This is a genomic window from Lactococcus sp. S64, assembly GCF_016516525.1.
GTDB lineage: Bacteria > Bacillota > Bacilli > Lactobacillales > Streptococcaceae > Lactococcus > Lactococcus lactis.
Genome location: NZ_JACVUQ010000006.1, coordinates 1 through 115,343 on the forward strand (window position 1 = coordinate 1; position 115,343 = coordinate 115,343).

The window sequence follows — 115,343 nt, forward strand, 5'->3', positions numbered from 1 at the left end:
CTGTCCTTTCTCGCTAATGGGCTAAAGCCCAAAGTCGAAAGGCACTTCGGCTGTACAGATGTAGAATTGCCATGGGAACAAACAGATAAAGTTGAAGAACTTAAAATAGCTCTTAAAAAATAATAAAAAAAGCGGATTTCCGCTTTTTTTATTTTCAACGAGTAGAATTGCTTTAAATAGAATACTTAATCCTGTAAAATAGAAGTAACAAGAAAAAAGGAGCTCCTATGAAAAAAATAATCACTAAAGATTACGCCACAATGAGTGAACTTGCTGCAGCGATTGTTCTTGATAAGATGATGCTTTCAAAAAGGGTAAATCTTTCGCTTACAGCGGGAAATACCCCTCTTGGAATGTATGAAATTCTTATTGATAAACTCCAAAAAATGAATTTTGATCGCTCAAATATCCATTATTACAATTTTGATGAAGTACCACTTGCTGGTGAACGCTATGGATTAACAATGAGTGCTTTAAAGACAGCTTTTTATGATCGAGTACATATTGATGATGGTAATCTTCATGAATTAAATGCTCAAAATAATCAAGTTTTTGACCAAAAAATCTTACAGGACGGTGGGATTGATTTGATTGTTATGGGGATAGGAGAAGATGGTCATTTTTGTGCAAATATGCCTGGACATACAAGCTTTGAGCGAGAAATTTTTGCTGTTCCATTTGAAGAAGGGGATGAGATTTATCAGTCAATCAAAAATTTGACAGATAAAGAACCGGCTTCTCCTTATGTCACTTTTGGTCCACGAACAGTTCTAGCAAGCAAGCAACTTTTAGTTTTTGCTGACGGAAAAAAGAAAGCAGAGATTATGAAAAAAGTTCTTGAGGGGCCAATCACAGAAGAAATTCCAGCTTCTATTTTACGGACGCATCCAAATGTTACTTTTATTTTGGATGAAGAAGCCGCTGCTTTACTTGAAAATTAGTTGATGAAGACAGTTAGTAAAATAACTGTTTTTATTTATTCGTGAAGGAGGTCAATTTATGATGACATAATTGACTCTAAATTATTCTGAAAGCGTTACACTATCTTTCATTGAATAATGAGCCTTAAAATGATATAATAAATGAGTGTTTTACTATGTAAAATACATTAATTTATAATCAAACTGTGAGTAGAATTTATTGGAATTACTACTGACTTTAGAGGAGACTAATGGACATTATTTCTATCGTTCTCTTGGTCTTATTGGTTGTATTAGTTGTCGCATTTATTTTTTACGCTCAAAATATAAAGAAAAATAAGCAGGATGCTGAATCTCTTTTTAATGAAGCTGAAAATAAAGCAAATGAGGTGATGGCGAATGCTAAACGTGAGGCGGAGTCTTTGAAAATGGAGGCTGAAGCCTTCAAAAAAGAAGCCCGCTACACCCTTCGTGAAGAAGAACAAAAGCAGCGTCGTGAAATCGAAGATGAATTTAAGCAAGAACGTCAGGAGTTAAAGGAGACTGAAAAGCGCCTAAAACAACGTGAAGAAATCTTAGACCGTAAGGATGATACCTTAACGAAAAAAGAAGAAAACTTAGATTCTAAAGAGGAGAACCTCGTTAGAAAAACTGATACGCTCAGTAAGCGAGAAGAACAATTAGCGCATATTGAAGAAAAGAAACGACTAGAATTGGAGCGTATTTCAAATTTGAGCACAGATGATGCTCGTGAAATTATTTTGAGTGAAACTCGAGATGGTTTGACAAAAGAAATGGCTCAAATTATTCGTCAAAGCGAAGAAAAAGCTCAAGTTGAAGCAGATAAGCGAGCTAAAAATATTATCTCACTTGCTATTCAACGCGTTTCATCTGATTCTGTAGCTGAACAAACTGTTTCGGTTGTCAATTTACCAGACGATGGTATGAAAGGTCGGATTATCGGTCGTGAAGGTCGTAATATTCGTACTTTTGAAGCATTGACTGGGATTGATGTCATCATTGATGATACGCCAGAAGCAGTTGTACTTTCAGGATTTGACCCAATTCGTCGTGAAATTGCTCGTATGACTCTTGAACAATTAGTTCAAGATGGCCGAATTCATCCAGCGCGAATTGAAGAGTTGGTTGAGAAAAACCGCAAAGCACTTGATCATAAAATGCGTGAATATGGTGAACAAGCAGCCTTTGAAGTTGGGGCGCATAACTTGCATCCTGACTTGATGAAGATTATGGGACGTTTGCATTTCCGTACTTCATATGGACAAAACGTACTTGATCACTCAGTTGAAGTTGCTCATATTGCTGGTAATTTGGCTGGCGAAATGGGAGAAAATGTGGCACTTGCTAAACGTGCAGGTTTCTTGCATGATATTGGTAAAGCACTTGACCATGAAGTTGAGGGAAGCCACGTTGAAATTGGAACAGAACTTGCGCGTAAGTACAAGGAAAATCCAATTGTCATCAATACAATTGCGAGTCACCACGGTGATACAGAACCTTTGAGTAACATTGCGGTACTTGTTGCAGCGGCTGATGCTTTGTCAGCAGCACGTCCTGGAGCTCGTCGTGAATCAATTGAAAATTACATCAAACGTTTGAAAGACCTTGAAGCAATTTCAACAAGCTTTGAAGGTGTGGAAACAGCTTTTGCCTTGCAAGCTGGACGCGAAATTCGTGTAATGGTTAAACCAGAAAAATTAACGGATGACCAAATTGTGATTTTGGCGCGTGATGTGAAAAATCGAATTGAGGATGAAATGGATTATCCTGGTAATATCAAGATTACTGTTATCCGTGAAACTCGAGCGATTGACTATGCAAAATAAAAAACTGTCTTTTGACAGTTTTTTTGTGTCTTATTACGAAATTATATTTCTTTTTTGTTACAAAAGCTGGTTTTAAGAGCTAGCTTTTGATAGAATGAGTTTAATCGTTGATTAAGAGATGGAATTAGAGATATATCGGAGGAAAAAATGCGTGAGCGTGGTTTATTAATTGTTTTTTCTGGACCTTCTGGTGTTGGAAAAGGAACAGTTCGTGCTAAAATTTTTGAGAGTGAAAACAACTTTGAATATTCAGTGTCAATGACAACGCGTAAGCAACGTCCTGGCGAAGTAGATGGAAAAGATTATTATTTCCGGACACGTGATGAATTTGAAGAAATGATTCGCAATGGTCAGATGCTGGAATATGCTGAATATGTTGGAAATTATTATGGCACACCTTTAACTTATGTCAATCAGACATTGGACGAAGGAAAAGATGTTTTTCTAGAAATTGAAGTGCAAGGTGCGCTTCAAGTGAAGGAAAAAGTTCCAGATGGTGTTTTTGTCTTCTTGACTCCACCAGATTTGGAAGAATTGCGTGGACGTTTAGTTGGACGTGGGACAGATTCGGCTGAAGTCATTGCTTCACGACTTGAAAAAGCAAAAGAAGAAATTCGCTTGATGAGTGAATATGATTATGCCGTCGTTAATGACAAAGTTGAACTTGCTGCCGAACGTGTTAAGAAGATTATTGAAGCTGAACATTACCGTGTGGACCGCGTGATTGAACGCTACGTTCATATGATTGATGATGTGAAAGTTTGATTTAATTGGAAAAATTACTGACAGATTTGTCAGTTTAATGCGAAGGAGCTATCAATTCTACTGATAGTCCTGCCAGAAATGATTAAGTTGATAAATTTTACTGACAGAATTTTATTTTGACGATAACAAGTCTGTCAGTAAAAATAGAATGAAAAGTTTAGAAAATGAGGTAATGAATTATGATGTTAGAACCTTCAATTGACAAGTTATTGGACCAAGTTGATTCAAAATATTCTTTAGTAGTTTTGGAAGCAAAACGTGCGCATGAATTGCGTGATAAAGAACGTCCAACAAAAGAATTTAAAGCTGTAAAAAATACTTTGCGTGCTTTGGAAGAAATTGCTGATGGAACAGTTAAAATTCACCCATCACCTGAATTGAAACGTGAAACTTTAGTTGAAAAACGCGAATTGGAACGTTTGCAAGCTAAGATGAAAGAACAACTCATCAAAGAGCAAATTGCTAAAGAAGAAGCTGAAGAAGAAGCAAAACAAAAAAATAGCCGCGCCGCTAAAGCAGCTGCCGCAGAATAAATTTTTTAAGCGTCAATTGGCGCTTTTTTTATTTCTAAAAGTTACTGACAGCTTTGTCAGTAAGAAACGGATAAGTCAAAAGCAGGAAAAATGCTTTTCTGTTATAATTAAAGATAAGAAAACGGAGGTCAAAAATAAATGAAAATTGCTAAAGTCATCGTTGATGTGCCTCTGATGCAGACGGATAAACCCTTTTCTTACAGCCTTTCAGCTGAATTTGAAAATTTGCTTGAAGTGGGCATGCGGGTTCATGTTCCTTTTGGAAGTGGAAACCGGCTTGTTCAAGGAATTGTCATTGGATTTGAAGATGAAGAACTTGAGCCGTCAGTAAATTTGAAAGGAATTTCTGAACTACTCGACGTTGAGCCAGTCCTAACGGATGAACAGCTCTGGTTGGCAGATGAAATGCGTCATTCAGTATTTTCTTATAAAATTTCATGTCTAAAAGCCATGTTACCTAATCTTTTGAATTCTAATTATGACAAGCTCCTAAAATCGACTGACGGAACTTCTGTCAAATGGTCACAACTGACAGAAGCAGAAAAAATCTCGTCAGCAAAGGCTGTACGTTTGGGTCAGCTGTCAGTAGAATATTTAGCAAAATCTAAAGAAAATAGAAAAACAGAAAAATTCTTATCTATTCCAGATATCGAAAAACTAGCTGAATTTGAAATTGAAAAGAGAGCTAAAAAACGCTTAGAGTTGAAATATTTTCTATTAAGACTTCAAGAAGAAAAAATTGCAGTCAAATCATTAAATTTTTCTTCACAAATCATTAAATTTTTCGTTGAGCATGACCTAGTCAAAATTGAAGAGGTTGAAATTTCGAGGACGAAAGAAAAATTTGAAGATGTGGAAAATGACAGTGCTAAAATTCTCAACTCCGAACAAAATGCAGCTTACGAAAAAATAATTGCATCTTCTGACAAACCATTTTTGTTGGAAGGAATTACTGGTTCAGGTAAAACAGAAGTTTACTTACAGACCATTGACCATTTTCTCAAACTCGGTAAAACAGCAATTATGCTTGTGCCAGAAATTTCTTTGACGCCACAGATTACTAATCGATTTATTGCTCGTTTTGGAGATAAAGTGGCGATTATGCATTCTGGTTTATCTGATGGTGAAAAATATGATGAATGGCGAAAAATTAAATCTGGCAAAGCTCAGGTAGTTGTCGGTGCACGTTCAGCTATTTTTGCACCTGTTGAAAATTTGGGAATTATCATCATTGATGAAGAACATGAAACTTCATATAAGCAAGATTCAAGTCCCCGTTATCATGCAAGAGATATTGCGCTTTTGCGTGCAAAATGGCATGGTGCAAGACTTGTTTTAGGTTCTGCAACGCCAAGTTTAGAAACGCGAGCACGTGCCATGCGCGGAGTTTATGAACTTTTATTACTGACAAAAAGGGCAAATGAAGCAGCAATCCTGCCAGAAATAAAAATCATTGATATGCGCAGTGAAATTTCTGACCAATCTGCTAATTTTTCACAATCTTTACTGACAAAAATAAAAGAAAAAATTGACAAAGATGAACAAGTCATTTTGATGTTGAATCGAAGGGGTTATTCTTCATTTGTCATGTGTCGTGAATGTGGTTTTGTTGTTGATTGTCCCAATTGCGATATTTCCTTGACCCTTCACATGGATACCCGAACTTTGAATTGTCATTATTGTGGTCATGTCGAAGGAATTCCGCAAACTTGTCCTAATTGTCATTCACGAAAAATTCGTTATTACGGTTCAGGAACGCAAAAAGTCGAAGAAGAACTTCGAGAAATCATGCCTGAAGCACGAGTTTTGCGAATGGATGTAGATACGACTCGGACAAAAAATGCTCACGAAAAAATTCTTGAAAAGTTTGGTAATCATGAAGCTGATATCCTCTTAGGAACTCAGATGATTGCCAAAGGTTTAGATTTTCCAAACGTAACCTTAGTGGGTGTCATTAACGCAGATACTGGCCTAAATCTACCTGATTTTAGAGCGAGTGAGCGTTCCTTTGAATTGTTGATGCAGGTGGCTGGACGAGCTGGACGAGCAGATAAAAAAGGTGAAGTATTAATTCAAACTTTCAATCCACATCATTATGCTATTGAAATGACCAAGGCTCAAGATTACGAAAAATTTTATGAAATGGAAATGAGATTTCGTCGTGAACTTTCCTATCCACCTTATTATTTCACCGTTCAAGTGCTTGTTTCTCATCAAGATGAAGAAGTTGCCATTCAAAAATCTTATGAGATCGCTCAATTACTCAAGCAAAATTTGACAGAAAAAGCTAAAATATTAGGGCCAACCGCCAGACCAATTGCCAGAACCCATAACCTTTATCATTATCAAATCTTAGTTAAATATCGTTTTGAAGAAGAATTAGAATCAGCTTTAAATCAAGTGCTTGAATTAACCCAACTTCGGGATAACAAAAATTTACGAGTATTGATTGATAGTGAGCCACAAAATTTTGTATAAAAATTTCCACAGGTGGAAAAGTTAAGAATTTGAAAACAAAAGAAAGTTGGTGTGGAAAATGCAGAAAATCGAACTTTTTCAACAAACAATTGACGCATGGCTGACCAAAGACGTCAAAAAGTTACTGACAGTTCTATCAGAAAATATTATTTATACTGAGTGTTACGGCGCTCAGTATCAAGGAAAAGCTGAAATTGAAAAATGGTTCTGTCAGTGGAATAATCCTGTGGAAAACAAAGTTAAGTCATGGACTGTGGATAAATATTATGTGGATAATGAAACTGGGTTTTTCACATGGACTTTCCACTATGTTTATAAAGGTAAAGAAAATATTTTTGACGGAATTTCTCTTGTTAAATTTTCTGGAAATAAAATTTGTGAAATTCAAGAATTTGAACAAAAACATGAAAAATTTCGGTCATTTTTGAAATGAAATGAGGTAAATATGTTTGAGAAATTCGATTTATTGAAGCATTTTGGAGTCTATGGTGTGGCAATTGATAATGATAAATTACTTGTCATTGAAAAAAATTCAGGTCCCTATCAAAATCGCTATGATTTACCTGGCGGTTCGCAAGAAGTTGGTGAATCAATGGTTGACACATTAGAACGAGAAGTTCTTGAAGAAACAGGCTTTACGGTTCTTGCAAGTACTAATAATCGCCTGTATTCGGCTTGGATTTATGAAAATGACCGTCGAGTTGTCAGTCATCACATTTTCAACCTTTTTGATGTAAAATTAAATAGTGTAGCCAAAAAATTACCACAATTTGTTGCTGACGGAAAAAATGATTCTGACAGAGCAGTCTGGAAGTCGATTAAAAACTTGTCAGTAGAAAATTCATCTCCACTTGTCCTAAAAGTAATTGCCGAAATCAATAATTATCCCCATGTGGATAAAGCTGAAATTTACAGAGATTGGAAGGTCAACTATGGAAGCAAAAATTATCCCAAGCCTTTGGTTTGATAACAATGCCAAAGAAGCAATGAACTATTATGTATCTGTATTTCCAAATTCAAAAATCAAAAACATCGAATATTATCCTGATGAAAAGCTAGATGAGCATTTCGTAGGAATGTCTGGAAAAGTATTAAATGGTGAATTTAGTCTGAATGGCCTTGACTTTATCTGCCTTGATGGCGGTCCAATTTTCAAATTTAATGAAGCAGTTAGTTTTACTGTAACTTGTAAAAATCAAGCCGAAATTGATGATTATTGGTCAAAACTTTCTCATGTTAAAGAAGCCGAACAATGCGGTTGGTGCAAAGATAAATTTGGTATTTCTTGGCAAATTATTCCAGAAAATCTTGGACAGTTAATGGCAAAAGGCGATAAGGCTGTTCAAGTATTAATGAAACAAAAGAAAATTATTATCGAGGAGTTTGAAAAATTATGACAAAAACAAAAATTATCTTTATGGGGACACCACAATTTGCTGCGACCGTTTTAAAAGGTTTGATTGATTCTAATCAATATGAAATTCTAGCAGTAGTGACTCAACCAGACCGTAAGGTTGGTCGGAAACAGGAATTAAGAATGACACCAGTTAAAGAACTTGCCTTAACGGTTAACTTGCCTGTTCTTCAACCAGAAAAACTTTCTGGCTCAGTAGAAATGACTCAAATCATGACGCTCCTTGAATCAGGAGAAGTTGGAATTGTGACTGCCGCCTTTGGACAATTTTTGCCAGGTAAATTATTAGATGTTGCTCAATTTGCAGTCAATACTCATGCTTCTTTACTACCAAAATATCGCGGTGGGGCACCTATTCATTATGCTATTATGAATGGCGAAAAAGAAGCTGGTGTAACCATCATGGAAATGATCCGTAAAATGGATGCCGGTGACATGATTGCTCAAGATTCTACTCCAATTCTTGAGGATGATAATGTTGGCACTATGTTTGAAAAGTTAGCCCTTGTTGGACGTGATTTGTTACTTGAAACATTGCCAAAATACCTGAGTGGCCAATTAAAAGCTCAAGCTCAAAACGAAGATGAAGTAACTTTTAGTCCTAATATTTCGCCAGAAGAAGAAAAAATCGACTGGAATAAATCTGCACGTGAAATTTTCAATAAAGTTCGTGGTATGAATCCATTCCCAGTTGCACATACCACATGGAATGGCGAGCGTTTCAAGATTTATGAAACAAAAGTTGTTGATGATTCTGTCGGTAACTTACAAGCTGGTGAAATTGTGGAAAAAACGAAGAAATCATTAAAAGTTGCCACAGGTGAGGGCTTCCTTGAACTTCTTTTCGTTCAACCAGCCGGTAAACCCAAGATGGATATCGTTAGCTTTCTTAATGGCCTAGGTCAAAAAATACAGGTTGGGGATAAGTTTGGCGACTAAATTTATCCACAATAATAAATTAAAAGTTCTATCATTTTTAATGATAGAACTTTTTTTACATCAAAATATGGTAAATAAGTTAGAGTGTAATAAAAAGAAAGCGAATTACTTTAAAAGTTGCTTGAAGTTTGATATATTAAAAATGTACAGGAACTGTACTAGAAAGAGGTATTTATGATTTGGTCATTAATTGTTGGAGCTATTATTGGTGTAATTGCAGGAGCAATTACAAATAAGGGTAAATCAATGGGATGGATTGCTAATATTTTAGCCGGTCTTGTTGGGTCTTTCGTCGGGCAAGCACTTTTAGGCTCTTGGGGTCCAAGTTTAGCTGGTATGGCACTTATCCCTTCTATTGTTGGTGCTGTCATCGTTGTTGCTGTCGTTTCATTCTTCTTAGGTAGAGCTAACAACTAGATAAAGCAGCAAAAGAGAGGAGGTATCGTGTCAAAAGGAAAAAAATTTATTTTTATTTTGGCTGATTTATTCTTTCTCACCATTCTTATCCCCATATTATGGGATTACTTTAATTATATGAATTTTCGTTGGGAGCTTATGCCCTCATCAGAAATTCCTTACATTGGGAATCATCTTTCCCAATATATATTTATCAGCTCTTCAATTTTAGGAGCATTATTGTTAATTTGTTTGCTGATTCTTATTTTTTATCCAAAAACTTATCAGGAAGTTCTACTAGATGATAAAACAGGAAATCTAACTTTAAAAGTTTCAGCAATCGAAGGATTGGTCAGAGAAATTGTTAGTAACAACGGTTATATCAGAAATCCAAAAATCAATGTGACTTTATATCAAGCCAAAATAAAAATTGATGTTAAAGGAGAAATTATTCCCAGAGTTGAGATTGTCGAAAAAACAAAAGAAATTGAGCAAGAAATTAAAGAAAGTATCCAAAATTTCTTTGGTATAAATTATGACTTAAAATTAAAAATAAAAGTTAGCTCACTTGCTGAAAATAAAAGTTCGACAAGTCGTCGTGTAGAATAAGGAGGTGGAAATGAATCTTTTAGAAAGATATCGCTATCCGATAATTGGAGGAATAGTAGGTTTAATTATAGCTATTTGTATCTTCACAATCGGATTTTGGAAAATGATTCTTCTCTTCTTACTTATTGGCTTAGGAATTTTCGTTGGCCTTTATCTTCAACGAACGGGAATCATTGAACAACTATTAAAGAAAAAATAAGAAAATACTAGGAGGAAATTATGGTACAAGAAAACACAAAAACAGAAGTAACTGAAGTTAAAGGTAGCTTGACTTACGAAGATAAAGTGATTCAAAAAATTGTTGGACTTGCCCTTGAATCTGTCAATGGACTATTGTCTGTCGATGGAGGATTTTTCTCAAATCTGACAGGAAAACTAGTAAATACAGATGATGTTACAGCAGGTGTCGGTGTAGAAGTTGGTAAAAAACAAGTTGCAGTGGACCTAAAAGTAGTCACAGAATACAAGAAGAACGTTCCTGATATCTACCAAAAAATTAAGGATGTCATTCGTAAAGAAGTTTCTGATATGACTGATTTAGAAGTTGTTGAAGTTAATGTTACAGTTGTTGATATTAAAACAAAAGAACAACAAAAAGATGATGAAAAAAGTTTACAAGATCGTGTGGTTGGCGCAGCTCAAACAACAGGGAAATTTACATCTGATCAAGTAGATAAAGTAAAAGAAAAAGTTGATGACATGGGCGATGATGCTCGTGTAAAATAAGAATCAATTTAACAAAAAAACTGACAAGATGTCAGTTTTTTTGTTACTTTCAAGAAAATTTTACTTTAAATAGAAAACGGTTAAGTATTATATATAGTACAAAAGAATCATGAAAAGAGAGTGTTTTAAAGAAATTTAAGGAAAATCATCTGACGAAAGTCATTGACAGTCATTGACTACTAAGGGTATAATAGCTCTATGACAAAAAATGCAAGACAAACCGCACTCGATGTATTGAATGACATTTTTGGCAATGATGCTTATGCCAATATTTCATTGGATCGAAATTTGCGAGATTCTGAACTATCCACAGTTGATAAAGCTTTTGTGACTGCCCTTGTATATGGAGTGGTTTCTAAAAAGGATTTATTAGAGTGGCATATTACTCCCTTCTTGAAAAAAGAACCAAAACCTTGGGCAAAAATGCTCCTATTGCTTACAGTTTATCAAATCTTATTTATGGATAAGGTCCCAACTTCGGCAGCAGTAGATGAAGCAGTCAAAATCGCTAAACGTCGTGATGGTCAAGCGACGGCTAACTTTATCAATGCTGTGTTACGTAATTTCATGCGTTCTGAACATCGAAATGAAGAACCAAAGGATTGGGAAACAAAATATTCAATGCCCAAACTTTTATTGGATAAAATGGTTCGTCAATTTGGTGGAAAAAGAACAGGAGAAATTTTAGAAAGTCTTGAAAAGCCAAGTCACGTTAGCTTACGAAAAATTGACCCAACCGTAGAAATTTCAGGAACTCGTGCTTCTCTACTGACAGAAAGTGCTCTAATTGCTGACAGTGGAAATTTTGCAATGACAGAAGAATTTCAATCTGGCAGAATTACGATTCAAGATGAAACAAGTCAATTAGTTGCCCCTCAACTTGATTTAGAAGGAACAGAAGAAGTTCTTGACGCTTGTGCAGCTCCTGGTGGTAAAAGTACTCATATGGCTCAATATTTAACAAGTGGCCATATCACAGCACTAGATTTATATGATCATAAACTTGATTTAATTAATCAAAATGCAGAGCGTCAACATGTTGCGGATAAAATTACTACTCAAAAAGCCGATGCGACAATGATTTTTGAAGAATTTGGTTCAGATAAATTTGACCGAATTCTTGTGGACGCTCCGTGTTCGGGTATTGGATTAATTCGACGCAAACCAGATATTCGCTATAGAAAAGAAAGTTCGGATTTTGTCGATTTACAAAAAATTCAGCTAGAAATTCTGAACAGCGCCTCGAAAAGCCTGAAAAAAAGTGGTATAATGGTATACAGTACTTGTACAATTTTTGATGAAGAGAACTTTGACGTTGTTCGTCAATTTCTAGAAAGTCATCCTAATTTTGAACAAGTTGAAATTTCTAGCGATAAGGCAGATATGATTAAAGAAGGATGTATTTTTATTACTCCAGAAATGTATCATACAGATGGCTTTTTCATCGCGAAATTTAAGAAAATAGGCGAATAACTGCTGACAAATATTTTTTTTAATTCTGTCAGTAATTTTTAGACCTAAAAATAAAACTTTATTCTTGTTAAGGAGAAAAAGTGGAATACAGTATTTTATCAGATATCGGTTCAAAACGTAGTACTAATCAAGACTATGCCGGTACTTATGTCAACCGTGCAGGTTATCAGCTCTTTTTATTAGCTGATGGCATGGGAGGACACAAAGCAGGTAATGTCGCAAGTAAACTTACCGTAGAAGATCTCGGCAAACTTTGGTCAGAGACATTTTTTGATGCGGGAACACCAGAAGCAACTCTTGAGATTTGGCTAAAAAATCAAGTTCGTAATGAAAATGAAAATATTGCCAGCCTTGGAAAACTTGATGAATACCAAGGAATGGGAACAACTCTTGAAGCCTTGGTTATTAAAGCAGGAATGCTCGTTTCTGCCCATGTAGGTGATAGCCGAACTTATTTAATGCGCGATGGTGAATTAAATAAAATAACCACAGACCATTCTTTAGTTCAAGAGCTTGTAGATGCAGGACAAATTACTGAAGAGGAAGCTGAAGTTCATCCGAATAAAAATATCATTACTCGTTCACTTGGGCAAACTAGTGAAGTTCAAGCAGATATTCAAGTTTTAGAACTTCAAGTTGGGGACATTATTTTGATGAACTCCGATGGGTTAACAAACATGGTTTCAACTACCGAAATTATGGAAGTTTTAGAGCGGGAAGATTTAACTTTAGATAATAAATCTGAAGCTTTAGTTCGTTTAGCCAATGAACATGGAGGTTTGGATAATATTACCGTCGTTTTGATTAAGTATGATGAAACGTCAGAAAGCGAAACACCAACGCAGGAGGTTAGTTGATGATTCAAATCGGTAAAATCTTTGCCGATCGTTATCGGATTATCAAAGAAATCGGACGTGGCGGAATGGCGAACGTTTATCAAGGTGAAGATACTTTTCTTGGTGACCGCTTAGTTGCAATAAAAGTGCTACGTTCAAATTTTGAAAACGATGATATCGCGATTGCTCGTTTTCAGCGAGAAGCATTCGCCATGGCAGAACTTTCACATCCAAATATCGTAGGTATTTCTGATGTTGGTGAATTTGAAAGTCAACAATACATTGTCATGGAATTTGTTGACGGCATGACACTTAAACAATACATCAATCAAAATGCACCTTTAGCCAATGATGAAGCTATTGAAATTATTACTGAAATTTTATCAGCAATGGACATGGCCCATTCACATGGTATTATTCACCGGGATTTAAAACCACAAAATGTTTTAGTTTCCAGTAGTGGAACTGTAAAAGTAACGGATTTTGGAATTGCGAAAGCACTCTCTGAAACTTCACTTACTCAAACAAATACAATGTTTGGTTCGGTTCATTATTTATCACCAGAGCAAGCGCGTGGTTCAAATGCAACTGTTCAATCAGATATTTATGCGATTGGAATTATTTTATTTGAACTTTTAACAGGTCAAATTCCATTTGATGGAGATTCTGCAGTTGCTATCGCTCTAAAACATTTCCAAGAGAGTATTCCAAGCATCATCAATCTCAATCCAGAAGTTCCGCAAGCTTTGGAAAATGTTGTCATTAAAGCTACAGCGAAAGATATTAAAAATCGCTATACTGATGTAGAAGAAATGATGACTGATGTGGCAACTTCAACGAGTCTTGACCGTCGTGGGGAAGAAAAATTAGTTTTCAATAAGGACCATGATGAAACAAAAATTATGCCTGCCAATCTAATTAATCCTTATGACACCAAGCCTCTGATTGATAAAAAAGAAGATAATGATTCACAAACAGATGAAAAAGCTGCAAGCTCAGAAGTAGTAAATAAAAACAAAAAATCTAAAAAAGGCTTGATTATTGGTCTTATTATCCTTCTTTTAGTTGTTGGCGGTGCTACTTTGGCTTGGGTTGTCTCAACACCAACTAATGTTAAGATACCTAATGTGACAAACTCGACGCTTGACCAAGCAAAAAGCAAAATTAAAGATGCAAAACTAAAAGTGGGAACAGTTCATAAACAACAAAGTTCAACGATTGCTGAAGGAAAAGTTATCAAGACTGATCCAACTAGTGGAACAACCGTGAGATCTAATAGCTCCGTTGATATTTATGTTTCTACGGGAAATGAAGATATCATCAAAATGAAGGACTTTGTCGGTGAAAAGATTGATGAGGCGATGGCAACATTACTTAAGGATTATGGTATTGATGAAAGCCAAGTCACTCAAACTTCCGTTCCTAGTGATTCTTACCCAGCAGGTACAATCATTAAACAAAGCCCTAAAAAAGGTTCTAGTTTTGATACCAAAGGGAGTGAAAAAATTACCTTTGAAGTTTCAAGTGGAAAACAAGTTGAAGTTCCGGATTATAAACCGAACGGTCAATATATGACTTATTCACAGTATCAAGCTGCCTTAAAAGCTGCAGGATTCACTAATATTACACTAGACCCTCAAGCAACAACGAATCAACAAGCTGATGGTTATGTTTACTCAGTGTATCCAAATGTAGGGACATCTGTTGATCCAACTCAAGAAATTGTAGTCACTTATAGCGTCTATACTGCTCCAAGTTCAAGTTCAACAACTTCTGAATCAACTACGACGTCTGAAACTTCATCAAGTACAACTTCAAGTACTTCAAGCTCTACAACAAGTCAGCCGTCAACAGATAACAACAATAGCAGCAAAGAATCTTCAACAACGTCATCAAGTAGTTGAGAAAAATAAACTAGGAATCTCGTGTTCCTAGTTTTTTGATAAACAAGTTAACTTGCAAGAGACTTGTAAAATTAGGCAAAAAAGTGTATCATGGTAGAGTAGTTTTTTACAACCCGTTCTTGGTTTCATGCTTGCCAAGCTGTCACTCGGACTGGGCAATACAAATAAAGGAGAAAAACTCATGGCAATTTCAAAAGAAAAAAAACAAGAAATCATCGCTCAATACGCTCGTAAAGAAGGCGATACTGGTTCACCTGAAGTACAAATCGCTGTATTGACTTGGGAAATTAACCACCTTAACGACCACATCAAATCTCATAAAAAAGACCACGCAACACAACGTGGTTTGATGAAAAAAATCGGTCACCGTCGTAACCTTCTTGGATACCTTCGTGAAAAAGACGTTCAACGTTACCGTGAGCTTATCGCTTCATTGGGACTTCGTCGTTAATAAAAAAATGCCATATGGCATTTTTTATTTTATAAAATAAAAACTAAAAGGAGCATTTTCCTTCTAGTTTTTTTATTTTTAAAGATTTTTTTCTTTTTCAATAGTAGCACTAATAGCATCAATAACTGTTCCGATAAAATGGTTTTGTTCTAAACTTACCACACCAGCGACAGTAGTTCCACCAGGACTTGAGACTTTATCGACTAATGACCAAGGATTTTCACCACTTTGGAGAATCATTTCAGCTGAAGCGCGAACCGTTTCGGCAACAATTGCTGTGGCTTGATCTTTAGGAATACCATGCAATACACCGGCACGTGCCATGGCATCAATGAACATATAAATAAAAGCAGGGCTTGAACCGGCAATTGCTGCAAATGTTGAAAAATCTTTTTCAGCAATTTCATGGACAGAACCAGTTGATTTAAAAATTTCTTGAACTGTAGCATAAGCAGAATCATCAACAAATTCATTTTTGACAATGGCTGATGTTGACTGACCGATTTGTGCATTGATATTTGGCATCACTCGGATGATCGGTTGATTTTCTGAATCAGCCAGATGTTTCAAGTCAGATAAAGTGAGCCCCGCTGCAATTGAAATTAATGTTTTGTCTTTAGTTAAATGATTGATTAATTTACTTAAAACAGAGGGAAGTACTTGAGGTTTAACTGATAGAATGATAAAATCAGATTCTTGAACGAGTTCTTCATGATTACTTGCAGCCGTAACATTAAGAGTTTCCGCTTGATTTTGAGTTTTTGTTAAATTGTGTCCGGAAATAATGATTTTGAATTTATTTTTGTCAAGTCCAGAAATAATAGCTGTTGCCATTTTTCCAACTCCAATAAAACCTATTGTTTTCATAAATAAAATCCCTTCTTTTCTTTTCGTCCATTTTATCATAAAAAGTAATAATAAATCACTTTAGTAGCATCGTAAAATAAATCAGATTTTTTCTAAGTCTGAGTACTAGCTCGCATATTTAGCGCATATTGAGAGGATTTGAATTAAAAAGATAACGAAAATGCCCCTTGATTATGGTATAATTAGGTAAACATTTTATTTTATTTGTAATAATAAAGGAGAAATCTATGAATAAATTCGCAATTGTCCTAGCGGCTGGTAAGGGAACTCGTATGAAATCAGCACTTCCGAAGGTCTTACATCAAGTGGCTGGAAAATCAATGCTTGCTCATGTTCTTACAAGTGTTTCTGAAGTAGAAATTGCTAAAAATGTGGTGATTGTTGGTCATGAAGCGGATCGTGTGATTGCAACTTTACCTAAAGGGACTCAATTTGTGAAACAAGTTGAGCAATTGGGAACGGGGCATGCCGTTCGGATTGCTGCGGATTTATTGGCAAATGAAGATGGAGCAACTCTTGTTATTGCTGGTGATACACCATTAATTACTGGACAAACGTTAGAAGCACTTTTTGACTATCACTTTGCACAAAATGCAACAGCAACTATCTTGACAGCAATTGCACCAAATCCAACTGGATATGGACGAATTATTCGTGATGAAAATGGCTCAGTAGAAAAGATTGTTGAGCAAAAAGATGCGAATGATTTTGAAAAATCAATTACCGAAATTAATACTGGGACTTACATTTTTGATAATAAGTCACTTTTCAAAGCCTTGAATGAAATCACAACTGATAATGCCCAAGGAGAGTATTATTTAACGGATGTCATTGAAATTTTCAAAAAAGCTGGTCAAACGGTAGCGGCTCATATTCTTGATGATTTTGACGAAAGTTTAGGAGTTAATGACCGTGTTGCCCTTTCACAAGCTGAGTTGACGATGCGCAAACGAATTAATCATCAACATATGGTGAATGGTGTAACTCTTATTGACCCTGCGACAACTTATATTGACAGTGAAGTAACGATTGGTGAAGAAACTGTGATTGAAGCAAATGTAACAATAAAAGGAAATACCTTTATTGGTAAAAATGTTTTGATTACAAATGGTAGCCGTATTGAAAATTCAGAAATTCATTCAAATTGTGAAGTTCGTAATTCAACGGTTGAAGAAAGCAGAATGAGTGTTGGAAGTAATGTAGGACCCTATGCTCATTTGCGCCCCGGAACTGTTTTGAGCGAAGAAGTTCATGTTGGAAACTTTGTCGAAATTAAAGGTTCAACGCTTGGTAAAGGTACAAAAGCTGGTCACTTAACTTATATTGGAAATGCAACGGTTGGTGAGAAAGTGAACTTTGGTGCTGGAACAATTACAGCAAACTTTGATGGTAAAAATAAATTCAATACTGAAATTGATGACTTTGCCTTTATTGGTTCGAATTCAACAATTATTGCTCCATTGCATATCGGTAAAAATGCCTTAACAGCAGCAGGATCTGTTGTAACAGAAGATGTACCAGATGAAGCAGTCGAAATTGGACGTGGAAAACAAGTGAATAAACTTGGACGTGCTAAAAAAATGCCACATTATCGTGGTCAATAATTAACAAATAAAAGAAAGAGTTTCTCCTGAAGCTCTTTCCTTCGATTTTGATGAGAAAACTATTCTTTAAATTATTTTAAAAAGTTTTCGGAAGAAAGGACACAATGTTAAATTTTGATGATAAAAAATTTGAAGAAAAAACTTTAGCTAGAGAAGAAATTTTTAGTGGGAAGATTTTTCATGTTGTAAAAGATGTAGTTTCTTTGTATGATGGACAAGAGAGTTTTAGAGAGCTTGTTTTTCATAATGGAGGAACAGCGATTGCACCTGTTCACAACAATAAGATGATTTTAGTTGGTCAATATCGTAAAGCATTGGAAAAATTTATTTTTGAAATTCCGGCAGGAAAACTTGAAAAAGGTGAAGAAAAAGATCCCAAAGCTGCGGCCTTAAGAGAGCTCGAAGAAGAGACTGGATATCTGGCGCAAGATTTGACAGAAATTACAGCTTTTTATGGGACACCCGGTTTTTCATCAGAGAAAACATATGTCTATTTCTCATCAAATTTAACAAAAGTGGAACATCCAAAACCCGCTGATGACGGTGAGTTTTTGGAACAAATTGAAGTCACTTTAAGCGAAGCAAAAAAAATGATTGAACTTGAACAAATTGCGGATGCAAAAACAATTATGGCTATTTGGTATTGGGAAATGCAATATTTGAAAAAGGAGCTTGAAAATAATGCCTAAACCTCTTTTAACAGACGAAGTAATTGAACAAGCAAAACAGGATAAGAAAAATCTTGAACGCAGATTGCAAAGAGAGCTTGAAGAAGATACTGAAATCGCTGAAAAATACGATAGTATTGAGAAAAATTTAAGCAAAAATGCTGTTTATAAAAGTCGAAGAATTGAAAATGCCAAGGCTCAAAAACGTGGGAAAGCAATTAATAAATGGCTTTTCATCGTTACATTAATTGTTGTTCTATTGGCAGTAGCTTTCTTTTTGTACTACTTTTAGAGAGTAAAAAGATTAGAAAAAAGGTAAAAAAATGAAAATAGGAATTATTTGTGCGATGGATGAAGAAATTCGCATACTTGTTGAAAACTTAGAAAATGCAGAAAAACATACTCGTCATGGTTTAGTTTTTCATACAGGTTCAATTGGCCGGCATGAAGTGGTCCTTGTCCAATCTGGAATTGGTAAAGTGATGTCTGCTTTGGCAGTTGGTTTTTTGGTTGACATTTTTGATGTCGACGCCATTATCAATACTGGATCAGCGGGAGCAGTTGCTCAAGGTTTAGCAATTGGTGATGTTGTAGTTGCTGATAAACTTGCTTATCATGATGTTGATGTTACTGCTTTTGGTTATGCTTATGGCCAAATGGCTCAACAACCTTTATATTTTGAATCAAGTAAATATTTTGTTTCTGAATTGAAAAAAGTTTTAGAAAATGTGCATGTTGGATTGATTACTAGTTCGGATAGTTTTATCAGTAGCTCTAGTAAAATTGCTGAGATTAAAGAGCATTTTCCGGATGTTTTAGCCGTTGAAATGGAAGGGGCTTCTATTGCTCAAGCTGCAACAGCACTTGGAAAACCATTTGTAATTATTCGTGCGATGTCTGATACTGCTGACCATGATGCTAATGTTAATTTTGATAAATTTATTATTGAAGCAGGAAAAAAATCAGCTGAGGGCTTGAGTCGTTTACTCGAAGAAATGGTATAAAATTGGAATCTATCTTTTGATAGATTTTTCTTTTTATGAGAACAAAGAGGAAGTGAAATGGGAGAAATCAAGGATAAAAGGTTAGAACTCCTAATTGAGGAAGTTAATTTTTTTTTGAATAATGACCAATTGTTTGAGCACTGTTTAGCAGTGGCAAGGACGGCTGAGGCACTGACAGAAGAATTAACTGAAGACGTTCGCAAGCTTTTATAGCAGGACTTTTACATGATATTGGTGGAATTTATCCAAATGATCAAAGAGTAGAAAAAGCAGAAATTTTTAATATCGAATTACTAACAGAAGAGCGTGAATTTCCATTAATTATTCATCAGAAACTTTCTAAGTATTTGGCGAGTCAACATTTTAAAATTACTGACGAACAAGTTCTGTCAGCAATTGAATGTCATACTACTCTAAGAAAAAATTTTACAGAATTGGACTTGATTGTTTTTCTTGCTGACAAAATTAGCTGGGATGGTGGAGATAATGCGCCATTTAGGCAGGGATTACTGACAGCTCTGTCAGTAAATTTGCAAAGTGCGGCACTTTATTATATTAATTTCATTATTGCTGATGGATTGAAAGTTGCACATCCATGGCTTTTAGAAGCAAAGAAAGATTTAGAAAATCAGCTTTCCTAGCTGATTTTTTTGATAATTTAGATTATAATAGAAGAATGTAAAAAATAATAGAATATCATTATTCAAAATTGATAATGATTATTTTTATCGAAACTTTTGTCAGAAGTTTCGATTTATTGGGAGGTATTATGACAGTAACATCAGATTTCACACAAAAACTCTACGAAAATTTTGCAGAAAATACAAAATTGCGTGCGGTGGAAAATGCCGTGACTAAAAATGGTTTGCTTTCATCACTCGAAGTCCGTGGTTCACATGCAGCAAATTTGCCTGAGTTTTCAATTGACTTGACAAAAGACCCTGTAACGAATCAAAAACAATCTGGTCGTTGCTGGATGTTTGCTGCTTTGAACACTTTCCGTCATAAATTTATCAATGAATTTAAAACAGAGGATTTTGAGTTTTCACAAGCTTACACTTTCTTCTGGGATAAATATGAAAAATCAAACTGGTTCATGGAACAAATTATTGGTGATATTGAAATGGACGATCGTCGTTTGAAATTCCTTTTACAAACACCACAACAAGATGGCGGCCAATGGGATATGATGGTTGCAATTTTTGAAAAATATGGAATTGTTCCCAAAGCTGTTTATCCTGAATCACAAGCTTCAAGTAGCTCACGTGAATTGAATCAATACTTGAATAAACTACTCCGTCAAGATGCTGAAATTTTGCGTTATACAATTGAGCAAGGTGGAGATGTTAAAGCAGTTAAAGAAGAACTTTTGCAAGAAGTCTTTAATTTCCTTGCGGTAACTTTAGGTTTGCCACCACAAAATTTTGAATTTGCTTTTCGTAATAAAGATAATGAATACAAAAAATTTGTTGGTAGTCCAAAAGAATTTTACAATGAATATGTTGGAATTGATTTGAATAATTATGTGTCAGTAATCAATGCTCCAACTGCTGACAAACCTTATAATAAGAGCTACACAGTTGAGTTTCTTGGAAATGTTGTCGGTGGTAAAGAAGTGAAACATTTGAATGTTGAAATGGACCGCTTTAAAAAATTGGCCATTGCCCAAATGCAAGCTGGTGAAACAGTTTGGTTTGGTTGTGACGTGGGTCAAGAATCAAATCGTTCAGCAGGACTTTTGACAATGGATTCTTATGATTTCAAATCTTCATTGGATATTGAATTTACTCAAAGCAAAGCAGGACGTCTTGACTATGGTGAGTCGTTGATGACGCATGCCATGGTTTTAGCGGGTGTTGATTTAGATGCTGACGGAAATTCAACTAAATGGAAAGTTGAAAATTCATGGGGTAAAGATGCGGGTCAAAAAGGATATTTTGTTGCCTCTGATGAATGGATGGATGAATATACTTATCAAATTGTTGTCCGTAAAGACCTTTTAACTGAAGAAGAATTGGCTGCTTACGAAGAGAAACCTCAAGTACTTCTACCATGGGACCCAATGGGTGCTTTAGCTTAATTTGCAAACAAAGAACATTTAACTTTAGGTTAAATGTTTTTTTATTGACTTAAAGTTCACTTCAAGTGTTAAAATAAAAGAATGAATATAAAAAAAGCTGCTGAATTATCAGGGATAAAAACAGATAATATAAGGTATTATGAAAGAATTGGGCTGATTCCTAAAATTACACGGACAGAATCTGGAATAAGAAATTTTACAGAAGCTAATATTAGAACTTTGAAATTTGTCAAACACATGCGAGATGCAGGTGTGCAAGTTGAACCTTTGACCCGTTATATGGCATTAGTGAATGAGGGAAATCCCGAAACGAAAGAAGAAAGAATTGAAATTTTGAAGAACCAGGTTGAACAATTGAGAGCAGAAATTATTGAAAAGCAATCTGCCTTGGATTATTTGACATTCAAAATTGAAAATTATGATGAAGTGATGTTGCCAAATGAAATTAATTTGAACCAAAGTTCAAAAGAAACAATCAAGATTTAAATAGGAAAAGAATAAATGGAACTTCGATTATTAAAATATTTTTGGACAGTTGCAACTGCTGGAACAGTATCCAAAGCTGCTGAACAGTTATATATTACGCAGCCAACATTATCTAGACAAATTAAAGAACTTGAACGCGAACTAGATACACAACTTTTTATGCGTGATGGGAAAAAACTGATCTTAACTGAAGATGGACAATTTCTTAAAATTAAGGCTGAGGAAATTTTACAGCTGACCAGTAAAACAGTACAAGTTTTTGAAGACCGAAAAAATGCAGAATTATCTGGCCATCTGACGATTGGTGCTTTAGAAGGCTGGACAACTTCCAGTATCGCTAAAACGCTCCAAAGACTGACAAATAAATATCCGTCAATTACATTTACAATTTTGTCAGGAAATGCTGATGATATCAAATGGAAGATTGACAACGGACTAGTTGATGTTGGTTTTTTGTTAGAGCCAACATCAACTGAAAAATATAATGTTGAAAAAATTGGCTTTCCTGAACGTTGGATGATGCTCACTCAATCCGATTCAGAACTTGCAGAATTAGATGAAGTAAGTCCAGAAATATTTAAAAAGCAAAGAATATTAATTTCAGAACGACCAGAAGTTCGTCAATTTATAGCCGATTGGGCAGGCTGCCAAGTGAGTGATTTAGAAATTATTGGCGGCTTTAATCTCGGTTTTCATCTTTTTGAAATTGCTCATGCAGGAATTGGCGAAGCAGTTGTTACAGAAGGGGCGCTTATTCGAGATTACCCTGATTTAAAAGCTATTCCATTGAGTCCGGAAGTGAAAACTTTAAGTGTGCTTGCTTGGAAAAAAAATATTCCACTGACTCCTCTTACAAGAGCATTTATTAAGCAATATCTTCAAGATAATGAATAAAAAGTTACTGACAGAAATTAGAGCATATTTGTAAAGACTAAAGTGTCAACAGCTATTCTCAGACAGCTCTGTCAGTAACTTTTTTGTCAGTATTATGCTCGCAAAGCATAATACTAACTAAAATAAGCATTTCTAATCAGTGAATTTTTATTTTAAAATAAATCTATGAAAAATAAAAAAACATTTGGTCTTATCCTTTTTATTATTTTGTTTTCCTATTTCCTTATTTTAATGGATAACTCAATAATATTTACAAGTAGCTTAAAAATTTCTCAAGATTTAAAAATGAATGAATCAACTTTATCTTGGGTTTCTAATGCTTATACGATTACGTTTGGTGGTTTTCTTTTATTAGCAGGACGCCTGGGTGATTTATTAGGGCGAAAAATAATTTTCCTTCTTGGACTTTTCATTTTTGGATTTTCTAGTTTAGTTGTCGGTTTGTCAACTTCTTCAGAAATGATGATTATTGCCAGAGCAGTTCAAGGGATTGGTTCGGCTATTCTTGCTCCAACAAGTTTAGCTTTATTAATGGATACATATAAAGGGGATTTAAGAGTTAGAGCTATCTCATATTATGGAGCAACTGCGGGAATTGGCTCAAGTTTTGGACTTATTCTAGGTGGCTGGCTCACTTCGGCTCTTTCATGGCGTGTTGGCTTTTTATTAAATGTTCCTTTTAGTTTATTATTAATTATTCTAACTCTTGTTAATGTTCATCAAAGCGATATCAAAGCTAGCAAAATTGACTTTTTGGGAAGTTTTCTGTCAGTCCTTATCTCAGTCCTATTTGTTTTCGGAATTACGGTAAGTAATTTGTTCATCATTATCCTCTCATTCATTTTAATTATCTTATTTATACTTTGGGAAAAAAAGTTAACTTATGCATTAATTCCTTTAGAATTATTTAAAAATAAAGTACGGTCGGGTTCGTATGTTGCACGCTTTGCCTTTATGATGGCAATGTTGACTTACTGGTTTATTCTGCCACAGATTATGCAAAAAATGTATCATTTTTCACCATTGCAATCCGGACTTGCTTTTCTTCCTTTAACAATCGTAAATTTTATTGCGGCTCTTTTTCTTCCTAGATTAACTAGAGCATTAGGAAATAGTAAAGTAATGATCTTAGGACAAGTGATTTTACTGACTGGAATGATTTTGTCATTAGTTTCGCAACCAGAATGGGGATATTTCTATGCGATGATTTTTCAAATGATGATTATTGGATTAGGGCAAGGTTGGCTTCTTGCTCCGCTGACGGCAGCGGGAGTAGAAGAGGTCAGTCCAGAATTATCAGGAGCTGCATCAGGTTTGACAAATATGATGCATCAACTTGGAGGACCTGTTGGTTTATCTATTGTTGTGTTATTTAGCTCAAATATTGTTGACTTAAGTGCTTATTATCATTTGGTCATGGGATTCATCACCGCTTTTCTGTCAGTAGGCCTTCTTGTCTTAATTTTTACTAGACCAGACAATAATAAAAAATAAAAGGAGAAAAAATGCAAACAAAATTAACATTAAATGATGGCAATGTCATTCCCCAATTCGGTTTGGGACTTTATCAGCTTCCAGAAGGAACAGAAACGCAAAATATTGTAAAAACTGCCTTGGAATTAGGTTATCGTCATCTGGATACGGCACACGCTTATCAAAATGAAGCTTCTGTCGGTCAAGCAATTCAAGACTCAGAAATTTCAAATTCTGAAATCTGGATTACAAGCAAGCTTTGGCCTTCTGATTATGAGCAAGCGCCAGAAGCAATTGAGCGAATGCTAAAACGCCTAAAAGTTGAACAAATTGATTTACTCTTATTGCATCAACAGGTTGGAAATTATCGAAAAGCATGGATTGCTTTAGAAAATGCTGTAAAAGAGGGACAGGTGAAATCAATTGGAATTTCAAATTTTGATGGAGAAAGATTAGTTGATTTATTTAATTTTGCTGATATCAAACCGAGTGTCATTCAAGTAGAAACTCATCCTTATCATCAACAAGTAGAATTACAGGAATTTTTGAAACCTTATGGTACAAAAATTGAAAGTTGGTATCCTCTGGGACATGGCGATAAAAACTTACTTGAAGAAAAAATATTTAAAAAAATGGCTAAAAAATATAATAAAACAGTCGCACAAATCATTTTGCGTTGGCATATTCAAGAGGGAATTATTGTTTTTCCACGCTCAACGCAAAAAGAACATTTAGCAGAAAATATAAATATTTTTGATTTTGAATTATCCTGCTCCGAAATAAAAGAAATTCGTAAATTAAATAAAAAACAACCTTATTTTACGATGACCTATGAGGAGCAAGAAAAAAACTTTTTGTCATGGAAACTAGAAGACTAAAGCACAGATTCTCATGCTTTTATGCAAAAGTGATATACTTTAGAGAGATAGAACTTTTAAAACAAAAAATAAAATCAAGCCTAGATAGTCTTGATTTTTTCTATATTTCATTGAAAAAAGGAGAATGTGATGAAAAAAATTGCAATTATTGGTGGCGGAATAATCGGTATGACCTTAGCCAATTATTTAGATACTGATAAATTTGATATTAGTCTTTTTGATGATGAAAAAAATCAGGCAACTAAAGCAAGTGCTGGGATTATTTCTCCTTGGCTTTCTAAAAGAAGAAATAAAAAATGGTATCAATTGGCAAAAGATGGTGCAGCTTTTTTTGAAAAAATGAAAAATGATTTTGAGTTAACTGAAGATGTTTATGAAAAATGTGGCACTCTTTTTTTGCGACAAAAATTAGACTTAATTGAGTTAGAGAAGTTGGCAATTGAAAGAAAAAAAGAAGCTCCCGAGATGGGTGAGATTAAGAGACTTTCGGAGGAAGAAACTGTTGCTTTATTTCCATTATTAAAACCAAGAGAAAGTTTGTATCTTTCAGGAGGTGCAAGATTAGATGGAAAAGCTTACTTATCGTCATTAAAAAAGCGAGCTCAAAAAAGAGGGGTCAAATTTTATTCAGAGCGGGCAACAATTGCTCGAGCGTTAGATAAATGGCAAGTCATTCATGAAGGTGTGACGGAAGTGGTAGATGATTTAGTTTTATGCCCGGGGCCAGCTTTAAAAGAACTTTTGGAATCAATTGGCACACAAGTGGATGTCAAACCACAAAAAGGACAATTAATTTCATTTCAAACGGATTTTGAAACAAAAAATTGGCCAGTTTTATTTTTAGAAGGGGCTGCAGATATCATTCCTTTTCAAAATGGTCAAGTTCTTTTGGGAGCAACCCATGAAAATGAAGAGGGTTGGGATTTGTCAGAGAGTCAGGAAGCTTTTGAAAGCTTGACAGAGGGGGTCAAATCTTACTTATCGGATACAAAACTAATTGACTTTCCATATCAATATCGTGTGGGAACACGTGCTTATTCTTCAGATTTTTCGCCTTTTTTTGGTCCGCACCCTGACTTTTCTTCATTAGCTTTTGCCAGCGCTTTGGGGTCATCTGGATTAACTACTGGTCCTTATGTCGCCTATTTACTTGCCCAATATTTTAATCATCCAGAAATTTCTTGGGATAGTTCAAATTATCAAAAAGACATAAAAAATTATATTAATATAGAAAAAACGAGCAATTAAAAGGCTTATTATCACACAAAAAAATTATGTAAATCATTAGAAGAGGAACTTTTGGTGTTTTACATAATTTTTTTGTCAGATACATAATGAGCTAAAGTAACGAATTGAGTCAGGTTTTTTTGTCTAAAAATGATATAATGATTTCATGGAAAATACAGATTTGATTTACGGACTACATGCGGTCACGGAAGCTTTAAATGGAGACCTTGTCAACAAACTTTACGTTCAAGAAGATTTACGTGGTAAAAATGTTGAAAAAATAAAAGAATTAGCACGACTTAAAAAAGTTAATATTTCATGGACACCCAAAACAGAATTAAATAAATTAACAGAAAACGGTGTTCACCAAGGCTTTATGGCAAGAGTGTCCGAATTTGCTTATGCAGATTTAGAAAAGATTCTCCCAGCATTAGCCGAGAAATCTGATGCCACAATTTTAATTTTAGATGAGTTAACAGATCCTCATAATTTAGGGTCAATTGCTCGGACAGCTGATGCTACAGGAGTCGATGCAATTATTATTCCTAAACACCGAGCCGTTGGAATTACTCCAACGGCTGTCAAAGCTTCAACGGGTGCTTTACAACATGTCCCTATTGTCCGTGTTACTAATCTTTCTCAGACCTTGGATAAACTTAAAGCTGCTAATTTCTGGGTTTTTGGAACGGACATGGACGGCACAGTTTACAGTAAGTGGAATACCAAAGGTAAAGTTGCCTTGATTATCGGAAACGAAGGGCATGGAATTGGCCAAAATCTCAAAAAACAAGTTGATGAAATGATTACAATTCCAATGACAGGACACGTTCAAAGTTTAAATGCATCAGTAGCAGCAAGTATTTTGATGTACGAAATTTTTAGAAATCGACTATAAAAATTACTGATGAAAGCTTTAGCGCTTGGAATCATTAAAGCCCAAACTTATGATTAATCTGTCAGTAAATTCAAGAAATTATCAGCAAGTTGAAACAGCAGAAAGGATTATTATGACTTTTCAAATCATGACAGACTCAACAGCAGACCTGAGTCCGTATTATATTAAAAAACATCATCTTACAGTTTTGGGAATGACTGTAACTGTTGGAGAAGAAACTTATGAAACAATAGGTGAAGCCGCATTAGATAATTCCACGCTTCTTGCAGCAATAAAAAAAGGAGCTACTGTCCACACGTCCCAAATTAATTCTGGACAATTTTTAGAAGTTTTTAAAAAATTTGCATCTGCAGATGAAGAACTCCTTTACCTTGCTTTTTCGTCAGGACTTTCTGGGACTTATCAATCAGCTCTGATTGCTCAAGATATGGTTTTAGAAGAATTCCCTTCTGCAAAAATCACTGTTGTTGATACACTGGCAGCAGCTTCTGGAGAAGGTTTCCTTGTTGAAGAAACTGTAAAGTTGCGTGACTCTGGAAAAACACTGACAGAAACGCTTGAAGTTTTGTCAGATATTATTCCACGTTTACAAAGTCGCTTCATGGTTGACGACTTAAACCATTTGGCAAGAGGTGGAAGAATTCCTAAAGCTGTTGCTCTCGTTGGAACAATGGCAAATATCAAACCTCTTCTTGATGTTGACCCTGAGGGAAGACTTCGGCAAGTGACCAAAGTTCGAGGAAAGAAAAAAGCAATTAATCAACTCCTTGAAAAGAGTCTTGAAGAGATGGATACAGCCTATCCCCGCCTACTTATCTCTTATTCTGGAACAGATGAAATAGCACAAGAAATTAAAAAACAAGCTATGCAAAAAAAAGGGATTAGTGATGTCGATGTTCGTCCACTTAGTCCAACAATTGTAACTCATACAGGTGACGGGACAATCGCAATTTTTTCAATAAGTAGAAAAAGTAGAGAATAATTCAATAAAAAACGAAAAAAATCACAGCTAAACTCTTGTTTTACTGTGATTTTATGTTAAAATAATTAATGAGTGTAATTGTATACAAAATTATCTTTACACTTACCTAATTTATTAAAAAAATATGAATCGTGATGTGTGAGGGAAAGGAGTCGCTTTTATGGCCAAAAGTGGACTTTATACAGGCGTAGATATCGGGACAAACACAATAAAGGTGCTTGTTGCTGAATACGTCTCAGGTGAAATGAACATAATCGGTGTCGGAAATGCAAAATCCGATGGCCTTAAAAATGGAATTATTGTAGATATTGAGAAGGTGGCACAAGCATTGCGTAAAGCTGTAAATGCTGCCGAAGAACGCGCAGGAATCACGATTGATAGAATTAACGTGAGCATCCCAGCGAATTCCCTCGAAATGGAACCTTGCCAAGGAATGGTTCCTATTGTCAGTGATACTAAAGAAATCACGGATAACGATGTTATTCAAGTTGTTCAAAATGCTTTGATGCGTGGGATTGTTCCTGAAAGAGAAATTATTGCTGTTGAAACGAAAGAGTTTACAGTTGATGGATTTACAGGTATTTCAGACCCTCGTGGAATGTTTGGTGTACGTCTTGAGATTCGTGGGGTTGTTTACACTGGACCTAAAACTCTTGTTCATAATGTTCGCAAAGTTGTTGAACGCGCAGGATTGCTCGTTGACAATATTGTAATTGCTCCTTTGGCAATGGCACAATACGTGCTTACAGAAGGTGAACGTGAGTTTGGAACAATCATGGTTGATTTGGGTGCTGGACAAACAACAGTTAGCATAGTTAAAGAACAATCATTAAGATTTACACATACTAGCCCCGAAGGTGGCGATTATGTAACTAAAGATATTTCAACAGTTCTTAACACTTCTGTTTCTGCAGCGGAAGATTTGAAAGTCAACTATGGTGAAGCAAGTACAGAACGTGCTAGCCAAGATGAGTACTTCCTTGTTGATGTTGTAGGTAAAGAAGAACCAGAACAAATTACAGAATATTATCTTTCACAAATTATTGAAGCACGTATGACTCAAGTTTTTAATCGTGTACGTCAAGATTTGGAACACGGACATACTTCAGAAACTCCTGGAGGTTTGATTTTGGTCGGTGGAACAGCTGCAATGCCTGGTGTTGTTGATTTAGCAACAAAAATCTTAGGAATAAATGCTCGTCTTTTTGTTCCAGGTGAAATGGGATTACGTAATCCAGCATTTGCTCAAGTGATTAGTGTTGTTAATTACATTGGAAATCGTAGTGATATTGATATTTTAGTATCTCAAGCATTTTCTGGTGATTATGCTTATACGACGACAGAAGAAACTTATGTTGCTCCTGTTCCAACAATTACACCACAAGCAACAACAGTTGCTGACGTAGAAAATGATTTCTACGTTGAACCTCAGGCACGTCCAGTAGTAGCTCAAAAAGCTTCTGAGCCTGAAGAAGAAAAAGAAGGTCTCGTTGACCGTGCCAAAAATTTCTTTGGCAATCTCTTTGATTAATCTGAAAGTAAAAAACGGAGAAATAAAAACATGGAATTTTCATTTGATACAGACTTAACTTCTGGTGCTGTAATTAAAGTTATCGGTGTTGGTGGCGGTGGTGGTAATGCCATCAACCGTATGATTGAAGAAGGTGTTTCTGGCGTTGAATTTATCGCTGCAAATACTGATGTACAAGCATTGCGTAGCTCAAAAGCAGATACAGTTATTCAACTTGGGCCAAAATTGACTCGCGGTTTGGGTGCTGGTGCGCAACCTGAAGTTGGTAAACGCGCAGCTGAAGAATCAGCTGAAACAGTATCACAAGCCCTTGAAGGCTCAGATATGATTTTCATCACTGCTGGTATGGGTGGTGGAACTGGTACAGGTGCTGCACCAGTTATCGCACAAATTGCTAAAGAGCTTGGCGCTTTGACTGTGGGTGTTGTTACTCGTCCATTTGGTTTTGAAGGATCAAAACGTTCATACTTTGCAACTGAAGGAATTGAAGCTCTTCGTGCAAATGTTGATACACTTCTCATTATTTCAAACAATAACTTGCTTGAAATTGTTGATAAGAAAACTCCTTTAACTGAAGCTTTGCGTGAAGCTGATAATGTTTTACGTCAAGGTGTTCAAGGGGTAACTGACTTGATTACTAACCCAGGAATGATTAACCTTGACTTTGCCGATGTTAAAACAGTAATGGAAAACAAAGGTGATGCCCTTATGGGTATCGGTGTTGCGACTGGTGAAGAACGCGTTATTGAAGCAACTCGTAAAGCAATTTACTCACCACTTCTTGAGACTACAATCGAAGGCGCAGAAAATGTTCTTTTGAATGTTACTGGTGGTATGGATATGAGTTTGATTGAAGCACAAGATGCTTCAGAAATTGTTATCCAAGCAGCTGGTAATGATGTTAATATTATGTTGGGTACAGCAATTGACCCTAACCTTAAAGACGAAATCCGTGTAACAGTTGTTGCAACTGGTGTTGCTAAGGAAGATGCTGACGAAGCTTTGGGTTTGCAACCTGAACCACGTCGTCAACCTAACTTGACTCACAATTCTAATATGCAACATGCTCAAACAAGCCGTCCAATGCAAAGTCAACAACAAACGCAAGCGGCTCCGCAAGGGCAAAATCAATCTTCTGCATTTGGAGATTGGGATATTCGTCGTGAAACTTCAACACGTCAAAACGTAAGTAACACACGTGATACTTCTTCAGTAACAAGTTTCGGCGGAGTTCCAACAACAGATGAAGACCTTGACACACCACCATTCTTCCGTAAAAACTAACCAATGACGATTAAAGAGAATGTTAAAAGAATACTGAGTAATGTAGATGCGGCAAAGGCTGCGTCTTCTTATTCTAATCAGTCAGTTTCAGTCGTCGCTGTGACCAAATCTGTTGATGCTAATCTTGCACGTGAAGTTTTTGAAAATGGAGTTTCACATTTAGCGGAAAATCGAACAGAACTTTTTTTGGAAAAATACGAAGCTCTTAAGGATTTAGAAATTACTTGGCATTTGATTGGTAATTTACAAAGACGTAAGGTTAAACAAGTTATTAATTATGTTGATTATTTCCACGCTTTAGATTCTCTGAAATTAGCTCAGGAAATAAATAAACGTGCTGAACACACCATTAAATGTTTTATTGAACTTAACATTTCTGGCGAGGAAAGTAAACATGGATTTTCTGTCAATGAACTTATGGAAATATTACCTGAGTTTTCTGAATTGGAAAATATTGAGATTGTTGGTTTGATGACAATGGCTCCGTTTGATGCGACTGAAAGTGAATGTAATGACATTTTTGGACGAATGAAAAAATTACAAGTTGAAATATCCGAAATGAATCTTTCCAGAATTCCTTGTACTGAATTAAGTATGGGAATGAGCAGAGATTATGAGATTGCCATTAAAAATGGTGCAACTTTTGTTCGAATCGGTACAGAATTTTTTAAAAATCTATAAGTCTTAAGATTAACGTAAACAACGGAGGAAAATATGGCATTTAAAGATTGGATGAATAATCTACGTGATTATTTTGTAGAGGATGATGAAGAGTTCAATGAACCTGCACGTCCTGTGCAAGAATCTAGGCCAACGGTGGCATCTACGCCAAAACCAAAGGTTGAGGAACGCAAAGCACAGCCGGAATATCAGACTCGTCGTCCTGCACAATCAACTTCAAAAGCACAAACACAAACAGCAGCGCCAAAACGCGCTGGTTCAACATTCACAAAACCTATGCCTGAAAAAATCGTACAACAACAAACCGTTTCACAATCTCAATCAGTGGCTGCAACGGTTTCAACTATTGCAATTAAAGAACCACGTGCCTATGCAGACATCATGGAATCAGCACGCATCGTGAAAAACGGTGAATGTGTCCTTGTCAATTTTAAATTTATGGGTGACGCCCAAGCGCGTCGTTCAATTGACTTCATGACTGGGGTGGTCTTTACTCTTGATGGTGATATTCAAAATGTTGGTGGTCAAATTTTCTTGATGACTCCAGCAAATATCACAGTCGATGCAGCGAAAGAAATGTCTATCTTAGCTGGTCAAAATTTTGAAAGTTACGATATTTACTAATGCTTATTACACTTACAATAATAAATTGGCTTTTACGCTTACTTGATGTTTATTCAATTATTCTAGTTATTTACGCCTTAATGAGTTGGATACCAACTCTTTATGGAACTTGGTTTGGACGTATAATTGTTAAAGTTTCTCGTCCCTACTTAAGTTTATTTGAAAATTTACCTCTACAATTTTGGGGATTAGATTTTTCAATCGTTATTGCTTTTATTGTTTTGAAATTTATTCAAAGATTTATTGTTATTGTATTTAACGGAGTATTCTATTGATTACTGAAAATATCTATCAACACTTTCAAGAAAAGGAACGGCATTTTATTGATCGTTGTTTAGAATGGATAAATCGAGTAGAAGAATCTTATTCGGTGATAAGTACATTTTTTCTTAATCCCCGAGAAGTGGATATTTTAAAAACGCTGGCAAATAAGAGAAATGTTCAGATTTTTTCTAGTGAGGAACTAGCAAGAACGGAGTTAGTCAAAATAATTTTGGCGCCAGATTTTTATGTTCTTGACAGAGAAGACTTTGATATTTCTTTGCTTGAAATTAATTATGCTTCAAAATTTGTAGAACTTTCACATGCCCAAGTCCTTGGAACTTTTTTGGGACAGGCTGGTGTTAAACGGCAAGAATTGGGTGATATTATTGTTAGTGACAATAAAATTCAAGTTTTTGTCAGTAAACATCTTGTTGAGAGTTTTAAAGCAATAGAAAAAATTGGGCGAGCAGCAGTCAAAATTCAAGAAATTTCTTTGGGAAGCTTAGTTGAAGAAACAGATAAAGCTGTCAGAGAAGTTGTTCTTGTGGATAACTTAAGAGTTGATAAAATGATTGCAGTCGCTTTCAAAATTTCTCGCAATATTGCTACAAATATGTTAGAATCAAAGAAGGTTAAGGTTAATTACCTAGAAATTGATAAAAAAGATTTCTCTGTTGGTCTTGATGATTTGATTAGCGTTCGAGGTTTTGGGCGTATCAAAATATTAAGGATTTTAGATTTTACTAAAAAAGGAAAACAGAGAGTTGAAATAGAACTTATAAGAAATCGAAAAAAATAGATTCTAAGATGAAAATCAGATTTATAAGATTTTCTAAGGATAAAGAGGAGTGATTGATGACATTAAATAGTTTAGATGTTCAAAACAAAACTTTTAATCCACAATTTCGCGGCTTCAGTAAACATGAAGTTGATGAATTTTTGGATATCGTTGTTCGAGATTATGATGAATTCGCTCAAACAATCAAAGATCAAGAACGTGAATTAAAGGCATTACGCGAACGCGTGAAATATTTTGATGACATGAAAGATTCACTGAACAAGTCAATTGTTGTTGCTCAAGATGCTGCTGATAATCTTCGTGAACAAGCCAAAAGTGAAGCTGATACGCTTAGAATTAATTCTGAAAAAGAATCTGCTGATATTATTGCAAATGCAGGACAAAAGAGTTCTTTAATTATTGAAGCGGCTAAAAAAGAAGCTGGATTTATTTTGAATGCTGCTTCTGATGATGCGCGTAAATTAGTACGTGATACTGATGATTTGAAACGTAAAATGCGTCTCTATCACCAACGAATGACTTCAATTATTGAAAATCAACTTGCGTCTATTCAATCGGATGACTGGGCTGAAATCTTTAGACCTACTCAAGATTATGCAATCAATCCTGAAGAAAAATTGCAATCAATCATTGAAGAACATTTGGAAAATGCTGAATCTACTTTGGCAAAAACCCAAGCAATTAAACCTTTAACAGATGAAGATATTGCACAAGCAAATGAAACATCTGATGAAACAGAAACAGAAACAGAAACAGAAACAATTGTTTCAGAGGAAATTGTTGTTGAAACCGAAGTACCTGACGAAGTAAAAGAAGAAGTAGAAATTACTGACGAAGCTAATACTACTAATGATTCTAACGAAGAATCAGAAGTTGAAGCTCCAAAAGCAGATGATTCAGAAATTTTCCCAGAATTAGATTCAAAAGCACCAGCTGAAACAGCTGAGGTTGTTGAAAAAGATAATCAAGAAACAATTGATTTAAGCGAATTAAAAAATTAAAAATCAGACCAAGATAAGAAAAAATATAATTCAAGCAAGCGAGTGACGATGGAAGACTCGTATTCCCTATTTTTCTTATTATCAGCTGATTGGACTTCTAAAGTTACTGACAGAATTTATTTTCTCAAAGAATCTTTAGAAAAATCTTGGACTGAACTAAAAGTAAGTTCAAGCGTCTTGCACGTTACGCAAAAGAGTTTCTGTCAGTAAATTTAACTGACAGAAAAAATGAAGGTGGTACCACGGTTTTTCGTCCTTTGCGAAAAATCGTTTTTTTTTATTCAATAAAAACAAAATCGAAAGAAAGAAGAAAATATGAAAATCAAAGATACTTTGAATTTGGGGAAAACAGCTTTCCCAATGCGTGCAGGCTTGCCAAATAAAGAACCAAACTGGCAAAAAGACTGGGCAGATGCGACACTTTATGAGAAACGTCAAGAATTAAATGAAGGAAAACCCTCATTTATGCTTCATGATGGGCCTCCTTATGCGAACGGAAATATTCACCTCGGACACTCTTTGAACAAAATTTCAAAAGATATTATTGTTCGTTATAAATCAATGGCAGGATTTCGTGCTCCTTATGTTCCAGGTTGGGATACTCATGGTTTGCCAATTGAGCAACAACTTGCTAAAGCAGGCATGAAGCGTAAAGAAATGGATTTGCTTGATTATCTTGAGGAATGTCGTAAATACGCGATGAAACAAGTAGATATGCAACGTTCAGATTTCAAATCCCTTGGTGTTCTTGCTGATTGGGACCGTCCATATTTGACACTATTGCCTGAATATGAGGCAGCTCAAATTCGCGTTTTTGGTAAAATGGCTGAAAAAGGATATATCTATAAAGGACAAAAACCAATTTATTGGTCACCTTCATCAGAAAGTTCACTGGCTGAAGCTGAAATCGAATATCAAGATGTTCGTTCAGCATCAATTTTTGTGGCATTTAAAGCTAAAGATACTAAAGGTAAATTACCAGAAGATGTAGAATTTGTAATCTGGACAACAACACCATGGACAATTCCATCAAATTTGGGAATCTTTGCTCATCCTGACTATGATTATTCAGTTGTAGCAGTTAATGGTCGTAAATTTGTGATTGCCTCAGAAATGCTTGAAGCTGTTGCTGAAAAATTAGAATGGGAAAATCCAGAAGTCCTTCAAACGATTAAAGGTTCTGAATTAGAATATATGGTTGCAAAACATCCATTCTATGACCGTGAAACTTTAATCATGAATGCAGATTATGTTACTCTTGATTCTGGGACTGGCCTTGTCCACGTTGCCCCAGGACATGGTGAAGATGACTACTTTGCAAGTCGTAAGTATAAATTGCCTGTTCTTTCACCAATTGATAACCGTGGTTATTATACTGATGAAGCTCCTGGACTTGAAGGACTTTTCTACGATGAAGGAAATAAAGTTGTCAGTAAATGGCTAGAAGAAAAAGATGCTTTATTGAAACTCGAATTCTTCACTCACTCATATCCACATGACTGGCGTACTAAAAAACCAGTAATTTTCCGTGCAACACCACAATGGTTTGCTTCAATCGATGACTTCCGTCAAAATATTTTAGATGAAGTTGAAAGAGTAGATTGGGTAATTCCATGGGGTAAAACTCGTTTATTCAATATGGTTCGTGACCGTGGCGATTGGGTCATCTCACGTCAACGTGCTTGGGGAGTTCCATTACCAATTTTCTATGGTGAAAATGGAGAACCAATTATCACACCAGAAACAACTGAACATGTAGCCAAACTTTTTGCTGAATTTGGTTCAAAAGTTTGGTTTGAACGTGAAGCAAAAGACCTTTTACCAGAAGGATTCACTCATCCAGCTTCACCAAATGGTGAATTTACAAAAGAAAAAGATATCATGGACGTTTGGTTTGACTCAGGTTCTTCTTGGAATGGTGTCCTTAACGAACGTGACTACCTTAGCTTCCCTGCAGACCTTTATCTTGAAGGTTCAGACCAATACCGTGGTTGGTTTAATTCATCAATTACAACCTCAGTTGCGGTAAATGGCGTTGCACCATATAAAGCAGTTCTTTCACAAGGATTTGTTTTAGACGGTAAAGGACGTAAGATGTCTAAATCAATTGGAAATACAATCGTGCCAAAAGATGTCACTAAGAAATTTGGTGCTGACATTCTCCGTCTTTGGGTGGCATCAATTGATACTGAATCAGATGTTCGTGTGTCAATGGATATTCTCAGTCAAGTTTCTGAAGTTTACCGTAAAATCCGGAATACATTGCGTTTCTTAATCGCTAATACATCTGATTTTAATCCAAAAGAAGATGCAATTGATTTTGCAGAACTTCGTCCAGTAGACAAATATATGCTTGTGAAATTTAATGAACTTGTAAAACAAATTCGTACAGCTTATGATAACTATAGCTTTATGACTGTTTACAAATCAATCATTAATTTCATCACAAATGATTTGTCATCTTTCTATCTTGATTTTGCTAAAGATGTTGTTTATATTGAAGCAGCAAATTCACCAGAACGCCGCTCAATGCAAACAGTTATGTATGTTATTTTGAAAGATTTAGTGAAAATTCTTGTACCAATTTTGCCACACACGGCAGAAGAAACATGGACTTACTTGGAACATGAACCAGAAAATTTTGCTTATCTTGCAGAAATGCCAGAAGCAGCAGAAATTCCTGGAAGTGAAGAATTGTTAGGAAACTGGCAAGAATTTCTTGATTTCCGTGATAAGATTTTGAAAGCTTTGGAAAGTGCTCGTGAAGCAAAATTGATTGGTAAATCATTGGAAGCAACAGTAACTATTTATCCAAATGAAGTTGTGCGTACTTTATTGACGGCAATTGATGAAAATGTTGCTCAACTTTTGATTGTATCAAACTTTGTAGTTGCCAACGAACCAGTAAATAATGCCCCAGAGTCTGCAATGAAATTTGATGATCTTGCAGTTCTTGTTGAACATGCGGCTGGAGAAGTTTGTGATCGTTGCCGTAGAACAGATGAAACAGTTGGACACAATGCTAATGAACATCTCAAAATGCTTTGTGAACATTGTGCACATATCGTTGAAACAGAATTCCCTGAAATTCTTGAAGAAGGTTTTGAAGATTAATAAATAAAAAAAGTTACTGACAAAACTGTCAGTAACTTTTTATTTTAAAATTAATAATTACAATACCGCAAGCATTGATGCAAGTACGCTGAAAAGCGTAAGAACAACCATGATAATCACAACAACCATGGTTACTTTTTGGAAAGTACTTTTTTGTGGTTTTTTATATGCCATAAGTTCCTCAATAAAAATATTTTTAACTAATTGTAACAAGAAAAAGAAGACTTTTCAATTAGTTTGGGTCTTTCTCCTTATTATTTTCTTTTGGAGTCAAAAATTTAGCAAATGGATCTTCCTTTTTTTCAGGAGAAGGAACGCTTTTTTTGTCATCATCAGTCACTAAATCAACAGTTGAGACGCCTAAATCATCCATCATTTTATCAAAATCATCACGTTTTCTAAAAGTTAAGCCCATTGTGGTCTCCTTGAAATAAAATATTTTACAGTGCTCAAAAAGAGAAGAGCAATACTAGAACTATTTTACTACTTCATAGATAAAAAAGCTAGATATATGAAAAAACTTCTTGAAAAAATGCGATTAAAAGCTGATAAGACTTGCATTTCAAAACTATTTTAAGTATAATGATAAAGAACGGTAGTTTGCTTTATGCAGACTACCTATAATAAAACAAATTCCCCAAAGGAGACATTTTTAAAATGGCTAAAGAAGTATACGACCGTAGCAAACCACACGTTAATATTGGTACTATCGGACACGTTGACCATGGTAAAACTACCCTCTCAGCTGCAATCTCTAAAGTATTGTCTGACAAAGGTTACTCTAAAGCGACTGACTTCGCATCTATCGATGCTGCTCCAGAAGAACGCGAACGTGGTATCACAATCAACACTGCTCACATCGAGTACGAAACTGAAAAACGTCACTATGCCCACATCGACGCTCCAGGTCACGCGGACTACGTTAAAAATATGATCACTGGTGCTGCCCAAATGGACGGTGCAATCCTCGTTGTTGCTGCAACTGATGGACCAATGCCACAAACTCGTGAACACATCTTGCTTTCACGTCAAGTTGGTGTTAAATACCTTATCGTCTTCCTTAACAAGGCTGACCTTGTTGATGATGAAGAATTGATGGAACTCGTTGAAATGGAAGTTCGTGACCTCTTGAGCGAATACGACTTCCCAGGTGACGATATTCCTGTAATCGCTGGTTCAGCACTTGGTGCTTTGAACGGTGAACCACAATGGGTTGCTAAAGTTGAAGAATTGATGGACATCGTTGATGAATACATCCCAACTCCAGAACGCGACACTGACAAACCACTCCTTCTTCCAGTCGAAGACGTATTCTCTATCACTGGTCGTGGTACAGTTGCTTCAGGACGTATCGAACGTGGTACTGTTAAAGTTGGTGACGAAGTTGAAATCGTTGGTATCAAAGAAGAAACTAAAAAAGCTGTTGTTACTGGTATCGAAATGTTCCGTAAAACACTTACTGAAGGTCTTGCTGGTGATAACGTCGGTGCACTTCTCCGTGGTATTCAACGTGACGAAATCGAACGTGGTCAAGTTATTGCTAAACCAGGTTCAATCACTCCACACAAACTTTTCGAAGGTGAAGTTTACGTATTGAGCAAAGAAGAAGGCGGACGTCACACTCCATTCTTCGACAACTACCGTCCTCAATTCTACTTCCACACAACTGACGTTACTGGTTCAGTTAAACTTCCAGAAGGAACTGAAATGGTAATGCCTGGTGACAACGTGCATATCGACGTTGAATTGATCCACCCAGTTGCGATCGAACAAGGTACTACTTTCTCTATCCGTGAAGGTGGACGTACTGTTGGTTCAGGTATCGTTGCTGAAATCAAAGCTTAATTATAAATCTAAGCAAATTGGAGCTGTCATTTATGACAGTTCTTTTTTTTTTTAATTTTCTTAAAATAAAAACCCCCAAAAGGGGAGTTTTTTAAATTTCTGATTTTGTAAATAGACCGCGGTCAACAAGTGCATCCATTTGGAAGTAAAATTTATTTTGAATCATTTCACTCGCATTTTTAAAAATATCAACATTTCGTAAACCGGATTTATCAGTAACTGAAAGTTTAAAACCACTTAAATCTGGATTAACAATAATTTTTAATAAAAATCCTTCGTTTGAATTTGGAACTTCTTCAAGAAGTCTTTTAAATTCAAAATTACCAATTTTAGTTTGAATAAAAGTTGTATCTTTTAAAGTGAATTTTTTAACAGTAGGCGCAAGTTGATAAACATATTTGCTACCTTCCAAATGTTTTTCGGTGATAAATGCCATTGTGAGTCTCCTAAATAAATTGTTTATTTTTTTAAAATAGAACTAAGTTTTTCAACGAAGAGATTAACTTCATCAATTGTATTCATTTCTGAAAAAGAAATACGTATGTTTTCTTTTAGTTTTTCAGAATTTTTCCCGTAAACAGCTTCAAGAACATGGGAAGGTTCGATTGTACCGGCTGTACAAGCAGAACCAGTTGAGATTGCGAAACCAGCTAAATCGAGTTTGGTCAAGAGCAAATCATGATTTTCATTCGGAAAAGCAAGATTTAGAACATGAGGCATACTTGGACCAAAATTATTTTTATAAAATGAAATCTTTTGTTCTTCTAGTTTAGTTAGTAAAGTTTCATTAAGTTTTTCAACTGCTTGATAATTTGATTCAATATTTTCAAGGGCAAGTTCTAAGGCTTTAGCTAAACCAACAAGAGAATGGAGATTTTCTGTACCAGCCCGTCTTTTTTCTTCTTGTTCTCCTCCATGAATCAAAGCATCAAAATGTAGCTTTTCGTTATAGTACAAGAAGCCGACCCCTTTTGGTCCATGAAATTTGTGCGCTGATGCTGAGAGGAAATCAGCCGAAACATCCAGAGGATGCACTGAAATTTTTCCCATTACTTGAGTAGCATCAACATGAAAAACGGCTTGATGTTGCTTCAAGAGCTCTCCGACTTCCTTTACTGGAAGAAGTTGGCCTGTTTCATTATTAGCCCACATCATGCTGACTAAAATTGTATCAGGACGCAAGTTGTCTTCTATAAGTGAAGCTGGGAATGTTCCGTCTGCTTTTGGTTTTACAAAGCTAACATCAAATCCATAACGCTCATGAAGATATTGAACAGTATTTAGAACAGAAGGATGTTCAATAGCTGTTGTGATGATATGATTTCCTTTATCTTTATTAGCCAGTGCATAACCAATTAAGGCTTGGTTATTAGCTTCGCTAGCACCAGAAGTAAAAATGATATTGCGACTTGGAACTTCTAGAGCATTTGCCACAGTTTCACGGGCTTTACGAACAATCTGACTTGAAGCACGTCCGAGACTGTGAATACTAGAGGGGTTTCCAAAATTAGCGGATAAACTTTCTGAGATTGCGGTGATAACATCAGGAAGTAGAGGTGTTGTAGCAGCGTTATCTAAATATATAATTTGATTTTCCTACCTTTCATAGTAATTGCTGGATATTTTATAAGGAAATGATTTAATTCCATCAGGATTAAAAGTCCCCTTATCTGTAAGCTCTATTTTACCATTTTTTTATTCTTTTTATATGAAAAGCAATGAGATTATTCTTTAAATATCTTATAATCTTATTCAGATCAATTAATGTGATTTATTGATGGTATATTTCTAATAATAATTATATAATATTCTTAGGGAGGTTTTATTATGGTTGAAGAATATAAAAATATCTTAGTTGCAGTAGATGGTTCAGAACAAGCTTATGATGCCCTTCGTGAAGCGGTTGACACAGCAAAATTAAATCATTCACATCTTAAAATATTGTATGTTTTAAATGATAAGTTAGCAAATATTCCAGTGCATTTAGACACAATGACTTTGTATAAAAGTGTACAAGAGCATTCTGATTATGTTGTAGAGCAAGTTCAAGAATATCTTAAAGGCACAGAAGTTGATTTTGAGATTGTACGTTTAACTGGCAGCCCTAAAAGAGAAATTATTAATTATGCAAACGAAAATAATATCGATTTAGTTGTAATTGGGTCAACTGGTCTTGATGCGATTGATCGTTTTATCATTGGTTCAACAACACAGTATATTGTTAACCATGCCTCTTGCAACGTAATGGTTATTAAATAAAGAAAAGTAAAAGTCGTCAATTGAGATGACTTTTATTTTATAAATTAATATATCAAAAATAAAAATACCAACTTAGTGTTGGTATTTTTCAATTGCTTAAAGTGTTTCTATAAGAATTCCTTTAATCTTGAGGTTTTTCATGTTCAAAAAGTGGAGAAACTGGACGTCCTTCGTGGATACGAAGAATAGCACTGGCTAAGTATTCAGCTGCACTCAAATATTTTACATTTAAAGGTTTGCGATGGTTTGTTACAACAGAATCTGTGACCAAAATTTCTTTGATATCTGCTTTTTCAAGAACATCAGCGGCTCCGCTAGTAAATAATCCGTGGCTGGCAACTGCATAAATTTCACTTGCTCCCGCTTCGCGTACAACATTTGCAGCGTTGGCAAAAGTGACCCCAGTGTTCAAAATATCATCGATAAGAATAACTTTTTTACCTGAAACATTACCGATAACATATCCGTTTTCACGGTTTTTGTCATCATCTTCATAGTCAACAATGGCAATTGCTGACTCTAAGTATTCAGCAAGTGAGCGTGCACGTTTAATCCCAGAATTTTTTGGTGCAACAACAATCACGTCATCACCAAATAATCCACTCTTACGGTAGTAGTCAGCAAAAAGTGGGACAGTAAACAAGTTGTCTACAGGGATATCAAAGAAACCTTGTACTTGGACAGCGTGAATATCGAGGGTTAATAAGCGGTCAGCTCCAGCTTTAACAATCATATCAGCAACTAATTTGGCTGTGATTGGTTCACGAGAAGTCGCAGTACGGTCTTGACGAGCATATCCAAAGTATGGGATAACAACGTTAATTGTACGAGCAGAAGCACGTTTACATGCGTCAATCATGATTAGTAATTCCCAAAGGTGATCGTTAACAGGGCAGCTTGTTGATTGAACAATAAAGATGTCTTGACTACGGACACTTTCTTCCATGTTAATCATAATTTCACCGTCGGAAAACTGTTTTGAAGAAAGTTTTCCTAGAGGAACTCCTGTAAACTGGCTAATTTTCTCAGCAAGACCAGGGTTTGAGTTTAAGGCAAAAAGCTTTAAGTGTGAATCAGAGTAAACCACGATTTCTCTCCATTTTCTTTTATGAAATAATATAGTTCTATTTTAGCAAAATAATGGTGATTTTCATAGTCTATATCTGTAAATATCTTTGTGAATTAATCTGAAAATAAAATTTGAGAGTATTTTGAATAATTCTTTCAAGCAAAAAATTATTTCACAAACTTAAAATTCTAATAAATTAAAAAAGCGCTTTAATGCTTGATGTATAAGCGATTGAAAACATTTTCAAAAAAACGAGAATGTAAAGTTTGTGAAAGTTCGTGCAAAGTCTTGCGTTTACAAAAGCGAAGTGTTACAATGGTTCTGTAAGGTTCGTGAAAGGTAAGTGTTACGAACAAATTATTTATTTTTAGGGGAATTAAAAATGAAAAAAACAAAAGTGATCTCACTTCTTGCAGTTTCAGTACTCTCAGTTTCTTTACTTGCCGCTTGTGGAAGTAATAACTCTTCAAGTAGCTCTGATAAAAAAACAGAACAATCATCAAAAGCAGAAGTTTTTGCTGGTGCAACTCAAGGAACAAACAACTTCTCTGATTTGCAAAAAGGCTTTGCTAAAAATGGAGCTTGGTTGAATGCAACTAAAGGTGATATGGATGCTTCTGGGAAAACTTTGACTGTTGAAGGTCTTTTCTTAGGTGACGGACAAGTCGCTCGTAAATTGGCAATCTACAATCAAGATAGCAGCCACAAAATTACTGACCGTTATACTTTGACAGTTGATAAAATTGAAGTGAAATCTCCTGGTTTCTATATTTCAAATGGTACTGTTAAAGGGAATGTTGATGTATTTGCAACTGGCTTCCACGGACAAACTGGTACAGGTGTTGAAGGACAAGCAACAATTGATGGTAACTTGACTTTTGCTAGCCAAGACCTTCTTGATGCTTACAATAAATTACCAGATGCTCAAAAAGTTAAAGTAACTGGTACAACTTCAGTTGTTAAAGGTGATGTTGTTTCATTCAAACCTGGTGGAATTACAGCTGGCGCTCACGGAAATGTAACTTATTCATTTGAAGGAAATGGTACAGATACAGAAACTGGGGCAACAACTGGTACTGCTGATGTTTCAGTATTGAAAAAAGCACTCGGTAAAAATGGTGCTTGGCTTGTAGCTACTAACGCTGATGTTGATGCTTCAGATAAAGACCTTACAATTGATGGTACTTTCCTCAATGAAAAATCAGCTGTTCAACGTACACTTGCAATGATTAAACAAAATGATCAACACCAAGTCACTAAATCTTATACTTTGACAGTTAAACGCTTGATTGTTAACTCACCTGCTTTCGATCTTGAAGGTGGTAATATCAAAGGTGACGTTTATGTCGGTAAAGATGCTTCAATTATGGCACGCGACATGAAAGGGACTGATGGTCAATCAATCCAATCTGAAATCACTGGAAATCTTTACTTTGCAACTCAAGAACAACTTGATACTTACAAAGCTCTTCCAGCTGCAAACCAATTTAAAGTCTCTGGCGAAGTTGCTGTAAAAGCCGCTAACTAATGAACTAAAAATTGTCTAAAAGGCTCTCTATGAGCCTTTTTTTCTTACTTAAAATATAGTATAATGGGACATACGTGTAGTTCTATACAAAAGTGAATCTGTCAGTAAAAATGTTACTGACAGAAAATAAAAAAGTTTTTGTCAGTGAAAAATTACTGACAAGAGGTTCAGTAATGACAGATTGATTTTTGTTTAGAAAACATAAAGCTAAAATATATTACAAAAGCAGGAGACTGGACTGTTAGAGAAAGTTCATAGCATTTCAAGTCAAGGAGAAAAACATTGGCAAAAGAAACATTTTCAATCGAATTTGCAGGTCGGACATTAACTGTTGAAACAGGTCAAGTTGCAAAACAAGCAAATGGTGCTGTTGTTGTACGTTATGGAGATACAACTGTTTTAACAGCCGCTACAATGGGTAAAATGGCTACGGGTGATTTCTTCCCACTTCAAGTGAACTATGAAGAAAAAATGTATGCTGCTGGTAAATTCCCAGGAGGTTTCAACAAACGTGAGGCTCGTCCGTCGACTGATGCGACATTGACTGCTCGTTTAATTGACCGCCCAATTCGTCCTATGTTTGCTGAAGGTTTTCGTAATGAAATTCAAGTCATTAATACTGTTCTTTCTTATGATGAAAATGCTTCTGGTCGTGTGGCAGCAATGTTTGGCTCTTCTTTAGCGCTTGCAATTTCTGATATTCCATTTGATGGACCAATTGCAGGTGTAGAAGTTGCTTATATTGATGGAGAATATATCATCAATCCAACTGTTGCGGAAAAAGAGGCATCAAGTTTGGAGCTCTCTGTTGCGGGAAATATCAACGCAATCAATATGGTTGAATCTGGGGCCAAGGAACTTTCAGAAGAAGTGATGCTTGGTGCACTTTTGGCAGGACATAATGCTGTTAAAGAATTAATTGAATTTCAAAATGAAATTGTTGCAAAAGTTGGAAAAGAAAAAGCTGAAGTTGAACTTTTGCATGTTGATGAAGATTTAAAAGCCGAAGTGATTGCAGCTTACAATTCAGATTTGCAAAAAGCAGTTCAAATTGAAGAAAAATTGGCGCGTGAATCTGCGACAAAAGCAGTTAAAGAGGCGATAATTTCTGTTTACAGTGCAAAATATGAGAACGATGAAAATCTATCAATCATTTTGCGTGATCTTGCTGAAATTCTTGAAGGAATGGAACATGCGGAAGTTCGTCGCTTGATTACTGAAGATAAAATCCGTCCTGATGGACGTAAGATTGATGAAATTCGCCCGCTTGATGCTGAAATTGACTTTACCCCACGTAATATTACACATGGGACAGGTTTATTTACTCGTGGTCAAACCCAAGCTTTATCAACATTGACTTTGGCACCAATGAATGAAGCACAAATCATTGATGGTTTGAATGATGAATATAAAAAACGTTTTATGCATCATTATAATTTCCCACAGTATTCTGTTGGGGAAACAGGACGTTACGGGGCACCTGGACGTCGTGAAATTGGTCACGGAGCGCTCGGTGAACGTGCTTTAGAACAAGTATTGCCTTCTTTAGAGGAATTCCCTTATGCCATTCGTTTGGTCGCTGAAGTTTTAGAATCAAATGGTTCGTCATCACAAGCTTCAATCTGTGCAGGAACACTTGCACTGATGGCTGGTGGTGTACCAATCAAAGCACCAGTTGCTGGGATTGCGATGGGCTTGATTTCTGACGGAACAAATTATACTGTTTTGACAGATATTCAAGGGCTTGAAGACCATTTTGGTGATATGGACTTCAAGGTTGCGGGAACTCGTGACGGGATTACTGCGCTGCAAATGGATATTAAAATTTCAGGAATTACACCAGAAATTCTTGCCGAAGCTCTTGCACAAGCAAAAACTGCACGTTTCCAAATTCTTGATGTAATTGAAGCAACAATTGCACAACCTCGTGAAGAGTTAGCACCATCAGCACCTAAAATTGATACAATTACAATTCCTGTTGATAAGATTAAAGTTGTCATCGGTAAAGGTGGCGAGCAAATCGATAAAATTATTGCTGAAACGGGCGTAAAAATTGATATTGATGACGAAGGACTTTGTTCAATTTTCTCTTCTGACCAAGCAGCGATTGATCGTGCTAAAGAAATTATTGCTGAACTTGTTCGTGAAGCAAAAGTTGGTGAAATTTACGATGCAAAAGTGGTTCGTATCGAAAGTTTTGGTGCTTTTGTAAATCTATTTGGTAAGCAAGATGCAATGGTGCATATTTCTGAAATGGCTTGGGCTCGGACAGAAAATGTTGAAGATGTTGTGAAATTAGGTGACACTGTCAAAGTTAAAATCATGAAAATTGATGACAAGGGTCGCGTAGATGCATCAATGCGTGCTTTAGTTGAGAAACCAGAAGGTTATGTTGAGCCTGAGCGTAAACCAAGAGAACGCCGTGAAAATGGTGACCGTCGCAAAGGTAACGGAAATAGTAACCGTGGTAATGGTTTTGACCGTCGTAATAATGACCGTAATAATCAGGGAAATAAAGTTGGAAACCACAGTTTTGAGCTCCGTGAACGTAAATCACATATTGATGAAGAGTTTCCAGAACTCTCAACTAAAAAACCAGAATAAGCTCAATCATAAAATGGAAAAGCTGTAAAAATAGACCTTGAAATAAAATAAAATTTACTGATTAAAATGCTAGCCTATCCAGAAGTCATAGATGGCTAATGGATAGATGATAACCGAAATGTGATTATTCATGCTTGGATTTCTGTCAGTAAATTATTTGTTTATTTAGCTTGTAAATAATCACTGACAGGTCTGTCAGCAAAAAATATGTCAAATTATAATCTCAATCCAGAACTAGATGAACGTTTGCGAGTTTCATTAGCAAATCCAGGCTCATTTATGGAAGACCTCTCATTGGTCTATGCTTTTCATCAATTTCCAGTATTGGCACCAAAATCAGTTTTCTTTGTTCCGATTGAAGACCATAAGGCACTACCTGTTTTTACAACAGAAGAAGAACTTGAAGTTTTCCTGTCAGAACTGACAGACTTTGAGACGGAATGGGAATTGCACTCATTAATTGAAATTTTAGACCAATTAATGGAAACGGATATTGATATTTTAGCAATCAATCCTAAATTACCTCAAGATGAAGATAAAGGCAACACCGTTTACTTTGGGACACCAGAATTAATGCAATTTTTAGTTCATTATACTGAAATTTTGAATAAAGTTTTTAGTCCGGAAAATCTTGAGGCTGAACAAAGAGAAAAATATTATTTCGTTCCAGCTTTCGTCACAACAAGTGGTCAGAGAACTTTCCCTAATCTAATCAATCAGGACAATGAAGAATATCTTCCTTTGTTTGATAATTTAGATAGTTTGGCTAAATGGCACAATGAAGCCTACTTTAGTCAAGCCTTTAAGGAAAATAATGGACAAGTTCTACTTTTAAAAATTGATGAATTATTAAATGGAGAAGATGAAGCCATAAATGACTTAGGAAAAAGCCTAGGAATTACTGTAAATCCTTTGGACTACTCACAAGAAGAAGTTCAAAATTCAATGGTCACTTGGGAAGAATTAACAAGAGATTAAATCAATTGAAAGCTTGATTTAGTCAATTACACGTTTTTGAATCAACAAAGCCCACAATGCTTATGGTATAATTTACTATAAGTATTTTTTAACGAAGTAGGAAAAAATGAACGAAAAAAAGAAAGGTTTTTGGTCTGAAGCAATTCGAGTGACCAAAGAAAATGATCCGGCAGCTAGAACTGCCCTGGAAGTCTTTTTGACCTATCCAGGAGTAAAAGCTCTTGCAGCTCACCGAATTTCACATTTTCTTTGGCGTCATCATTTGAAACTTTTGGCTCGGATGCACTCACAATTTTGGCGATTTTGGACTCAAATTGAAATTCATCCAGGAGCAGAAATTGCCCATGGCGTCTTTATTGACCATGGTTCTGGATTAGTTATTGGTGAAACTGCCATTGTTGAAAAGGACGTCAAGCTTTATCATGGAGTTACCTTGGGGGGGACAGGAAAAGATAAAGGGAAACGTCATCCAACAATTAGACAAGGGGCATTAATTTCTGCCCATTCTCAACTTTTAGGTCCTATTGAAGTTGGAGAAAATGCAAAAGTAGGGGCGAGTGCTGTTGTGGTAACAGATGTTCCGCCAGAAGTAACTGTTGTTGGAATACCCGCAAAAGTTGTTCGAGTTAAAGGTAAAAAAGATGTCGAGCGCATCACAAGCCTTGAAGAAAAAAGAGAAGCAAGCTATCATTCATCACATCTGTGAGGAGAAATGAGAAGTGAAAAAGAGAAAAGTAGCCATTTATGAGGGACATTTACTTGCAACTTTAAAATCATTTACGGATGCTGTTATGTCTATCATTGCAACGATTATGGTTTTAGAAATTCCTTTACCAAAACTTATTGGCAATAATCAGTATGATTTTCGTGAAACAAGCAGCTCACTCATTATTTTCTTTGTGAGTTTTCTGGTTGTTGTTTCTTATTATTTTCAATTTAGTAAGTTCTTTGGACGCATAAAGAAAATAAGTGGTTGGCAGATTTTTGCTTATACAATTTTTCTCATGCTTGTCTCACTTTTTCCCTTTATGACCCAAATTGATAATGGAATTCATCCCGCATACTTCACAATCATCTATGTTTTATATATTATTGTGACCTCACGGTTTGCTTCTTTGATTATCAAATATACTTACCGCCTGAATGAAATAATAATTAGCAGACATCAGTCACGTAAACCTTGGGATTTGATTGTGATGTCTGCACTTGCTATTGTGATTTCGAGTATTGGATATCCTGCTTATACGGTGGTTCCATTGCTCTATTTACCAATACGTTCTCTTATCACCTCTATTGTTTATGATGAAGATTAAGAAGGAAATAGAATGAAAATATATAATACTTATAGTCGACAGCTAGAAGATTTTCAGCCGATTGAACCTGGAAAAGTAAAAATGTATGTCTGCGGACCGACCGTTTATAATTACATCCATGTGGGAAATGCTCGTTCTGTTGTTGCTTTTGATTTGGTTAGAAAATATTTGGAATTTCGAGGATTTCAAGTTCAATATATCTCTAATTTCACAGATGTTGATGATAAAATTATCAAGGCAGCAGCTAATGAAAATATCAGTACTAAAGAACTTTCTGAACGTTATATTGCTGCTTTTTATGAAGATACTGATGCTTTAAATGTTAAAAGAGCCAGTCAAAATCCGAAAGCAACAGAATTCATCGAAGCGATGATTGAGTTTATTCAAGAACTAGTGGATAAAGAATTTGCTTATGTTTCTCAAGGAGACGTATATTTCCGTGTATCTAAATCTAAAGATTACGCTAAATTAGCGAATAAAAATCTTGCAGATTTACTTGCAGGGGCTTCTGGACGTACTGATGAAGAAACAAAACTTAAAGAATCACCAGCCGATTTTGCTCTTTGGAAATCTGCAAAAGCTGATGAAGTTTCTTGGCAAGCGCCTTGGGGAGCTGGTCGTCCAGGCTGGCATATTGAATGTTCAGTCATGTCAACCTCATTATTAGGTGAAACAATTGACATTCATGGTGGAGGAGCAGATTTAGAATTTCCACACCATACAAATGAAATTGCACAATCTGAAGCAAAAACTGGGCAAAAGTTTGTTAATTATTGGATGCACAATGGATTCGTAAATGTCGATGGTGAAAAAATGTCTAAATCACTAGGCAATTTCACAACTGTTCATGAACTCCTTCAAGTAGTTAATCCACAAATTTTACGTTTCTTTTTAGCAACTACTCATTATAGAAGACCAGTCAATTTTACTGATGATGCACTGACAGAAGCTGAAAATAATATCAAAAAAATTGAAAATGCTTATCGTCATTTGGATGAGCAAGCTGAGTCTAATTTGTCAGCACTTACGACTTTCAGAAATGATTTTGTTGCTGCCATGGATGAAGATTTCAATATTGCCAATGGAATGACTGTTTTTTATGACTTTGTTTCTTGGGTTAATAAAGGAAACGGTGGGCCTGAGGTCAAAGAATTTTTTGACCAAGTTTTAGAAATTTTAGGGATTAAATTTAAATTTGAGCAAAGTTTGGACAGTGAAATTGAAGCCATGATTGAAGCAAGACAATTGGCACGAGAAGTCCGTGATTTTGCGAAGTCAGATGAAATTCGTGACGCTTTGAAAGCTCAAGGGATTGTTCTTGAAGATACAAAAGATGGGGTACGGTGGCATCGTGAATAAGCAACAAGCAGAACTTTTGAATGGTATTGCACTGGCCTATATTGGGGATGCGATTTATGAGGTCTTTGTGCGTGAGTATTTATTAGATAAAGGCCTGACAAAGCCCGCCATGCTTCAAAAAAATGCAACGAAATTTGTGTCAGCTAAAGCACAAGCAAAAATTATTTCTGCAATGGATGAAGTTGATTTTTTGACTGAATATGAATTGACTTATTTCAAAAGAGGGCGTAATGCTCATTCTAAAACGACGGCCAAAAATACCGATGTTGTTACTTACAGAATATCAACGGGTTTTGAAGCTGTTGTTGGAATTCTCCATTTAACGCAACAAAAAGAGCGACTTCAAGAATTTTGGGATTTTTGCCTTAAAACAATTGAAGCAGATCTGGTTTAAAGTTTATTAATTACAAAGATCAAAGTATTAAGCAAATTATTTTAAAAAAAGAAAAAAATCCGCTAGAATAGGTATGCAAAGATACAAAGAAAAAATCAGCGGAAAGAAGAAGAGATGTATAGAGTAGTTACAATGTACGGCACCGATGAACCATGGTGGTTCTTCGACGGCTGGAAAGAAGATATAGTTTCAGTAGATGAGTTTGATGATTTTTATAAAGCTTTAAAATGTTATAAAAAAGAATGGTTTGAAATGGCTGAGAATTTTAAAGAATTCACTAGCAAGTCTGGCTTGCAAACAGCATTTTGGAAAAACGGAGATGAAGAATGGTGTGAAGACTGTGTAGGTTATTTACAGCGCTATCACAGCATTGCTTTGTTGGAAGACTGGCATGCGATTCCGCTTGAGAAAAAGCGCTCAGGTTATAGTAAAAAATCTGGAGAACTCCCAGAACGTTTCTGTTCCATGAAAACTGAAAATTAAAAAATGAGAAAGTTTACTGACTGAGTAAGCTTTCTTTTGTTCTGATAGAATAATCGTAAGCATTTCATTGGTAAGAAACTTGAAATTATATTATAATTATTTTATAATATAAATCTAATGTTAGGAGGCGCTATGAAGAAACCGTTAATTATATTAGATGGATTTTTAATATTACTTATCGCAGTTCTTGGACTGGCATTATTTCATAATGTTCAGGAACAATCTAAAGAGCATTCACTATCGAATTCAACAGCAAGCACACAAAATTCGACTGAAAATAAAACAAAAACAAATAATACAGGAATCAAAATAAACACCAAAGAAATCAAAAAAGAAAATTTTATAACACTATCAGGTCTTTGGAAGAATAGCTCAATTGCTAAGAAAACTAAAACTCTTGTTATTTCAGGTCCTTCGGCAACTTTTGAGGGTCAACAATATGACTTAACTTTGGAAGGAGTGAGTTCAGAAAATGAGCTACCTTATTTGAAGTTGATAGGTGAAGGAATTAACTCAGGGAAGTTTCTAGGCATCTATCCACAAGGGAGTGCTATTCCAGTAAGATTAGCTAATGGTAAAATTGATTACGCAGGTCAATATGATCCTACTGACAAGAAGAAAGATCGTATCATTCTTTTTAATGATTATATGTCTGCTCAAGATATCATTGAGCAAGTTTTATACCGTGAATTGGAAGAAATCTTTTAAAAACAGTCTAAGATTTAAAATGATAAGAAAATAGTCTTGAAAAAATGTTTAAAATGAGTTAAAATATCATTATCTTAGATAAGAACTCGATGGTCAAAGCTCGGGAAAATATGACAAGGGACTTTTAAAAGTTACTGACAGAAAAATCAATTGTGATTATTTTCTGTCAGCAACTGATGAGAGGATTTTTTGACATATTTTTCACAGCTTTGGCTTTTTTATTTGCAAAATATTTACTGACAGCTTTTAACAAGGCTAATTAAGGGCTATAAAAGCTGTCAGTAAAAGAATGATTAATAACTCTGTCAGTATTTTGCAAGAACTTTTATCAAAATATAAAGAAAGGCGAATTTAAAAAATTCGTAGTAAACAATGAATTTTCAAGAAAATTATGATGTTGTTGTCATTGGAGGAGGACATGCAGGGGTTGAAGCTTCACTAGCAGCTGCACGGATGGGCTCTAAAACATTACTCATGACGATTAATCTTAATATGGTTGCCTTTATGCCATGTAATCCATCAATTGGTGGGTCAGCTAAAGGAATTGTTGTCAGAGAAATTGATGCGCTCGGTGGTGAAATGGGTCGCAACATTGATAAGACTTATATTCAAATGAAGATGCTTAATACCGGAAAAGGTCCAGCAGTTCGAGCTCTTCGTGCTCAAGCCGATAAAGATGAATATGCCGCTTCAATGAAGAATACAGTTTCTGACCAAGAAAATTTGACACTCCGTCAAGGAATGGTTGAAGAACTTATTCTTGATGAAGAAAAGAAAAAAGTCATCGGAATCAAGACTTCGACAGGAACTAAATATGGTGCTAAGGCAGTAATTATCACTACAGGAACAGCTTTGCGTGGTGAAATTATTATTGGAGAACTTAAATATTCTTCAGGACCCAATAACTCTCTTTCATCAATTGGTCTAGCAGATAATTTACGTGAAATTGGATTTGAAATTGGTCGTTTTAAAACCGGAACCCCTCCACGCGTTTTGGCAAGTTCTATTAATTACGACAAAACAGAAATTCAACCAGGTGATGAAGCGCCTAATCATTTTAGTTTTATGAGCTCTGATGAAAATTATCTAAAAGATCAAATTCCATGCTGGCTCACTTATACTACTGAGAATAGTCATACTATTTTGCGTGATAATTTACACCGAGCACCACTCTTTTCAGGAATTGTTAAAGGAGTAGGGCCACGTTACTGTCCTTCAATAGAAGATAAAATCACTCGCTTTGCTGACAAACCTCGTCATCAACTCTTCCTTGAACCAGAAGGACGAAATACAGAAGAAGTCTATATCGGTGGACTCTCAACTTCAATGCCTGAAGATGTCCAATTTGATTTAGTTAAATCAATTCCAGGACTTGAAAATGCTCAAATGATGCGTCCGGGTTATGCTATAGAATACGATGTGGTGATGCCTCATCAACTCCGTCCAACACTTGAAACAAAATTGGTTTCTGGACTATTTACAGCGGGACAAACCAATGGGACCTCAGGCTATGAAGAAGCAGCAGGGCAAGGCTTAGTAGCTGGAATAAATGCAGCACTTAAAGTTCAAGGAAAGCCTGAATTTATCTTAAAACGTAGTGAAGCCTATATTGGGGTAATGATTGATGATTTGGTAACTAAGGGAACGCTGGAACCATATCGTCTTTTGACATCACGTGCAGAATACCGTTTAATTCTTCGCCATGATAATGCTGACCGCCGTTTGACTGAAATTGGCCGTCAAGTGGGCCTTGTTTCAGATGAGCAATGGGAACATTACCAAGCAAAAATGGCTCAATTTGACCGTGAAATGAAACGATTGAATTCAGAAAAACTCAAACCTTTGCCTGACACACAAGAAAAATTAGGAAAATTAGGCTTTGGACCAATTAAAGATGCGCTGACAGGTGCAGAATTTTTGAAACGACCTGAAGTTCACTACAATGAAGTCATCGATTTTATCGGACAAGCACCAGAAAAGATTGATCGTACCGTCATTGAATTGATTGAAACTGAAATTACTTATGAAGGTTACATCAAAAAAGCAATGGACCAAGTGGACAAAATGCATCGCTTGGAAGCGAAACGAATTCCTAAAAATATGGATTGGGATAAGCTTGACTCAATTGCTACTGAAGCCCGTCAAAAATTCAAAAAAATAAATCCAGAAACGCTGGGACAAGCGAGTCGGATTTCAGGTGTAAATCCTGCTGACATCAGTATTCTCATGGTTTACCTTGAAGGAAAATAATTAAAAATTAAAATTTTACTGACAAAAAGTTACTGACAGAAAATTTTGGGGAGAGTCCTTGTGTTTTGGCACTGAGGAAGCAACTTAAAATTTTCGTCAGTAACTTTTTTTCTTGTGGAATACTTTAAAAGTTGATAAAATAGGCTTAAAGAAGGAATGAGGGAAATAGATGACAGAAATAAAAAATATTATTTTTGATTGGGACAATACACTTTTCCCTTTTAAAGAAAAATATTGGGAATTAGCTCACCGCCAACTTTTTTCAGAACAATTAGGACCATTTACTGACCAAGAGCTCAACCGTTTCATGGAGAAATACCATGAATTTGATGAATTGCTTTGGCCACAAGTCCACCAAAGAAAAATGACGCTTGAAGAGCTAAGAGAAGAAAGATTAAGTTTGACTATCGAATATTTTGATTTGAAAGTCGATGAAAATTATCTTACAGGCTTTTTCAAAAAATTCTTGAATAGATTGTTTGAATTGATAGAGCCTGATGAACAACTCATCCAAAATCTAAAAAACCTTTCCAAAAACTACAAACTTGCCCTATTAAGTAATGGGGGTCATGTGGAGCAGAGAGAAAAATTACGTCGTTCTCAAGTTGAAAAATTATTTTCGGTTTACATCTCTGGTGAAACAGGCTATCTGAAACCAGATGCGCGTGCCTTTAAAAACGTGCTCACCAAAGAAAATTTCCAAGCGTCTGAGACTTTAATGGTTGGAGATCTTATCGAACATGACATCAAACCCGCCCAAGAGTTGGGAATGAAGACAGCATATATTGGACCTGAAAAAGAAACGATTGCTGATTATGAATTTACAAACATTCAAGATTTTTTTGATTCATTTATAGAAAAAAACGGTGATTAACCGTTTTTTATTATTGGACTAATTTTAAAGAGTCAGCAGCTAAATAAAGTCTGTCAATAGGCTTGTTAGACAACCGATAAATTCCATTTTTGTTAAAAGTAATCTTTTTTTCTTCAAAAGTTTCGTTAGAACTTTCAAGGTAAAATGTAAAATCACCAACAAGATTACCAGTAATAACAAGAGCTATGTCATTTGAACCACGTAAAACCTTTAGCCAACTATTAGAATTTAAAATATATTGGATGCCCGCTTCGTCATCAAAAGATAGAATATGGGAAAATTGAATAGAGGGACAAGTTGTTTTATGATTTTCGACTATTTCCTCAAAAATCGAAATTTCATCATATTCAATCAGCTGGTCAAGAACTTCACTGACCAATTGCGCAGTTAACAAACGGTCACTTGCAGGAATAATTGAATGTTCATTTTCGTTATTTGAACCATCAGTAATATAAAGCTCATGCATTAAACCCATGGCATACATTCTTTTCCGATGAATTGACCAGTTTTTTGTTTTTTTGATATCTTCAGTAAGATGAGTTAAATCTAGTGGAGTCATAGATAATCCTTTCTATTTTTAATTTGATGCTGATGACACTTGAAAAAGTCGTAGAGAATTGTCATCCATCACTTGATAGGTTTTGAGTTGATTGGAAGTTTCTGTAGCACTGGTATTAAAAATTGTAATGAGTTGAATATCTGACATTTTATTCTCCTTTCGATAATTTTAGTTTATTATAATTATTTTATCATTTTATTTTCATTTTATTGAATGATATGGTGTTTGAAATTATAGAAAAAATGCTGAATTGACAAGATTAAAGCCATATTCTAAAATTGTATTCTATAAGTGTCAAAAAATTAGAATTATAATCAGAATTAGAGATAAATTTTACTATAAATAATAAAAAAAATTAAGACTTGACAAGTCTTTAAATAATTGATAGAATAATAGAGTTGAAAAGCAGAAGCACCCGCTTCTCGCCTTAGAGGTTATAGCCCTGGGCAAACGAATGGAATTATTCAAAAACGAATGTTTTCATGAGCGGGGCGAGATTGTCGTTCCGCTTTTGTTTTTCTTTAAAAAAGAAGTTGCCTAAATCTTAGTCAACTTTCACATCATATTAGAAGGAGAACGAACATAGCTAAACAAGACAATAGAAAACCTATGATGAACGGTGCAATCCGTGCTCGTGAGGTTCGTCTCATTGGCGCTGAGGGTGAACAATTAGGTGTCACACCAACGTCTGAGGCGCTAATGCAAGCTGAAAATCTTAACATGGACTTGGTTTTAATTTCAAACCAAGAACCACCTGTTGCAAAAATCATGGATTATACAAAATTCATGTTTGAGCAAAAGAAAAAACAAAAAGAAGCAAAGAAAAAACAAGCTGTTGTTTCTGTAAAAGAAGTCCGTTTGTCACCAGTAATTGACCAAAACGACTTTGATACAAAGCTTCGTCAAGCCATCAAGTTTCTTGAAAAAGGCGATAAAGTTAAGGTTTCAATCCGATTTAAAGGTCGGATGATTACTCACCAAGATGTGGGTCGTCAAGTAATGGACAAGTTCGCGCAAGCAACAAAAGAAGTTGCTGTTGTTGAACAAAGAGCCAAAATGGATGGTCGTCAAATGTTCTTGCAACTTGCACCTATTAAAAAATAGGTCTTAACAAGACAACCATCTGAAAGGTTAACCTTTCACCTCTCTATTCGTTGAAAACGAATGTTTAAAATGAATAGAGGTGCAGAATAATTTTTTCTGCCAACTGATATAAATTAAGGAGAATTACAATGCCAAAACAAAAAACTCACCGCGCATCTGCTAAACGTTTCAAACGTACAGGTAACGGCGGTCTTAAACGCTTCCGTGCTTACACTTCTCACCGTTTCCACGGTAAAACTGTAAAACAACGTCGTCAACTTCGTAAATCTTCTATGGTTTCTAAAGGGGACTTCAAACGTATCCGTCGTATGGTTGCGACAATGCGTTAAGCGAACATTGTTCGCTGCATTGGAGCAATCCTCGCAGGAGCGTAAGCGACTAAGAGGGACAATGAAATAAGTCATCTAATTTTCTTGCTCCAACTCAATAAAAAATAAATTTGTCATTATGACAAAATTGAAATCTACTAAGAATTAAAGGAGAACACACATGGCACGTGTTAAAGGTAGCGTTGCAACTCGCAAACGCCGTAAACGTATTTTAAAGCTCGCTAAAGGTTACTACGGAGCTAAACATAAACTCTTCAAGACTGCTAAAGAGCAAGTCATGAATTCATACTACTACGCATTCCGCGATCGTCGTCAAAAGAAACGCGACTTCCGTAAATTATGGATTGCACGTATCAACGCAGCTGCACGTATGAATGGTCTTTCATACAGCAAATTGATGCACGGTTTGAAATTAGCTGATATCGAAGTAAACCGTAAAATGCTTGCTGACATCGCAATCGCTGATGCTGCTGCATTTACTGCACTTGCTGAAGAAGCAAAAAAAGCTTTGGCTAAATAATTATCTTAAAAAATCTGCTGGTTTTCTAGCAGATTTTTTATATTTTAAGCAGACACTCTCTTAATTATGACATTAGGGGAGTGTTTTTTTATTCCGAATATACTAAATTGTTGCAAAAATTAATAAAAAAGAATATAATACCGTAAGTCCTTGTTTTGAAACAAAAGTAATTTGTTTTCAATAAAAGACATTGAGTATAAATAAGAATACAGAATGGAGGTAAATGTGGAAAGTGAAAATATTTTGGAAACAAAACAAGTGAGTGTTGCTTTTCGGATTGCTGGTAAATTTCAAAAAGCAATTTATGATATTGATTTAAGTCTTAGACGTGGTGAAGTTTTAGCCATTGTTGGGGAATCAGGTTCTGGGAAGTCAACTTTTGCAACTGCTGTTATGGGATTACATAACCCAAATCAAACTCAAATTACAGGCTCCATTTTATTGGATGATGAAGAAGTGATTGGTAAAACGGGTGATTCCATGGCAAGTATTCGAGGAAGTAAAGTTGGAATGATTTTTCAAAATCCACTTACTGCGCTTAATCCATTGATGAAAATTGGGCAGCAAATCAAGGAAATGTTGGCCGTGCATGATGTTTATCCAGAAAATCAGTATGAAAGTAGAATCTTTCAACTTTTAGAACAAGTAGGAATTCCAAATCCTAAAAGAGTCGTTAATCAATTTCCTCACCAACTTTCAGGTGGGATGAGACAAAGAGTAATGATTGCAATAGCCATTGCCAATGACCCAGATTTGATTATTGCTGATGAGCCAACGACTGCTTTAGACGTTACCATTCAAGCTCAGATTTTAGACTTGATTTTAGAAGTACAAAAGAAGAAGAATGCTGGAGTTATTCTAATTACTCATGATTTAGGGGTTGTTGCTGAAGTTGCTGATACAGTGGCGGTGATGTATGCCGGACAACTCGTCGAAAAAGCTTCTGTTGAAGAGCTTTTTCAAAATCCCAAACATCCATATACCCGGTCACTTTTGCGTTCAAATCCATCTGCCGAAACAGTTTCGGATGATTTATATGTGATTCCAGGGTCTGTGCCTTCTCTGTCAGAAATTGAGTATGACAAAGATTTATTTCTCGCTCGAGTGCTTTGGATGAAAGAAGAAGCTCAAAAAGTAATTTCGGAAAAAATGACTGAAATTTCTCCAAATCATTTTGTTCGAGGTCAGGCTTGGAAAAAATTTGAATTTCCAGATCAAAAATTGAAAGGGGGTGAAAAGTGAGCGAAATTCTTAATTTAAAGGACTTAAAAGTTTATTATCCTATTCGATCTGGTTTCTTTAATCGAGTGACAGATAATGTTTTAGCCGTTGATGGAGTAGATTTAACGATTCATGAAGGAGAAACTGTCGGTTTAGTTGGTGAATCTGGTTCTGGAAAATCAACGATTGGCAAAACAATTGTTGGTTTAGAACAAATGACATCAGGACAATTGATTTACAAAGGACAAGATGTCAGCAAAAAAAAGATAAGAAACCAGCTCAAATACAATAAAGATGTTCAAATGATTTTTCAAGATGCATTTTCGAGTTTGAATCCACGGAAAACAATTTACGATATCATTGCGGAGCCTATTCGAAATTTTGAAAAATTAGATGCTAATACAGAAAATAAACGGATTCATGAATTATTGGATATTGTTGGACTACCAAAACAAGCTTTAGAACAGTATCCTTTCCAATTTTCTGGAGGTCAACAACAAAGAATTGGAATCGCACGGGCAGTTGCTACTAATCCTAAGTTAATTGTGGCAGATGAACCAGTTTCAGCATTAGACTTATCTGTTCAAGCTCAAGTTTTGAATTTCATGAAGCTCATTCAAAAGAACTTGGGAATTGCATTTCTTTTTATTTCTCATGATTTAGGGGTTGTCCGCCATATGACTGATAATATTGCGGTCATGCACAACGGTCGAATTGTCGAAAAAGGAACACGAAGAGATATTTTTGATGAGCCACAGCACATTTATACTAAACGACTCTTATCTGCTATCCCTTCGATCGATGTTACAAGAAGAGCGGAAAATCGGGAAAACCGTCTAAAAGTTGAACAAGACTTTGAGGATAAAAAAGCAAACTTTTATGATAAAGACGGACACGCTTTGCCCTTAAAAAAAATAAGTGAGAGCCATTGGGCAGCTTTGCCAAAAGGAGGGGAAAATGTGGAAAGTAATTATTAGACGTGTTTTATTGATGATTCCTCAATTATTTATCTTGAGTATCCTTGTTTTCTTCTTTGCTAAATTGATGCCTGGTGATCCATTTTCAGGTTTGATTGGTCCTCATACCGACCCACATGAAGTTGAGGCATTAAGACGGGCAGCAGGTTTATATGACCCTTGGTGGAAGCAGTATCTCAGGTGGTTAGGGCATGCCATTCATGGAAATTTAGGAATGTCCTATAATCTGCACGAACCTGTGACGACTGTCATTGGACAAAGAGCGGTTAATACTTTTTGGATGTCACTTTTGTCAGTTATTTTAACTTACTTAATTGCTATTCCGATGTCAATAGTTGCAGCTCGAAATGAAGGAAAATGGCAAGACCAATTGTGGTTGACCTATAATTCAATTACTTTTGGTATTCCACCTTACGTATTCTATCTCTTGATTATCTTTATCTTTGGTTATAGTCTTAATTGGTTTCCGACAGGTGGGACAGTGAGTCCAAATGCGATGGGAACAATTCCTGTTTTCTTTAGTAAGATTTATCACATGATTCTTCCAGCATTTAGTTTGGCGGTCTTTGGAACAGTTGGAATCTTTACTTACTTCCGCTCAGGAATTTTAGATGAACAAACACAAGATTATGTACGAACGGCTCGAGCCAAAGGGGTCAAGGAAAGAGTGATTTTTAGACGTCATATTTTGAGAAATGCCTCATTACCAATTGCTTCTAATTTTGGATTTGTGATTACTGGACTCTTGGGAGGAGCAATCTTTGCTGAAACAATTTTTGGCTATCCTGGCTTAGGACAACTTTTTATTACTTCAATCACTGGGCGAGATTATTCAATGATTACGGCTTTGATTTTATTAAATGGTTTTTTGGGACTTCTTGGAGCCCTCCTGTCGGATATTATCATGGCAATGGTTGACCCACGAATTCGGATTCAATAAGGAGTGAAAATGACAGAAAAAAAACACAAAAATTCTTTATCATTAGTTCACTCAATCAAAGAAGAACTAAAGAATGATAAATTAGCAATGATTTCAACATTTTTCCTAGTTGCTGTCTTTCTAATCGTTTATATTTACTCGATGTTTTTAAAACAATCAACTTATGTTGATGTGAATATCATGGACCAATATCTGGCACCACTGACAAATGGACATTTACTGGGAACTGATAATGGTGGTCGAGATATCATCATGATGCTGATGATTTCTGCACGAAACTCTTTCAATATCGCTTTTGCAGTTACACTTATTACTTTAGTTGTAGGAAATATCTTAGGGGTAATTACGGGCTACTTTGGCGGAAGGTTTGATTTAATCTTCATGCGTTTCACTGATTTTGTCATGATTTTACCATCATTGATGATCATTATTGTTTTTGTAACTATCATCCCACGGTTTAATTCTTGGTCTTTGATTGGGATTATCAGTATCTTTAGTTGGATAGGGACAACGCGTCTGATTCGGGCAAGAACAATGACAGAAGTCAATCGAGATTATGTTCGAGCATCAAAAACTTCGGGAACCTCTGATTTTAAAATTATGTTTCGGGAAATATGGCCCAACTTGTCCACCTTAGTCATTGCTGAAGCAACGCTTGTTTTTGCTGGAAATATTGGTTTAGAAACAGGACTTTCTTTCTTAGGTTTTGGACTTCCAGCGGGAACACCATCTTTGGGGACAATGATAAATGAAGCGACTAATCCAGAAACAATGACTGATAAGCCTTGGACTTGGGTTCCGGCAACAGTGGTTATTTTAACTGTGGTGCTTGCTATTATCTTTATCGGAAATGCGCTAAGACGAGTGGCTGACCAAAGACAAGCTACAAGATAAACAACATTCAAGAGTGATAAAAATGTTTATTTATTAAAAATGGATATGATAAATTAAATATTATATTGAAGTAAGAACTAAAAAGAAATTATTGGAGAAACTAAGATGAAAAAATTAAAAGTAACTTTATTGGCAAGTAGTGTAGTTTTAGCAGCTACACTCCTAAGTGCTTGTGGCTCTAACCAAAGCTCAAGTACAAGTACCAAAAAATTAAAAGCGGGTAATTTTGATGTTGCTTATCAAAATCCAGACAAGGCAATCAAAGGTGGGGATTTAAAGATTGCTTATCAAAGCGATTCTCCGATGAAAGCTGAATGGTTGGCAGGACTTTCTGATGATGCCACTTTTAATGCGATGTCGAGTCCTGGAGGAGGTCAAGATGCTCTCTTCTTTACTAACAGTTCCTTTAAATTTATCAATGGGGGACCTGCAAATGTCAGTCTTGACCCAAAAGCTAAAACGGCAACGATTACCCTTCGTAAAGATTTGAAATGGTCTGATGGTTCAGAAGTAACGGCTAAAGATTATGAATTTACCTATGAAACAATTGCTAATCCTGCTTATGGTTCCGACCGTTGGACTGATTCTCTGGCAAATATTGTTGGCTTGAGTGATTATCATGCGGGTAAAGCTAAAACAATCTCAGGGATCACTTTCCCTGATGGTGAAAATGGGAAAGTCATCAAGGTTCAATTTAAAGAAATGAAACCGGGGATGACTCAATCAGGAAATGGTTACTTCCTTGAAACGGTAGCTCCTTATCAATATTTGAAAGATGTCGCTCCTAAAGATTTGGCTTCTAGTCCAAAAACAACAACGAAACCATTGGTTACAGGCCCTTTTAAACCGGAAAATGTAGTTGCTGGTGAATCTATTAAGTATGTCCCAAATCCTTACTATTGGGGTGAAAAACCAAAACTAAATTCAATTACTTATGAAATTGTATCAACCGCAAAATCAGTCGCAGCCCTTTCTGCGCATAAATACGACTTTATCAATTCGATGGCTAATAGTCAGTATAAACAAGTAAAAAACTTAAAGGGATACAAGGTTTTAGGACAACAAGCACTATATATTTCCTTGATGTACTATAATCTTGGACATTATGATACTAAAAATTCAATTAGTGTCCAAGACCGTAAAACGCCATTGCAAGATCAAAATGTTCGTCAAGCCATTGGTTATGCTCGAAATGTCGCAGAAGTGGATAATAAGTTCTCAAACGGGCTTTCAACTCCCGCAAATGGTTTAATTCCACCTATCTTTAAACAATTTACGAGTCCATCAGTCAAAGGATATGAAAAACAAGACCTTGATAAAGCGAATAAACTTTTGGATGAAGACGGATGGAAATTGAATAAATCTACAGGCTACCGTGAAAAAGATGGAAAAGAATTATCGCTTGTTTATGCAGCTCGTGTAGGTGATGCAAACTCCGAAACCATTGCTCAAAACTACATCCAACAATGGAAGAAAATTGGGGTAAAAGTGAGTCTTTACAATGGTAAATTGATGGAATTTAATTCTTGGGTTTCTAAGATGACAACTCCTCCAGGTTCAGATGACTGGGATATCACTGACGGTGCTTGGTCATTGTCATCAGAACCTTCGCAACAAGATTTGTTCTCAGCAGCAGCACCTTATAACTTTGGTCACTTTAATGATTCAGAAATCACTAAGGATTTAAATGATATTGATTCTGCCAAGTCTGAAAATCCAACTTATCGTAAAGCAGCCTTCGTTAAATATCAAGAAGATATGAATAAAAAAGCTTATGTTGTTCCAACAAACTATACTTTGAACTATACACCAGTAAACAAACGTGTAGTTGGGATGACGCTTGACTATGGTGCAATGAATACTTGGTCAGAAATTGGTGTTTCTTCTGATAAGTTAGCCACCAAATAGTTTTATTTAACTTTTGTTTACAAGTTTTTTTGTAAAAATACCCTTACTTTAGTTTTCGCAATTCTAAAGTCAAAGAAGCTCAAATTTATGATTTGAGCTTCTTTTGTTTGATGATTTTTAAGATTTGAACTTACGAATTTAAAAATTAATTAATTTAAAAATGCTATAATAAGCCTAACTAATAATTAATCGAGGGGGCAATATGCTAGTAAATTTTAGAGATATTCAGGCACAAAACTCAAAAGAATCCGGACTAAAAAAGAATATATTTTTTAGAGGAGGTCAGTTGACCGATTTAACAGCTGAGGATAAAAAAATTCTTACGAATAAATTCCAAATTGGGAAAATTTATGATTTTAGAGGGCAAGAAGAGGTCACTACTCAACCAGATGTTGAACTCAAAGGAATTAAATATGAAAATATAGATATTTTAGCTTCTGAAACTTCAGGAAATAATGGCTCTTTACAGGATATGATTATTAATGCCACAGATATTAGTGAGGCGATGATGAAAACTTATGAAAGTATCGTCATCAGTAAGTCTGCTTTAGAAGGATATCGAGCTTTTTTACTGGATCTTTTAGAGCAAAAACAAGCTGTTTATTTTCATTGTTTTGCTGGAAAAGATAGAACTGGATTTGCTGCTGCCTTGCTTTTAAGACTGGCAGGAGCTTCTGATGAGGAGATTATGAAGGATTATCTCAAAACGAATATTGCTCGCAAAGAGGTGAATCAAGAAATTATCAATTCATTGAAAGAAAAACTCACTGAAGACCAAATCGAGGGATTACAGATTGCTCTTACTGTGGATAAGAACTATTTATTTCATGCCAGAGAAATAATGAATGAAAATTTTGGTTCTTTTGAGGGCTACTTAAGTGAAGGACTCTCGCTTGAGAAGGATTATATCGAGCATTTCCAAAGTATTTATTTAAATTATAAATTATAAAAAAGTGATTTTGAACTCTTTTGCTAATTGATGTATAATTAAATTAATAGAATACATTGGAGGTACAAAAGATGATTGGATGTAGTAGTTTTACACTAGAGAGTCAAGATAATAAACATTTTCTTTCTCGTACAATGGATTTTCAAATAGAAATGGCGGAACAAATTCTTTTTATTCCAAGAAACAAGGAGATAGGAATTGCCCACTCTAATGAAGAGACAATTGAAACATCCTATGCTTGTTTAGGGATGGGTGCGATGGAAAAGGGTCATCCAGTACTCTTTGATGGAATCAATGAAAAAGGGTTAATGGGTGCGACTTTATATTTCCCAGGCTATGCTGACTATAGTGAGAATATCAAAAAAAATCAAAAGGGAATTTCACCTGATATGGTTATTCCAACGGTCCTCACTCAAGCGAGTAATTTAGAAGAAATCATTGATTTATTTGATAAGAAATTTGTTATTATTAATGATACTAATCCAACCTTAGGTCTTACGCCTCCTTTACATTTTATTTTTTCTGATTCTAGTGGTCAAAGTTTGATTATTGAACCAAGGCAAGGTGGACTTTCAATTATAAAAGATTCAATTGGAGTGATGACAAATAGTCCAGATTACCAATGGCATGAAACTAATTTAAGAAATTATCTTTCTTTTACACCTAATCAAAAAGAAAGTATCGAACTATTAGGAAAGACATTAAAACCATTTAGTCAAGGTTCAGGTACTTTTGGATTTCCAGGAGATTTTACGCCTCCTTCAAGATTTGTTAGAACGGCTTATTTAAAAAACTACGCTGAGAAACCAAGTAATGAATTAGCCGCTATTACGCTTTGTCATCATATATTAGAATCTGTAAGTATTCCAAAAGGAATTGTTATAACTGAGCATGGAGCAAGTGATTTCACTTGTTATTCGGCATATATGTGCTCAGAAACTCTAAGTTATTATTTTTCAACTTATGGTAATCAAAGAATCAGGAAAATAAGTTTGTCAGAATCCTTGAAAAATGAGAAGGAATTTAAAAACTTTCCTATTGTCAATGAGGAAGATATTTTAGAGTTAAATTGATAAATATTTAATCGAGTAAATAGGAGGGATATTCATTCAGTTCTTTGAATTCAAGAAGTATTTTTTAAATATTAGTTTTAAGTATAGCAATCCTAAAAAGAAATTCGAGAAATAATAGAGAGAAATTAAGGAAAAAATAGTGATTTTAAATTTATTTATAATAGTTTTAATGATTTTTCTTACGGCATTTTTTGTTGCGGCTGAATTTTCGCTGGTAAAAATACGTAAAAGTCGTTTAGAAACATTAGAAAAAGAAAATAATAAAAGGGCAAAATTAGCACTTAATATCGTCAATCACCTTGATTCTTATTTAAGTGCCTGTCAACTTGGAATCACTTTGACTTCGTTAGCAATTGGGTGGGTAGGTGAAAGTACAATGCATAGTATTTTAGCTCCCCTCTTGTCTTATGTTCCTCTACCTTCTGCGTTATTAGACAGCTTGTCTATTATTTTAGCCTTTTTATTAATTACTTTTGTTCATGTGGTAATCGGAGAACTTATTCCAAAATCTTTAAGTATTACAAAAACTGAAGGAGTTGTCTTAACGGTTGCTGCTCCGCTCCATTATTTTTATAAACTTACCTATCCTTTTGTGTGGTTATTAAATGCTTCAGCAAGTTCAATTGGTAAATTGTTTAATTTAAGTTTGGCTACTGAAGGTGATGAAATCCATTCGGAAGAAGAGTTAATTTTAATTGCTAATCAAAGTTTTATTAAAGGGGAAATCAACGAAAAAGAGTACGAATATCTCAACAATGTCTTTGAATTTGATGATTTGATAGCTAAGGATATCATGGTGTCGAGATTAGATATGGAGACGATTCCCGTTGATGTTTCGATTGAAGAAGCGTTAAAATTTGCGATTAAAAAAGGGCACACTCGTTTCCCTATTATTGCTAAAACTAAAGATGATATTCTAGGCTATGTTACGCTTCAAAATTTGATTAAAGAGTATTTAACTGCTCCTGGTCAAGAAATAAAGAAAATCATGCAAGAACCTATTATATTTATTGATACTATTCCCGTAAAGTTATTACTCTCAGAGATGCAAAAAGAGCATAAACATTTTGCTATTCTATTGGACGAGTATGGTGGGACAAGTGGACTTGTGACAATTGAGGATATTCTTGAAGAGTTAGTTGGTGATATTCAGGATGAAGAAGATCATGAGAAAGAATTGGTAGTAAAGCTTTCTCCAACTACTTATCAGGTAGATGGTAAATTGCTTTTGTCTGAATTTGAAGAACTGTTTAATATTGATTTGGCTCAAAATAATTTAAGTAAAACGATTAGTGGGTTTATTACAAATTATTCACTAGAGCAAAATGAGCCACTTGAGGTGGGACAGACTTTCGAATTTGATAATTTGAAAATTACTATTATTGAAATGGATAAAATTACTCCTCATATTTTAGAAGTTAAACGAGTGTAGATTGTATTTGAGGTATAAAAAAACGGAGCTTTAAGAGGCTCCGCTTTTTTATTTTATTGACGAACGACGAGGACATCGCATGGTGCATTTTTGATAATGTAATCCGCCACTGAACCGATAAAGATACGTTCAATGTAAGAAAGACCAGTAGCTCCAAGAACAATGAGGCTAATTTCTTCTTCTTTTGGAAGAGTTTGGCCAAGCATGACTTTTGGAGAACCAAATTCAACACGAGTTTTGACTTTTTTAACGCCAGCTTTTTTTGCTTCGTCAGCAAAGTCATTAATGAGGTTTTCAGCACCTTTGTGTGTATCATCAGCAACAACTGAATCATAGGCTGAGATAGATTGGAAGGCACGAAGGTCAATGACGTTAGCGATAACGAGTTCAGCATCGTTACGAAGTGCTGTTGCAACTGCTTTGTCAAAAGCTTTAGTAGCTTCTACCGAACCATCAATACCAACAAGGATTTTCTTATAGTTATCTAACATAGGCGACTCCTTCATAAGTTTTTATCTATATTTTAATTTTACTCTTATTTTGTCAATTTGTAAAAAGAAAACTGTTAAAAAATGGTTTATGGTATAATTGATGAAGTGAATTTCTTTAAAATAGTGGAAAAAATTACTGACAGAAATAGAAGTTCTCTATTGAAAGTCTGTCAGCAAATTTTGATGACTTATGAACTTAAAGAAAACTGTAAGAAATAGGTGAAAAATATGACTCGATATGCTGTGGTGGATCTGGAAGCGACCGATGCTCATAGTAGTGAAAATAAAATTATACAGATTGGGATTGTTCTTGTTGAAGATGGAGAAATTGTTGAAACTTTTTCCACTGAAGTCAATCCACATGAACCTTTGCTTCCAAGGATTAGTGAACTGACAGGTTTGTCAGATAAACAGTTAAAGACGGCTCCTGAGTTTTCAGAAGTTGCTGCAAAAGTACGAGAATTACTGACAGACAGTGTTTTTGTTGCTCATAATGCTAGGTTTGATTATGGACTTTTAGAAAAAAGTTTTCTTAATGCTGGCTTGGAATTTAATGAAATGCTGCGTGTCGATACAGTCGATTTGGCGCGTGTTTTTTATCCAACTTTTGAAAAATATGGTTTAGAATCATTGAGCGAAAAGTTAGATTTGGCACATGACCATCCGCATGCCGCAGTTTCGGATGCGTATGCTACAGCTGAATTATTGCTGAAAATAGAAGCAAAAATCCAAAAGTTACCAAGAAGCGTTTTGGAAGAGTTGCTTAGACATTCGGACAATTTACTTTTTGAAAGTAAAACTTTTTTACAAGAGCAGTTGGATAAAACAAAAATTCGACCAGCTGGCTTTAAAGTGGTTCATAATATTGCGACGCGTAAGTTTAGGGCTTCTGTCAGTAAAAAAAGTCCACTGACAGACTTGTCAGCAAATTTTTCAGAAAATATCAGTAGATTGGGCTTGTCTTCTCGCTCAAAACAAGAAAAATTAGCTCATTTAATGGAAACAGAGCTTACACATTTACAAGCAAGTTTTATTGAGGCACCGACAGGACTTGGAAAAACTTATGGTTATTTACTGCCAATTTTGGCCTCAGGAAAAGGTTTGGTCGTTTCAACAGCAACCAAAGTTCTCCAAAAGCAATTAGTAAATGATGTGGCACCAAAACTTGGGAAAACATTTGGTTTAAAAATGGCCAAGATTGTTGGGACTAAAAATTATATTTCTCTGAGAAAATTTTCTGAGCTTTTATTAAATAATACTGACGGCAAAAATTTTGAAATTTTTAAAATGAAAATTTTAATTTGGCTGACAGAAACAAGGACAGGCGAATTGGATGAAGTTTCAAAAGTCATGACTAATGATGACTATTTTGAAGTCATTCGCCATGATGGCTATGTCAATACAAAACAGCTTCATTATGAACAAGATTTTTGGTTGAAAGCCCAAAAAGAAGCTGAACAGGCTGAAATTAAAGTGGTGAATCATGCCTATTTGATTGAACGTTTAGCTGACTATCCTGAAACTTTTTTGGAAAATCGTGTTCTTGTTGTTGATGAGGCTCAACAATTATTTCCTATCATGGAAAATGCGGGTCAAAAATCTTTAAAAATTACTGACGAACTGATAAAAATTGATGCTGAAACAAGTGAAAATCCCCAGCTGACCAAAAGGCTTCAAGAAAGTCTTGTTTTTCAGCTTAATAAAAAAGAGCTTGATTTAAATAAAATAAAGATAGATGCTGATGAACTTGGCTTGAGAAATCTGTCAGCACTTTTAGAAGCTGATAATCAAATTGTCTGGCGTGAAAATGGGATGCTTTATGCGAGTGACCAAGATTTTTATAATTTTGAACGATTGATTCCTAAAAATACCAAACTTTTTATGTTGGGAGCGACATTGTCATTATCTAAAGACAAACCGTCATTTCCTGACTTGCTTGGTTTTACAGACTATCGCTTTTTCAAAATTGAAGGAAATCAAGCCACTAATCAGCAATTGCTGACGGTGACAGATGCGCCTAATATCAAAAATCTAAGTTTAATTGATTATGCAGATTACACAGCAAATTCAATTGGAGAACTTTCAAAATTGAATTTGCCAATGGTGGTCTTATTTACTTCAAAAATGGCTTTGACTTTTGTTGCTGAGAAATTATCGGCTGAAGGGTTTGAGATTTTAGCACAAGATATTAATGGGAGTCCAGCCCAAATCAAGAAAAAATTTGATAAAGGTGAAGGAAAAATTTTATTAGGTTTGGGTTCTTTTTGGGAGGGAGTCGATTTTGATAAGCAAAATCAAGTGATTCTTGTTATTCCAAGACTTCCTTTTGCAACGCCTGATGATATTTTAACTAAAAAATATGCGCAAAAGTTTGAAAATCCTTTCTATGATTTTAATGTTCCAATGGCAACTTTAAAATTACGTCAGGCCATTGGTCGGGTAAACCGTCGTAAAAATCAGTACTCAAGTATTGTCGTATTAGATAAAAGACTTGCAGGAAAATCTTACGCCAAAAGAATGCGAAAAAATCTTTCAGAAACTTTACCTGTAAAAATGCTGAATTTACTAGACACAATCAGCGAAATCAAGAATTTTTTGATATAATAAAACATGTTTAAGCAAAAACTTAAAATGGGAAATTGGACAAATTATTTTTTCCTAATCATGAGAAATTTTACTAATAAGCCTTCAAATAATCTTTGAAAAAAGATTTTCTCAAATTTTGAAAGAAGAAAAATATGAAAAAGCGAAAAATGACTCGACATTCGCAAATTATAATTGGAATTTTAGTGATAATTTTAGCCATTTATTTGTCTATCAGTCTTTTCTTTTGGAAGAGTCTAAATCCTTATCATTCCGTTCGAGCGCAAGCGATTGACATTGCCACAGAAAAAACAGATTTAGTTAAAGCGACAGGATTTGATATTGCTGCAACTGACACCGTGACTTATTCAATTGTTGGCCTTAATAAAGCGAATCAAGAAATTGGAATTCTAATTCCAAAAAAATCTGGTAAAATTAAAGAAGTTAAATTATCGCAAGGGGTTTCACCAGCAAGCTTAACGACAAAAGATACGAAATCAGTTGTCTTAGCGCTTTACAAAGGGAAACCGGCTTGGGAAGTAAATAATAGCAATGGTTTTAAAGTTTATGACTTTGAGTCAGGGAAAGAGTTGATATGAAAAAAAATTCTGATTTTGTATTAAAAATGGATGAGTCCGTCACTCTTGCTGCGGCAAATCGCGCAAAAGCATTAAAAGCACAAGGGCGAGATATTATTGACCTGACACTTGGTCAGCCAGACTTTCCAACACCAAAAATAATTGGTCAAGCAGCTATTGAAGCAATCGATAATGGCAAGGCGAGCTTTTATACACAAGCTGGTGGACTTCCAGAATTAAAAAATACAGTTCAACATTATTGGACGCGTTTTTATAATTATGAAATTCAACCAAATGAAATATTGATTACAGCTGGAGCAAAGTTTGCCCTTTATGCTTACTTTATGGCAACTGTTGACCCTGACGATGAGGTAATCATTCCTGCTCCTTACTGGGTTTCTTATGTTGACCAAGTGAAAATGGCTGGGGGAAATCCGGTAATTGTAGAAGCCAAGCAAGAGAATAATTTTAAAGTTACGGTTGAGCAATTAGAAGAAGCAAGAACAAGTAAAAGTAAAATTTTATTACTCAATTCACCTTCTAATCCAACAGGGATGATTTATTCTAAAGAAGAATTAACAGCCATTGGAGAGTGGGCTCTTGCTCATGATTTATTAATTTTGGCAGATGATATTTATCATCGTTTAGTTTATAATGGAGCGGAATTTACAGCAATTTCAAGTCTATCTGATGAAATTCGGAAAAGAACGACAGTGATTAATGGTGTTTCTAAAACATTTGCAATGACTGGTTGGCGGATTGGACTAGCTGTAGGTGATCCAGAAATTATTTCTGCGATGACTAAGATTGCGAGTCAAACGACTTCTAATCCAACTGCTGTCGCTCAATACGCAGCAATAGAAGCTCTTGAAGAAAGAGATAATAGTTTTGAGATAATGCATGCAGCATTTGAAGAACGTTTAAATATCATTTATGGTCAACTTTCTGAGGTTCCAGGATTTGAACTTGTAAAACCAAATGGTGCTTTCTATTTATTCCCGAAAGTGACTAAGGCAATGGCGATGAAAGGCTATAGTGATGTGACTGATTTTACAACTGCTATTCTTGAAGAAGCAGGTGTAGCCTTGGTTACAGGAGCAGGTTTTGGTTCTCCAGAAAATGTGCGCTTGAGCTATGCAACAAGTCTTGAAAATTTAGAAGTTGCAGTGGCACGTTTAAAAGATTGGATGAATGAATGATCGATAAGAAAGAAGCAAAATCGGCCTATAAACTTTCAAAAAAAGTTGGAGCAGTTGTTGCTTATAAGAATCTCGAAACGAATGAACGCTATATTGATATAGCACCAGATTTAGCAGGTGTAAAAAATCGTTTTGAATTTGCCAAAAAAACGGGAATTGGCTTACCTTATGCCATTGAAAAAGCAGCGAAAACAGCTGATTTTGAATTGGAAGTTCTTGAAGAATTAGAAAAAGATGAGCTCCAAACCACTAAAGAATTCAAAGAAGATTTAAAAACTTTAAAAGAAATCTGGCTTGAAAAGTTATAAAAGTATTATTTAAAAATTATAAAATTAAAATATAGAAGGACTTATTTATGAAAGACTTAATTTCAATCATCGACGTCAAAGACCACGTTGGTGAAACAGTAAAAATCGGCGCTTGGGTTGCTGACAAATCAGGTAAAGGAAAACTTCAATTTCTTCAACTTCGCGATGGAACAGCATTTTTCCAAGCTGTTGTTTTCAAACCAAATATGATTGAAAACTTTGGTGAAGAAGAAGGAACAGCTAAATTTGATGAAATTAAACATCTCTCACAAGAAACTTCAGTTTATGTGACAGGTGTCGTTAAAGAAGATTCACGTTCAAAATTTGGTTATGAACTTGATGTGACTGATTTGGAAGTGATTGGTCAATCACATGATTATCCAATTACACCAAAAGAACACGGCGTTGAATTCCTCCTTGATAACCGCCATTTATGGTTGCGTTCAAAACGTCAAATGGCAATGATGCAAGTGCGTAATGCAATCATCTATGCAAGTTATGATTTCTTTGCGAAAAATGGCTTCATTAAGTTTGATAGTCCAATTCTTTCAGGAAATGCTGCTGAAAACACAACAGAACTCTTTGAAACAGATTATTTTGGTAATTCTGCTTTCTTGTCACAATCAGGACAACTTTATCTTGAAGCTGGAGCAATGGCTCTTGGACGTGTTTTCGACTTTGGACCAGTATTCCGTGCTGAAAAATCAAAAACTCGTCGTCATTTGACAGAATTTTGGATGATGGATGCAGAATATCCATTTGTTACTCATGATGAATCATTGGATATTCAAGAAGCGTATGTGAAAGCTTTGATTCAAGGTGTTTTGGATAATGCTGCTTATGCTCTTGAAACACTTGAACGTGATACAAGCATGTTGCAAAAGTATATTGATACACCTTTCAAACGTGTTTCCTATGATGATGCTATTGATTTGTTGCAAGCACACGAAAATGATGAAGATACAGATTATGAGCATGTAGAACATGGGGATGACTTCGGTTCGCCTCATGAAACATGGATTTCAAATTACTATGGTGTTCCAACATTTATCGTCAACTATCCTGCAAGTTTTAAAGCTTTCTACATGAAACCAGTCCCTGGTAACCCAGAACGCGTTTTGTGTGCTGACCTTTTGGCTCCAGAAGGCTATGGCGAAATCATTGGTGGTTCAGAACGTGAAACTGATTATGATTTGTTACTTAAGAAAATTGCTGATTTCGGTTTAGATCCTAAAGATTATGATTGGTATTTAGAACTTCGTAAATTTGGTTCAGTTCCTCATGCTGGTTTCGGACTTGGTCTTGAACGTATGGTTACTTTTGTCGCTGGGACAGAACACATTCGTGAAGCCATTCCATTCCCACGTATGATTAACCGTATCCAACCTTAATAAAAATAAAAAACCTCTACTTTAAGAGGTTTTTTATTTTTACTATTAAGAGGTTTAATGCTAGTTTTAAAAGAATATTGTATGAAATGATTAATAAATTTGGAGAATGATAGCCTTTGCAAGACTGTGATATAATTAACTTATGAAAAATAAAGAAGAACCTCGGATGAAGTGGTCGGATGATGAATATGAAGCAATGATAGATTTGGCAACAAGGCAGTTAGCTGAGCGAATGGCTGAAAGAGCTTTGATGACTTATGAGATTTATAAATATGATTATCTTGGTTCGCAGTTTGTGGCCGATTTTATTGCAGAGTTTGTCATTAGTGCTTATCGTTCATATTTAATCAAACCAGAAAATCTTGATGAAGAGGTGATGCTTTTATTATTTGTCAACATGGCTTATGAAAATATGCGAGGATTGCCAGATGAAGTGGCACAATACCACAGACTTTTTAGACAACTTTGTGACCTTTATTATGAACAAGGTTGTTTACGTCATGCTCTGATTGACGAAGCAGACTATCAGGAAATGGTTTTGGCAATTTTAGCTGATATTTTTATGGAAGTGAAAATGAGAAAAAAATTTAAAAAGTAATTTTGTAATCTTAAAGGGGAGAAAATGGATTTAGATGCTTACCAAAAAGCAATTATCAAATTTGATTTGAATGAAAAAATAGAGAGTCAAAATGAAGTAGATTTTGCATTTGTGGATAAAGTTTTGGGATTATCTGGTGAAGCAGGTGAAGTGGCTGACAAGGTAAAAAAAGTTATCCGCGATCAAGAGGGAAAGCTGTCAGTCAATGATAAAAAGGCCATCGGTCAGGAGCTTGGTGATATTCTTTGGTATGTAGCAACGAGTGCACGTTATCTAGGAATTTCTCTTGAACAAATTGCGAGTGAAAATATTGAGAAATTAGAGAGTCGATTGAGCCGTGGCAAGATTTCAGGCTCAGGGGATGAGAGATGAAAATATTGATTGTGGCTGGTTTGCCAGATTTTATACCTAATGAAAGTTTTGATAAATATATTGGTGTGGATAGAGGGTCACTATTTTTAGTGGAAAAAGGTTATCAATTGGCTCTAGCAATTGGTGATTTTGATTCTGTCAGTAAAATTGAACTTGAAAAAATTTCTGTCAGTACTGACAGATTGATTAAATTGCCTGCTGAAAAAGATTTGACAGATTTAGAAGCGGCTTTAGATTTTGTTTTAGAGTATTTTGCTGATGCGGAAATTGTAATTGCTGGTGCTTTAGGTGGACGTTTGGACCATTTACTGACCAATGTTTATTTAGCAACACGACCAAAATATCAAGCCCTCGCTCCAAAAATGACTTTAGTTGACCGACAAAATTTGATGACCTATTTGTTGCCTGGTCAGCATTTACTAAAGAGAAAGCCAACTTACCAATATGTTGGATTTGTTCAAGTAGAAACAAAGGATAGTTTAGCCATTGAAGAAGCAAAATATCCTTTGAAAGCAGAGGATAATTTTAGTCAAATCTATGCTAGTAATGAATTTATCAGTGACCAAATGAAAGTTTCATTCAATCAGGGAATGGTCATTGTAATTTATTCAGGCGATTCGCATAAAAAATAAATAATAAGAGGTTAAGGAGAACGGAAAAAGTATGATTATTGGAGTCATTGGGGCAACATCAAATATTGCAAGTAAGGCTTATTTACCAGTTTATGCGAAAATGCAGGCGGACCATCGTTTTATTTTGTATTCTCGTCAGTGGGAAAAAGCTGAAGAAGTTCGCAAACATTATAAATTTGAATATGCGACAGAGGACTTGTCAGCACTAGAAACTGTGGATTTGGTTATTATTCATGCGGCAACTTCCCAACATTTTGAGTTAGCTAAAAGATATTTGTCAGCGGGAGTTCCTGTTTTAATGGATAAACCTGTTTCAGAAAAATTAGCCGAAGTAAAAGAATTGCAAAAAATTGCTGACCAAAATAATACTTTATTTGTCGTCGCTTTTAATCGCAGATTTGCACCACAAACAGCTAAATTAAAAGCTCTCCCAGATAAAAATATGGTGAAAGTAAGTAAAAATTTAGCAAATTCTGCCAGTGAAAAAATTACATTTTCAATGTACGATATTTTTATTCACCCTCTGGACACCTTGATTTATTTGCTAGATGATGAGATTTTAGAAGTCAATTATTCATTAAAGAAGAATCAAGACGGGCAATTAACAAGAGCAATTGTTATGCTAGAAACAGCGACAACGAGTGGAATTGCCACAATGAACTTAGAAGCTGGTGCCTTTACTGAAGAATTTACAGTAGAAAGTTCTAGAGAAAGCCTTCGCTTGTCAGAACTGTGCGAACTTGAAAAATTTACAGGAATTGACCGTCAAAAATTTGGAATAAGTGGTTGGCAAAGTGCGACATACAATCGTGGTTTTGATGAAATCATTTCTGCCATGGTTCTAGCGGTTGAAAAATTTGATGGTCAAAATCGTCAAGAATTACTGACAGAACTTAGACAAGAAAATATTCTAAAATCCCACGAAATCATTGACCAAATGTTAAAATGAAAAGTTACTGACAGAAATATTAGCATATCTGTAAACTGCTAAAGCAGTCACAGCTATCCTATGACAGAAACATTAGACTATCTTAAAATGACTGACAGAGTTAAAAAATTTCTGTCAGTATTTTTTTAGGCTGAGCCTTGCATTATTGTCAATAAAAAAGTATAATTATAAAAAAATTAAGAAAAGGAGTCCGCATGACAACACAACAATCTAAAGTCTTTTATTTTTGGTGCAGATAGTTTGTGTTTATGCAATTGGCGTAGATACAACTTTTGAGTATACTCAAGTTTCTGCGCCGGGATTCAAAGAAGACCGGATAGTAAAAACTATCTGGTCTTTCTTTTTTAATTTTTTTACCCTTTCTTTCGACTCTAAAGTAAAATTAATCGTAAAGACCGACTCCAAGCAGGGTTTTGCTAGATGAATGGAAGGGAACTTATAAAAGAAAGCTTTGCTTTCACACATTAGAAAAGAGGAATTTTATGGAAAATTCTACAGGCTTGAAGTCTTCTTTAAAGACTCGCCACATTGTTATGCTCTCACTTGGGGGAGCGATTGGTTCAGGACTATTTTTAGGTTCTGGAAAAGTCATTGCACAGGCTGGGCCAAGTGTATTACTCTCATACATCTTAGCTGGACTGACACTTTATGTTGTCATGTATGGTGTTGGGAAAATGGTCATCCATCAAGATGAACATAAGGCTGGAATGGCCGGAGTTGTTGCTCCTTTTATTGGGGACCACTGGGCGCATTTTGCGGACTGGGTTTACTGGGCAACTTGGATGGCCGTCCTAATTGCAGAAGAAGCAGGGGTATCAACTTTCCTTGCCATGCTAATTCCTGGAGTGCCATTATGGGTTTTCGCCCTGATTGTAGCAGTTCTTGGAACAGCAATTAATCTCTGGTCAGTTAGAGCTTTTGCCGAAACGGAATATTGGCTTGCCTTTATTAAAGTCGCTGTTATTTTAATTTTAATTGCACTCGGAATTTATTTATTAGTTATTAATGATGCTCATCTTGGTTTTGTTGCTGATACCGCTCAAAAAGTATCGACTAAAAGTACAGCACCAAGCTTTGCTCCTAATGGCTTTTCAGGATTTTTAACTTCATTATTGGTTGTTATTTTCTCATTTGGTGGTTCTGAATTGGCAGCAATTACAGTTGCTGAAACGGAAAATCCAAAAGTAGCGATTCCGAGAGCTATTCGAGGTGTTTTAATTCGGATTATTAGTTTTTATGTTATTCCAATCTTTTTATTCTTGCATTTATTACCATGGAGCGAAGTTTCAAATCCAGATGCAGCAAGTCCATTTGCTACAATTTTTGCTCGAGTAGGAATTCCACACGCTGATAAAATCGTTCTCGTAATCATTGTTATTGCAATTTTCTCAGCGGTTAACTCAGCAATTTATGCCACTTCACGCTCACTCTATTCACGCATTCAAGGTTCAAATTCTTATGTGGGTCAAAGATTGGGCAAATTATCTAAAAATCAAGTCCCAACGAATGCGATTTTAGTTTCATCATTTGTTTTGTTTATTGGTGTACTTTTGTCAGCAATTTTGGGTGATGGATTCTGGCAATTTGTGGCTGGTTCGATTTCATTTACGATTTCAATTGTTTGGATTCTCCTTTTAGTCGCTGCTCTTGTTTTATATTTTAAACATAAAGAAGTAACGAATTGGTTTGTTAAGTTGGCAACACTTGTTGTGCTTATTGCTTTAACGATTATCTTTATCATGCAAATTGTCACTAATCCATGGACTTTGTCAGTCTTTGCTCTAGTGATTTGCCTCCTTTCTTACTTTACTTACCGAAAGAAAAAAGCATAATAATAAAAAACATTCATTTTAAATGAATGTTTTTCTTTTGTTTGAGCTCTAGGTATTCAATAAACTTTTCTTTGATTAAATCATTTTTGATAAGTGACAATTTTTGCTTGCGAACAAGTTTATGTTTAAACCACCATTCACAAGACATGGCATCATTTTTATTATCAAAATCAACAGAGGCAAGCAGCTTCACTGGCAATCTTGTTTTTGTATATTTCGCCCCTTTACCAGAGTTATGAGTGGCAAGTCTTTTTTCTAAATCAGTGGTATAGCCACAGTAGAGAGTCTTATCTGAGCATTGTAAAATGTAAGTAAAATATTGGTTCATAAGTTTTTTTCTAAAATAGTGAGAAATTCAAAAGGAGTAAATTCATGAGTAGGCTCCCAAATCTTTTGAAATTGATTAATCATTCCATTGTGAGAAACAATGAGAATATTTTGAGCAGAAGGAAAAAGTTGAGGAAGTTTTTCTAAAAATATTTTAGCACGTTCATGAATTGAAGCAAGAGATTCAATACCTAAAGTAAGATTTTCTTCATTTTCTATATTAAGTTGTGCCCAATCTCGATTTTCTTTTGTTTGATTTTCCAATTTTCCAAGGCCTCGTTCACGTAATAAAGGTTCAAAGAGTAGTAAGGCTCCTATTTTATTAGAAATTATCATTGCAGTTTCCTTAGCACCTTGTAAATCTGATGATAAAATCAAGTCAAATTTTACTGACGAAAGTTTGTCAGCTAAAATTTCGGACTGTTGAATTCCTGTGCCAGTGAGAGGACTGTTCAACCAACCCGTCAGCAAATTTTGCTGAATACTTCGCGTTTCACCATGTCTGACTAAATATAATTTCATAGTCAGATTATACCATTTAACGTAGCCAAAGTTAAGAGCTAGCTTGCCATTCGTGGTATAATAAGAGTATGATTACTTCACTTACGATTCTTTCAAGTCTTGCAATAATTGTAACCGCAGTTATTGCTTTTGCGGAATATCAAGCTGGAAAAAGACGTCATTCAACCACTCTATCTATCGAAATGCTTCATAAGCAAAAAGACGATTTTATTAAATGGTTTTATGATTATCTTCATATCTCACAAGTGTTGATGCGAGTAACAATTCAACTTAACATGGACCGCTTAGAACAACGTCATTTTGAAAGTACAAATGACTCTAGTAATCAGCGACGCATTATTCGTATTAATGAGAATACGATGTCAAGAGATCGTAATGCAGCAGATTTAAATTATCAAATGATGCTTTTAAATCTGGTGATTGATGACCGTAAGCCTTATTTTGAAAATACTCAGATCAAGGTCCGCTCAAATTTTGAGACATTGATGCATGACATCAATGAATTTACAAGAAAAATTCATATAGAATATGATGAAAAAATGAAAGAAACGGATGATGCAGGTTGCCGTTCCATTATGAATGAAGCTCGAAAGATGGCTAGAAATACGATGGAAACTATCGAAAAATCTAACCATGAAATGGGTGAGCAAGTCAAACATGATATTCAAGCACTCGAAGATGAAGTAGAACATTATTTTAAAAAATAAAAAAACATGAATATACACCTTCACTATGGAGAAGACACCAATATCTGCAATCAAAACAAAATAATAAAAGGAAAATAAATGCCACAAGATAAAATAGTAATACATGGTGCACGTGAGCACAATTTAAAAAATATAGATGTTGAAATTCCAAGAGATAAATTAGTTGTTGTTACTGGGGTTTCAGGGTCTGGGAAATCATCTCTGGCCTTTGAAACTTTATATGCAGAAGGTCAACGTCGATATGTTGAATCTTTGTCAGCTTATGCCAGACAGTTTTTAGGAAATATGGATAAACCAGATGTTGATTCAATTGATGGTTTGTCGCCAGCAATCTCTATTGACCAAAAAACAACTTCTAAAAATCCTCGCTCAACAGTCGGGACGGTTACGGAAATTAATGACTATTTGCGTCTATTATACGCCCGTGTTGGGACGCCATATTGTGTGAATGGTCATGGAAAAATTTCGGCACAGTCAGTTGAAGAAATTGTTGAACAAATTCTTGAACTCCCTGAAAAAACACGTTTACAAATTCTCGCTCCTGTCGTACGTACCAAAAAAGGGACTCATGTTAAAATGTTTGAGCGTATCCAAAAAGATGGTTATGTTCGTGTTCGTGTTGATGGCGAAGTTTATGATATTTCAGAAGTTCCAGAACTTGATAAAAATAAAAAGCACAACATTGAAATTGTTATTGACCGGATTGTTGTAAAAGAAGGAATTCGTTCGCGTCTTTTTGACTCTGTAGAGGCTGCGCTTCATCAGGCTGAGGGTTATGTTATTGTTGATAAAATGGATGGTTCAGAGCTTTTATTTAGTGAATTTTACGCCTGTCCAGTTTGTGGATTTACCGTTCCAGAACTTGAACCACGTCTTTTCTCATTCAATGCTCCTTTTGGCTCATGCCCAGATTGTGATGGTTTAGGAGTTAAATTGGAACCCGATGTCGATTTATTGATTCCTGATACAAGCAAAACACTGCGTGAGGGAGCAATTATCTATTGGTATGGGAAAGCCTCAACTTATTACCCTGCTCTTTTAGAGCAAGCAATGGAGCAATTCGGCATTGATTTAGATAGGCCTTGGGAAAAACTTTCAGAAAAAGAACAACAAATTGTTTTATATGGAAATGGAGATAAACTTTTCCATTTTCTGCACGAAGGAGATTTTGGATTACGTGACCAAGATATGACCTTTGTTGGGGTCATTCCTAATCTTTGGCGTCGTTATCGTTCAGGAATGAGCGAGTCAGCTAGAGAAATGGCGCGTTCTTACATGACTGAATTGACTTGTACGACTTGTCATGGTTATCGTTTAAATGATCAAGCACTTTCTGTTAAAGTGGGAGAGAAAAATATTGCTGAATTTTCAATTCTGTCAATTGGTGATACACTTGATTATGTGAAAAGTTTAGTTCTTTCTGCAAATAATGAAATTATCGCAAAACCTATTTTGAAAGAAATTAAAGACCGTTTGACTTTCTTGAAAAATGTTGGTTTGGATTATCTTACGCTATCTCGTTCAAGCGGAACACTTTCTGGTGGAGAGTCACAACGCATTCGTTTAGCGACACAAATTGGTTCAAATTTATCAGGCGTTTTGTATATTCTGGATGAACCTTCCATTGGTTTACATCAAAGAGATAATGACAGATTGATTGAGTCTTTACAAAAGATGCGTGATTTGGGGAATACCTTAATTGTCGTTGAACATGATGAGGACACGATGATGGCAGCCGATTGGCTCATTGATGTTGGCCCTGGGGCAGGTGATTTAGGAGGTGAAATTATTGCCTCTGGAACACCAAAACAAGTCATGAAAAATAAAAAATCACTGACAGGGCAATATTTGTCAGGAAAAAGAGCCATTCCAGTTCCCGAAAAACGTCGAGCCATTGATAAGAAAAAAATGGTCAAGATTACAGGTGCAAGTGAGAACAACTTGCAAAACCTTGACGTTGAGTTTCCAATGGGAGTTATGACGGCTGTAACTGGGGTTTCTGGTTCTGGTAAATCAACTTTAGTTAACAGTATTTTAAAGAAATCATTAGCTCAAAAATTGAATCACAACTCAGAGAAACCTGGTAAGCATAAAAAAATTACTGGTTATGAAGGAATTGAGCGTTTGATTGATATTGACCAAAGTCCAATTGGTCGAACTCCACGTTCAAATCCGGCTACTTATACCAGCGTCTTTGATGACATTCGTGATTTATTTGCCAATACAAATGAAGCAAAAATTCGTGGTTATAAAAAAGGACGTTTCTCATTTAATGTTAAAGGTGGACGTTGTGAAGCCTGTTCTGGTGATGGAATCATCAAAATTGAAATGCATTTCTTGCCGGATGTTTATGTTCCATGTGAAGTTTGCCATGGCAGACGTTACAATTCAGAAACTTTAGAAGTTCATTATAAAGGGAAGAATATTTCGGAAATACTCGATATGCGCGTGTCTGATGGCTTGGAATTCTTCCGTCATATTCCAAAAATTGAACGTAAACTCCAAACGATTGTTGATGTAGGTTTGGGATATGTGACGCTTGGACAACCGGCAACTACTTTATCAGGTGGGGAAGCTCAACGGATGAAATTAGCTTCTGAATTACAAAAACGTTCAAATGGTAAAGCTTTTTATATCTTGGATGAACCAACAACTGGTTTGCACAGTGAAGATATTGCGACCCTGATTCAAGTATTAGACCGTTTGGTTGAACAAGGAAATACGATTGTTGTCATTGAACATAATTTGGATGTCATTAAAACAGCAGATTACATCATCGACTTAGGTCCAGAAGGTGGTGCTGGTGGTGGAACAATTCTTGCTAAAGGAAGACCAGAAGAAGTTGCAAAAGTTGCTGACAGTTATACTGGTCAGTATTTGAAAGCAAAATTGGAAAAATAAGACTGATGGAAATTTAGACTTGTAATTAAAAGACTTGTCATTAAGTGTAGAGGGTTGATAAAACTGTCAGCTTGTTCATCTGTAATTAAAATACTTAGTTCAATAATCGAATTGACAGAACTGCCTAAAAAATGTTCACCTTTGGTCGCATTATTAGTGATAGAACTGTCAGCTTCACTGCCAGTTCCTTTGTTCACCGATAAAATGCTTCCTCTGGTCGCATTTTACTGACAGGATTTATCTTAGAAATATTTATTAGATAAGCTTTCTGTCAGTAAGTTTTACAATAAAAAGCGTAATCTATAAACTTAGATTACGCTTTTGAGGAAAGAAAATGGATAAATTTAAGGAAATTTTTGAAGCGATTAAAGCTGACCCACAGAACAAAGAATATACAAAAGAAGGGATAGAGCCGCTTTATTCTGTCCATAAAGAAGCAAAAATTTGTATTATTGGTCAGGCGCCAGGTATTCGAGCACAAGAATCACGACTCTTTTGGAATGATCCGTCAGGTGACCGCCTGCGTGATTGGCTTGGAATTGACCGAACCACTTTTTATGAGTCAAATAAAATATCTATTTTGCCTTTAGATTTTTATTTTCCTGGAAAAGGAAAATCAGGTGATCTGCCACCTCGGGCAGGTTTTGCTCAAAAATGGCATAAAGCACTTTTAGAAGAAATGCCTGAGATTGAACTTTTTATTCTAGTAGGTTCTTATGCCATAAAGTATTATTTAAATTTAAAATCATCAGCAAAAACAACAGAAGTGATTCGTGATTTTGAAGCTTACTTACCAAAATATTTTCCGCTTGTTCATCCCAGCCCACGAAATAATATTTGGTTAGCCAAAAATCCGTGGTTTGAGCCTGAACTTTTACCAGAACTAAAAAAAAGAGTTGCTCAATTAATGAAATAAATTACTGACAGGCTGTCAGTAATAAAAAAAAGTTACTGACAGTATGTTAGTAACTTTTTTATATCCAATTACTCAATATATTTTTCTGACATCACTATTTTCAGATTTTAAGCAAATGTATTCAAATTATGCCAGTTCTATCCATAGGATATCTTCTGAAATTCTTTTTCCGCCAATTCATACAAACAATGATTCAGATGGTAATGGTCCAAAAATTGATAAATATTAACCGATTCAATCACATCAAAATAGCTAATATAATCAACAATATAGTCATGCATTTCCTGTTTATTAATAGTGACTTTGATTTCATCCTCAAATATTTCAGTAATTGCTTGGTGCATTTCCGAATATTCTTTGCTGATAATTGAATAAGCTAATTCAAAAGGTGCATCCGTCGTATCAACAAAGACATTAAAATATTCATAACTTCCGCCATTAGCTTCAAATATCTCCCAGAGAAGAAGAATCGCTTCATGGTTTGCTCTTACCTCATGCGGATTTATTGCGTCGAAGTATTCTCCACGATGATTGTCTTTATTAAGAATATGGATCAGTTCATGAGCGACTTCAAAAGGAGAAGCATCCTTGAAATTATAAACCATTATTTTGTTATCCACATTAACCACCGCAGCTATTGGAAAAGTATCTACTGCAAAAATCTCAAAGCCACATTTTTCAATTTCTTTGAGGAGATAGTCTAAAAGCTCCTGTCTGCCCATAGAAAACCTCCTTATTTATCCTTATCTTCCAAACGTTTCCCAAGAGCAAGTTTCATGGCATTTTTTATTTCATCAGTCAAAGGTTTGCCGTCAAATGAAACCCATTTATCCCAATTAACTTTGCTATCATCTACTAAATCAGCCAGATCAACAGTTTGGTTTTGTTCTCCATTTTTCAAAGCAACAATTTTTGTACTTTCTTTTTCTTGCTCTTTTTTCTCATTTTTAGCAAAACTAAGAACTTTTTCCTGCCGTATATCATTTAGAGACTTGCTGACTTCCACTATTTCGGCCACAGTTGAAGTTTGTTCTTGCTTACTTTGCCAATCCTCTAAAGAGTAGCCTTTTTTATATGAAGGATCAATATCAGATTTTAATATTCCTAAGCTATCAGAAATTTTTTGAAGATTACCCGCATTAGGTCTTGTGACTCCTTTTATATAGCCGGATAATGTTGTTGGAGGAATTCCAGCTTTTCTAGCAAATTCAGCTTGGGAAACTCCTTTTTCTTTTATTTTTTGTCTAATATTATTAGAAATAAGTTTTTTTAATTCCTCTTCTTGAGGTGTTAAAGTTCCTCTTCCCATTATTTCATCACTTTCTTGAAATTTATTCTACCGTTATTATAACGAATTAAACAGTATAAATCAATGGAATTTTTTAGAATATATGTAATTTTTCTTGGTGAACTGTTTAAACGGTATTTGTTGTAAAAAGGAAGGAGAAAACAATGATACAAGAGGAAGATTTTTGGAATTTAATTGAACAGAAACTTTTGGAAAGGATAATGAGTTTTGGAGAACTTTCAAGAAAAATTTTAAAAAATGGAAGTGATGGTCAAATCTATGATAAACGTGCGAAAAACCTATACCTATCAATAAAAACTCTTAAAAGACTAAGTTTTCTTTTCACTGATGATGAGCTCTATTTAATTTGTAGAGGCAATGAAAGGAGTGGTTATGATAATTACGCCAGCTTTTATAAATTCAGAGAGAAATAAAAAAGCAGGCGAAGAATTTTGGGCGTTTTGCCTAAGTAACATGGGAAGAGTTATTTGCAAGAGAATAGAAACTACATTTTATATTATTGCAATAGATACATGTTTTGATTTATATAAGCATTAAAAGATTTCTCACCCTCCGGTGCTTTTTCTTTTGCCTTTAATCGACCATTTAACTTGAAAATATCTATACAACTTCATATAATATAGAATATCTATGCACCGGTTTCTATCATAAAAAGTAACCTATTTTATGAGTTTTCTATTCTATAAAGGTATTCTAGTGTATAGCAAGGCGTCTAAATTGATTAGACGTTTTTTTATTATTCATTCAATAAAAGAAGCATATAATAGATTCATTTCCAAAAATAAACTTTTTCATAAATACTTCTAAGCGCCTATTACTCCGATCGCTTTTTTTATAAGTTGACAAGTATAGTGTGATGTAGTACAAGATGACCACTTATATAAATGTTATAAAACTTCAATAATCGTGTTGGATTCTTACTGGATGAGTTTCGGTTGGCTCTTCCTGTTATTCATATTAGCTGCTCTTTGGAGTGGCTTTTTTATTTTCCAATTTAAATACAAATTTATCGAATTCGACCAGTTTACATTATTGCTGACCTCAACAATATTTGGTATTATACGGTTTGTAGATAGGCGCCCCTCATTTTTGATGGTCGCCTAATTATGTTATAATAAAACTCTTAAACATGGGTGTCAGCAATTTGCTGGCATTTTTTATAAAAAACCTTAGTCTTTGTATTGAATTGTTATTTATGATAGTCTTTTATTAATATAAAATATAGGAGTATATTTATGAAAAAATTTACAATTACCATAATTTCCTTGTTATTACTTTTGACGTTGGGTGCATGTAACTCTCAAAAATCAAATACAAGCAATAGTTCTAAAGCGGAGACATCATCAAAAGTTACGAAAAAAAGTCCACAAAGTGATAATCCCACTCAACCCAGCAGTTCACAGCAAAGCCAGTCCACACACTCATCGCCACAAAGCAAAATAGTTGATACAAAAAATCTATCTGATTTGCAATTCAAACAATGGATTGCAATGTATGAAGGAGAACATCCTCTTGATGATAGACCAGAAAGAATTATTATTAGAAGGAACGATGCTGGTGAAAGAATTGCAAGAACTGACATTACACAAGGTCAGATTGATTCAAGGAACTATTTTGCAGTAGATAGTAATGGCTTTTTAAAAAGTCTAGATTTTGAAAATTATCCAAACCTAAAGGTATCTTCAAAAAATTTTCCTATAATCAATCAAAAAAAATTAAATGAAAAAGAAGTATTATTCTGGGTAGTAGCTGTTCAAGATGCACTTTTTAAGAGTGAAGGTATCAATCCAGGATTTGATGTATTCTATGATGTAAATATTCATTTAGAAAATAACATTGTCTATGCGGATGTTTTTAGAATAGATTATTCAGATGATCCAAATGGCGGAGTAGCAATTGCTAATAAGACTAAAATTAATGAGTTCATGGTTAATGCTGATGGAGATTTAGAGATGATGGATAAAAATGATAGTTCCAAATACACAATTATTTCCAAAATATTTATGGACACGTCAATGATTAAATAAAGTAAATAGTATTAATTTCTTTCATAAGTTATTTTGAAAAAGTAATAATTTCTGTTTATTAATAGTTAGTTCAGTTGGATAGAGCTAACGGCTCATAACATTTGGTCGCTGGTTTGAGTCCAGCAATAACCATAAATAAAAAGCCTCTTAATTATAAGAGGCTTTTTTATATTTTAATCGCTAAATTCAGTTCTTTCCATTTGAATATGTTGAATACCAGCTTCTTCAAAAACTTGCCCTACCTCATTAAAGCCGTGTTTGCTATATAAACCTTTGGCAGAAAGTTGTGCATGAAGTTCTAATTTATTTAATTTGCTTTCTTTAGCAAACTCAATCAGACGATTGATTAGAAGAGTTGCATAACCATGACCTCTTGCTTCTTTTAAAATTGCCATTCGTTGAATTAGCGCTTTTTTTTCATCCCAATCAGCAAGCAAACGAACGGTACCTTTGGCAAGACCATCGTCATAAAGAACAAAATGAACAGAAGAGGCCTCTTCAAGAGCGTTTCCAACTTCAAGTTCATAAGGAACGCCTTGTTCTTTGACAAAAACTTGATTACGAATCCGTAAAGCATCAAAATAAATATCAGACATAGTATCACGAGTTACTCTAATTTCCATAATTTCTCCTAAAGATTAGTTTGCTTAAAAGCCTTGGATTTATTATAATATAAATAGTCTAAAAATAGCAGAAATAAGTTATTTAAAATAACAATTATTCAATCATTTATTTTAAGAAAGACAAAAATATATTAAATAAAGGAAATTTATGTTCAAAAATAGTAAATTATTCTTCTGGACAGTGGAAATATTAGCCGTTACTTTGTTAATCTTTCTCTTGTCTCAGATTGATTTTGTATTTCAACCCATTAAAACATTGTTGACGCTCTTATTTGTCCCATTTATTATTGCAGGTTTTTTATATTATGTTTTTAATCCTGTTGTTACTTTCATGGAAGAGAAGTTAAGAATAAAAAAGGTATTAGGAATTTTTATTGTTCTTTTATTAATCTTAGGAATGATTATTTTTGCAGTTGCCTCAGTCATTCCAAGCTTAATTTCACAGTTGACAAGTCTAATTAATGCAACTGGGAAAGCTTATCCACAAGTTAGGGCTTGGATTGAAGGGCTTCAACATAATCCACGATTCGCTCAAATCTACGACCAACTTGATGTTAATAGTCTTGTTGAGAAATTAAATCTTTCGTATACTGATATTTTGCACAATTTGCTTAATAGTATCACGGTTAGTGTTGGAAGTATCGTTGGTATCATTACAAGCATTGTTATGGTAATGATTTTGGTACCAATCTTACTTTACTATATGCTTAAAGATGGTGAAAAGATTATTCCGTTTTTGAAGGAAAATGTTTTGACCGAAGATAGATTGAATATCTTTGAACTTCTTGAAAATATGAATCATACGATTTCACGTTATATTTCAGGAGTTGCGCTTGATGCCTTGCTTGTCTTTATTGTCGTCTTTATTGGTTACATGGTTCTTGGAATTCCTTATGCCTTTCTTTTCGCACTCTTTGCTGGAGTAACAAATCTCATTCCTTATGCGGGTCCATATATTGGTGTTTTACCGATGATAGTAACGGTGGCCTTTAATCGACCAGTAACAGCACTTATTGCCGTTATCTATGTCCTTGTTTTGCAACAGCTTGATGGTAATCTGGTTTATCCTAAAATTGTGGGGTCAGCTGTTAAAGTTCATCCAGTAACCGTTATGATTCTCATGTTAATTTCTGGAAGTTTGTATGGAATTTTAGGAATGATTATCGCTGTTCCTGCTTATTGCTTAGTCAAAGAGATTGTTAAATTTGCCAATAGCCTTTATAATAATCATAAAGCCGAACAAAGAAAAATTATTTCAAAATGAGAACAAAAATATGATATAATAATTCTATCTAAATTGTTAACTCTCATTTTCAGTAAAATTGAGTTGGCAAAGTTTTGAGTGTTAAAATAAACACTATAATATTTTTCTCAAGGAGCACTAATGTCAAACCCTGATCCCGAGAGTGTATCGATACTCTTGCAGATTCTTTTACTTATTTTTTTAACAGCTTTAAATGCCTTCTTTTCAGCCAGTGAGATGGCCATGGTCAGTCTCAGCCGGACGAAAGTAGAACAAAAGGCTAGCGAAGGTGATAAGAAATATATCAACCTTGTTAATATCCTTAATCAACCAAGTAATTTCCTCTCAACGATTCAAATTGGGATTACTTTGATTAATATTTTAGCGGGGGCTAGTTTGGCCGAAGCCTTATCTTCACGTTTAGCTCCACTGTTAGGTGGAACAGCTCTAGCTAAAACTTTGGCTCAAATTATTGTTTTAGCTGTCTTAACTTATGTCTCTCTCGTATTTGGTGAACTTTATCCGAAACGAATTGCCCAAAACCTCAAAGAAAAATTGGCCTTAAGAGTCGCACCACCTATCCAATTTTTGGGAAAAGTGATGAAACCTTTCGTTTGGTTTTTAGCAAGTTCAACAAATGTCTTAAGCCGATTGACTCCGATGAAATTTGATGATTTGGATGAAGGGATGACTCGAGATGAAATTGAGTATTTGCTTAATACAAATGATGAAGCACTTGACGCTAATGAGCGTGAAATGATTACTGGGGTGTTCAGCTTAGACGAGTTGGTTGCGCGTGAAATCATGGTTCCAAGAACGGATGCTTTCATGATTGATATTAATGATGATTCACGTGAAAATATTACCGCTATTCTAAGTGAAACTTATTCACGGGTACCAGTTTATGATGATGATAAAGATAATATTCTGGGAATTTTACATGTGAAAAAACTTTTAAGATATTCTTTTGACCATGGTTTTGATGATATTGACTTACGAGAAATTCTTCAAGAACCTTTGTTTGTTCCTGAAACAATCTTTGTTGATGACTTAATGCGTCAAATGCGTAAAACTCAGAATCAAATGGCTGTATTATTAAACGAATATGGTGGTGTTGAAGGCGTAGTTACCTTAGAAGATTTACTAGAAGAAATCGTTGGTGAAATTGATGACGAAACCGATATTGCTGAAGAAGAAGTCTTCAAAATCGGTGAAAATCTCTATGTTGTCCAAGGGAAAATGACTTTGAATGACTTCAATGAAGAATTTGATACACATCTTGAAAGCAATGACGTTGATACAATTGCAGGTTATTTCTTAGCGACAACTGGTAAAATTCCAGCCAAAGGACAACAAATTGTCTGCAAAGTAGATAATGATGAAGATCATTTTTCACTGACAAGTTTAGAAGTCTCTGGAAAACGTGTGGTTAAACTTCGTGTTGAATTTGATGTCGAACCAGAAGAAACAGAAATTAAAAAAAATTACTGACAGAAATTCTGTCAGTTTTTTTATAGAATAAAACTGATAATTATTTAGATAAGCCCTTACATTTAGGTGCTGACAAGAAATAATTTACTAAAACTTTTTACTGACAGAGCCCTTATCTGTAACTTTTACTGACAGAATTTGATTTGATAAAATCAATGAATTGCGGTATGATAGGGGTGTGAAATAGTGTTTTGAATTGGAGAAGATGATGTCAGAGAATATAGATGAACTTAAAAAAGTTACTGGACTGATTCATTCAACTGAATCTTTTGGTTCTGTTGATGGCCCTGGGGTCCGTTTTATTATTTTCATGCAAGGCTGTCGGATGCGTTGCAAGTATTGTCACAACCCTGATACTTGGGCATTAAAGTCAGATAAAGCGACAGAGCGTACCGTAGAAGATGTTATGGATGAGGCACTTCGTTTTAGAGGTTTTTGGGGAGAGAAAGGTGGAATTACCGTTTCTGGTGGTGAGGCGCTCCTTCAAATTGACTTTGTATTAGCTCTTTTCAAATATGCAAAATCTCTCGGTATTCATACAACACTTGATACAGCGGCTCAACCATATTTGACTGATAAATATGTAACCGAAAAAATTGATGAGTTACTAGATTATACCGACTTAGTATTATTAGACATTAAAGAAATAAATCCAGAACGACACAAAGAATTGACAGCTAATAAAAACGATAATATTTTAGCTTTTGCACAGTATTTATCAGACCGTGGTAATGCAATGTGGGTTCGTCACGTTCTTGTTCCTGGTGAAAGTGATTTTGATGAAGATTTAGTTCAATTAGGTGAATTTGTAAAAACTTTAAAAAATGTCTTGAAATTTGAAATTTTACCTTACCATACAATGGGCGAATTTAAATGGCGTGAATTAGGTTGGAAATATCCGCTTGAAGGTGTGAAACCTCCAACAAAAGATCGTGTTCATAATGCTAAAGAAATCATGAATACAGAATCTTATCAAGATTACTTAGAACGTATAAGATAAAAAATAAAAATGAATTTGAAGTTATTCAGATTCATTTTTTTGTTACAAAACGAACAATCGAATAAAATCAGTCCTAAATGAAAATGAAAATGTGCTTAATCAGCCATTTTTTGGTATAATTTAAGGGATGATAACCCAAATAATTTTTAGTTAAAACTAGAAGTTTAAGTGGGAAATTAAAATTTTTAAAATGAGGTAAAAAAATGTCTGATAAAATACTTGTTTTTGGTCATCAAAAACCTGATACTGACGCTATCGGCTCATCATATGGATTTTCATATTTGAGCAACCACCGTCCAAATGGTGCCCTTAACACTGAAGTAGTTGCTCTTGGAACTCCAAATGAAGAAACACAATTCGTATTGGACTACTTTGGCGTGAAAGCTCCACGTGTAGTAAAATCAGCAAAAGAAGAGGGTGTGGATACAGTAATTTTGACTGACCACAATGAGTTCCAACAATCAATCTCTGATATTGAAGACTTAACAATTTATGGTGTAGTTGACCACCACCGTGTGGCTAACTTTAATACAGCAGCTCCTTTGTTTATGACTGTTGAACCTGTTGGTTCTGCGTCATCAATTGTTTACCGTAAATTCCTTGAAGCAAATGTTGAAATCCCTAAAGAAGTTGCTGGACTTTTACTTTCAGGTTTGATTTCAGATACTTTGCTTTTGAAATCACCAACGACTCATGTAACAGACCATAAAGTTGCTAAAGAACTTGCTGAAATTGCTGGTGTTAACCTTGAAGAATATGGACTTGCAATGCTCAAAGCTGGAACAAATTTATCTACTAAAACAGCAGAAGAATTGATTGATATTGATGCAAAAACTTTTGAATTGAATGGTTCAAATGTTCGTATTGCACAAGTTAATACAGTTGATATTCCAGAAGTTTTAGAACGTCTTTCAGATATTAAAGCAGCTATTAATGCTTCAATGACAGCAAATGGATACGATGACTTTGTCTTTATGATTACTGACATTGTTAACTCAAACTCTGAAATTATTGCTTTGGGTGCACATCCAGAAAAATCAGAAGCAGCTTTCAACTTTACACTTGCAGATGACCACGCCTTCCTTGGTGGTGCTGTTTCACGTAAAAAACAAGTTGTTCCACAATTGACTGAAAGCTTCAATAAATAATGACTATTAAAATCTATAATGAAAATCGGCTGACAAGTCAGCCCTTTTTTAAAGATTTGATAGAATATTTAGCACAACATGATGAAGTCATGCTCAGACAGATTCATAAAGATTTTGCTGACGTTAAAAATATTGACCGGCAAATTGACTCATTTATTGCTGCTGGGTTAATCTTACGTTCTGATAAACGTTATTCGCTGGGCTTTCATGTTTTTAATGACAGTGAGTTTGATTGGGAAACTTTAAAAGACAAAATTGCTGAACCACAGAAAAACATCTACGAAGCTCCAATTTTTATTGAAAAGGAGTCACGGATTGAAAGGCTATTATCCCAAAGTATACTTTATCAATCTTTGACTAATCAAACGAATCAAGTTATCTTGAATTTCATGACATCTTTTTCTTACAAAGAATATCCACAGAATACTGAAATTCCACAATCACTTGCCAATTATTTTGATAAAGTGGCCAAAAATTTACCTTTAACTCCGCTTGAAACAGAGGTTTATCAAATGATTGGCGATGTTGACCCAGAATATGCACTTAAGTATATGACTACTTTTCTTTTGAAATTTATGCGTAAAGAAGTTGTCAAATCTAAGTCGGATATTTTTGTCAATATGCTGGAGAAATATAAGTATATTGAAAAAATTTCGGAAAAAGAATACAAATGTCTTTTGAAATTTTCAGAACAAGTGATTCCAGAGCAGAAATATGCTGATGCTAAATCTTTCATTATTGCTCAAATTCAACAAACCTCAGCTATTGAGCCATTCATCTCACTTGGAGACAAATAGGCTATTAGAATAAATTTAAGGAGAACAAATGAAGTACGAAAAACTGTTACCACGTTTTCTTGAATATGTTAAAGTAAATACACGTTCAGATGAAAACAGCACAACAACACCTTCAACTCAAGCGCTCGTAGAATTTGCCCACAAAATGGGTGAAGATATGAAAGCCCTTGGTCTCAAAGATATTCATTATCTTGAATCAAATGGTTATGTTATCGGTACAATTCCTGCAAATACAGATAAAAAAGTGCGCAAAATTGGACTTTTAGCTCACTTGGATACTGCTGATTTCAACGCAGAGGGTGTTAACCCACAAATTTTGGAAAATTATGATGGTGAATCTGTGATTAAACTTGGTGATACTGAGTTTACACTTGATCCAAAAGATTTCCCAAATCTTAAAAACTACAAAGGGCAAACTTTAGTTCATACTGACGGAACAACTTTGCTTGGTTCAGATGATAAATCTGGTGTAGCTGAAATCATGACTTTAGCTGACTATCTTTTGAATATTAATCCTGATTTTGAACATGGTGAAATTCGTGTTGGATTTGGTCCTGATGAAGAAATTGGTGTAGGTGCTGATAAATTTGACGTAGCTGACTTTGATGTTGACTTTGCTTACACTGTAGATGGTGGACCACTTGGAGAACTTCAATATGAAACTTTCTCAGCAGCTGGTGCAGTGATTGAGTTCCAAGGTAAAAATGTTCACCCAGGGACAGCAAAAAATACAATGGTTAATGCATTGCAATTAGCAATTGACTACCACAATGCACTTCCAGAATTTGATCGTCCTGAAAAAACCGAAGGCCGTGAAGGTTTCTTCCATCTTTTAAAACTTGATGGTACACCAGAAGAAGCAAGAGCTCAATATATCATTCGTGACCATGAAGAAGGTAAATTCAACGAACGTAAAGCTTTGATGCAAGAGATTGCAGATAAAATGAATGCTGAACTTGGTCAAAACCGTGTGAAACCAGTTATTAAAGACCAATACTACAACATGGCTCAAATCATTGAAAAAGATATGTCAATTATTGATATTGCTAAAAAAGCAATGGAAAATCTTGATATTGTCCCAATTATTGAACCAATTCGTGGTGGAACTGATGGGTCTAAAATTTCATTTATGGGACTTCCAACACCAAACCTTTTTGCAGGTGGTGAAAACATGCACGGACGTTTTGAATTTGTTTCTGTACAAACAATGGAAAAAGCTGTAGATACTTTGCTTGAAATCATTCGTTTGAACAATGAAGTAGTAAAATAAAAGAAAAAGAGAGAGTAATTAGTTTTTAAGCTCGATAATAAAAGAACAAGTCGCCCAAGAAGGTTTTTGATTAAAAATCTTCATGAGCGGCTTGCTTTGCGCTTATCTTATAATTTTCAGACTAATTGCTACTTTTCGATAACTTTCTGCTACTGTATAAAATATTATTCTGTTTCTAAATATTTTACTGACAACTTTGTTAGTAAAATTGAGCTATTATTCAAGACTTTAAAAATAAAATTGACTGATTATAAGTCAATTAATGTAAAAGGAAAGATTATGTCACAAAACACAAAAGGTAAACTCTCACTCGTAGGACTCTCGTTGATGATATTTACGACAGTCTTCGGTTTTGGGAATATCCCTGTCGCTTTCTACCAAATGGGTTACGGCGCCATTCCTTGGTATATTATTGGAGCCCTGCTCTTTTTCCTCCCTTTTGCCTTTATGGTAACGGAAATGGGTTCAGCATTTAAAGATGAAAAAGGAGGAATTTATTCATGGATGAGTGAGGCAGTTAACCCTACCTTCGCCTTCGTTGGAACATTCATGTGGTATGCTTCTTATGTTATCTGGATGGTAAGTGTTGCCAATAAAATTTTGATTCCAATGGTCAATTTGATTTTTGGTAACTCAACACACACCCCTTCATTACTTTGGATTTCAATTGCAGCTGTAGTTTGGATGGCATTGATTACCTTTATGGTCTCAAAAGGTGTGGAAACCATTAAAAAATTCACCTCTATTGCGGGGGTTGCCGTTCTTTCACTCAATGTTATATTAATTCTTGGTGCTGTTCTTGTACTTGTTGTTAATGGTCATCCAGCAACACCAATTAACCTTGCTGCTTTTACTTCATCTCCTAATCCAACTTTTGATGGTAGTATTGTTGCCTTTATTGCCTTTCTTGTTTTTGCCATTTTTGCTTATGGTGGGGTTGAATCAATTGCTGGTTTAGTTGACCAAACTCATGAGCCTGAGAAAAACTTCCCACGAGGAATCATCACGTCAGCACTTATTATTGCTGTTGGTTATGCTGTTGCTATTCTTAGTGTTGGTTTCTTTGTTGATTATTCACAATGGATTCCAGCCATTAAAGATGGATCAATGAACCTTGGGACTGTTCCTTACATGCTTTTGCAAAACCTTGGTGAAGCGGTTGGTCATGCACTTGGACTTTCTACTTCCGGAGCAGATATGCTTGGTGGTATTTTCGCCCGCTATATTGGTCTTTCTATGCTTCTTGCTTACATGGGTGCCTTCTTTACCTTGACTTATAGTCCAATCAAACAGTTGATTACTGGTACACCAGAAAAACTTTGGCCCGGTAAATTAGGAAAACTTGATGAAGAAGGAATGCCAAAATTTGCAATGTGGATTCAATTTGCAATTGTTACCTTAATTATTGTTTTGAATTTCTTGACTTCACAAGGTGGAGCAAGTCAATTCTTCCTCATTTTGACTTATATGGCTAATGTTTCTATGACTTTGCCTTATCTCTTCATCGTTATTGCTTTCTGGTACTTCAAGAAGAATAAAAATATTGTTAAACCAATTGAATTCTTTAAATCAAATTTTGTTGTGAACTTCTTGACAATTTTGGTCTTGGTTGTTGTTGGTGGGGCTAACTTCTTCACAATTATTCAACCAATTGTGAATTATGTTCAATTACCAGCTGTTGACCAAACTGGTAAAGCATTATCTGAAATGTTGACATCATTTATTTCAATGATTGGTGGGCCACTTATCTTTGGTGTAATTGCCTACTTCATGATGCGCAACTATAGAAAGAAAAATAACTTGTAATAAAATTATTTTAAAAAAATAAAAGCTGAGTTTGCTCAGCTTTTTTTATATTCAGATATTTTGTCGATAAAAAGCCTTCCATATTTTTCGAGTTTAACAGGTCCGACACCAGAAATTTGTAAAAATTGACTTGGACTATCCGGCAGAACTTGAGCCATTTCTTTAAGGGCACTATCAGAAAAAATCATGAAAGGAGGGACGCCTTCTTCCTTGGCTAGTTCAAGTCGAAGTGCACGAATACTTGCAAAACATTCTTCATCAAAATGATGAGAGATTTTTGTTTTCGATTCAATAATTAAGCTAGCTTTGCGATAAACTTTGATTTGTCCTTTGAGGACTTTTAATCCTTGGGCTGAAATAAGGAGAAGTGGGAATTTACCTGATGTAATGTTTAAATAACTTTCAGCAGATAGAAAATCGATTAATTCACCCACGGTTTTTTGGGAATGGTTTTTCATAATTCCAAAAGTCGATAGAGATTCAAAATTCCATTTTGCAATATTTTTATTTTTAGAACCAATCAAAACTTGTGCTACGGCCGTCTTACCAAAACGTTCACCCATTCGGACGACACAAGATAGGACTTTTTGAGCATCAATTGTAATATCGAGAAGCTCTCTTTCATCAAGACAATTACTACACTTTTTACAATCTTCACCTTCATCACCAAAATATTGCAAGATATAGCGTTGCAAACAGGTTTCGGCACTTGTGTATGCTTGCATTTGTCGAAGCTTTTCGTATTCATGTTCCTTGTGCGCTTCATCACCTTCACCTTGCTCAATCAAGAAATTACGAATTCGTAAATCATTTGGTGAAAAAAGGAGGATAGCATCAGATTCAAGCCCGTCCCGTCCTGCTCGCCCAGCTTCTTGATAATAACTTTCAATTGTTGCGGGAAGGGCATAATGAATCACAAATCGAACATTTGGTTTATTGATTCCCATGCCAAAAGCATTAGTGGCAACCATTATCGGTACTTCGTCAAAGAGAAAAAGTTCTTGATTTATTTGACGTTCCTGTTCGCTCAGTCCAGCATGGTAACGAACGGCTTTGAAATGATTATGGTTGAGCCATTCACAAATTTCTTCAACTTCTTTACGAGTGCTGGCATAGATAATTCCAGCAGCCTCACTTTCTTGATTTTTAAGATAATTTTTAAGAAAAGTTCTCTTATCCATCCCTTTGACTACTTCAAAACGTAAGTTTTCTCTAAGAAAACCGGTTTTAATAGTATGACTGGGGGAAATTGAAAGAAGTTTTTGAATATCATCTGCAACTTTTGGTGTCGCAGTAGCCGTAAGGGCTAAGACGGTAGGATTTGTTGGTAAATATTGGAGATGAGAGGCAAAATCGACATAACTGGGTCTGAAATCGTGCCCCCATTGTGAAATGCAGTGTGCTTCGTCTATGGCAACTAAATCAATTGGAAGTTTTTGTAAAAAGGCATTGAAATAGTCTAATGAAAAACGCTCTGGTGCTACAAAAAGAAGCTTGATTTCGCCATTTTCAACCTGTCGCATTCTTTGATAAGATTCGGAATCCTCTAAGGTAGAGTTAATAAATGTTGCTGGAATTCCGGCAATATTCAGCTGGTCGACTTGATCTTTCATCAAGCTAATAAGTGGGGAGATTACGAGAGTAAGCCCTGGTTGAATAAGAGCTGGTAACTGATAGCAGATTGATTTTCCAGCTCCTGTGGGTAAAATACCAAGAGTGGCTTGTCCATCTAGGACTTGTTCAATAATTTGTTTCTGACCATTTCGGAAATTGTCATAACCAAAAATTTCTTTTAATTTAGCTTCTAAATTCATTCTTACTATATTATACGTAAAAGAAGAAAAAAAATCACAAATGACTCATAAAAATTGATAACGAATGGTTCAAAGATTACATTAAAAGAACCAAGATGTTTTTGTTACTTTAAATGATACAAAATGAAGTGAAAAGTGATATAATAAAACAAAAGAATGCGTTTACAAAATTTTATATATAGAGGAGACTTTCTTATGAAAGCAGCAGTAGTAAGACACAATCCAGATGGTTATGCGGACCTTGTTGAAAAGGAACTTCGAGCAATCAAACCTAATGAAGCTTTGCTTGACATGGAGTATTGTGGAGTCTGTCATACCGATTTGCACGTTGCAGCAGGTGATTATGGCAACAAAGCAGGGACTGTTCTTGGTCATGAAGGAATTGGAATTGTCAAAGAAATTGGAACTGATGTAAGCTCGCTTCAAGTTGGTGATCGGGTTTCAGTGGCTTGGTTCTTTGAAGGATGTGGTCACTGTGAATACTGTGTATCTGGTAATGAAACTTTTTGTCGAGAAGTTAAAAATGCAGGATATTCAGTTGATGGCGGAATGGCTGAAGAAGCAATTGTTGTTGCCGATTATGCTGTCAAAGTTCCTGACGGACTTGACCCAATTGAAGCTAGCTCAATTACTTGTGCTGGAGTAACAACTTACAAAGCAATCAAAGTATCAGGAGTAAAACCTGGTGATTGGCAAGTAATTTTTGGTGCTGGAGGACTTGGAAATTTAGCAATTCAATATGCTAAAAATGTTTTTGGAGCAAAAGTAATTGCTGTTGATATTAATCAAGATAAATTAAATTTAGCTAAAAAAATTGGAGCTGATGTGATTATCAATTCTGGTGATGTAAATCCAGTTGATGAAATTAAAAAAATAACTGGCGGCTTAGGAGCACAAAGTGCAATAGTTTGTGCTGTTGCAAGGATTGCTTTTGAACAAGCGGTTGCTTCTTTGAAACCTATGGGCAAAATGGTTGCTGTGGCACTTCCCAATACTGAGATGACTTTATCAGTTCCAACAGTTGTTTTTGACGGAGTGGAGGTTGCAGGTTCACTTGTCGGAACAAGACTTGACTTGGCAGAAGCATTTCAATTTGGAGCAGAAGGTAAGGTAAAACCAATTGTTGCGACACGCAAACTGGAAGAAATCAATGATATTATTGATGAAATGAAGGCAGGAAAAATTGAAGGCCGAATGGTCATTGATTTTACTAAATAAATATAAAAGAGGCGATGCAGATGAATTCAAAAAATTTGGTCAATTATTCAAGTGATGAATTTAACAATCTTTCGCAATTTCAACAAGAAGAAATTACAAACAATTTTAAAGAAGCTATTTTGTACAAAATGAAAGAAAAAAATTTGCATATCGATGAGGTAAGTGAAAAAGCTGGCTATTCTTCACGGAATCTTTCAGCATTACTTTATTCGGATACTGTAAGTTATGAAACTCATGCGGAATTACAAAGAATTCTTGCTGTTGTTAATTCTTTTGCCTAGTCAGAAGAAAAAGAAAAAACGACTCCTATTGAGTCGTTTTTTTATGATTAATTTACTGACAGAATTTTTGTCAGTAAATTAGAGATATTTTTGAGCAGCAGCTGTATCTCCAATATAAGGTTGACGTTTTCCGTCTTTTAATTGGAACATATCAGTCCCTTTTCCAGCGATAATCACAGCATCGTCAGTACTTTTAGTTTTACTGACAGCTTTTTTTATTGCCAATTCACGGTCAAGTTCAAAATCAAGTGTGCGACTGACAAAAGAAGCAATCTCGTCAGCAATTATTTTAGGGTCTTCTCGATTTGAATCATCAGTAGTTAAAATGACATCAAGTCGCGGATGTTTTTCAATCACTTGTCCGAAATCTTTCCGGCGACTTTCGCCTTTATTTCCGGTTGAACCAAGGACTAGAACAAGCTGACCAGCATGGTGTTCTTCAACAACTTCAACAAGATTTTCTAATGACAGGCCGTTGTGAGCATAATCAATATAGATGTGAGCGCCATTTTTGGCAGTAAGAAGTTCCATGCGTCCTGGAACAACAGCAAGAGCTAAACCATCATGGATATTTTCTAATGAAGCGCCTAAAGCTTTAGTTGCTAATGCTGTAGCTAAGGCATTTTCTTGGTTGAAGCGTCCTAATAAGCGAATGTCAAATGCTCCACTGACAGAACCGTCAGTAACAAAATGAAGTCCTTTTGATTCAATAATTTTATTTTCAGAATCAGCACCATAGAAAGCATGTGGAATTTTACGTTCCTTAAGTTCCTCTTTAATGATAGCAAAGTGATTCATTTCGGAATTAGCAACAAAATAACGTGAATTTTTGAGAAGTTGACGTTTGCAGTAAAAATAATCTTCAAGCGTTGGATGTTCAACTGGGCCAATGTGGTCAGGAGAAATGTTTAAGAAAACTCCAACATCAAATGTTAAACCGTAAACCCGTTCTGTTTTGTAAGCTTGGCTTGAAACTTCCATGACCAAATGTGTCATTCCATTTGTCAGAGCTTTTGCCATCATTTCTAGTAAATCAAGACTTTCAGGAGTTGTCAATTCTGATTTAAAATAATTTTTTCCATCCAAAGTTGTTTGGGCAGTAGATAAAAGTGCAGTTTTGCCACCGTTCATTTTGTCAAGGATTGCTTTAGCAAAATAAGCAGAAGTGGTTTTTCCTTTTGTACCAGTCAAAGCTAAGGTTTTGAGTTTATTTTGTGGAAAATCATAAAAGCTTGCAGCGATTAGAGCCATTGCTCGTTTAACATCAGTGACAATAATTGCTGGGAGAGCTACTTCATAATCAAATTCTGAAACATAAAAAGCAGCTTCTAAGTCTGTTAAATATTCTTTTTTAAAATTCAAACCCTTGGCAAAGAAAAGGGTATTTTCTGTTGATTTTCGTGAATCATAAGAGAGTTGGTCAAAGTTTACTTCCTTTGGCCAGTTGAAATAATATTCGCCAGCAGAAGAAATCTCACGGAAATTATTATCTTTTTTTAGTATTTCTATAACTTGTTCAAGCTTAATCATGTGAGGAATGCCTATTTATCGCTAAATTCGCGATACCTTTCTAAAACAAGGAAACTAAGGGAAAAATCCCATTACCCTATATTATAGCACAAGCCAAGAGCTGGTGCATGTCCCATTTGTTTATAGATGGTAATAGATGACATCGTGAATTAATGATCTAAAACCATTCTTTTATTGTCAAAATACAGAACTTAGGGTAAAATGGAACAATGGAAGATTCAGAAAAAATAATGAATACAGGTCAGCAGTCACCAAAAACGGCTGCAAAATCAAAAGATCAGATGCTCTCTGGTGCTGCTTGGCGGACTGGTGCGGACATGATTGGGAAAATACTAGGGGTAGTTTATATTATTCCTTGGTATGCTTGGATGGGGCGTTTTGGTAATGAGGCCAACTCCCTCTTTAGTATGGGTTATAATATCTATGCTCTTTTCCTATTGATTTCAACAGTGGGGATTCCGGCGGCAATTGCGCGTGAAGTGGCTCGCTATAATACATTAGATGACCCTAACATGGCTTACCGGCTCGTTCGGCAAATGCTCGGAGTGATGCTGGTTCTTGGAATTGTTGCGTCAGGGCTCATGTTCTTTCTTGCAGGTCCACTCTCAGCCCTTGTTGGCGGTAAGGATAGCGCAGATTTAATTCCAGTCATGAAAAGTTTAGCATTGGCTGTCTTGATTTTCCCTTCAATGTCAGTTATTCGAGGATATTTCCAAGGTCTGAATCAGGTGAAAGCTTATGCTATGAGTCAGCTTTTGGAACAAATTGTTCGGGTCATTTGGATGCTAGCAGCAACTTTTGCTATCATGAAGTTAGGTTCGCATAATTGGCAAAATGCCGTGACACAATCTACCTTGGCTGCTTTTATTGGGATGTTAGGTTCCTACGCTGTATTATTCTATTACTTACAGAAATCAGGAAATCTTAATAAATTAATTAATCCTGGTCCTGTAAAATCTAAAATTAATGCTTTAGAAATTTTTAGATCAACATTACACACAGCCATTCCATTTATTGTCATTGGTTCAGCTATTCAAATTTTTAAAATTATTGATAACTCAACCTTTATGAATATGATGCCTTGGGTAACAAACTATAGTCATAATGAATTGCTTGTTCTGATGAGTTATTTCTCAGCAAATACTGATAAATTAACGATGGTCTTGTTGGGTGTCGCATTGACGCTTGGTTCTGTTTCAGACCCTCTGATTACAGAGCACTATGTTCAAGGAAATCGGCGTGAACTTGCAACGTTAGTGGGTTATAATTTCCAATTATACGTTGGTTTTATGCTTCCGGCCGTGATTGGAATGTCACTATTGACTAAACCGATTTATACAATTTTCTACCAAATTCCTTCTGGATTACAAAGTAGTTTGTTTGTCTTTGCTATTTTACAAACCTTCTTGTTGGGACTTTATATGATTGTCTATCCTCCACTGACAGTAATGGACCATAAACGTTTGGCAATGCGAATCTTTACCTTGACTCTTGTCATTAAATTAGTTTTGCAAGTTCCAATGATTCTTATTTTCCATACTTATGGACCTTTACTTGCGACCACTGTTTCGTTCTTAGTTGGTGTTTTCTTATTCATTAGAAAACTACATGAGTTAACTCATTTTTCAATTAAGAATACAGTTCGCGGAATTCAAGGGGCAACTTTACTGACAGGATTTATGGCTATTGTGGTTATTATTGTTGAAATCATTTTAGGTTTTATTTTCGGTAAGAGCCCAGGTCGAATTGCCTCAGTATTTATTGCTGCCATTGCCGGTGGTGCAGGATTTTATACTTATCTCTGGTTTGCTGCTAAACTTGGACTTCTAGAAAAATGGTTTGGTCCAAGAGGTTTGTCACTTCGTCGAAAATTACATATCTAATAAAAAATAAGTCTGTCAGTAAAAAAGTTACTGACAGACTTATTAATAAGAGTTAAAAAGGATAATAAATGGCAGAAATTACCGAAAATACAAAAAAGATTTTAGAAGTTATTCTAAATTTAAAAGAGGGGCAGGTCATGAGTTATCGAGATGTGGGAGCTTTAGCTGGATTTCCAAATGGTGCACGGCAGGTTTCTAGAATTTTGCATTCGATGTCTAAAAAATATGAACTACCATGGTGGCGTGTAGTGCGTTCTGACAGAACAATTGGATTGCCAGAGCCTGCTAAAAGTGAGCAAATGGAACTTCTAAAAAAAGAGGGAATTTCTTTTACAGCTCAAGGGAAAATAATTATTGAAGATGAACTGCTCTAATAAATAAAAAGTACTTCTATATTTTAGAAGTACTTTTTGTATTCAATTAACTATTACCAAATTTTAAGACGATTTTCTGGTGCACGATACATCTTATCTGTTTCTTTAACATCAAAAGTTTCGTAAAATTCTTCAAGATTTGTTGGTGGAATATTGGCACGAAGTTTAGCGGGTGCATGAACATCCATTGACAAAAGCATTTGTTGGAATTCTTTACTTGCTTTCATGCGCCAAATCTTAGCCCACTGACTAAAGAAAGCCTTCAAATCAACGTCTTTCTCATCTTTAGCTGCTGTCAGTGCCGCTGTAATTCCTCCTTGGTCAGCAATATTTTCTGACACAATGAGTTTTCCATTTGCTGGACCAGCTTCGGTTTCTACGCCGTCAAAGAGTGCAATCATTTCTTTTTGCTTTTCTTCAAAAGCTTCATAATCTTCATCTAACCACCATTTGTTCAAATTTCCTTCTTTATCGAATTGGGCACCGTTGTTATCAAAAGCATGAGAAATTTCATGAGCAATGACTGCGCCGATTCCACCGTAATTTTGTGATGAAGATTGTTCAAGAGAGTAAAAAGGAGCTTGCAAAATTGCTGCTGGAAAAACAATTGTATTACTATCAGGACTATAATAAGCATTGACCATATGAGCAGGCATATGCCAGCTTGTTTTATCAACATCTTCTGAGAATTTTTCAAAAGTTCGAGCAGTCAAAATTTCATCGAATTTAAGGGCATCTTCATAGAGAGAGCCAGAAGTTGTTTTTAAACGACTATAAATTTCAGGCAATTTATCTGGGAAACCAATGAAAGGAGTAATAGCATCCAATTTTTCAATGGCTTTTTCAGCGGTTTCTTGACTGAGCCACTCATTTTTAGACAAACGCGCTTGGTAAACTTTAATCATTGCAGTGACCATTCGTTTGACATCGGACTTAGCAGCTTCGCCAAAATATTTTTTACCATAGAATAAACCAATCACTTGGCTAAAATAAGACTCAGTCAAATCAAGTTGATGTTTTTCTTGACTTCTTGCTTCTTGAACATTTGAAAGGAAACGTCCGTAAGCTCCACCAAGAATTCTAAGGTCTTCATTGAAGAAAGAAGTAGCGCCACGTGCAATTTTTGTCAGCATCCAAGCTTTAATGAGCGACCAATTTTCTTCATTGATAAGTGAATCAAATGATTCGTAAAAACGGTCTTCATAAACAATGACTTTATCAGGTTCAGTTTTTACTAAATCTTTAATTAAAGATTTTAAATCCAGGTTTTTAACTTTACTGCCAAAGTTGTCAGTAGAAATTGGATGATAAAGTTCAGCATATTTTGCCCACTCTTCAGAAGTATTTGCTGACGGAACTAAAAGAGCATCGAATTTAAGGGCAGACTTTGCAATCTCTTCTGCATTTTCAACATCAAATGTCTTTAAAATTTCGCTTGTATTTTTAGCCCAAAAATCAAGTAATTCTTTTTTTCTAGGGTGTTCATCATTATAATAAGTGGTATCAGGTAAAATCAAGCCCGGACCAGAGAATCCAAGAGAATAGTGAATAGCATCTTTCATATCAGGTTCAACACTAAAAGAAAATGGAAGAGGAGCCTGTGAATGGAAAACGAGTTGAGTCAGATTATTTTTAAATTCTTCAAAAGAATTTAAAGTTTCAACTTTAGCAAGTTCATTTTTTACGGCAGAAAAATCCGCTTTTTCTCTCGCTTGCCAATCTCCTGCTTTATTATAAAATTTGATTGCTTCAAGCAATTCTGGATTATCAGTAGGTAGGTTTTGTGATAACTCAGCTAAATCTTTAGCCAAATTTTTCTCATTTTTTAGTACTAATTCATCAAAAGCTGAAATTCTTGGTTTGTCAGCAGGAATTTCTGCATTTTCTAACCATTCAGCATTAACAGTAGCGAATAAATCATCTTGAATCCTTGTCATATCGACCTCCTATTATGGATATTTTTTATATTATATCACTTTGATTATGCATTTTCAGCACCTTGATATAATTATTGACCTATTATATCTTGCTGGAATTTTTTATAAAAGTTGAATGTTAATATTAATAATATCTACTTCCCAATCTTTAACATAATCTTCCGAAAAAAGACTAATGAAACGGTAGCTGTCATCGCTAATAAATGTATAATAAGCAAAGTAAGTTTCCTCTTTTTGTTCAATCTTATTTCTGTTAATGAGCTGTTCCTTATTTTCGGTGCAAAGATATAATTTACCTAGAAAAAAAGATTTTTCGTTTCTTTTTAGTTCAAAACTTATTTTATATTTTGAGTTTTTTTTGAAAGATGTCTTGATAGAAAAATTTAATTTGTTCTCTTTATTATCTTCAACATTATATGAAGTTCGGACTACTTTTAAAGAATCATCTAGAATTTTAAAATAGAAAGTTCGACTTGTATCAGGAAGACGTACTGACCAATTCTCCCAATCAAATTGAAGTTCATCTTTTTCCAAGGTGATATCTACATCAATTAAAAATTCGTTAAGGTAACGTAAAAGAATATTATAATTGTTCCATGCAAATGTACCATGACTATAAAAAGCATTACGGTTAAAAAGCATTTTGTAATTTAGATTAAGCAAAGTTATTTTTTCCAAATGTAATTTTTTTAAAAATGGATATGAACCAGTGACATTATCAGAAGTAATCAATTTTATTTTATTGGGAGTCAATAAGGTAGAGGCTAATAAATGATTATAGCGTTCTAGAAAAGAAGTTGGGACTAAATCAAAAGAAAAAGTTGTGTCACAATTATCTTTAAATTCTTCCCAAAAGATAGAGCGATCAAGTAGAGGGTCTAAAAGAACCATAGGATAATCCCCCAAAAGTCCATGTAAGAATGCACCAACAGCTCCTCTACTTTCACCAACTAAAAAAATATTCTCTTTTTCGATATGATTTTCTTTTGCTATTTTTTTTATTAAATTCTGTACATTATCTTCGTAATCAGGAAAATTTACAGTGTTCTGAAAAAATGAACCTGTAATGAGATTAGTATCTGCAATTCTTAAAATAGAAGTATTATGTGGAACACGCTTCATTAAAGATGACCAGCGTTGATTGGGCCAAGCAAAATATCTCATTTCTGCATTAACTGTGAACTTATCTGATAAAGGTGGGAACCAAACGACTAATTTATCTGTTAAATCTCCATCCCAACAATTGGTCTTTTCAAACTGATAATAAACCCCTTTGTATTCCTTCATGTTTTTGTAAATAATATCTTCAATCGGTTTTAAAAGATATCCCTTCTCTTCATCATAACCGTCGAAAGTATAATTTTTTAGAGCATATTCTTTTATTTTTTCATAGTCTGAACTCTCAGGGAGCATAAAATTTTTTAATCCCATATTTTGTTCTTTTCCGGGAAAATTTTCTTTGCTTGGCCAAATATATTCTACTTGTCTTTCTTCCATTATTTTTCTCGATTCACTTTAAGAATTTAATTTTATTAATTAATCTAATGTTTGCCAACCTTCACGAATATTTGATATCACCTTCGTCCTTGGTTCAGGCGCATTTATTGAAGTTCCCACATAAGTCCAACCCAATTGCCGAATTAACCTGATAACCTTAATCTGAGCTGAGCTAATGTTTTTATAATTGGCTATATTTCTATCGTCTGAGTCTGAAAACATTAAGTCTGAAGGCCCTGCAAAAGAATAATCAGCCAAAGTTCCATCGGTATTATACTGACCCGAATGACTTAAACCCAAGGCATGGCCCAATTCATGCATGATAATATCGGTGGCTTGGATATTATTTTGTGAAGCTTCGGTGATAACGCTAGAATAACCTGTATTATTCAAGAAAATCATTATCTTTGAATTTCCAATACGTGTGCCTGGAATTTCGTTGCCATTTGCATCAATATTATAATAATATCCTCGACTTGTTGATGCCCACAAGCCATCATTGAGAGGAGTTTCATTAAAATTCACATTTATATCTGTATCAGATTGAGAAGGAGTATCTGCAAAAAGTCCTGGTATAGCAGCATTCCATCTATTAATAGCATTTTGAATAGTTGCTGCTAAAGGGTCATCAGGAGCAACATACCATTTTATCGCACTATTGACTCCTGAACCTTTTAAACTTTCGTAGGCTGTTTTAATGCCATCTGGTCCATAACTTAGCGCTCTTTTATCAACCCAAAACCAATTAATATCGTCATTTGAAATAGATACTGCAGTAATAATCGTTCCGTCAGTTCCCAGCAGTGTTTCTTCTTGAGAGGCGATATAATAGTTGCCCACTTGATTGAAAGAGTTGTCTATTGGTTGGTCGTAGTTTCCAAATTGACCACTAAATAAAGTATAGTTACTAGTTGTAGGCTTTATCGTTACAATACGACTTCCATCACTTTGAAAATCTTGCCAATAACTATTATCTTTAGTGTCGATTGTATACTTCTGTGTTGAAGTTACGGAGTATTGGTTGATTAAAGCTTGTTTATCTATCCAGTATGTATTTCCATTATTAAGTTGAATTTGAACCCAACTTCCATGTGAAGAGGTAACACTCTCTTGCAATATTTTTACAACTTGTCCATCAAATTGTTTATCAGAACTACTGCCTACTGGCCAAATCGTTTGGTCACTTGTCATTACAGGACCCTCTTGATATAAATTACTATTGTCACCAGTTGCTTTAAAATTAATTTGTAAAGTACCTGTTAATATTTTACTAGATAGGATTTTGTCGAAACTGTCTAAACTCAATCCAGCTTTATCCATCCAATAACTTGTACCGTTGGATAAATTTATGAATACCCAAGTTACACCGTTATTTGTCGTTTCTTCTTTGGAGATGTAGACTTTCTGATTATTATAGTTTTTTGCAAGCGTGTTTGAAAAAATTGTATTATAAGTTGTAAAATATGGACTTGGAGAATATAAGCCATCAGAACGTGTAGCTTGATTTATTGTTGCTGGATAATCCACATTTTGAGAGGATATTATTGAATAATATCCATAAAGTGACGTTCCGTTTTTATCTATCCAATAAGTAGTATTATCCTTAAAATGAATTTGTAACCAGGTCACACTATTCCCGCTTGTAACTTCCTCATTAGTTACATAAGCATATTGATTATCATAGTTTTTAGCTAAAGTGTTAGAAACGGAAGTTTCTAAACTAGTATAATATGGAGTAGAGATGTACAAACCGTCATTACGGTTATTTTGTTGAATTTTTATAGGATAATCGACTGTTTTTGTTGAAATTACAGTATTATATGTCGTTGCTCCCCAAACTTTTTGTGCCAATAATATCAAACACAGGCAACTTACTAGATAGAGGATAGCAACTTTAATTAATGATTTCATAAGATTCTTCCTCAAATTTTTTATAACTTTACAAAAAAGCACTGACGAATTCCATCAGCACTTTTTAACAGCAATTTGAAAATTAATGTAAACTCGTAATTAAATAGTTCTGAAACGATAAATTTTAGCAATTTTGCCAAAAAGTTCAGGGACTTCGGCAAGGCTTCCAGCATCACGGCTTAGACAAGTAAGCTTTTCATCTTTTACTGAAAGCTTGGCAAAATGGTCATGTTGCAACAAGAAATTATGGATCAGCTCTGCAAAATTTGCGTCAGTAAATTTTACAAAAAGTAAATCTCCATTACCAGGAGCTTCCGCATCTAAAGGACCCCCAACGAGTTCAAAAACTGCATCGTAATCATCAGGAAGTTGCTTTGTGAGCAGTTTGATTGTTTTGCGGCTTTCTTGTAGCGCCCAAGTATTATCACCACAAAATACAAATTGTTCAGTACTCAAAGAAATGGGCTCTCTTTCAAGAAGTTCAAGCTCATCAATTCGATTTTGAATATAATTTAACAAGTTTTGTTTATTATCTAATGTAAGATATTCAAACAAAAGCTTTGCCTTATTATAACTGTACTTGTCATCTTTACCAAGAAGGTATTCAGTTGTGACATTAAAATAATCAGCAATTTCTGTCAATCTTTTGGCAGAAGGTTCTTTTCCCAAGCGATAATTAGCAAGGGCGTTTCTGGGATATCTCAACTCTCTTTCGACCTGGTTGAAAGATTTCTGAGAATCAATAACTAAAGTTTTTAGACGGTCATAGAACATTAAAATCACCTCAACATGTATTGAATAAATATTTTTAATATTTGTAACGAATACATTATATCATATAGTTATTAGATATAAAATACCTAAAACTTAAAAAAATAGCAATATTTAAGTTAAAAACTTAATTGTTGCAAATTCGTTAACAAAATTGACATCTATAGCGTTATATGGTATTATAAAAGTAATCATAGGAATACTCAATATGCTTTTTGAGAAGAGAAAGGGAAAAATTGAAAGAAATTTATGACAAAATCCAAGACATAAATATTATTTTGAAAAGATCATTTATTGACCTTGGAAAACCACTAGCTTATCAAGAGGTGGTAGAAAAAAGTGCCAAAGTTTTAGAGTCTAGCCTTTTTATCATAGATACCAAACGAAATTGTTTAGGTTATGGTTTTACTGATTCTGATAATTCTTATCAGGATGATATAAACCTCCAAAATTTTTTTATCTATCAAAAAATATCAAAAGATATCTCTAGTCAACTATTAAATCACTACGAAATGAGCGCAAGCCTACCAATGGCCCAATCAATTTTAGAACCAGTGAAAGAAATTTCGAGCAAATTTCCAAATAAATTTCTCAGCTTTCTCCCTATAGAAGGAAATCATTTGAGATTGGGAACCCTTTTTCTACTGACAGATTCTCCTCTGGAAGAAGAAAAGAGAATATTGGTAGATTTTTTATCAACATTCATAGGGAATCAAATGTCTTATATCATGCTGGCAGAACTGGAAGGGCAAAGACGAAATGAAACCTTTGTTTCTTTAGTTCAATCATTATCTCGTTCAGAATTAGAAGCATTTAAAAGCATCATTGAAAAAATAGAGCGTTAAACTAGAAAAAGCTTGAAAATTTTCATATAAAATAGTATAATAGAAATAATGGTTTGTCAGCAAAATCTGTGGGATATATTGTCCCCATAGGCTTTGTAAGCAACGAAACACTACTGTTTTCGTTGCTTTTTTGGCGTCTTTTATATTGAATAAACCAGAAAAGTTATAAAAAAGACAAACTACAGACTTTTCGGTTTTTTTAATTAAAAATTCATCAAAAACACAGACTTTTTTAATCAAATCTAAAAAATAGAGGAGAAAACACTTGGCAGGACATGACGTAAAATACGGTAAACACCGTACAAGACGCAGTTTTTCACGTATTAAAGAAGTAATCGGTTTGCCAAACCTCATCGAAGTTCAAACATTAAGTTATAAAAACTTCCTCGATGAAGGTCTTGCAAATGTCTTCAAAGAAATGTTTCCAATCGACAACTTTGCGGGTACAATGGAACTCGAATTTGTTGGTTATGAAATGAAAACCCCAAAATACACTGTTGAAGAAGCTCGCGCACATGACGCAAACTATTCAGCACCTATCTATGTAACCTTCCGTCTTGTAAATAAAGAAACTGGTGAATTAAAAACACAAGAAGTCTTCTTTGGTGACTTCCCACTCATGACTGAAATGGGGACATTTATCAATAACGGTTCAGAACGTTTGATCGTTAGCCAATTGGTACGTAGTCCTGGTTCATACTTCCATCTTAAAGCTGATAAAAACGGTCTTGAAAGTTTTGGACATACAACAATTCCTAACCGTGGAGCTTGGTTTGAGTTAGATACAGATGCTAAAGGCATTGGTTATGTTCGTATTGACCGTACACGTAAATTAACTTTTACAACTATGCTTCGTGCGCTTGGTTTTGGTTCAGATGAAGAAATCCTTGAATTGTTGGGAGAAACTCAACTTTTAACAGACACTATTGCAAAAGATGTTCATAAAAACCCAGCTGACACGCGTGTAGAAGAAGCGCTCAAAGACATCTATGACCGCTTGCGTCCAGGAGAACCTAAAACAGCAGATAGCTCACGTGGCTTGCTTGTTGCTCGTTTCTTCGATCCAAAACGTTATGACTTCGCACCTGTTGGACGTTACAAATTTAACAAGAAATTAGCGCTTAAAAATCGTTTGCTTGGTTTGACTTTGGCTGAACCAATTGTTGACCCAGAAACTGGTGAAATTCTTGTTAATACAGATACTCTTGTTACTCGTGATGTGCTTGATTTAATCGAACCATTGCTTGATAACGGTCTTGGAAACTTTGTTGTTGAACCATCTGACGACGCTGTAATTCCAGAACCAATTACTTTGCAAAGTATCAAAGTTTATTCACCTAAAGATCCAGAACGTGTTGTTACATTACTCTCAAATGGTAATCCTGATGCAGAATGCCGTGTCTTGACACCAGCCGATGTGATTTCAAATATCAGCTACTGGCTTGGTCTTGCTGAAGGAATTGGTAAAGTGGACGATATTGACCACTTAGGTAACCGTCGTATCCGTTCAGTAGGTGAATTGCTTCAAAACCAAGTACGTATCGGACTTTCACGTATGGAACGTGTGATTCGCGAACGTATGTCATCTTCAGAAAATGAAAACATCACACCACAAGGTTTGATTAACATTCGTCCTGTAACAGCTTCAATTAAAGAATTCTTTGGTTCATCACAATTGTCACAATTTATGGACCAACACAATCCTTTATCTGAGCTTTCACACAAACGTCGTTTTTCTGCCTTAGGACCTGGTGGTATCTCACGTGACCGTGCTTCATATGAAGTACGTGACGTTCACTATACTCACTATGGCCGTATGTGTCCTATTGAAACACCTGAAGGACCAAACATCGGTTTGATTAACAACTTGTCATCATATGCCAAAGTAAACGAATATGGTTTCATCATGTCACCATACCGTCGTGTTGACCGTGTGAACGGTGTGGTTACTGACGAAGTTGAATATTTAACTGCCGATGAAGAAGACAACTATACTGTTGCCCAAGCAAACTCACCATTGACTGAAGATAGCCGCTTTGCTAACGAAACAGTTATGGCTCGTCATACTGGTAACAATATTGAAGTTGAAGCTTCAACAGCAGACTATATGGACGTTTCACCTAAACAGGTTATCGCCGTTGCTGCTGCATGTATTCCATTCTTGGAAAACGATGACTCCAACCGTGCCCTCATGGGTGCCAACATGCAACGTCAAGCAGTTCCATTGATTGACCCACATGCACCTTGGATTGGTACTGGTATGGAACATCAAACTGCTCGTGACTCAGGTGCTGCACTTCTTGCAAAACATGCTGGTGTTGTTGAGTATGTTGATGGTAATGAAATTCGTGTTCGTCGTACTTCTGGTGAACTTGATATTTACAATATTACAAAATATCGTCGTTCAAACTCAGGAACTTCGTATAACCAACGTCCATTGGCTCGACTTGGAGAAAAAGTTGAGAAAGGGGACATCATTGCTGATGGACCTTCTATGGAAAATGGAGAAATGGCCCTTGGTCAAAATCCACTTGTTGCTTATATGACTTGGGAAGGTTATAACTTCGAGGATGCGGTAATTATGTCAGAACGTTTGATTAAAGACGACGTTTATACATCAATTGCCATCGAAGAATATGAATCAGAAACACGCGATACAAAACTTGGCCCTGAAGAAATTACTCGTGAAATTCCAAACGTTGGGGATGAAGCACTCAAAAACCTTGATGAATCAGGAATTATCCGTATTGGTGCTGAAGTTAAAGATGGCGACTTGCTTGTTGGTAAAGTAACTCCTAAAGGTGAAACTGATCCAACACCAGAAGAACGTTTGCTTCGTGCAATCTTTGGTGAAAAAGCTCGTGAAGTTCGTGATACATCACTTCGTGTTCCTCACGGAGGTGGCGGTATTGTTCATGACGTTCGTGTATTTACACGCGAAAATGGTGATGAATTGCCATCAGGTGTGAATAAACTTGTTCGTGTCTTCATTGCTCAAAAACGTAAGATTCACGTTGGGGATAAAATGGCCGGACGTCATGGTAATAAAGGGGTTGTTTCAAATATCGTTCCAATGGAAGATATGCCTTACTTACCAGATGGTACACCTATTGATATCATGTTGAACCCACTTGGGGTACCATCACGTATGAATATCGGACAAGTTATGGAGCTCCATTTAGGTATGGCTGCTCGTACACTTGGAATTCACATTGCAACTCCAGTGTTTGATGGAGCATCTGATGAAGATATCTGGGATACCGTTAAAGAAGCTGGAATGGCTGATGATGCGAAAACAGTCCTTTATGACGGACGTACTGGTGAACCATTTGATAACCGAATTTCAGTCGGTGTCATGTACATGATTAAACTTCACCACATGGTTGATGATAAACTCCATGCTCGTTCAGTTGGTCCTTACTCACTCGTTACACAACAACCGCTCGGTGGTAAAGCGCAGTTCGGTGGACAACGTTTTGGGGAAATGGAAGTTTGGGCACTTGAAGCCTATGGTGCTGCCAATGTTCTTCAAGAAATCTTGACTTACAAATCAGATGACGTGATTGGACGTACGCGCGCTTATGAAGCTATTGTTAAAGGTGAACGTATTCCTAAACCAGGTCTTCCTGAATCATTCCGCGTATTGGTTAAAGAGTTACAATCACTTGGTCTTGATATGAAAGTCCTTGATGCTGACCGTAATGTTCTTGACTTACGTGAATTGGATGAAGATGAAGTAATGACTCGTCCAGATAATACAGAAATTACTCCTGAAATGCTTGAAGCACAGGAAGCTATTGTTGCACAAGCAGAAGCTGAAGAAGAAGCTTTGATTAACGCTAATACTGAAAAATAAGATTTTGTAATTAATATTTTGAGATAGATTTACTGACAAAAATTTCTGTCAGTAAATCTCTAATCTCATAATCGTCTAGCGTTAAATTTATTAGAAGTGGAGAAAGAATTGGTTGATGTAAATAAATTTGAGAGTATGCGTATTGGTATCGCATCTCCACAAAAAATTCGTTACTGGTCGTTCGGTGAAGTTAAAAAACCAGAAACAATTAACTATCGTACACAAAAACCTGAACGTGAAGGACTCTTTGATGAACGTATTTTCGGTCCTCAAAAAGACTGGGAATGTGCTTGTGGAAAACTTAAAGGTGTTTTCTACAAAAATCAAGTCTGTGAACTTTGTGGTGTCCAAGTAACAACTGCAAAATCACGTCGTGAACGTATGGGACATATTGAGCTTGCTGCTCCAATTTCACACATTTGGTACTTCAAAGGAATTCCATCACGTATGGGACTTGCTCTTGATATGAGTCCACGTGCACTTGAAGAAGTGATTTACTTTGCAAGTTATGTTGTGATTGATCCTAAAGAAACTGATCTTGAGAAGAAACAACTCTTGACTGAACGTGAATATCGTGAACAACTTTTGAAAAATGGTTTTGGTTCATTCGTTGCAAAAATGGGTGCTGAAGCGATTCAAGATTTGTTGAACGATGTTGATATTGATAAAGAAGTTTCTGAACTCAAAGAAGAGCTCAAAACAGTTACTGGACAACGTCGTGTAAAAATTATTCGTCGTTTGGACGTTTTGTCAGCTTTCAGAAAATCAGGAAATGCTTTATCTTGGATGGTCTTAAACGTATTACCAGTTATTCCACCAGATTTGCGTCCAATGGTTCAATTAGATGGTGGACGTTTTGCCACATCTGACTTGAATGACTTATACCGTCGTGTTATTAACCGTAATAACCGTTTGAAACGTTTGATGGAACTTAATGCTCCAAATATTATCGTTCAAAATGAAAAACGGATGCTTCAAGAAGCTGTTGATACTTTGATTGACAATGGTCGTCGTGGTCGTCCAATCACTGGTGCTGGTAACCGCCCATTGAAATCTCTTTCACACATGTTGAAAGGGAAACAAGGACGTTTCCGTCAAAACTTGCTTGGTAAACGTGTTGACTATTCTGGACGTTCAGTTATCGCTGTAGGTCCAACACTCAAAATGTACCAATGTGGTGTTCCGCGTG

At 35.3% G+C, this 115,343-nt stretch carries 111 protein-coding genes, 1 tRNA gene, 1 pseudogene and 1 other annotated feature (1 of these 114 running past the window's edge); of the genes and pseudogenes, 92 read left to right on the plus strand and 21 right to left on the minus strand.

Annotation, left to right across the window (positions count from 1 at the left end; translation table 11 throughout):
• Positions 1-227 precede the first annotated feature (227 nt).
• The 17 genes from IAE51_RS07730 to rpsO all read left to right on the plus strand — a co-directional run bounded on the left by IAE51_RS07730 (position 228) and on the right by rpsO (position 15,291).
• Positions 228-941, plus strand: coding sequence for a glucosamine-6-phosphate deaminase (locus IAE51_RS07730; protein ID WP_003131466.1), 714 nt, complete (start codon positions 228-230; stop codon positions 939-941).
• A 230-nt stretch (positions 942-1,171) separates the two neighbouring features.
• On the plus strand, positions 1,172-2,767 hold the full coding sequence (gene rny, locus IAE51_RS07735; protein ID WP_003131467.1) for a ribonuclease Y: 1,596 nt from the start codon (positions 1,172-1,174) through the stop codon (positions 2,765-2,767).
• Positions 2,768-2,914: 147 nt separating this feature from the next.
• Positions 2,915-3,532 (plus strand): guanylate kinase, encoded by a 618-nt coding sequence (gene gmk, locus IAE51_RS07740; RefSeq protein WP_003131468.1) that lies wholly within the window; start codon positions 2,915-2,917, stop codon positions 3,530-3,532.
• Between the two features lie 179 nt (positions 3,533-3,711).
• Positions 3,712-4,065 (plus strand): DNA-directed RNA polymerase subunit omega, encoded by a 354-nt coding sequence (gene rpoZ / locus IAE51_RS07745; RefSeq protein ID WP_010906189.1) that lies wholly within the window; start codon positions 3,712-3,714, stop codon positions 4,063-4,065.
• 138 nt (positions 4,066-4,203) lie between these two features.
• On the plus strand, positions 4,204-6,543 hold the full coding sequence (locus IAE51_RS07750; protein WP_058204016.1) for a primosomal protein N': 2,340 nt from the start codon (positions 4,204-4,206) through the stop codon (positions 6,541-6,543).
• Between the two features lie 58 nt (positions 6,544-6,601).
• The gene (locus IAE51_RS07755; RefSeq protein WP_200095116.1) at positions 6,602-6,976 is read left to right on the plus strand and encodes a nuclear transport factor 2 family protein; all 375 of its coding nucleotides are present in this window, start codon (positions 6,602-6,604) and stop codon (positions 6,974-6,976) included.
• 12 nt (positions 6,977-6,988) lie between these two features.
• Positions 6,989-7,510, plus strand: coding sequence for an NUDIX hydrolase (locus IAE51_RS07760; protein WP_047206832.1), 522 nt, complete (start codon positions 6,989-6,991; stop codon positions 7,508-7,510).
• The gene (locus tag IAE51_RS07765; RefSeq protein WP_012898447.1) at positions 7,476-7,940 is read left to right on the plus strand and encodes a VOC family protein; all 465 of its coding nucleotides are present in this window, start codon (positions 7,476-7,478) and stop codon (positions 7,938-7,940) included. Before IAE51_RS07760 ends, IAE51_RS07765 begins: the two co-directional genes overlap by 35 nt.
• Positions 7,937-8,896 (plus strand): methionyl-tRNA formyltransferase, encoded by a 960-nt coding sequence (gene fmt, locus IAE51_RS07770; RefSeq protein ID WP_033899823.1) that lies wholly within the window; start codon positions 7,937-7,939, stop codon positions 8,894-8,896. The genes IAE51_RS07765 and fmt overlap by 4 nt, the downstream gene beginning before the upstream one ends.
• Before the next feature lie 174 nt (positions 8,897-9,070).
• A complete protein-coding gene (locus tag IAE51_RS07775) occupies positions 9,071-9,313 on the plus strand; it encodes a GlsB/YeaQ/YmgE family stress response membrane protein (protein WP_003131476.1) in 243 nt (80 codons plus the stop codon).
• Between the two features lie 27 nt (positions 9,314-9,340).
• Positions 9,341-9,901 (plus strand): alkaline shock response membrane anchor protein AmaP, encoded by a 561-nt coding sequence (amaP, locus tag IAE51_RS07780; protein WP_010906186.1) that lies wholly within the window; start codon positions 9,341-9,343, stop codon positions 9,899-9,901.
• 10 nt (positions 9,902-9,911) lie between these two features.
• The gene (locus IAE51_RS07785) at positions 9,912-10,100 is read left to right on the plus strand and encodes a DUF2273 domain-containing protein (RefSeq protein WP_012898445.1); all 189 of its coding nucleotides are present in this window, start codon (positions 9,912-9,914) and stop codon (positions 10,098-10,100) included.
• A 20-nt stretch (positions 10,101-10,120) separates the two neighbouring features.
• Positions 10,121-10,627, plus strand: coding sequence for an Asp23/Gls24 family envelope stress response protein (locus tag IAE51_RS07790; protein ID WP_012898444.1), 507 nt, complete (start codon positions 10,121-10,123; stop codon positions 10,625-10,627).
• Positions 10,628-10,825: 198 nt separating this feature from the next.
• Complete coding sequence (rsmB, locus tag IAE51_RS07795; RefSeq protein WP_014570715.1) at positions 10,826-12,100, plus strand: 16S rRNA (cytosine(967)-C(5))-methyltransferase RsmB; 1,275 nt, start codon at positions 10,826-10,828, stop codon at positions 12,098-12,100.
• Between the two features lie 80 nt (positions 12,101-12,180).
• Positions 12,181-12,957: a Stp1/IreP family PP2C-type Ser/Thr phosphatase gene (locus IAE51_RS07800; RefSeq protein ID WP_003130802.1), complete on the plus strand. Its 777-nt coding sequence runs from the start codon at positions 12,181-12,183 to the stop codon at positions 12,955-12,957.
• Positions 12,957-14,840 carry a Stk1 family PASTA domain-containing Ser/Thr kinase gene (gene pknB / locus IAE51_RS07805; protein WP_058211607.1) on the plus strand — a complete coding sequence of 628 codons (1,884 nt, stop codon included), beginning with the start codon at positions 12,957-12,959 and terminating at the stop codon, positions 14,838-14,840. The genes IAE51_RS07800 and pknB overlap by 1 nt, the downstream gene beginning before the upstream one ends.
• A 181-nt stretch (positions 14,841-15,021) precedes the next feature.
• Positions 15,022-15,291 carry a 30S ribosomal protein S15 gene (gene rpsO, locus IAE51_RS07810; protein ID WP_015427039.1) on the plus strand — a complete coding sequence of 90 codons (270 nt, stop codon included), beginning with the start codon at positions 15,022-15,024 and terminating at the stop codon, positions 15,289-15,291.
• Positions 15,292-15,369: 78 nt separating this feature from the next.
• On the opposite strand, the gene proC is transcribed toward rpsO, so the two are convergent.
• The gene (gene proC / locus IAE51_RS07815; protein ID WP_033899830.1) at positions 15,370-16,158 is read right to left on the minus strand and encodes a pyrroline-5-carboxylate reductase; all 789 of its coding nucleotides are present in this window, start codon (positions 16,156-16,158) and stop codon (positions 15,370-15,372) included.
• Between the two features lie 227 nt (positions 16,159-16,385).
• On the opposite strand from proC, the gene glmU reads away from it, so the two are divergent.
• The 21 genes and pseudogenes from glmU to ileS all read left to right on the plus strand — a co-directional run bounded on the left by glmU (position 16,386) and on the right by ileS (position 37,647).
• Positions 16,386-17,762, plus strand: coding sequence for a bifunctional UDP-N-acetylglucosamine diphosphorylase/glucosamine-1-phosphate N-acetyltransferase GlmU (gene glmU, locus IAE51_RS07820; RefSeq protein ID WP_003130798.1), 1,377 nt, complete (start codon positions 16,386-16,388; stop codon positions 17,760-17,762).
• Positions 17,763-17,866: 104 nt separating this feature from the next.
• Positions 17,867-18,451 (plus strand): NUDIX hydrolase, encoded by a 585-nt coding sequence (locus IAE51_RS07825; RefSeq protein WP_033899834.1) that lies wholly within the window; start codon positions 17,867-17,869, stop codon positions 18,449-18,451.
• Positions 18,444-18,722, plus strand: coding sequence for a cell wall synthase accessory phosphoprotein MacP (gene macP, locus IAE51_RS07830; protein WP_003130796.1), 279 nt, complete (start codon positions 18,444-18,446; stop codon positions 18,720-18,722). The genes IAE51_RS07825 and macP overlap by 8 nt, the downstream gene beginning before the upstream one ends.
• 31 nt (positions 18,723-18,753) lie before the next feature.
• The gene (locus tag IAE51_RS07835) at positions 18,754-19,434 is read left to right on the plus strand and encodes a 5'-methylthioadenosine/adenosylhomocysteine nucleosidase (RefSeq protein ID WP_200095118.1); all 681 of its coding nucleotides are present in this window, start codon (positions 18,754-18,756) and stop codon (positions 19,432-19,434) included.
• A gap of 57 nt (positions 19,435-19,491) precedes the next feature.
• Positions 19,492-20,075 (plus strand): annotated as a pseudogene (gene yqeK, locus IAE51_RS12225) (bis(5'-nucleosyl)-tetraphosphatase (symmetrical) YqeK).
• Between the two features lie 128 nt (positions 20,076-20,203).
• Entirely contained in the window at positions 20,204-21,514 is a 1,311-nt protein-coding gene (pepC, locus tag IAE51_RS07845; protein WP_021722575.1) for an aminopeptidase C, read from the plus strand.
• A gap of 81 nt (positions 21,515-21,595) precedes the next feature.
• Positions 21,596-22,000, plus strand: coding sequence for a MerR family transcriptional regulator (locus tag IAE51_RS07850; RefSeq protein WP_058203449.1), 405 nt, complete (start codon positions 21,596-21,598; stop codon positions 21,998-22,000).
• Between the two features lie 15 nt (positions 22,001-22,015).
• A complete protein-coding gene (locus IAE51_RS07855; protein ID WP_200095120.1) occupies positions 22,016-22,894 on the plus strand; it encodes a LysR family transcriptional regulator in 879 nt (292 codons plus the stop codon).
• Positions 22,895-23,059: 165 nt separating this feature from the next.
• Entirely contained in the window at positions 23,060-24,388 is a 1,329-nt protein-coding gene (locus IAE51_RS07860; RefSeq protein WP_057720510.1) for an MFS transporter, read from the plus strand.
• A gap of 11 nt (positions 24,389-24,399) precedes the next feature.
• Positions 24,400-25,245, plus strand: coding sequence for an aldo/keto reductase (locus tag IAE51_RS07865; protein WP_058204006.1), 846 nt, complete (start codon positions 24,400-24,402; stop codon positions 25,243-25,245).
• A 129-nt stretch (positions 25,246-25,374) separates the two neighbouring features.
• Positions 25,375-26,493, plus strand: coding sequence for an FAD-binding oxidoreductase (locus IAE51_RS07870; protein ID WP_200095122.1), 1,119 nt, complete (start codon positions 25,375-25,377; stop codon positions 26,491-26,493).
• Between the two features lie 145 nt (positions 26,494-26,638).
• Positions 26,639-27,367: a 23S rRNA (guanosine(2251)-2'-O)-methyltransferase RlmB gene (rlmB, locus tag IAE51_RS07875; protein ID WP_012898430.1), complete on the plus strand. Its 729-nt coding sequence runs from the start codon at positions 26,639-26,641 to the stop codon at positions 27,365-27,367.
• Between the two features lie 112 nt (positions 27,368-27,479).
• Positions 27,480-28,349, plus strand: a complete 870-nt coding sequence (locus tag IAE51_RS07880; RefSeq protein WP_058203592.1) for a DegV family protein — start codon at positions 27,480-27,482, stop codon at positions 28,347-28,349.
• 160 nt (positions 28,350-28,509) lie between these two features.
• Entirely contained in the window at positions 28,510-29,880 is a 1,371-nt protein-coding gene (gene ftsA, locus IAE51_RS07885; RefSeq protein ID WP_003132393.1) for a cell division protein FtsA, read from the plus strand.
• A gap of 30 nt (positions 29,881-29,910) precedes the next feature.
• A complete protein-coding gene (ftsZ, locus tag IAE51_RS07890) occupies positions 29,911-31,164 on the plus strand; it encodes a cell division protein FtsZ (protein WP_003132392.1) in 1,254 nt (417 codons plus the stop codon).
• Between the two features lie 3 nt (positions 31,165-31,167).
• The gene (locus IAE51_RS07895; protein WP_003132391.1) at positions 31,168-31,845 is read left to right on the plus strand and encodes a YggS family pyridoxal phosphate-dependent enzyme; all 678 of its coding nucleotides are present in this window, start codon (positions 31,168-31,170) and stop codon (positions 31,843-31,845) included.
• 33 nt (positions 31,846-31,878) lie between these two features.
• A complete protein-coding gene (locus IAE51_RS07900; protein WP_003132390.1) occupies positions 31,879-32,469 on the plus strand; it encodes a cell division protein SepF in 591 nt (196 codons plus the stop codon).
• A complete protein-coding gene (locus tag IAE51_RS07905; RefSeq protein WP_010906174.1) occupies positions 32,469-32,744 on the plus strand; it encodes a YggT family protein in 276 nt (91 codons plus the stop codon). Before IAE51_RS07900 ends, IAE51_RS07905 begins: the two co-directional genes overlap by 1 nt.
• Positions 32,741-33,532 carry an RNA-binding protein gene (locus IAE51_RS07910; RefSeq protein WP_058206360.1) on the plus strand — a complete coding sequence of 264 codons (792 nt, stop codon included), beginning with the start codon at positions 32,741-32,743 and terminating at the stop codon, positions 33,530-33,532. The genes IAE51_RS07905 and IAE51_RS07910 overlap by 4 nt, the downstream gene beginning before the upstream one ends.
• Before the next feature lie 56 nt (positions 33,533-33,588).
• Complete coding sequence (locus IAE51_RS07915; RefSeq protein WP_195229223.1) at positions 33,589-34,533, plus strand: DivIVA domain-containing protein; 945 nt, start codon at positions 33,589-33,591, stop codon at positions 34,531-34,533.
• A 315-nt stretch (positions 34,534-34,848) separates the two neighbouring features.
• On the plus strand, positions 34,849-37,647 hold the full coding sequence (gene ileS / locus IAE51_RS07920; RefSeq protein WP_003132382.1) for an isoleucine--tRNA ligase: 2,799 nt from the start codon (positions 34,849-34,851) through the stop codon (positions 37,645-37,647).
• A gap of 57 nt (positions 37,648-37,704) precedes the next feature.
• Here the strand turns inward: ileS and IAE51_RS07925 are convergent, their stop codons facing one another.
• Positions 37,705-37,821, minus strand: coding sequence for a DUF4044 domain-containing protein (locus tag IAE51_RS07925; RefSeq protein WP_014570713.1), 117 nt, complete (start codon positions 37,819-37,821; stop codon positions 37,705-37,707).
• Positions 37,822-37,879: 58 nt separating this feature from the next.
• Positions 37,880-38,062, minus strand: a complete 183-nt coding sequence (locus tag IAE51_RS07930) for an SPJ_0845 family protein (RefSeq protein ID WP_003132378.1) — start codon at positions 38,060-38,062, stop codon at positions 37,880-37,882.
• 242 nt (positions 38,063-38,304) lie between these two features.
• Between IAE51_RS07930 and tuf the strand changes: the two genes are divergently transcribed.
• Positions 38,305-39,492 (plus strand): elongation factor Tu, encoded by a 1,188-nt coding sequence (gene tuf / locus IAE51_RS07935; protein ID WP_003132374.1) that lies wholly within the window; start codon positions 38,305-38,307, stop codon positions 39,490-39,492.
• 91 nt (positions 39,493-39,583) lie between these two features.
• Here tuf and IAE51_RS07940 read toward each other — a convergent pair whose 3' ends face one another.
• Positions 39,584-39,928, minus strand: coding sequence for a DUF1831 domain-containing protein (locus IAE51_RS07940; protein WP_200095124.1), 345 nt, complete (start codon positions 39,926-39,928; stop codon positions 39,584-39,586).
• Between the two features lie 23 nt (positions 39,929-39,951).
• On the minus strand, positions 39,952-41,079 hold the full coding sequence (locus IAE51_RS07945) for a cysteine desulfurase family protein (RefSeq protein ID WP_058211614.1): 1,128 nt from the start codon (positions 41,077-41,079) through the stop codon (positions 39,952-39,954).
• 240 nt (positions 41,080-41,319) lie between these two features.
• Between IAE51_RS07945 and IAE51_RS07950 the strand changes: the two genes are divergently transcribed.
• Complete coding sequence (locus tag IAE51_RS07950) at positions 41,320-41,751, plus strand: universal stress protein (protein WP_010906170.1); 432 nt, start codon at positions 41,320-41,322, stop codon at positions 41,749-41,751.
• A gap of 121 nt (positions 41,752-41,872) precedes the next feature.
• Here the strand turns inward: IAE51_RS07950 and IAE51_RS07955 are convergent, their stop codons facing one another.
• Positions 41,873-42,838: a ribose-phosphate diphosphokinase gene (locus tag IAE51_RS07955; protein WP_012898422.1), complete on the minus strand. Its 966-nt coding sequence runs from the start codon at positions 42,836-42,838 to the stop codon at positions 41,873-41,875.
• Between the two features lie 364 nt (positions 42,839-43,202).
• Here IAE51_RS07955 and IAE51_RS07960 point away from each other — a divergent pair, with 364 nt between their 5' ends.
• From IAE51_RS07960 to IAE51_RS08010, 11 genes are all read left to right on the plus strand, one after another.
• Entirely contained in the window at positions 43,203-44,348 is a 1,146-nt protein-coding gene (locus IAE51_RS07960; RefSeq protein ID WP_058206357.1) for a hypothetical protein, read from the plus strand.
• Between the two features lie 282 nt (positions 44,349-44,630).
• On the plus strand, positions 44,631-46,952 hold the full coding sequence (pnp, locus tag IAE51_RS07965; RefSeq protein ID WP_200095126.1) for a polyribonucleotide nucleotidyltransferase: 2,322 nt from the start codon (positions 44,631-44,633) through the stop codon (positions 46,950-46,952).
• Positions 46,953-47,159: 207 nt separating this feature from the next.
• The gene (locus IAE51_RS07970; protein ID WP_012898420.1) at positions 47,160-47,930 is read left to right on the plus strand and encodes a hypothetical protein; all 771 of its coding nucleotides are present in this window, start codon (positions 47,160-47,162) and stop codon (positions 47,928-47,930) included.
• A 106-nt stretch (positions 47,931-48,036) separates the two neighbouring features.
• Complete coding sequence (gene cysE, locus IAE51_RS07975) at positions 48,037-48,636, plus strand: serine O-acetyltransferase (protein ID WP_003132365.1); 600 nt, start codon at positions 48,037-48,039, stop codon at positions 48,634-48,636.
• Between the two features lie 13 nt (positions 48,637-48,649).
• Positions 48,650-49,243, plus strand: a complete 594-nt coding sequence (locus tag IAE51_RS07980; RefSeq protein ID WP_200095128.1) for a TMEM175 family protein — start codon at positions 48,650-48,652, stop codon at positions 49,241-49,243.
• 12 nt (positions 49,244-49,255) lie between these two features.
• The gene (gene cysS, locus IAE51_RS07985; RefSeq protein WP_200095130.1) at positions 49,256-50,602 is read left to right on the plus strand and encodes a cysteine--tRNA ligase; all 1,347 of its coding nucleotides are present in this window, start codon (positions 49,256-49,258) and stop codon (positions 50,600-50,602) included.
• A complete protein-coding gene (locus IAE51_RS07990; protein WP_021722593.1) occupies positions 50,595-50,996 on the plus strand; it encodes a Mini-ribonuclease 3 in 402 nt (133 codons plus the stop codon). The genes cysS and IAE51_RS07990 overlap by 8 nt, the downstream gene beginning before the upstream one ends.
• Before the next feature lie 114 nt (positions 50,997-51,110).
• Positions 51,111-51,479 carry a DUF1033 family protein gene (locus tag IAE51_RS07995; protein ID WP_012898417.1) on the plus strand — a complete coding sequence of 123 codons (369 nt, stop codon included), beginning with the start codon at positions 51,111-51,113 and terminating at the stop codon, positions 51,477-51,479.
• Between the two features lie 132 nt (positions 51,480-51,611).
• Positions 51,612-52,187 carry a hypothetical protein gene (locus tag IAE51_RS08000; protein WP_023189776.1) on the plus strand — a complete coding sequence of 192 codons (576 nt, stop codon included), beginning with the start codon at positions 51,612-51,614 and terminating at the stop codon, positions 52,185-52,187.
• A gap of 372 nt (positions 52,188-52,559) precedes the next feature.
• Positions 52,560-54,437, plus strand: a complete 1,878-nt coding sequence (gene mnmG, locus IAE51_RS08005; RefSeq protein WP_033899862.1) for a tRNA uridine-5-carboxymethylaminomethyl(34) synthesis enzyme MnmG — start codon at positions 52,560-52,562, stop codon at positions 54,435-54,437.
• Between the two features lie 169 nt (positions 54,438-54,606).
• Complete coding sequence (locus IAE51_RS08010; protein ID WP_200095132.1) at positions 54,607-55,311, plus strand: HAD family hydrolase; 705 nt, start codon at positions 54,607-54,609, stop codon at positions 55,309-55,311.
• A 10-nt stretch (positions 55,312-55,321) separates the two neighbouring features.
• Here the strand turns inward: IAE51_RS08010 and IAE51_RS08015 are convergent, their stop codons facing one another.
• Both IAE51_RS08015 and IAE51_RS12345 read right to left on the minus strand, forming a co-directional pair.
• Positions 55,322-55,870 (minus strand): hypothetical protein, encoded by a 549-nt coding sequence (locus IAE51_RS08015; protein ID WP_200095134.1) that lies wholly within the window; start codon positions 55,868-55,870, stop codon positions 55,322-55,324.
• 18 nt (positions 55,871-55,888) lie between these two features.
• Positions 55,889-56,017 carry a hypothetical protein gene (locus tag IAE51_RS12345; protein ID WP_255528847.1) on the minus strand — a complete coding sequence of 43 codons (129 nt, stop codon included), beginning with the start codon at positions 56,015-56,017 and terminating at the stop codon, positions 55,889-55,891.
• 250 nt (positions 56,018-56,267) lie between these two features.
• Positions 56,268-56,393: a sequence feature (ribosomal protein L20 leader region), on the plus strand.
• 86 nt (positions 56,394-56,479) lie between these two features.
• Between IAE51_RS12345 and infC the strand changes: the two genes are divergently transcribed.
• The 11 genes from infC (at position 56,480) to IAE51_RS08070 (ending at position 67,217) form a co-directional block, all read left to right on the plus strand.
• Complete coding sequence (gene infC, locus IAE51_RS08020) at positions 56,480-56,974, plus strand: translation initiation factor IF-3 (protein ID WP_003132354.1); 495 nt, start codon at positions 56,480-56,482, stop codon at positions 56,972-56,974.
• Positions 56,975-57,102: 128 nt separating this feature from the next.
• Entirely contained in the window at positions 57,103-57,303 is a 201-nt protein-coding gene (gene rpmI / locus IAE51_RS08025) for a 50S ribosomal protein L35 (protein ID WP_003132353.1), read from the plus strand.
• 160 nt (positions 57,304-57,463) lie between these two features.
• Positions 57,464-57,823, plus strand: coding sequence for a 50S ribosomal protein L20 (gene rplT, locus IAE51_RS08030; RefSeq protein ID WP_003132352.1), 360 nt, complete (start codon positions 57,464-57,466; stop codon positions 57,821-57,823).
• A gap of 225 nt (positions 57,824-58,048) precedes the next feature.
• The gene (gene oppD, locus IAE51_RS08035; protein ID WP_200095136.1) at positions 58,049-59,065 is read left to right on the plus strand and encodes a murein tripeptide/oligopeptide ABC transporter ATP-binding protein OppD; all 1,017 of its coding nucleotides are present in this window, start codon (positions 58,049-58,051) and stop codon (positions 59,063-59,065) included.
• Complete coding sequence (oppF, locus tag IAE51_RS08040) at positions 59,062-60,021, plus strand: murein tripeptide/oligopeptide ABC transporter ATP-binding protein OppF (RefSeq protein ID WP_200095138.1); 960 nt, start codon at positions 59,062-59,064, stop codon at positions 60,019-60,021. The genes oppD and oppF overlap by 4 nt, the downstream gene beginning before the upstream one ends.
• Positions 60,002-60,961, plus strand: coding sequence for a murein tripeptide/oligopeptide ABC transporter permease OppB (gene oppB, locus IAE51_RS08045; RefSeq protein ID WP_200095139.1), 960 nt, complete (start codon positions 60,002-60,004; stop codon positions 60,959-60,961). The genes oppF and oppB overlap by 20 nt, the downstream gene beginning before the upstream one ends.
• 9 nt (positions 60,962-60,970) lie before the next feature.
• Complete coding sequence (oppC, locus tag IAE51_RS08050; protein ID WP_098394155.1) at positions 60,971-61,855, plus strand: murein tripeptide/oligopeptide ABC transporter permease OppC; 885 nt, start codon at positions 60,971-60,973, stop codon at positions 61,853-61,855.
• 105 nt (positions 61,856-61,960) lie between these two features.
• Entirely contained in the window at positions 61,961-63,763 is a 1,803-nt protein-coding gene (locus tag IAE51_RS08055; protein WP_200095140.1) for an oligopeptide ABC transporter substrate-binding protein, read from the plus strand.
• A gap of 202 nt (positions 63,764-63,965) precedes the next feature.
• The gene (locus IAE51_RS08060; RefSeq protein WP_017864945.1) at positions 63,966-64,712 is read left to right on the plus strand and encodes a tyrosine-protein phosphatase; all 747 of its coding nucleotides are present in this window, start codon (positions 63,966-63,968) and stop codon (positions 64,710-64,712) included.
• A 71-nt stretch (positions 64,713-64,783) separates the two neighbouring features.
• Positions 64,784-65,785 (plus strand): choloylglycine hydrolase family protein, encoded by a 1,002-nt coding sequence (locus tag IAE51_RS08065; RefSeq protein ID WP_200095141.1) that lies wholly within the window; start codon positions 64,784-64,786, stop codon positions 65,783-65,785.
• A 139-nt stretch (positions 65,786-65,924) separates the two neighbouring features.
• Positions 65,925-67,217 (plus strand): hemolysin family protein, encoded by a 1,293-nt coding sequence (locus IAE51_RS08070; RefSeq protein ID WP_033899871.1) that lies wholly within the window; start codon positions 65,925-65,927, stop codon positions 67,215-67,217.
• A 53-nt stretch (positions 67,218-67,270) separates the two neighbouring features.
• On the opposite strand, the gene IAE51_RS08075 is transcribed toward IAE51_RS08070, so the two are convergent.
• Positions 67,271-67,708 (minus strand): universal stress protein, encoded by a 438-nt coding sequence (locus IAE51_RS08075; protein WP_010906159.1) that lies wholly within the window; start codon positions 67,706-67,708, stop codon positions 67,271-67,273.
• Between the two features lie 228 nt (positions 67,709-67,936).
• Here IAE51_RS08075 and IAE51_RS08080 point away from each other — a divergent pair, with 228 nt between their 5' ends.
• From IAE51_RS08080 to IAE51_RS08125, 10 genes are all read left to right on the plus strand, one after another.
• Positions 67,937-70,312 carry an ATP-dependent DNA helicase DinG gene (locus tag IAE51_RS08080; RefSeq protein ID WP_162551467.1) on the plus strand — a complete coding sequence of 792 codons (2,376 nt, stop codon included), beginning with the start codon at positions 67,937-67,939 and terminating at the stop codon, positions 70,310-70,312.
• A gap of 134 nt (positions 70,313-70,446) precedes the next feature.
• On the plus strand, positions 70,447-70,890 hold the full coding sequence (locus tag IAE51_RS08085) for a DUF5590 domain-containing protein (protein WP_003130291.1): 444 nt from the start codon (positions 70,447-70,449) through the stop codon (positions 70,888-70,890).
• Entirely contained in the window at positions 70,887-72,068 is a 1,182-nt protein-coding gene (locus tag IAE51_RS08090; protein ID WP_200095142.1) for a pyridoxal phosphate-dependent aminotransferase, read from the plus strand. The genes IAE51_RS08085 and IAE51_RS08090 overlap by 4 nt, the downstream gene beginning before the upstream one ends.
• Positions 72,065-72,376 carry a hypothetical protein gene (locus IAE51_RS08095; RefSeq protein ID WP_003130296.1) on the plus strand — a complete coding sequence of 104 codons (312 nt, stop codon included), beginning with the start codon at positions 72,065-72,067 and terminating at the stop codon, positions 72,374-72,376. The genes IAE51_RS08090 and IAE51_RS08095 overlap by 4 nt, the downstream gene beginning before the upstream one ends.
• Positions 72,377-72,423: 47 nt before the next feature.
• On the plus strand, positions 72,424-73,767 hold the full coding sequence (gene asnS / locus IAE51_RS08100) for an asparagine--tRNA ligase (RefSeq protein WP_012898402.1): 1,344 nt from the start codon (positions 72,424-72,426) through the stop codon (positions 73,765-73,767).
• Between the two features lie 142 nt (positions 73,768-73,909).
• The gene (locus tag IAE51_RS08105) at positions 73,910-74,365 is read left to right on the plus strand and encodes a hypothetical protein (protein WP_023189074.1); all 456 of its coding nucleotides are present in this window, start codon (positions 73,910-73,912) and stop codon (positions 74,363-74,365) included.
• Between the two features lie 24 nt (positions 74,366-74,389).
• On the plus strand, positions 74,390-74,737 hold the full coding sequence (locus tag IAE51_RS08110; protein ID WP_012898400.1) for a nucleoside triphosphate pyrophosphohydrolase family protein: 348 nt from the start codon (positions 74,390-74,392) through the stop codon (positions 74,735-74,737).
• Positions 74,734-75,369: a thiamine diphosphokinase gene (locus IAE51_RS08115; protein WP_033899876.1), complete on the plus strand. Its 636-nt coding sequence runs from the start codon at positions 74,734-74,736 to the stop codon at positions 75,367-75,369. Before IAE51_RS08110 ends, IAE51_RS08115 begins: the two co-directional genes overlap by 4 nt.
• 31 nt (positions 75,370-75,400) lie before the next feature.
• Positions 75,401-76,318 carry a Gfo/Idh/MocA family protein gene (locus tag IAE51_RS08120; protein WP_021722658.1) on the plus strand — a complete coding sequence of 306 codons (918 nt, stop codon included), beginning with the start codon at positions 75,401-75,403 and terminating at the stop codon, positions 76,316-76,318.
• A gap of 482 nt (positions 76,319-76,800) precedes the next feature.
• The gene (locus IAE51_RS08125; RefSeq protein ID WP_017864937.1) at positions 76,801-78,150 is read left to right on the plus strand and encodes an amino acid permease; all 1,350 of its coding nucleotides are present in this window, start codon (positions 76,801-76,803) and stop codon (positions 78,148-78,150) included.
• A gap of 13 nt (positions 78,151-78,163) precedes the next feature.
• On the opposite strand, the gene IAE51_RS08130 is transcribed toward IAE51_RS08125, so the two are convergent.
• Together IAE51_RS08130 and IAE51_RS08135 are read right to left on the minus strand one after the other, a co-directional pair.
• Positions 78,164-78,478 carry a GIY-YIG nuclease family protein gene (locus tag IAE51_RS08130; protein ID WP_010906152.1) on the minus strand — a complete coding sequence of 105 codons (315 nt, stop codon included), beginning with the start codon at positions 78,476-78,478 and terminating at the stop codon, positions 78,164-78,166.
• Positions 78,475-78,999: a histidine phosphatase family protein gene (locus tag IAE51_RS08135; RefSeq protein ID WP_015426995.1), complete on the minus strand. Its 525-nt coding sequence runs from the start codon at positions 78,997-78,999 to the stop codon at positions 78,475-78,477. Before IAE51_RS08135 ends, IAE51_RS08130 begins: the two co-directional genes overlap by 4 nt.
• 68 nt (positions 79,000-79,067) lie before the next feature.
• Here IAE51_RS08135 and IAE51_RS08140 point away from each other — a divergent pair, with 68 nt between their 5' ends.
• Positions 79,068-79,706, plus strand: coding sequence for a hypothetical protein (locus IAE51_RS08140; protein ID WP_003130310.1), 639 nt, complete (start codon positions 79,068-79,070; stop codon positions 79,704-79,706).
• A gap of 78 nt (positions 79,707-79,784) precedes the next feature.
• Positions 79,785-82,607: an excinuclease ABC subunit UvrA gene (uvrA, locus tag IAE51_RS08145; protein WP_200095143.1), complete on the plus strand. Its 2,823-nt coding sequence runs from the start codon at positions 79,785-79,787 to the stop codon at positions 82,605-82,607.
• On the opposite strand, the gene IAE51_RS08150 is transcribed toward uvrA, so the two are convergent.
• Entirely contained in the window at positions 82,577-82,804 is a 228-nt protein-coding gene (locus IAE51_RS08150) for a hypothetical protein (protein WP_200095145.1), read from the minus strand. The two genes, uvrA and IAE51_RS08150, sit on opposite strands and share 31 nt — an antisense overlap.
• Before the next feature lie 137 nt (positions 82,805-82,941).
• On the opposite strand from IAE51_RS08150, the gene IAE51_RS08155 reads away from it, so the two are divergent.
• Entirely contained in the window at positions 82,942-83,523 is a 582-nt protein-coding gene (locus tag IAE51_RS08155; RefSeq protein WP_033899885.1) for a uracil-DNA glycosylase family protein, read from the plus strand.
• Positions 83,524-83,660: 137 nt separating this feature from the next.
• Here the strand turns inward: IAE51_RS08155 and IAE51_RS08160 are convergent, their stop codons facing one another.
• Positions 83,661-84,245, minus strand: a complete 585-nt coding sequence (locus IAE51_RS08160) for a hypothetical protein (protein ID WP_200095147.1) — start codon at positions 84,243-84,245, stop codon at positions 83,661-83,663.
• An 11-nt stretch (positions 84,246-84,256) separates the two neighbouring features.
• Positions 84,257-84,832 carry a helix-turn-helix domain-containing protein gene (locus tag IAE51_RS08165; RefSeq protein WP_033899887.1) on the minus strand — a complete coding sequence of 192 codons (576 nt, stop codon included), beginning with the start codon at positions 84,830-84,832 and terminating at the stop codon, positions 84,257-84,259.
• A 143-nt stretch (positions 84,833-84,975) separates the two neighbouring features.
• On the opposite strand from IAE51_RS08165, the gene IAE51_RS08170 reads away from it, so the two are divergent.
• The 3 genes from IAE51_RS08170 to IAE51_RS08180 all read left to right on the plus strand — a co-directional run bounded on the left by IAE51_RS08170 (position 84,976) and on the right by IAE51_RS08180 (position 86,991).
• On the plus strand, positions 84,976-85,245 hold the full coding sequence (locus tag IAE51_RS08170; protein ID WP_033899889.1) for a hypothetical protein: 270 nt from the start codon (positions 84,976-84,978) through the stop codon (positions 85,243-85,245).
• Between the two features lie 822 nt (positions 85,246-86,067).
• On the plus strand, positions 86,068-86,859 hold the full coding sequence (locus IAE51_RS08175) for a hypothetical protein (protein WP_200095149.1): 792 nt from the start codon (positions 86,068-86,070) through the stop codon (positions 86,857-86,859).
• 65 nt (positions 86,860-86,924) lie between these two features.
• Positions 86,925-86,991: transfer RNA gene (locus IAE51_RS08180), tRNA-Met, on the plus strand.
• 41 nt (positions 86,992-87,032) lie between these two features.
• Here IAE51_RS08180 and IAE51_RS08185 read toward each other — a convergent pair.
• Positions 87,033-87,482: a GNAT family N-acetyltransferase gene (locus IAE51_RS08185; RefSeq protein WP_058203983.1), complete on the minus strand. Its 450-nt coding sequence runs from the start codon at positions 87,480-87,482 to the stop codon at positions 87,033-87,035.
• 148 nt (positions 87,483-87,630) lie between these two features.
• On the opposite strand from IAE51_RS08185, the gene IAE51_RS08190 reads away from it, so the two are divergent.
• From IAE51_RS08190 to yjeM, 7 genes are all read left to right on the plus strand, one after another.
• The gene (locus IAE51_RS08190; RefSeq protein WP_033899895.1) at positions 87,631-88,746 is read left to right on the plus strand and encodes an AI-2E family transporter; all 1,116 of its coding nucleotides are present in this window, start codon (positions 87,631-87,633) and stop codon (positions 88,744-88,746) included.
• Between the two features lie 120 nt (positions 88,747-88,866).
• Complete coding sequence (locus IAE51_RS08195) at positions 88,867-90,216, plus strand: hemolysin family protein (RefSeq protein ID WP_058223249.1); 1,350 nt, start codon at positions 88,867-88,869, stop codon at positions 90,214-90,216.
• Between the two features lie 205 nt (positions 90,217-90,421).
• Positions 90,422-91,216 carry a pyruvate formate-lyase-activating protein gene (gene pflA / locus IAE51_RS08200; protein WP_003130318.1) on the plus strand — a complete coding sequence of 265 codons (795 nt, stop codon included), beginning with the start codon at positions 90,422-90,424 and terminating at the stop codon, positions 91,214-91,216.
• 203 nt (positions 91,217-91,419) lie between these two features.
• The gene (locus IAE51_RS08205; protein ID WP_200095151.1) at positions 91,420-92,364 is read left to right on the plus strand and encodes a manganese-dependent inorganic pyrophosphatase; all 945 of its coding nucleotides are present in this window, start codon (positions 91,420-91,422) and stop codon (positions 92,362-92,364) included.
• Positions 92,364-93,161, plus strand: a complete 798-nt coding sequence (locus IAE51_RS08210; protein ID WP_200095153.1) for a DUF1803 domain-containing protein — start codon at positions 92,364-92,366, stop codon at positions 93,159-93,161. Before IAE51_RS08205 ends, IAE51_RS08210 begins: the two co-directional genes overlap by 1 nt.
• A gap of 28 nt (positions 93,162-93,189) precedes the next feature.
• Positions 93,190-94,431 carry a peptidase T gene (gene pepT, locus IAE51_RS08215; protein WP_200095155.1) on the plus strand — a complete coding sequence of 414 codons (1,242 nt, stop codon included), beginning with the start codon at positions 93,190-93,192 and terminating at the stop codon, positions 94,429-94,431.
• Positions 94,432-94,710: 279 nt separating this feature from the next.
• On the plus strand, positions 94,711-96,237 hold the full coding sequence (gene yjeM, locus IAE51_RS08220) for a glutamate/gamma-aminobutyrate family transporter YjeM (RefSeq protein ID WP_023189054.1): 1,527 nt from the start codon (positions 94,711-94,713) through the stop codon (positions 96,235-96,237).
• A gap of 35 nt (positions 96,238-96,272) precedes the next feature.
• Here yjeM and recQ read toward each other — a convergent pair whose 3' ends face one another.
• Positions 96,273-98,051, minus strand: coding sequence for a DNA helicase RecQ (gene recQ, locus IAE51_RS08225; RefSeq protein ID WP_012898369.1), 1,779 nt, complete (start codon positions 98,049-98,051; stop codon positions 96,273-96,275).
• A 195-nt stretch (positions 98,052-98,246) separates the two neighbouring features.
• Between recQ and adhP the strand changes: the two genes are divergently transcribed.
• Positions 98,247-99,269 (plus strand): alcohol dehydrogenase AdhP, encoded by a 1,023-nt coding sequence (gene adhP / locus IAE51_RS08230; protein ID WP_003130326.1) that lies wholly within the window; start codon positions 98,247-98,249, stop codon positions 99,267-99,269.
• Between the two features lie 20 nt (positions 99,270-99,289).
• Positions 99,290-99,550, plus strand: a complete 261-nt coding sequence (locus tag IAE51_RS08235; RefSeq protein WP_017864931.1) for a hypothetical protein — start codon at positions 99,290-99,292, stop codon at positions 99,548-99,550.
• Between the two features lie 78 nt (positions 99,551-99,628).
• Here IAE51_RS08235 and IAE51_RS08240 read toward each other — a convergent pair whose 3' ends face one another.
• Complete coding sequence (locus tag IAE51_RS08240) at positions 99,629-101,080, minus strand: UDP-N-acetylmuramoyl-L-alanyl-D-glutamate--2,6-diaminopimelate ligase (protein WP_033899905.1); 1,452 nt, start codon at positions 101,078-101,080, stop codon at positions 99,629-99,631.
• Between the two features lie 209 nt (positions 101,081-101,289).
• On the opposite strand from IAE51_RS08240, the gene IAE51_RS08245 reads away from it, so the two are divergent.
• Positions 101,290-102,963 carry a polysaccharide biosynthesis protein gene (locus IAE51_RS08245; RefSeq protein ID WP_033899906.1) on the plus strand — a complete coding sequence of 558 codons (1,674 nt, stop codon included), beginning with the start codon at positions 101,290-101,292 and terminating at the stop codon, positions 102,961-102,963.
• A gap of 68 nt (positions 102,964-103,031) precedes the next feature.
• Positions 103,032-103,337, plus strand: coding sequence for an MGMT family protein (locus IAE51_RS08250; RefSeq protein WP_200095157.1), 306 nt, complete (start codon positions 103,032-103,034; stop codon positions 103,335-103,337).
• 53 nt (positions 103,338-103,390) lie between these two features.
• Here IAE51_RS08250 and pepO read toward each other — a convergent pair whose 3' ends face one another.
• From pepO to IAE51_RS08270, 4 genes are all read right to left on the minus strand, one after another.
• The gene (gene pepO / locus IAE51_RS08255) at positions 103,391-105,274 is read right to left on the minus strand and encodes a M13-type metalloendopeptidase (RefSeq protein ID WP_200095160.1); all 1,884 of its coding nucleotides are present in this window, start codon (positions 105,272-105,274) and stop codon (positions 103,391-103,393) included.
• Positions 105,275-105,376: 102 nt separating this feature from the next.
• Positions 105,377-106,771, minus strand: a complete 1,395-nt coding sequence (locus IAE51_RS08260) for an XcbB/CpsF family capsular polysaccharide biosynthesis protein (RefSeq protein WP_058203977.1) — start codon at positions 106,769-106,771, stop codon at positions 105,377-105,379.
• 39 nt (positions 106,772-106,810) lie between these two features.
• Positions 106,811-108,682: a GW dipeptide domain-containing protein gene (locus IAE51_RS08265; protein ID WP_200095162.1), complete on the minus strand. Its 1,872-nt coding sequence runs from the start codon at positions 108,680-108,682 to the stop codon at positions 106,811-106,813.
• A gap of 99 nt (positions 108,683-108,781) precedes the next feature.
• Complete coding sequence (locus tag IAE51_RS08270; RefSeq protein ID WP_017864929.1) at positions 108,782-109,456, minus strand: helix-turn-helix transcriptional regulator; 675 nt, start codon at positions 109,454-109,456, stop codon at positions 108,782-108,784.
• A 233-nt stretch (positions 109,457-109,689) separates the two neighbouring features.
• Between IAE51_RS08270 and IAE51_RS08275 the strand changes: the two genes are divergently transcribed.
• From IAE51_RS08275 to rpoC, 3 genes are all read left to right on the plus strand, one after another.
• A complete protein-coding gene (locus tag IAE51_RS08275; protein WP_200095164.1) occupies positions 109,690-110,298 on the plus strand; it encodes a transcriptional regulator in 609 nt (202 codons plus the stop codon).
• Positions 110,299-110,563: 265 nt separating this feature from the next.
• Complete coding sequence (gene rpoB / locus IAE51_RS08280) at positions 110,564-114,154, plus strand: DNA-directed RNA polymerase subunit beta (protein ID WP_033899915.1); 3,591 nt, start codon at positions 110,564-110,566, stop codon at positions 114,152-114,154.
• A 108-nt stretch (positions 114,155-114,262) separates the two neighbouring features.
• Positions 114,263-115,343 carry the 5' end (the start) of a DNA-directed RNA polymerase subunit beta' gene (gene rpoC, locus IAE51_RS08285; RefSeq protein ID WP_033899917.1) on the plus strand. It continues 2,543 nt past the right edge of the window, so 1,081 of the gene's 3,624 nt are visible here — the first part of the coding sequence; the start codon lies at positions 114,263-114,265; its stop codon lies off the right edge, out of view.

Coding starts and splice junctions, on each gene's coding strand:
- IAE51_RS07730 (WP_003131466.1), top strand. CDS start 228: ATGAAAAAAATAATCACTAAAGATTACGCCACAATGAGTGAACTTGCT.
- rny (WP_003131467.1), top strand. CDS start 1,172: ATGGACATTATTTCTATCGTTCTCTTGGTCTTATTGGTTGTATTAGTT.
- gmk (WP_003131468.1), top strand. CDS start 2,915: ATGCGTGAGCGTGGTTTATTAATTGTTTTTTCTGGACCTTCTGGTGTT.
- rpoZ (WP_010906189.1), top strand. CDS start 3,712: ATGATGTTAGAACCTTCAATTGACAAGTTATTGGACCAAGTTGATTCA.
- IAE51_RS07750 (WP_058204016.1), top strand. CDS start 4,204: ATGAAAATTGCTAAAGTCATCGTTGATGTGCCTCTGATGCAGACGGAT.
- IAE51_RS07755 (WP_200095116.1), top strand. CDS start 6,602: ATGCAGAAAATCGAACTTTTTCAACAAACAATTGACGCATGGCTGACC.
- IAE51_RS07760 (WP_047206832.1), top strand. CDS start 6,989: ATGTTTGAGAAATTCGATTTATTGAAGCATTTTGGAGTCTATGGTGTG.
- IAE51_RS07765 (WP_012898447.1), top strand. CDS start 7,476: ATGGAAGCAAAAATTATCCCAAGCCTTTGGTTTGATAACAATGCCAAA.
- fmt (WP_033899823.1), top strand. CDS start 7,937: ATGACAAAAACAAAAATTATCTTTATGGGGACACCACAATTTGCTGCG.
- IAE51_RS07775 (WP_003131476.1), top strand. CDS start 9,071: ATGATTTGGTCATTAATTGTTGGAGCTATTATTGGTGTAATTGCAGGA.
- IAE51_RS07785 (WP_012898445.1), top strand. CDS start 9,912: ATGAATCTTTTAGAAAGATATCGCTATCCGATAATTGGAGGAATAGTA.
- IAE51_RS07790 (WP_012898444.1), top strand. CDS start 10,121: ATGGTACAAGAAAACACAAAAACAGAAGTAACTGAAGTTAAAGGTAGC.
- rsmB (WP_014570715.1), top strand. CDS start 10,826: ATGACAAAAAATGCAAGACAAACCGCACTCGATGTATTGAATGACATT.
- pknB (WP_058211607.1), top strand. CDS start 12,957: ATGATTCAAATCGGTAAAATCTTTGCCGATCGTTATCGGATTATCAAA.
- rpsO (WP_015427039.1), top strand. CDS start 15,022: ATGGCAATTTCAAAAGAAAAAAAACAAGAAATCATCGCTCAATACGCT.
- proC (WP_033899830.1), bottom strand. CDS start 16,158: ATGAAAACAATAGGTTTTATTGGAGTTGGAAAAATGGCAACAGCTATT.
- glmU (WP_003130798.1), top strand. CDS start 16,386: ATGAATAAATTCGCAATTGTCCTAGCGGCTGGTAAGGGAACTCGTATG.
- IAE51_RS07825 (WP_033899834.1), top strand. CDS start 17,867: ATGTTAAATTTTGATGATAAAAAATTTGAAGAAAAAACTTTAGCTAGA.
- macP (WP_003130796.1), top strand. CDS start 18,444: ATGCCTAAACCTCTTTTAACAGACGAAGTAATTGAACAAGCAAAACAG.
- IAE51_RS07835 (WP_200095118.1), top strand. CDS start 18,754: ATGAAAATAGGAATTATTTGTGCGATGGATGAAGAAATTCGCATACTT.
- pepC (WP_021722575.1), top strand. CDS start 20,204: ATGACAGTAACATCAGATTTCACACAAAAACTCTACGAAAATTTTGCA.
- IAE51_RS07850 (WP_058203449.1), top strand. CDS start 21,596: ATGAATATAAAAAAAGCTGCTGAATTATCAGGGATAAAAACAGATAAT.
- IAE51_RS07855 (WP_200095120.1), top strand. CDS start 22,016: ATGGAACTTCGATTATTAAAATATTTTTGGACAGTTGCAACTGCTGGA.
- IAE51_RS07860 (WP_057720510.1), top strand. CDS start 23,060: ATGAAAAATAAAAAAACATTTGGTCTTATCCTTTTTATTATTTTGTTT.
- IAE51_RS07865 (WP_058204006.1), top strand. CDS start 24,400: ATGCAAACAAAATTAACATTAAATGATGGCAATGTCATTCCCCAATTC.
- IAE51_RS07870 (WP_200095122.1), top strand. CDS start 25,375: ATGAAAAAAATTGCAATTATTGGTGGCGGAATAATCGGTATGACCTTA.
- rlmB (WP_012898430.1), top strand. CDS start 26,639: ATGGAAAATACAGATTTGATTTACGGACTACATGCGGTCACGGAAGCT.
- IAE51_RS07880 (WP_058203592.1), top strand. CDS start 27,480: ATGACTTTTCAAATCATGACAGACTCAACAGCAGACCTGAGTCCGTAT.
- ftsA (WP_003132393.1), top strand. CDS start 28,510: ATGGCCAAAAGTGGACTTTATACAGGCGTAGATATCGGGACAAACACA.
- ftsZ (WP_003132392.1), top strand. CDS start 29,911: ATGGAATTTTCATTTGATACAGACTTAACTTCTGGTGCTGTAATTAAA.
- IAE51_RS07895 (WP_003132391.1), top strand. CDS start 31,168: ATGACGATTAAAGAGAATGTTAAAAGAATACTGAGTAATGTAGATGCG.
- IAE51_RS07900 (WP_003132390.1), top strand. CDS start 31,879: ATGGCATTTAAAGATTGGATGAATAATCTACGTGATTATTTTGTAGAG.
- IAE51_RS07905 (WP_010906174.1), top strand. CDS start 32,469: ATGCTTATTACACTTACAATAATAAATTGGCTTTTACGCTTACTTGAT.
- IAE51_RS07915 (WP_195229223.1), top strand. CDS start 33,589: ATGACATTAAATAGTTTAGATGTTCAAAACAAAACTTTTAATCCACAA.
- ileS (WP_003132382.1), top strand. CDS start 34,849: ATGAAAATCAAAGATACTTTGAATTTGGGGAAAACAGCTTTCCCAATG.
- IAE51_RS07925 (WP_014570713.1), bottom strand. CDS start 37,821: ATGGCATATAAAAAACCACAAAAAAGTACTTTCCAAAAAGTAACCATG.
- IAE51_RS07930 (WP_003132378.1), bottom strand. CDS start 38,062: ATGGGCTTAACTTTTAGAAAACGTGATGATTTTGATAAAATGATGGAT.
- tuf (WP_003132374.1), top strand. CDS start 38,305: ATGGCTAAAGAAGTATACGACCGTAGCAAACCACACGTTAATATTGGT.
- IAE51_RS07940 (WP_200095124.1), bottom strand. CDS start 39,928: ATGGCATTTATCACCGAAAAACATTTGGAAGGTAGCAAATATGTTTAT.
- IAE51_RS07950 (WP_010906170.1), top strand. CDS start 41,320: ATGGTTGAAGAATATAAAAATATCTTAGTTGCAGTAGATGGTTCAGAA.
- IAE51_RS07960 (WP_058206357.1), top strand. CDS start 43,203: ATGAAAAAAACAAAAGTGATCTCACTTCTTGCAGTTTCAGTACTCTCA.
- IAE51_RS07970 (WP_012898420.1), top strand. CDS start 47,160: ATGTCAAATTATAATCTCAATCCAGAACTAGATGAACGTTTGCGAGTT.
- cysE (WP_003132365.1), top strand. CDS start 48,037: ATGAACGAAAAAAAGAAAGGTTTTTGGTCTGAAGCAATTCGAGTGACC.
- cysS (WP_200095130.1), top strand. CDS start 49,256: ATGAAAATATATAATACTTATAGTCGACAGCTAGAAGATTTTCAGCCG.
- IAE51_RS07995 (WP_012898417.1), top strand. CDS start 51,111: ATGTATAGAGTAGTTACAATGTACGGCACCGATGAACCATGGTGGTTC.
- IAE51_RS08000 (WP_023189776.1), top strand. CDS start 51,612: ATGAAGAAACCGTTAATTATATTAGATGGATTTTTAATATTACTTATC.
- mnmG (WP_033899862.1), top strand. CDS start 52,560: ATGAATTTTCAAGAAAATTATGATGTTGTTGTCATTGGAGGAGGACAT.
- IAE51_RS08010 (WP_200095132.1), top strand. CDS start 54,607: ATGACAGAAATAAAAAATATTATTTTTGATTGGGACAATACACTTTTC.
- IAE51_RS08015 (WP_200095134.1), bottom strand. CDS start 55,870: ATGACTCCACTAGATTTAACTCATCTTACTGAAGATATCAAAAAAACA.
- IAE51_RS12345 (WP_255528847.1), bottom strand. CDS start 56,017: ATGTCAGATATTCAACTCATTACAATTTTTAATACCAGTGCTACAGAA.
- infC (WP_003132354.1), top strand. CDS start 56,480: ATGATGAACGGTGCAATCCGTGCTCGTGAGGTTCGTCTCATTGGCGCT.
- rpmI (WP_003132353.1), top strand. CDS start 57,103: ATGCCAAAACAAAAAACTCACCGCGCATCTGCTAAACGTTTCAAACGT.
- rplT (WP_003132352.1), top strand. CDS start 57,464: ATGGCACGTGTTAAAGGTAGCGTTGCAACTCGCAAACGCCGTAAACGT.
- oppB (WP_200095139.1), top strand. CDS start 60,002: ATGTGGAAAGTAATTATTAGACGTGTTTTATTGATGATTCCTCAATTA.
- oppC (WP_098394155.1), top strand. CDS start 60,971: ATGACAGAAAAAAAACACAAAAATTCTTTATCATTAGTTCACTCAATC.
- IAE51_RS08055 (WP_200095140.1), top strand. CDS start 61,961: ATGAAAAAATTAAAAGTAACTTTATTGGCAAGTAGTGTAGTTTTAGCA.
- IAE51_RS08060 (WP_017864945.1), top strand. CDS start 63,966: ATGCTAGTAAATTTTAGAGATATTCAGGCACAAAACTCAAAAGAATCC.
- IAE51_RS08065 (WP_200095141.1), top strand. CDS start 64,784: ATGATTGGATGTAGTAGTTTTACACTAGAGAGTCAAGATAATAAACAT.
- IAE51_RS08075 (WP_010906159.1), bottom strand. CDS start 67,708: ATGTTAGATAACTATAAGAAAATCCTTGTTGGTATTGATGGTTCGGTA.
- IAE51_RS08080 (WP_162551467.1), top strand. CDS start 67,937: ATGACTCGATATGCTGTGGTGGATCTGGAAGCGACCGATGCTCATAGT.
- IAE51_RS08085 (WP_003130291.1), top strand. CDS start 70,447: ATGAAAAAGCGAAAAATGACTCGACATTCGCAAATTATAATTGGAATT.
- IAE51_RS08090 (WP_200095142.1), top strand. CDS start 70,887: ATGAAAAAAAATTCTGATTTTGTATTAAAAATGGATGAGTCCGTCACT.
- IAE51_RS08095 (WP_003130296.1), top strand. CDS start 72,065: ATGATCGATAAGAAAGAAGCAAAATCGGCCTATAAACTTTCAAAAAAA.
- asnS (WP_012898402.1), top strand. CDS start 72,424: ATGAAAGACTTAATTTCAATCATCGACGTCAAAGACCACGTTGGTGAA.
- IAE51_RS08105 (WP_023189074.1), top strand. CDS start 73,910: ATGAAAAATAAAGAAGAACCTCGGATGAAGTGGTCGGATGATGAATAT.
- IAE51_RS08110 (WP_012898400.1), top strand. CDS start 74,390: ATGGATTTAGATGCTTACCAAAAAGCAATTATCAAATTTGATTTGAAT.
- IAE51_RS08115 (WP_033899876.1), top strand. CDS start 74,734: ATGAAAATATTGATTGTGGCTGGTTTGCCAGATTTTATACCTAATGAA.
- IAE51_RS08120 (WP_021722658.1), top strand. CDS start 75,401: ATGATTATTGGAGTCATTGGGGCAACATCAAATATTGCAAGTAAGGCT.
- IAE51_RS08125 (WP_017864937.1), top strand. CDS start 76,801: ATGGAAAATTCTACAGGCTTGAAGTCTTCTTTAAAGACTCGCCACATT.
- IAE51_RS08130 (WP_010906152.1), bottom strand. CDS start 78,478: ATGAACCAATATTTTACTTACATTTTACAATGCTCAGATAAGACTCTC.
- IAE51_RS08135 (WP_015426995.1), bottom strand. CDS start 78,999: ATGAAATTATATTTAGTCAGACATGGTGAAACGCGAAGTATTCAGCAA.
- IAE51_RS08140 (WP_003130310.1), top strand. CDS start 79,068: ATGATTACTTCACTTACGATTCTTTCAAGTCTTGCAATAATTGTAACC.
- uvrA (WP_200095143.1), top strand. CDS start 79,785: ATGCCACAAGATAAAATAGTAATACATGGTGCACGTGAGCACAATTTA.
- IAE51_RS08155 (WP_033899885.1), top strand. CDS start 82,942: ATGGATAAATTTAAGGAAATTTTTGAAGCGATTAAAGCTGACCCACAG.
- IAE51_RS08160 (WP_200095147.1), bottom strand. CDS start 84,245: ATGGGCAGACAGGAGCTTTTAGACTATCTCCTCAAAGAAATTGAAAAA.
- IAE51_RS08165 (WP_033899887.1), bottom strand. CDS start 84,832: ATGGGAAGAGGAACTTTAACACCTCAAGAAGAGGAATTAAAAAAACTT.
- IAE51_RS08170 (WP_033899889.1), top strand. CDS start 84,976: ATGATACAAGAGGAAGATTTTTGGAATTTAATTGAACAGAAACTTTTG.
- IAE51_RS08175 (WP_200095149.1), top strand. CDS start 86,068: ATGAAAAAATTTACAATTACCATAATTTCCTTGTTATTACTTTTGACG.
- IAE51_RS08185 (WP_058203983.1), bottom strand. CDS start 87,482: ATGGAAATTAGAGTAACTCGTGATACTATGTCTGATATTTATTTTGAT.
- IAE51_RS08190 (WP_033899895.1), top strand. CDS start 87,631: ATGTTCAAAAATAGTAAATTATTCTTCTGGACAGTGGAAATATTAGCC.
- IAE51_RS08195 (WP_058223249.1), top strand. CDS start 88,867: ATGTCAAACCCTGATCCCGAGAGTGTATCGATACTCTTGCAGATTCTT.
- pflA (WP_003130318.1), top strand. CDS start 90,422: ATGATGTCAGAGAATATAGATGAACTTAAAAAAGTTACTGGACTGATT.
- IAE51_RS08205 (WP_200095151.1), top strand. CDS start 91,420: ATGTCTGATAAAATACTTGTTTTTGGTCATCAAAAACCTGATACTGAC.
- IAE51_RS08210 (WP_200095153.1), top strand. CDS start 92,364: ATGACTATTAAAATCTATAATGAAAATCGGCTGACAAGTCAGCCCTTT.
- pepT (WP_200095155.1), top strand. CDS start 93,190: ATGAAGTACGAAAAACTGTTACCACGTTTTCTTGAATATGTTAAAGTA.
- yjeM (WP_023189054.1), top strand. CDS start 94,711: ATGTCACAAAACACAAAAGGTAAACTCTCACTCGTAGGACTCTCGTTG.
- recQ (WP_012898369.1), bottom strand. CDS start 98,051: ATGAATTTAGAAGCTAAATTAAAAGAAATTTTTGGTTATGACAATTTC.
- adhP (WP_003130326.1), top strand. CDS start 98,247: ATGAAAGCAGCAGTAGTAAGACACAATCCAGATGGTTATGCGGACCTT.
- IAE51_RS08235 (WP_017864931.1), top strand. CDS start 99,290: ATGAATTCAAAAAATTTGGTCAATTATTCAAGTGATGAATTTAACAAT.
- IAE51_RS08240 (WP_033899905.1), bottom strand. CDS start 101,080: ATGATTAAGCTTGAACAAGTTATAGAAATACTAAAAAAAGATAATAAT.
- IAE51_RS08245 (WP_033899906.1), top strand. CDS start 101,290: ATGGAAGATTCAGAAAAAATAATGAATACAGGTCAGCAGTCACCAAAA.
- IAE51_RS08250 (WP_200095157.1), top strand. CDS start 103,032: ATGGCAGAAATTACCGAAAATACAAAAAAGATTTTAGAAGTTATTCTA.
- pepO (WP_200095160.1), bottom strand. CDS start 105,274: ATGACAAGGATTCAAGATGATTTATTCGCTACTGTTAATGCTGAATGG.
- IAE51_RS08260 (WP_058203977.1), bottom strand. CDS start 106,771: ATGGAAGAAAGACAAGTAGAATATATTTGGCCAAGCAAAGAAAATTTT.
- IAE51_RS08265 (WP_200095162.1), bottom strand. CDS start 108,682: ATGAAATCATTAATTAAAGTTGCTATCCTCTATCTAGTAAGTTGCCTG.
- IAE51_RS08270 (WP_017864929.1), bottom strand. CDS start 109,456: ATGTTCTATGACCGTCTAAAAACTTTAGTTATTGATTCTCAGAAATCT.